This is a genomic window from Actinoplanes sp. NPDC023714 (assembly GCF_040639855.1).
In the GTDB taxonomy this organism is placed as follows: domain Bacteria; phylum Actinomycetota; class Actinomycetes; order Mycobacteriales; family Micromonosporaceae; genus Actinoplanes.
The window spans coordinates 56253-165968 of record NZ_JBFAAR010000001.1; the positions used below are offsets into that span (position 1 = coordinate 56253).

119 protein-coding genes and 2 pseudogenes (2 of these 121 running past the window's edge) are annotated in these 109716 nt (G+C 70.8%); 78 read left to right on the top strand and 43 right to left on the bottom strand.

All coding sequences use genetic code 11. The features are described 5' to 3' along the window. On the top strand, positions 1 to 582 hold the 3' portion of the coding sequence (locus AB0G10_RS00265) for a UDP-N-acetylmuramate dehydrogenase (protein WP_360914174.1). 480 nt of this gene lie to the left of the window's left edge; the window shows 582 of its 1062 coding nt (coding positions 481-1062); the start codon falls outside the window, past its left edge; the stop codon is at positions 580 to 582. Between the two features lies 1 nt (position 583). On the opposite strand, the gene AB0G10_RS00270 is transcribed toward AB0G10_RS00265, so the two are convergent. Then, positions 584 to 955: a CAP domain-containing protein gene (locus tag AB0G10_RS00270; RefSeq protein WP_360917905.1), complete on the bottom strand. Its 372-nt coding sequence runs from the start codon at positions 953 to 955 to the stop codon at positions 584 to 586. Between AB0G10_RS00270 and AB0G10_RS00275 the strand changes: the two genes are divergently transcribed. The 26 genes from AB0G10_RS00275 to AB0G10_RS00400 all read left to right on the top strand — a co-directional run bounded on the left by AB0G10_RS00275 (position 864) and on the right by AB0G10_RS00400 (position 23751). Beyond that, complete coding sequence (locus AB0G10_RS00275) at positions 864 to 1526, top strand: pentapeptide repeat-containing protein (protein ID WP_360917906.1); 663 nt, start codon at positions 864 to 866, stop codon at positions 1524 to 1526. The genes AB0G10_RS00270 and AB0G10_RS00275 overlap by 92 nt on opposite strands. A gap of 101 nt (positions 1527 to 1627) precedes the next feature. Continuing rightward, a complete protein-coding gene (locus AB0G10_RS00280; RefSeq protein ID WP_111649790.1) occupies positions 1628 to 2326 on the top strand; it encodes a response regulator transcription factor in 699 nt (232 codons plus the stop codon). Between the two features lie 82 nt (positions 2327 to 2408). After that, positions 2409 to 4775 carry a chemotaxis protein CheA gene (locus AB0G10_RS00285; protein ID WP_360914177.1) on the top strand — a complete coding sequence of 789 codons (2367 nt, stop codon included), beginning with the start codon at positions 2409 to 2411 and terminating at the stop codon, positions 4773 to 4775. Position 4776: 1 nt separating this feature from the next. Beyond that, positions 4777 to 5214 (top strand): chemotaxis protein CheW, encoded by a 438-nt coding sequence (locus AB0G10_RS00290; protein ID WP_360914180.1) that lies wholly within the window; start codon positions 4777 to 4779, stop codon positions 5212 to 5214. Next, the gene (locus tag AB0G10_RS00295; RefSeq protein ID WP_360914182.1) at positions 5214 to 6086 is read left to right on the top strand and encodes a hypothetical protein; all 873 of its coding nucleotides are present in this window, start codon (positions 5214 to 5216) and stop codon (positions 6084 to 6086) included. Before AB0G10_RS00290 ends, AB0G10_RS00295 begins: the two co-directional genes overlap by 1 nt. A 13-nt stretch (positions 6087 to 6099) precedes the next feature. Beyond that, positions 6100 to 7296, top strand: coding sequence for a chemotaxis response regulator protein-glutamate methylesterase (locus AB0G10_RS00300; protein WP_360914185.1), 1197 nt, complete (start codon positions 6100 to 6102; stop codon positions 7294 to 7296). Next, positions 7293 to 8138 carry a protein-glutamate O-methyltransferase CheR gene (locus tag AB0G10_RS00305; RefSeq protein WP_360914188.1) on the top strand — a complete coding sequence of 282 codons (846 nt, stop codon included), beginning with the start codon at positions 7293 to 7295 and terminating at the stop codon, positions 8136 to 8138. The genes AB0G10_RS00300 and AB0G10_RS00305 overlap by 4 nt, the downstream gene beginning before the upstream one ends. 5 nt (positions 8139 to 8143) lie before the next feature. After that, a complete protein-coding gene (locus AB0G10_RS00310; RefSeq protein WP_172666649.1) occupies positions 8144 to 8530 on the top strand; it encodes a response regulator in 387 nt (128 codons plus the stop codon). Next, positions 8527 to 9012 (top strand): chemotaxis protein CheX, encoded by a 486-nt coding sequence (locus AB0G10_RS00315; protein ID WP_360914191.1) that lies wholly within the window; start codon positions 8527 to 8529, stop codon positions 9010 to 9012. The genes AB0G10_RS00310 and AB0G10_RS00315 overlap by 4 nt, the downstream gene beginning before the upstream one ends. Then, positions 9009 to 9371 carry a response regulator gene (locus AB0G10_RS00320; protein WP_360914194.1) on the top strand — a complete coding sequence of 121 codons (363 nt, stop codon included), beginning with the start codon at positions 9009 to 9011 and terminating at the stop codon, positions 9369 to 9371. Before AB0G10_RS00315 ends, AB0G10_RS00320 begins: the two co-directional genes overlap by 4 nt. A 7-nt stretch (positions 9372 to 9378) precedes the next feature. Next, a complete protein-coding gene (locus tag AB0G10_RS00325; protein ID WP_360914197.1) occupies positions 9379 to 9867 on the top strand; it encodes a hypothetical protein in 489 nt (162 codons plus the stop codon). Positions 9868 to 10025: 158 nt separating this feature from the next. Next, positions 10026 to 10460 carry a flagellar hook capping FlgD N-terminal domain-containing protein gene (locus tag AB0G10_RS00330; RefSeq protein WP_360914200.1) on the top strand — a complete coding sequence of 145 codons (435 nt, stop codon included), beginning with the start codon at positions 10026 to 10028 and terminating at the stop codon, positions 10458 to 10460. A 41-nt stretch (positions 10461 to 10501) separates the two neighbouring features. Continuing rightward, positions 10502 to 11752, top strand: coding sequence for a flagellar basal-body rod protein FlgF (gene flgF / locus AB0G10_RS00335; protein WP_360914203.1), 1251 nt, complete (start codon positions 10502 to 10504; stop codon positions 11750 to 11752). Between the two features lie 223 nt (positions 11753 to 11975). Next, a complete protein-coding gene (locus AB0G10_RS00340) occupies positions 11976 to 12278 on the top strand; it encodes a flagellar FlbD family protein (protein WP_360914206.1) in 303 nt (100 codons plus the stop codon). Then, entirely contained in the window at positions 12278 to 13069 is a 792-nt protein-coding gene (locus AB0G10_RS00345) for a MotA/TolQ/ExbB proton channel family protein (protein WP_360914209.1), read from the top strand. The genes AB0G10_RS00340 and AB0G10_RS00345 overlap by 1 nt, the downstream gene beginning before the upstream one ends. A gap of 3 nt (positions 13070 to 13072) precedes the next feature. Then, positions 13073 to 14077: a flagellar motor protein MotB gene (locus AB0G10_RS00350; RefSeq protein WP_360914213.1), complete on the top strand. Its 1005-nt coding sequence runs from the start codon at positions 13073 to 13075 to the stop codon at positions 14075 to 14077. An 18-nt stretch (positions 14078 to 14095) separates the two neighbouring features. Then, on the top strand, positions 14096 to 14560 hold the full coding sequence (locus AB0G10_RS00355) for a flagellar basal body-associated FliL family protein (protein WP_360914216.1): 465 nt from the start codon (positions 14096 to 14098) through the stop codon (positions 14558 to 14560). Positions 14561 to 14669: 109 nt separating this feature from the next. Continuing rightward, a complete protein-coding gene (locus AB0G10_RS00360; RefSeq protein WP_360914218.1) occupies positions 14670 to 15638 on the top strand; it encodes a flagellar motor switch protein FliM in 969 nt (322 codons plus the stop codon). Beyond that, positions 15635 to 16387 (top strand): flagellar motor switch protein FliN, encoded by a 753-nt coding sequence (gene fliN / locus AB0G10_RS00365; RefSeq protein ID WP_360914221.1) that lies wholly within the window; start codon positions 15635 to 15637, stop codon positions 16385 to 16387. Before AB0G10_RS00360 ends, fliN begins: the two co-directional genes overlap by 4 nt. 11 nt (positions 16388 to 16398) lie before the next feature. Continuing rightward, positions 16399 to 16821, top strand: coding sequence for a flagellar biosynthetic protein FliO (locus AB0G10_RS00370; RefSeq protein WP_360914224.1), 423 nt, complete (start codon positions 16399 to 16401; stop codon positions 16819 to 16821). Next, positions 16821 to 17741, top strand: coding sequence for a flagellar type III secretion system pore protein FliP (fliP, locus tag AB0G10_RS00375; protein WP_360914227.1), 921 nt, complete (start codon positions 16821 to 16823; stop codon positions 17739 to 17741). The genes AB0G10_RS00370 and fliP overlap by 1 nt, the downstream gene beginning before the upstream one ends. Before the next feature lie 4 nt (positions 17742 to 17745). Then, on the top strand, positions 17746 to 18510 hold the full coding sequence (locus AB0G10_RS00380) for a flagellar biosynthetic protein FliR (RefSeq protein ID WP_360914230.1): 765 nt from the start codon (positions 17746 to 17748) through the stop codon (positions 18508 to 18510). Position 18511: 1 nt separating this feature from the next. Then, positions 18512 to 19591, top strand: a complete 1080-nt coding sequence (locus tag AB0G10_RS00385) for an EscU/YscU/HrcU family type III secretion system export apparatus switch protein (protein ID WP_360914233.1) — start codon at positions 18512 to 18514, stop codon at positions 19589 to 19591. Between the two features lie 173 nt (positions 19592 to 19764). After that, positions 19765 to 21819, top strand: coding sequence for a flagellar biosynthesis protein FlhA (flhA, locus tag AB0G10_RS00390; protein WP_360914236.1), 2055 nt, complete (start codon positions 19765 to 19767; stop codon positions 21817 to 21819). Then, entirely contained in the window at positions 21809 to 23518 is a 1710-nt protein-coding gene (locus AB0G10_RS00395; protein ID WP_360914239.1) for a hypothetical protein, read from the top strand. The genes flhA and AB0G10_RS00395 overlap by 11 nt, the downstream gene beginning before the upstream one ends. Beyond that, the gene (locus tag AB0G10_RS00400; RefSeq protein ID WP_360914242.1) at positions 23515 to 23751 is read left to right on the top strand and encodes a hypothetical protein; all 237 of its coding nucleotides are present in this window, start codon (positions 23515 to 23517) and stop codon (positions 23749 to 23751) included. The genes AB0G10_RS00395 and AB0G10_RS00400 overlap by 4 nt, the downstream gene beginning before the upstream one ends. A 92-nt stretch (positions 23752 to 23843) precedes the next feature. On the opposite strand, the gene AB0G10_RS00405 is transcribed toward AB0G10_RS00400, so the two are convergent. From AB0G10_RS00405 to AB0G10_RS00470, 14 genes are all read right to left on the bottom strand, one after another. After that, positions 23844 to 25958 carry a flagellar hook-length control protein FliK gene (locus AB0G10_RS00405; protein WP_360914245.1) on the bottom strand — a complete coding sequence of 705 codons (2115 nt, stop codon included), beginning with the start codon at positions 25956 to 25958 and terminating at the stop codon, positions 23844 to 23846. Positions 25959 to 25998: 40 nt separating this feature from the next. Further along, a complete protein-coding gene (locus tag AB0G10_RS00410) occupies positions 25999 to 26988 on the bottom strand; it encodes a transglycosylase SLT domain-containing protein (protein ID WP_360914248.1) in 990 nt (329 codons plus the stop codon). Then, a complete protein-coding gene (locus AB0G10_RS00415) occupies positions 26985 to 27431 on the bottom strand; it encodes a cell envelope biogenesis protein TolA (protein ID WP_360917907.1) in 447 nt (148 codons plus the stop codon). The genes AB0G10_RS00410 and AB0G10_RS00415 overlap by 4 nt, the downstream gene beginning before the upstream one ends. A 121-nt stretch (positions 27432 to 27552) precedes the next feature. Further along, the gene (locus tag AB0G10_RS00420; protein ID WP_360914251.1) at positions 27553 to 28860 is read right to left on the bottom strand and encodes a FliI/YscN family ATPase; all 1308 of its coding nucleotides are present in this window, start codon (positions 28858 to 28860) and stop codon (positions 27553 to 27555) included. Beyond that, positions 28857 to 29528: a FliH/SctL family protein gene (locus AB0G10_RS00425; RefSeq protein ID WP_360914254.1), complete on the bottom strand. Its 672-nt coding sequence runs from the start codon at positions 29526 to 29528 to the stop codon at positions 28857 to 28859. Before AB0G10_RS00425 ends, AB0G10_RS00420 begins: the two co-directional genes overlap by 4 nt. Beyond that, positions 29512 to 30537, bottom strand: coding sequence for a flagellar motor switch protein FliG (gene fliG / locus AB0G10_RS00430; protein WP_360914256.1), 1026 nt, complete (start codon positions 30535 to 30537; stop codon positions 29512 to 29514). The genes AB0G10_RS00425 and fliG overlap by 17 nt, the downstream gene beginning before the upstream one ends. A gap of 33 nt (positions 30538 to 30570) precedes the next feature. Then, positions 30571 to 32181 (bottom strand): flagellar basal-body MS-ring/collar protein FliF, encoded by a 1611-nt coding sequence (gene fliF, locus AB0G10_RS00435; RefSeq protein WP_360914259.1) that lies wholly within the window; start codon positions 32179 to 32181, stop codon positions 30571 to 30573. Position 32182: 1 nt separating this feature from the next. Continuing rightward, a complete protein-coding gene (fliE, locus tag AB0G10_RS00440; RefSeq protein ID WP_360914262.1) occupies positions 32183 to 32536 on the bottom strand; it encodes a flagellar hook-basal body complex protein FliE in 354 nt (117 codons plus the stop codon). A 5-nt stretch (positions 32537 to 32541) separates the two neighbouring features. Continuing rightward, positions 32542 to 32934 (bottom strand): flagellar basal body rod C-terminal domain-containing protein, encoded by a 393-nt coding sequence (locus tag AB0G10_RS00445; protein WP_360914265.1) that lies wholly within the window; start codon positions 32932 to 32934, stop codon positions 32542 to 32544. A gap of 2 nt (positions 32935 to 32936) precedes the next feature. Beyond that, positions 32937 to 33284, bottom strand: a complete 348-nt coding sequence (locus AB0G10_RS00450; protein ID WP_360914268.1) for a flagellar basal body protein — start codon at positions 33282 to 33284, stop codon at positions 32937 to 32939. Positions 33285 to 33458: 174 nt separating this feature from the next. After that, complete coding sequence (locus AB0G10_RS00455; protein WP_360914271.1) at positions 33459 to 33794, bottom strand: hypothetical protein; 336 nt, start codon at positions 33792 to 33794, stop codon at positions 33459 to 33461. After that, positions 33791 to 34162: a flagellar export chaperone FliS gene (fliS, locus tag AB0G10_RS00460; RefSeq protein WP_360914273.1), complete on the bottom strand. Its 372-nt coding sequence runs from the start codon at positions 34160 to 34162 to the stop codon at positions 33791 to 33793. Before fliS ends, AB0G10_RS00455 begins: the two co-directional genes overlap by 4 nt. Positions 34163 to 34210: 48 nt before the next feature. Continuing rightward, on the bottom strand, positions 34211 to 35620 hold the full coding sequence (gene fliD / locus AB0G10_RS00465) for a flagellar filament capping protein FliD (protein ID WP_360914276.1): 1410 nt from the start codon (positions 35618 to 35620) through the stop codon (positions 34211 to 34213). A 128-nt stretch (positions 35621 to 35748) separates the two neighbouring features. After that, positions 35749 to 36927, bottom strand: coding sequence for a flagellin (locus tag AB0G10_RS00470; RefSeq protein WP_360914279.1), 1179 nt, complete (start codon positions 36925 to 36927; stop codon positions 35749 to 35751). A 247-nt stretch (positions 36928 to 37174) separates the two neighbouring features. On the opposite strand from AB0G10_RS00470, the gene AB0G10_RS00475 reads away from it, so the two are divergent. The 5 genes from AB0G10_RS00475 (at position 37175) to csrA (ending at position 40799) form a co-directional block, all read left to right on the top strand. Further along, positions 37175 to 37660 carry a flagellar protein FlgN gene (locus tag AB0G10_RS00475; RefSeq protein ID WP_014447721.1) on the top strand — a complete coding sequence of 162 codons (486 nt, stop codon included), beginning with the start codon at positions 37175 to 37177 and terminating at the stop codon, positions 37658 to 37660. Next, complete coding sequence (flgK, locus tag AB0G10_RS00480; protein ID WP_360914282.1) at positions 37660 to 39084, top strand: flagellar hook-associated protein FlgK; 1425 nt, start codon at positions 37660 to 37662, stop codon at positions 39082 to 39084. The genes AB0G10_RS00475 and flgK overlap by 1 nt, the downstream gene beginning before the upstream one ends. A gap of 14 nt (positions 39085 to 39098) precedes the next feature. Next, positions 39099 to 40031 carry a flagellin gene (locus AB0G10_RS00485; RefSeq protein ID WP_360914285.1) on the top strand — a complete coding sequence of 311 codons (933 nt, stop codon included), beginning with the start codon at positions 39099 to 39101 and terminating at the stop codon, positions 40029 to 40031. Between the two features lie 77 nt (positions 40032 to 40108). Continuing rightward, positions 40109 to 40471, top strand: coding sequence for a flagellar assembly protein FliW (locus AB0G10_RS00490; protein ID WP_360914288.1), 363 nt, complete (start codon positions 40109 to 40111; stop codon positions 40469 to 40471). 85 nt (positions 40472 to 40556) lie between these two features. Further along, positions 40557 to 40799: a carbon storage regulator CsrA gene (csrA, locus tag AB0G10_RS00495; RefSeq protein WP_360914291.1), complete on the top strand. Its 243-nt coding sequence runs from the start codon at positions 40557 to 40559 to the stop codon at positions 40797 to 40799. Between the two features lie 44 nt (positions 40800 to 40843). Here the strand turns inward: csrA and AB0G10_RS00500 are convergent, their stop codons facing one another. Further along, positions 40844 to 41776 (bottom strand): peptidoglycan DD-metalloendopeptidase family protein, encoded by a 933-nt coding sequence (locus tag AB0G10_RS00500; RefSeq protein WP_360914294.1) that lies wholly within the window; start codon positions 41774 to 41776, stop codon positions 40844 to 40846. Between the two features lie 224 nt (positions 41777 to 42000). On the opposite strand from AB0G10_RS00500, the gene AB0G10_RS00505 reads away from it, so the two are divergent. Beyond that, complete coding sequence (locus AB0G10_RS00505) at positions 42001 to 42750, top strand: hydrolase (RefSeq protein ID WP_360914297.1); 750 nt, start codon at positions 42001 to 42003, stop codon at positions 42748 to 42750. A gap of 73 nt (positions 42751 to 42823) precedes the next feature. Continuing rightward, complete coding sequence (locus AB0G10_RS00510) at positions 42824 to 43561, top strand: SRPBCC family protein (RefSeq protein ID WP_360914300.1); 738 nt, start codon at positions 42824 to 42826, stop codon at positions 43559 to 43561. Between the two features lie 44 nt (positions 43562 to 43605). Here AB0G10_RS00510 and AB0G10_RS00515 read toward each other — a convergent pair whose 3' ends face one another. Then, on the bottom strand, positions 43606 to 45411 hold the full coding sequence (locus tag AB0G10_RS00515; protein WP_360914303.1) for a PAS domain-containing sensor histidine kinase: 1806 nt from the start codon (positions 45409 to 45411) through the stop codon (positions 43606 to 43608). Positions 45412 to 45487: 76 nt separating this feature from the next. Continuing rightward, positions 45488 to 45700, bottom strand: a complete 213-nt coding sequence (locus AB0G10_RS00520) for a hypothetical protein (protein ID WP_360914306.1) — start codon at positions 45698 to 45700, stop codon at positions 45488 to 45490. Between the two features lie 256 nt (positions 45701 to 45956). Here AB0G10_RS00520 and AB0G10_RS00525 point away from each other — a divergent pair, with 256 nt between their 5' ends. After that, positions 45957 to 47168: a S8 family serine peptidase gene (locus AB0G10_RS00525; RefSeq protein ID WP_360914309.1), complete on the top strand. Its 1212-nt coding sequence runs from the start codon at positions 45957 to 45959 to the stop codon at positions 47166 to 47168. 122 nt (positions 47169 to 47290) lie between these two features. After that, positions 47291 to 47674, top strand: a complete 384-nt coding sequence (locus tag AB0G10_RS00530) for a response regulator (protein WP_360914312.1) — start codon at positions 47291 to 47293, stop codon at positions 47672 to 47674. A 104-nt stretch (positions 47675 to 47778) separates the two neighbouring features. On the opposite strand, the gene AB0G10_RS00535 is transcribed toward AB0G10_RS00530, so the two are convergent. Continuing rightward, positions 47779 to 48531, bottom strand: a complete 753-nt coding sequence (locus AB0G10_RS00535; protein WP_360914314.1) for a class I SAM-dependent methyltransferase — start codon at positions 48529 to 48531, stop codon at positions 47779 to 47781. Then, a complete protein-coding gene (locus tag AB0G10_RS00540) occupies positions 48528 to 49289 on the bottom strand; it encodes an SDR family oxidoreductase (RefSeq protein ID WP_360914317.1) in 762 nt (253 codons plus the stop codon). Before AB0G10_RS00540 ends, AB0G10_RS00535 begins: the two co-directional genes overlap by 4 nt. Positions 49290 to 49334: 45 nt before the next feature. Between AB0G10_RS00540 and mshA the strand changes: the two genes are divergently transcribed. After that, on the top strand, positions 49335 to 50699 hold the full coding sequence (gene mshA / locus AB0G10_RS00545; RefSeq protein WP_360914320.1) for a D-inositol-3-phosphate glycosyltransferase: 1365 nt from the start codon (positions 49335 to 49337) through the stop codon (positions 50697 to 50699). After that, positions 50693 to 51169, top strand: coding sequence for a YbjN domain-containing protein (locus tag AB0G10_RS00550; protein ID WP_360914323.1), 477 nt, complete (start codon positions 50693 to 50695; stop codon positions 51167 to 51169). The genes mshA and AB0G10_RS00550 overlap by 7 nt, the downstream gene beginning before the upstream one ends. Before the next feature lie 425 nt (positions 51170 to 51594). On the opposite strand, the gene AB0G10_RS00555 is transcribed toward AB0G10_RS00550, so the two are convergent. Then, positions 51595 to 52848, bottom strand: coding sequence for an MFS transporter (locus tag AB0G10_RS00555; protein ID WP_360914326.1), 1254 nt, complete (start codon positions 52846 to 52848; stop codon positions 51595 to 51597). Between the two features lie 114 nt (positions 52849 to 52962). On the opposite strand from AB0G10_RS00555, the gene AB0G10_RS00560 reads away from it, so the two are divergent. Then, positions 52963 to 53712, top strand: coding sequence for a phosphoglyceromutase (locus AB0G10_RS00560; protein WP_360914329.1), 750 nt, complete (start codon positions 52963 to 52965; stop codon positions 53710 to 53712). 81 nt (positions 53713 to 53793) lie between these two features. On the opposite strand, the gene phoU is transcribed toward AB0G10_RS00560, so the two are convergent. After that, complete coding sequence (gene phoU, locus AB0G10_RS00565; protein ID WP_360914332.1) at positions 53794 to 54447, bottom strand: phosphate signaling complex protein PhoU; 654 nt, start codon at positions 54445 to 54447, stop codon at positions 53794 to 53796. 197 nt (positions 54448 to 54644) lie between these two features. Between phoU and AB0G10_RS00570 the strand changes: the two genes are divergently transcribed. From AB0G10_RS00570 to AB0G10_RS00590, 5 genes are all read left to right on the top strand, one after another. Beyond that, positions 54645 to 55925 (top strand): ATP-binding protein, encoded by a 1281-nt coding sequence (locus tag AB0G10_RS00570; protein ID WP_360914335.1) that lies wholly within the window; start codon positions 54645 to 54647, stop codon positions 55923 to 55925. A 74-nt stretch (positions 55926 to 55999) separates the two neighbouring features. Then, a complete protein-coding gene (locus AB0G10_RS00575) occupies positions 56000 to 56683 on the top strand; it encodes a response regulator transcription factor (RefSeq protein WP_014447701.1) in 684 nt (227 codons plus the stop codon). Positions 56684 to 56723: 40 nt separating this feature from the next. Next, complete coding sequence (locus AB0G10_RS00580; protein ID WP_360914338.1) at positions 56724 to 56855, top strand: helix-turn-helix domain-containing protein; 132 nt, start codon at positions 56724 to 56726, stop codon at positions 56853 to 56855. Positions 56856 to 56930: 75 nt separating this feature from the next. Then, positions 56931 to 57134 carry a hypothetical protein gene (locus tag AB0G10_RS00585; protein ID WP_360914341.1) on the top strand — a complete coding sequence of 68 codons (204 nt, stop codon included), beginning with the start codon at positions 56931 to 56933 and terminating at the stop codon, positions 57132 to 57134. Further along, positions 57061 to 57621, top strand: coding sequence for a transposase (locus AB0G10_RS00590; RefSeq protein ID WP_360917908.1), 561 nt, complete (start codon positions 57061 to 57063; stop codon positions 57619 to 57621). Before AB0G10_RS00585 ends, AB0G10_RS00590 begins: the two co-directional genes overlap by 74 nt. Here the strand turns inward: AB0G10_RS00590 and AB0G10_RS00595 are convergent. Then, on the bottom strand, positions 57618 to 58451 hold the full coding sequence (locus AB0G10_RS00595) for a hypothetical protein (RefSeq protein ID WP_360914344.1): 834 nt from the start codon (positions 58449 to 58451) through the stop codon (positions 57618 to 57620). The genes AB0G10_RS00590 and AB0G10_RS00595 overlap by 4 nt on opposite strands. Before the next feature lie 85 nt (positions 58452 to 58536). On the opposite strand from AB0G10_RS00595, the gene AB0G10_RS00600 reads away from it, so the two are divergent. After that, on the top strand, positions 58537 to 59349 hold the full coding sequence (locus AB0G10_RS00600) for a sugar phosphate isomerase/epimerase (RefSeq protein ID WP_360914347.1): 813 nt from the start codon (positions 58537 to 58539) through the stop codon (positions 59347 to 59349). Between the two features lie 82 nt (positions 59350 to 59431). Here AB0G10_RS00600 and AB0G10_RS00605 read toward each other — a convergent pair whose 3' ends face one another. Continuing rightward, a complete protein-coding gene (locus tag AB0G10_RS00605) occupies positions 59432 to 59968 on the bottom strand; it encodes a CGNR zinc finger domain-containing protein (protein WP_360914350.1) in 537 nt (178 codons plus the stop codon). An 87-nt stretch (positions 59969 to 60055) separates the two neighbouring features. On the opposite strand from AB0G10_RS00605, the gene AB0G10_RS00610 reads away from it, so the two are divergent. The 5 genes from AB0G10_RS00610 (at position 60056) to AB0G10_RS00630 (ending at position 63763) form a co-directional block, all read left to right on the top strand. Continuing rightward, positions 60056 to 60955 (top strand): proline dehydrogenase family protein, encoded by a 900-nt coding sequence (locus AB0G10_RS00610; RefSeq protein WP_360914353.1) that lies wholly within the window; start codon positions 60056 to 60058, stop codon positions 60953 to 60955. 144 nt (positions 60956 to 61099) lie between these two features. Further along, complete coding sequence (locus tag AB0G10_RS00615) at positions 61100 to 61312, top strand: helix-turn-helix domain-containing protein (protein WP_014447695.1); 213 nt, start codon at positions 61100 to 61102, stop codon at positions 61310 to 61312. A gap of 187 nt (positions 61313 to 61499) precedes the next feature. Then, on the top strand, positions 61500 to 61601 hold the full coding sequence (locus AB0G10_RS00620) for an AURKAIP1/COX24 domain-containing protein (protein ID WP_007465623.1): 102 nt from the start codon (positions 61500 to 61502) through the stop codon (positions 61599 to 61601). Positions 61602 to 61676: 75 nt separating this feature from the next. Further along, positions 61677 to 62768: an NAD-dependent epimerase/dehydratase family protein gene (locus AB0G10_RS00625; protein ID WP_360914356.1), complete on the top strand. Its 1092-nt coding sequence runs from the start codon at positions 61677 to 61679 to the stop codon at positions 62766 to 62768. Continuing rightward, positions 62765 to 63763, top strand: coding sequence for a lysophospholipid acyltransferase family protein (locus AB0G10_RS00630; protein ID WP_360914359.1), 999 nt, complete (start codon positions 62765 to 62767; stop codon positions 63761 to 63763). Before AB0G10_RS00625 ends, AB0G10_RS00630 begins: the two co-directional genes overlap by 4 nt. 477 nt (positions 63764 to 64240) lie before the next feature. Here AB0G10_RS00630 and AB0G10_RS00635 read toward each other — a convergent pair. Both AB0G10_RS00635 and AB0G10_RS00640 read right to left on the bottom strand, forming a co-directional pair. Then, positions 64241 to 65086 (bottom strand): annotated as a pseudogene (locus tag AB0G10_RS00635) (DUF5667 domain-containing protein); the annotation flags it as partial. Positions 65087 to 65252: 166 nt separating this feature from the next. Further along, on the bottom strand, positions 65253 to 66104 hold the full coding sequence (locus AB0G10_RS00640) for an ECF subfamily RNA polymerase sigma factor, BldN family (RefSeq protein ID WP_360917909.1): 852 nt from the start codon (positions 66102 to 66104) through the stop codon (positions 65253 to 65255). Between the two features lie 451 nt (positions 66105 to 66555). Here AB0G10_RS00640 and AB0G10_RS00645 point away from each other — a divergent pair, with 451 nt between their 5' ends. From AB0G10_RS00645 to hemB, 8 genes are all read left to right on the top strand, one after another. Then, the gene (locus tag AB0G10_RS00645; RefSeq protein ID WP_360914362.1) at positions 66556 to 68052 is read left to right on the top strand and encodes an AMP-binding protein; all 1497 of its coding nucleotides are present in this window, start codon (positions 66556 to 66558) and stop codon (positions 68050 to 68052) included. Next, positions 68049 to 68297 (top strand): glutaredoxin family protein, encoded by a 249-nt coding sequence (locus tag AB0G10_RS00650; protein ID WP_360914365.1) that lies wholly within the window; start codon positions 68049 to 68051, stop codon positions 68295 to 68297. Before AB0G10_RS00645 ends, AB0G10_RS00650 begins: the two co-directional genes overlap by 4 nt. Positions 68298 to 68308: 11 nt before the next feature. After that, a complete protein-coding gene (locus tag AB0G10_RS00655) occupies positions 68309 to 68950 on the top strand; it encodes an HAD hydrolase-like protein (protein WP_360914368.1) in 642 nt (213 codons plus the stop codon). Between the two features lie 232 nt (positions 68951 to 69182). Further along, a complete protein-coding gene (locus tag AB0G10_RS00660) occupies positions 69183 to 69923 on the top strand; it encodes a redox-sensing transcriptional repressor Rex (protein WP_360914371.1) in 741 nt (246 codons plus the stop codon). Further along, positions 69920 to 71236: a glutamyl-tRNA reductase gene (locus AB0G10_RS00665; protein WP_360914374.1), complete on the top strand. Its 1317-nt coding sequence runs from the start codon at positions 69920 to 69922 to the stop codon at positions 71234 to 71236. Before AB0G10_RS00660 ends, AB0G10_RS00665 begins: the two co-directional genes overlap by 4 nt. Next, positions 71233 to 72162: a hydroxymethylbilane synthase gene (hemC, locus tag AB0G10_RS00670; RefSeq protein ID WP_360914377.1), complete on the top strand. Its 930-nt coding sequence runs from the start codon at positions 71233 to 71235 to the stop codon at positions 72160 to 72162. Before AB0G10_RS00665 ends, hemC begins: the two co-directional genes overlap by 4 nt. After that, positions 72159 to 73745, top strand: coding sequence for a uroporphyrinogen-III synthase (locus tag AB0G10_RS00675; protein ID WP_127543549.1), 1587 nt, complete (start codon positions 72159 to 72161; stop codon positions 73743 to 73745). The genes hemC and AB0G10_RS00675 overlap by 4 nt, the downstream gene beginning before the upstream one ends. A 64-nt stretch (positions 73746 to 73809) precedes the next feature. Further along, the gene (hemB, locus tag AB0G10_RS00680; RefSeq protein ID WP_360914380.1) at positions 73810 to 74793 is read left to right on the top strand and encodes a porphobilinogen synthase; all 984 of its coding nucleotides are present in this window, start codon (positions 73810 to 73812) and stop codon (positions 74791 to 74793) included. Here the strand turns inward: hemB and AB0G10_RS00685 are convergent. Both AB0G10_RS00685 and AB0G10_RS00690 read right to left on the bottom strand, forming a co-directional pair. After that, positions 74782 to 75795: a GNAT family N-acetyltransferase gene (locus tag AB0G10_RS00685; RefSeq protein ID WP_360914383.1), complete on the bottom strand. Its 1014-nt coding sequence runs from the start codon at positions 75793 to 75795 to the stop codon at positions 74782 to 74784. The two genes, hemB and AB0G10_RS00685, sit on opposite strands and share 12 nt — an antisense overlap. A gap of 63 nt (positions 75796 to 75858) precedes the next feature. Beyond that, positions 75859 to 76566, bottom strand: a pseudogene (locus AB0G10_RS00690) (lytic murein transglycosylase); the annotation flags it as partial. A 1044-nt stretch (positions 76567 to 77610) separates the two neighbouring features. On the opposite strand from AB0G10_RS00690, the gene AB0G10_RS00695 reads away from it, so the two are divergent. Next, a complete protein-coding gene (locus AB0G10_RS00695; RefSeq protein WP_360914386.1) occupies positions 77611 to 77832 on the top strand; it encodes a zinc ribbon domain-containing protein in 222 nt (73 codons plus the stop codon). 311 nt (positions 77833 to 78143) lie between these two features. Next, on the top strand, positions 78144 to 80753 hold the full coding sequence (locus tag AB0G10_RS00700; protein WP_360914389.1) for an adenylate/guanylate cyclase domain-containing protein: 2610 nt from the start codon (positions 78144 to 78146) through the stop codon (positions 80751 to 80753). On the opposite strand, the gene AB0G10_RS00705 is transcribed toward AB0G10_RS00700, so the two are convergent. Next, positions 80740 to 81174 carry a phospholipase gene (locus tag AB0G10_RS00705; RefSeq protein ID WP_360914391.1) on the bottom strand — a complete coding sequence of 145 codons (435 nt, stop codon included), beginning with the start codon at positions 81172 to 81174 and terminating at the stop codon, positions 80740 to 80742. The two genes, AB0G10_RS00700 and AB0G10_RS00705, sit on opposite strands and share 14 nt — an antisense overlap. Positions 81175 to 81247: 73 nt before the next feature. On the opposite strand from AB0G10_RS00705, the gene AB0G10_RS00710 reads away from it, so the two are divergent. Next, on the top strand, positions 81248 to 82264 hold the full coding sequence (locus AB0G10_RS00710) for a potassium channel family protein (RefSeq protein WP_360914394.1): 1017 nt from the start codon (positions 81248 to 81250) through the stop codon (positions 82262 to 82264). Here the strand turns inward: AB0G10_RS00710 and AB0G10_RS00715 are convergent. Then, positions 82219 to 83472 (bottom strand): MFS transporter, encoded by a 1254-nt coding sequence (locus AB0G10_RS00715; protein WP_360914397.1) that lies wholly within the window; start codon positions 83470 to 83472, stop codon positions 82219 to 82221. The two genes, AB0G10_RS00710 and AB0G10_RS00715, sit on opposite strands and share 46 nt — an antisense overlap. 58 nt (positions 83473 to 83530) lie before the next feature. Between AB0G10_RS00715 and AB0G10_RS00720 the strand changes: the two genes are divergently transcribed. Next, positions 83531 to 84106 (top strand): CGNR zinc finger domain-containing protein, encoded by a 576-nt coding sequence (locus tag AB0G10_RS00720; RefSeq protein WP_360914400.1) that lies wholly within the window; start codon positions 83531 to 83533, stop codon positions 84104 to 84106. Here AB0G10_RS00720 and AB0G10_RS00725 read toward each other — a convergent pair. Next, a complete protein-coding gene (locus tag AB0G10_RS00725) occupies positions 84103 to 85125 on the bottom strand; it encodes a 2-oxoacid:ferredoxin oxidoreductase subunit beta (RefSeq protein WP_360914403.1) in 1023 nt (340 codons plus the stop codon). The genes AB0G10_RS00720 and AB0G10_RS00725 overlap by 4 nt on opposite strands. Further along, positions 85118 to 86971, bottom strand: coding sequence for a 2-oxoacid:acceptor oxidoreductase subunit alpha (locus AB0G10_RS00730; protein ID WP_360914406.1), 1854 nt, complete (start codon positions 86969 to 86971; stop codon positions 85118 to 85120). The genes AB0G10_RS00725 and AB0G10_RS00730 overlap by 8 nt, the downstream gene beginning before the upstream one ends. Before the next feature lie 204 nt (positions 86972 to 87175). Here AB0G10_RS00730 and ndhC point away from each other — a divergent pair, with 204 nt between their 5' ends. The 5 genes from ndhC to AB0G10_RS00755 are packed head-to-tail and all read left to right on the top strand — an operon-like array spanning position 87176 to position 89778. Then, complete coding sequence (gene ndhC, locus AB0G10_RS00735; protein ID WP_360914409.1) at positions 87176 to 87553, top strand: NADH-quinone oxidoreductase subunit A; 378 nt, start codon at positions 87176 to 87178, stop codon at positions 87551 to 87553. 58 nt (positions 87554 to 87611) lie between these two features. After that, positions 87612 to 88169, top strand: a complete 558-nt coding sequence (locus AB0G10_RS00740) for a DivIVA domain-containing protein (protein WP_360914412.1) — start codon at positions 87612 to 87614, stop codon at positions 88167 to 88169. Next, positions 88166 to 88660: an SRPBCC family protein gene (locus AB0G10_RS00745; RefSeq protein ID WP_360914415.1), complete on the top strand. Its 495-nt coding sequence runs from the start codon at positions 88166 to 88168 to the stop codon at positions 88658 to 88660. The genes AB0G10_RS00740 and AB0G10_RS00745 overlap by 4 nt, the downstream gene beginning before the upstream one ends. Further along, the gene (locus AB0G10_RS00750; RefSeq protein ID WP_360914418.1) at positions 88657 to 89232 is read left to right on the top strand and encodes a DNA-3-methyladenine glycosylase I; all 576 of its coding nucleotides are present in this window, start codon (positions 88657 to 88659) and stop codon (positions 89230 to 89232) included. Before AB0G10_RS00745 ends, AB0G10_RS00750 begins: the two co-directional genes overlap by 4 nt. A 24-nt stretch (positions 89233 to 89256) precedes the next feature. Further along, on the top strand, positions 89257 to 89778 hold the full coding sequence (locus AB0G10_RS00755) for a hypothetical protein (protein WP_360914421.1): 522 nt from the start codon (positions 89257 to 89259) through the stop codon (positions 89776 to 89778). Positions 89779 to 89814: 36 nt separating this feature from the next. Here AB0G10_RS00755 and AB0G10_RS00760 read toward each other — a convergent pair whose 3' ends face one another. Beyond that, the gene (locus tag AB0G10_RS00760) at positions 89815 to 90603 is read right to left on the bottom strand and encodes an enoyl-CoA hydratase-related protein (RefSeq protein WP_360914424.1); all 789 of its coding nucleotides are present in this window, start codon (positions 90601 to 90603) and stop codon (positions 89815 to 89817) included. Further along, positions 90600 to 91403: a PaaX family transcriptional regulator C-terminal domain-containing protein gene (locus AB0G10_RS00765; protein WP_360914427.1), complete on the bottom strand. Its 804-nt coding sequence runs from the start codon at positions 91401 to 91403 to the stop codon at positions 90600 to 90602. Before AB0G10_RS00765 ends, AB0G10_RS00760 begins: the two co-directional genes overlap by 4 nt. A 276-nt stretch (positions 91404 to 91679) precedes the next feature. Here AB0G10_RS00765 and AB0G10_RS00770 point away from each other — a divergent pair, with 276 nt between their 5' ends. Together AB0G10_RS00770 and AB0G10_RS00775 are read left to right on the top strand one after the other, a co-directional pair. Next, on the top strand, positions 91680 to 91847 hold the full coding sequence (locus AB0G10_RS00770) for a DUF3117 domain-containing protein (RefSeq protein WP_014447667.1): 168 nt from the start codon (positions 91680 to 91682) through the stop codon (positions 91845 to 91847). A gap of 77 nt (positions 91848 to 91924) precedes the next feature. Beyond that, positions 91925 to 93379, top strand: a complete 1455-nt coding sequence (locus tag AB0G10_RS00775) for a leucyl aminopeptidase family protein (RefSeq protein WP_360914430.1) — start codon at positions 91925 to 91927, stop codon at positions 93377 to 93379. Between the two features lie 383 nt (positions 93380 to 93762). On the opposite strand, the gene AB0G10_RS00780 is transcribed toward AB0G10_RS00775, so the two are convergent. Beyond that, positions 93763 to 94314 carry an O-methyltransferase gene (locus AB0G10_RS00780; RefSeq protein WP_360917910.1) on the bottom strand — a complete coding sequence of 184 codons (552 nt, stop codon included), beginning with the start codon at positions 94312 to 94314 and terminating at the stop codon, positions 93763 to 93765. A 304-nt stretch (positions 94315 to 94618) separates the two neighbouring features. Here AB0G10_RS00780 and AB0G10_RS00785 point away from each other — a divergent pair, with 304 nt between their 5' ends. Beyond that, entirely contained in the window at positions 94619 to 95881 is a 1263-nt protein-coding gene (locus tag AB0G10_RS00785) for a trypsin-like peptidase domain-containing protein (protein WP_360914433.1), read from the top strand. Positions 95882 to 95953: 72 nt separating this feature from the next. Further along, on the top strand, positions 95954 to 96370 hold the full coding sequence (locus AB0G10_RS00790; protein ID WP_360914435.1) for a preprotein translocase subunit TatB: 417 nt from the start codon (positions 95954 to 95956) through the stop codon (positions 96368 to 96370). Between the two features lie 33 nt (positions 96371 to 96403). Here the strand turns inward: AB0G10_RS00790 and AB0G10_RS00795 are convergent, their stop codons facing one another. Genes AB0G10_RS00795 through AB0G10_RS00805 form a run of 3 tightly spaced genes read right to left on the bottom strand, consistent with a single transcriptional unit; the run spans position 96404 to position 99375 of the window. Beyond that, a complete protein-coding gene (locus AB0G10_RS00795) occupies positions 96404 to 97552 on the bottom strand; it encodes a P-loop NTPase (protein ID WP_360914438.1) in 1149 nt (382 codons plus the stop codon). 21 nt (positions 97553 to 97573) lie between these two features. Then, positions 97574 to 98098 carry a DUF1003 domain-containing protein gene (locus AB0G10_RS00800; RefSeq protein ID WP_360914441.1) on the bottom strand — a complete coding sequence of 175 codons (525 nt, stop codon included), beginning with the start codon at positions 98096 to 98098 and terminating at the stop codon, positions 97574 to 97576. Further along, positions 98095 to 99375 carry a CBS domain-containing protein gene (locus tag AB0G10_RS00805; RefSeq protein WP_360914444.1) on the bottom strand — a complete coding sequence of 427 codons (1281 nt, stop codon included), beginning with the start codon at positions 99373 to 99375 and terminating at the stop codon, positions 98095 to 98097. Before AB0G10_RS00805 ends, AB0G10_RS00800 begins: the two co-directional genes overlap by 4 nt. Before the next feature lie 27 nt (positions 99376 to 99402). Here AB0G10_RS00805 and AB0G10_RS00810 point away from each other — a divergent pair, with 27 nt between their 5' ends. Beyond that, positions 99403 to 100263 carry a PhzF family phenazine biosynthesis protein gene (locus AB0G10_RS00810; protein WP_360914447.1) on the top strand — a complete coding sequence of 287 codons (861 nt, stop codon included), beginning with the start codon at positions 99403 to 99405 and terminating at the stop codon, positions 100261 to 100263. A gap of 100 nt (positions 100264 to 100363) precedes the next feature. On the opposite strand, the gene AB0G10_RS00815 is transcribed toward AB0G10_RS00810, so the two are convergent. Both AB0G10_RS00815 and AB0G10_RS00820 read right to left on the bottom strand, forming a co-directional pair. Then, on the bottom strand, positions 100364 to 100858 hold the full coding sequence (locus AB0G10_RS00815; RefSeq protein WP_360914450.1) for a hypothetical protein: 495 nt from the start codon (positions 100856 to 100858) through the stop codon (positions 100364 to 100366). Between the two features lie 172 nt (positions 100859 to 101030). Further along, positions 101031 to 101732 (bottom strand): HAD family hydrolase, encoded by a 702-nt coding sequence (locus AB0G10_RS00820; RefSeq protein ID WP_360914453.1) that lies wholly within the window; start codon positions 101730 to 101732, stop codon positions 101031 to 101033. A gap of 140 nt (positions 101733 to 101872) precedes the next feature. On the opposite strand from AB0G10_RS00820, the gene AB0G10_RS00825 reads away from it, so the two are divergent. The 3 genes from AB0G10_RS00825 to AB0G10_RS00835 all read left to right on the top strand — a co-directional run bounded on the left by AB0G10_RS00825 (position 101873) and on the right by AB0G10_RS00835 (position 104620). Further along, positions 101873 to 102826: a DMT family transporter gene (locus tag AB0G10_RS00825; RefSeq protein ID WP_360914456.1), complete on the top strand. Its 954-nt coding sequence runs from the start codon at positions 101873 to 101875 to the stop codon at positions 102824 to 102826. Between the two features lie 136 nt (positions 102827 to 102962). Continuing rightward, positions 102963 to 103601, top strand: a complete 639-nt coding sequence (locus AB0G10_RS00830; protein ID WP_360914459.1) for a hypothetical protein — start codon at positions 102963 to 102965, stop codon at positions 103599 to 103601. A gap of 62 nt (positions 103602 to 103663) precedes the next feature. Beyond that, entirely contained in the window at positions 103664 to 104620 is a 957-nt protein-coding gene (locus AB0G10_RS00835; protein ID WP_360914462.1) for an SDR family NAD(P)-dependent oxidoreductase, read from the top strand. Between the two features lie 124 nt (positions 104621 to 104744). Here AB0G10_RS00835 and AB0G10_RS00840 read toward each other — a convergent pair whose 3' ends face one another. From AB0G10_RS00840 to trxA, 3 genes are all read right to left on the bottom strand, one after another. Next, entirely contained in the window at positions 104745 to 105152 is a 408-nt protein-coding gene (locus tag AB0G10_RS00840; RefSeq protein WP_360914465.1) for a CoA-binding protein, read from the bottom strand. Between the two features lie 150 nt (positions 105153 to 105302). Continuing rightward, the gene (locus tag AB0G10_RS00845; RefSeq protein WP_360914467.1) at positions 105303 to 107237 is read right to left on the bottom strand and encodes an intein-containing Rv2578c family radical SAM protein; all 1935 of its coding nucleotides are present in this window, start codon (positions 107235 to 107237) and stop codon (positions 105303 to 105305) included. Between the two features lie 118 nt (positions 107238 to 107355). Next, entirely contained in the window at positions 107356 to 107772 is a 417-nt protein-coding gene (gene trxA, locus AB0G10_RS00850; protein WP_360914470.1) for a thioredoxin, read from the bottom strand. Positions 107773 to 108215: 443 nt separating this feature from the next. Here trxA and AB0G10_RS00855 point away from each other — a divergent pair, with 443 nt between their 5' ends. The 3 genes from AB0G10_RS00855 to AB0G10_RS00865 form a co-directional block, all read left to right on the top strand. Beyond that, on the top strand, positions 108216 to 108848 hold the full coding sequence (locus AB0G10_RS00855) for an RNA methyltransferase (protein WP_360914473.1): 633 nt from the start codon (positions 108216 to 108218) through the stop codon (positions 108846 to 108848). A 72-nt stretch (positions 108849 to 108920) separates the two neighbouring features. Further along, positions 108921 to 109583: a DUF6758 family protein gene (locus AB0G10_RS00860; RefSeq protein ID WP_360914476.1), complete on the top strand. Its 663-nt coding sequence runs from the start codon at positions 108921 to 108923 to the stop codon at positions 109581 to 109583. 131 nt (positions 109584 to 109714) lie between these two features. Beyond that, on the top strand, positions 109715 to 109716 hold a 2-nt sliver of the coding sequence (locus AB0G10_RS00865) for a hypothetical protein (RefSeq protein ID WP_014447648.1). 157 nt of this gene lie beyond the right edge of the window; only 2 of the gene's 159 nt are visible here; only part of the start codon is in view: it crosses the right edge, with 2 bases visible at positions 109715 to 109716; the stop codon falls past the right edge of the window.

Here is a 109716-nt window from a genome sequence, read left to right on the forward strand (position 1 = left end):
GAGGTCCGCGAGATGTCGCCGGCCGAGTGCGGGTTCGGCTACCGCGCCAGCGTCTTCAAGCACAACGACCGCTACCTGGTGCTCGACGTCGACTTCCGGCTGGAGAAGTCCGGCGAGTCGGCCCCGATCAAGTACGCGGAACTGGCCCGCAGCCTCGGCGCCGAGGCCGGTGACCGGGTGCCGCTCGCGCTGGCCCGGGACACCGTGCTGAAGCTGCGCGCCGGCAAGGGCATGGTGCTCGACCCGGAGGATCGGGACACCTGGTCGGTCGGCTCCTTCTTCACCAACCCGGTGGTCACCGAGGAGGTCTTCGCGGCGCTGGGCGAGATGCCGCACTGGCCGGCCGGCGACGGCATGGTGAAGCTGCCGGCCGCCTGGCTGATCGAGCGGGCCGGCTTCCCGAAGGGCTTCGCCGGCGAGGGCGTCGCGATCTCCGGCAAGCACACGCTGGCCCTGACCAACCGGGGCGCCGGCAGCACGGCAGCCCTGCTCGACCTGGCGCGGGTCATCCGGGACGGGGTGCGGGAGAGGTTCGGTGTCGAGCTGCACCCCGAGCCCGTGCTGATCAACTGCGCCATCTGAGCTACTTCCAGCCGAAGACCTGCGTGTAGTAAGGCGTGCCGTCGGCCGCGTAGGCCACGCCCGTCCCGATCGACTTGGCGCCGCAGTTGAGGATGTTGGCGCGGTGCCCCGGGCTGTCCATCCACGCCTCCACCACGGCGGACGCGGTCGGGTAACCCCAGCCGATGTTCTCGCCGGCCGGCTGGCGGTATCCGGCGGCCCGGCTGCGGCTCACGAACGTGGCGCCGTCCCGCCAGACGTGGCTGAAGAGCCGGGTCCGGGCCATGTACCAGCTCTGCCGCATGGACGCGGTGGCCAGGTCCTGGTCGACCGCGAGCGCCGGGCAGCCGGCCGCCCGGCGCTTCTCGTTGGTGAGCCGGACGACCTGCAGCATCAGCGTGCGGGCGCGCAGCCGGGCCAGGGTGGTGGCGGCGGGCTTCGCGGCCGGGGTCCTGGTGCCGGCCGACGGGACGGCGCGGGCCGCCGCGGCCTTGCCGGGCGCCGGTCGGGCGGACTTGAGCTGGGCGGATTTGAGCTGGGCCGACTTGAGCTGGGCCGACTTGAGCTGGGCCGACTTGAGCTGGGCGGGCCGGGGCTGGGCGACGCGCGGGGGTACGCGGTCCGGCCGGGACGGCAGGTCCGGGCCGTGCCCCAGCGCTGGGGCGGCGAGGACCAGCAGCGCGGGTGTCGCCGCGACCATTAGGACACGTCGTACCACCAGGTCGAACACGGATGCCTCCCGATCGCAGAACGGACGCGGATCGTCCATCAGGGCCTATCGCACCCCGTTGTACGTGGCGTGTCACATCTTTCTCGGAACGGGCGAAAAGCCGCACCGGAAATGTCAGTCTGAAGGGATGGCCTCGCCGGCATCCGGGGAGCCGCCGGATGGGCACTGTGTCCACGGATCCTCGTGGACAGGCTCTTGCGCCGGGCGTATGACGCTAAACTGTCACTGTCCGTAAATAGGCGGTGACATCACGCTATGGTGTGTTTGCGCCTTTGAAATTTCCTCCGTTCGCGGTATTCGGGCGCGAGTGCGGGTTGGGGGCATGGTGAGTAGAGAATGAGTCGCCTTCTCGTGGTCGAGGACGATCCGGACATCGCACTCGCACTCAGGCTTCTGTTCAGCCGGGCCGGTTACGAGGTGGCGCACGCCGCGGACGGCCGGGCCGGGCTCAAGGAGGCGTACGCGGAGCACCCCGATCTGGTGGTGCTCGACGTGGGCCTGCCGGAAATGGACGGCTGGCAGGTGCTGGAGCGCCTGCGGGACGTCTCGGACGTGCCGGTGCTGGTGCTCACCGCGCACGGCCAGGAGGCGGAGAAGGTGCGCGGCCTGCGCGGCGGCGCCGACGACTACCTCACCAAGCCGTTCGCCAACAACGAGCTGCTGGCCCGGGTGGAGGCGCTGCTCCGGCGCTCCTCCAGCGGGCAGAACAACTGGGCGAGCCAGATCTACGACGACGGTCTCGTGCATCTGGACCCCACCAAGCGCCGGGTCTACGTGAAGGGCGACGAGAAACGCCTCACGCCGACCGAGTTCCGCCTGCTCAACGCCTTGGTCCGGCACGCCGGCGCGGTGCTCTCGCCGAACCAGTTGCTGACCCAGGCGTGGGACGACCCGACCGGCATCGGCCAGGAGCGGGTCAAGTTCGCGGTGCTGCGGCTGCGCCGCAAGCTGGGCTGGTCCGACCCGGACGAATCGCCCATCGAGTCCGTACGCGGATTCGGCTACCGATACCGGCGACCGGGCGGAGAAGCCTGATATTCAGCCGTTCCGGTCGAGTCTTCTCAGTTGGCGCCCGCACACGTCGATGAGGGCTGTGAAGCCGAGCAGGAGGTAAGTCGTGGAAGACCTTGGCGAGATCGTCGGCGAATTCCTGATGGAGAGCCACGAGAACCTGGACCAGATCGACCGGGATCTCGTGAGCCTCGAGCAGGAACCGGACTCGCGTGACCTGATCTCCCGTATCTTCCGGGCGATTCACACGATCAAGGGCACCAGTGGATTCCTGGCCTTCACGAGGCTGGAGAAGCTGGCCCACGCCGGTGAGTCGCTGCTGTCCCGGTTGCGTGACGGCGTCCAGCCGGTCACCCCGGAGACCATCACCGTGCTGCTCGCGACCATCGACGGCGTCCGCAACCTGTTGTCCTCCATCGAGGAGAACAACACGGAAGAGGGCATCGACATCGACAGCACCATCGAGCGGATCCACGCCCAGATGAACGCGCCGGCGGCGGCCGCTCCCGCCGCGGCGCCGGCAGCCGCCGCCCCGGCCCAGGCCGAGGCCGCGCCGGCCGCCGAGGCCGAGACCCCGGTGCCGCTCGACGAGACCCCGAAGCGCCCCGCGCCCGAGCCGATCGCCGAGCAGCGCCAGCCGCTCGGCCAGATCCTGGTCGAGGCCGGCGCGGCGCAGCAGACCGACGTCGCCTCGGCGCTCCAGCAGCAGATCGAGGGCGACGAGCGCAAGCTCGGCACGATCCTGCTCGAGGAGGGCAAGGCCGCGCCCGCCGCGGTGAGCGAGGCCCTGCAGACGCAGGCGCCGAAGCGGAGCATCGCCGACAGCGCGATCCGCGTCGACGTCGACCTGCTGGACACCCTCATGAACATGGTCGGTGAGCTGGTGCTCGCCCGGAACCAGCTGGTCCGCGGCGTCATGGAGATCGGCGACGCGACCCTGGTCCGCAGCGCCCAGCGGCTCGGCATGATCACCAGTGAGCTGCAAGAGGGCATCATGAAGACCCGGATGCAGCCCATCGAGCACATCTGGTCGAAGCTGCCCCGGGTCGTCCGGGACCTGAGCAACTCGCTCGGCAAGCAGGTCCAGCTGGTCATGGAGGGCAAGGAGACCGAGCTCGACCGCAGCCTCCTGGAGGCGGTCAAGGACCCGCTGACCCACCTCGTGCGCAACGCCGTCGACCACGGCATCGAGGACCCGGACCGGCGGACCGCGGCCGGCAAGAACCCCGAGGGCACGCTGACGCTCCGCGCGTACCACGAGGGCGGTCACGTCGCGGTCGAGGTCGCCGACGACGGCGCCGGCCTGAACGTCGAGCGGATCGCGCAGAAGGCCGTGGAGAACGGGCTGCTCCGGCCGGAGCAGATCCCGAGCATGGACAAGCGCGACATCATGGCGATGGTCTTCCAGCCCGGCTTCTCCACCGCCGCGAAGGTCACCAACGTCTCCGGCCGCGGCGTCGGCATGGACGTCGTGAAGACCAACATCGAGCAGATCGGCGGCGCGGTCAGCGTCGACTCGACACCGGGCGAGGGCACGGTGTGGCGGCTCACCATCCCGCTGACGCTCGCCATCATCCAGGCGCTCACCGTGGACTGCGGCGACCAGCGCTATGTGGTGCCGCAGGTCGCGGTCCTCGAGCTGGTCTTCATCGACGGCAACGCCACCAAGGTCGAGTACGCCTCCGGCGCGCCGGTCTACCGGCTGCGCGGCAAGCTGCTCCCGCTGGTCCGGCTGGACCGGGCTCTAGGCTTCGAGGTCGGCGGCGACCAGGGCGTCTACGTCATGGTCCTGCAGGCCGACGGCCGGCGGTTCGGCCTGGTCGTGGACCGGGTGCTGAACACCGAGGAGGTCGTCGTCAAGGCCCTCAACACCCGGCTCAAGGACATCGGCCTCTACTCCGGCGCCACCATCCTCGGCGACGGCAAGGTCGGCCTCATCCTGGACGTCCCGGCCCTGGCCCGGCGCTCGCACCTGGCCGCCGACTCGGAGCGGGAGAACGTCGTCGAGAAGCGCGGCACCGGCGGCGGCGGGACCGAGCGTCTGCTGGTCACCGCGGTCGGCGAGCGCCGGGTGGCGATCCCGCTGGACACCGTCACGCGGCTCGAGGAGTTCCCGCGCGACCGGCTCGAGCACGCAGGCTCCCGCGAGGTGGTCCAGTACCGCGGTCAGATTCTGCCGCTGGTCCGGCTCTCGCACCTGCTCGGCGCGTACGGCGAGGAGCTCGAGGGCGACACCGTGTCGGTCGTGGTCTACAGCGAGGGCGGCAAGAGCGTGGCGCTGGTGGTGGACCGGATCGTGGACATCGCCGAGAACTCGACGACCGCGCGCCGGGACGCCGAGGAGGACGGCCTGGTCGGCACCGCGGTGATCCAGCAGCGGGTCACCGAGCTGCTCGACGTGCGCCGGGCGATCCTCGCCGCCGACCCGAACTTCTACAGCGACGCGATGGACGACATGCTGGTGGAGGCCTGAGATGGCGAGTCGTCAGTTCGCCACCTTCGAGGTGGCCGGGCAGCTCTTCGGCGTCGAGGTGCACACGGTGCAGGAGGTGCTCTCGTACAACGAGTACACCCCGGTGCCGCTCGCCCCGTCGGCCGTCGGCGGCCTGTTCAACCTGCGTGGTCAGGTGATCGCGGCGGTGGACCTGCGGGTGCAGCTCGGCCTGGCCCGGCAGGCGATGTCGGGACCGGTCATGAACGTGATCCTGCGCGGCGACGGCGAGCCGGTGAGCCTGCTGGTCGACAAGATCGGTGAGGTCGTCGACCTCGAGGACGAGACGTTCGAGCCGCCGCCGGACACGCTCAGCGGTCCCACCCGGGAGCTGGTGGTGGGCACCTTCAAGCTCGACGGCCGGCTGATGCTGGCCCTCGACGTCAACCAGGCCGTCGACACGTCTCGCGCCACCATCTGATGTACAGCCTCGTCAGCGCCCCCGTCCTGGGCTTCGACCTGACCCGCCTGGAAGGCGGGTCGGCCGCGGCCGACGTCCTGTTGCGTGCCCTGCGGCTGTCGGCCGAAGACCTGCCGGTCCTGGCGGAGAAGCTGCCGGACGAGGGCGTACGAGGACCGCTCTGGGTCGAGGTGGAGAGCGCCGCGCGGCGGATGCCCTCGCTGAAGGGGATGTCCAAGGACGACCCGGCCGGGAACCTGACCCTGGTCGAGCGGGCGCCGATCGGCTCGGTGGACGCGCTGCTGACCTGCCTGCGCTACGACGTGATGTCGTGGACCTGGGAGGGCAAGGGACGTGATGCCCGCCAGTCGGACGAGGCAGCGGCGGCCACCGCGTTGCTCTGCGACGCGGCGGTCGCCAGCTATCTGCGCGAGGTGCTCGACGCCGAGACCCGCCGCCGTCTCGGCGCCGGATGGGTCGCGGCAGTGAAGAAGCTGCCGACCGGCGCGCCGATCGACCTGGGACCGCACCACTACACGGTGTCGGCCCTGCTGGACCGCCTGCGGACGCTGCGTCCGGAGGACCGGGAACGGGTGCTCACCTCGGCCGACGACGCCCGCCGCAACACCGCCGGCTGGTCGCCGGCCGTCCACTCGGCGTCCTGGGCCGCGTACCTCTCGGACCGGGTCCGCACCGCCGCGGCAGCGCAGATGCTGCTGGTCCAGGCGGTGGACACGGCCGGGATTCCCCTGGCCGACCGGGCCGGCGGGGTCTGGAACATGCTCAGCGGCGCCGTTCAGGCGCTGGTCGTCCGCGATCTGCTGGACACCGCCACGGCCCACCGCCTGCTCGCACCGGTGGTCGCGGCTCTCGGTCCGGCCTGGCTCGGTTGAAGGGAGTGGTCGAATGATCTCGGTCCTCGTCGTCGACGATTCCGTGGTGGTCCGTCGGCTGATCGTCGACGCTCTCGGGGAGGCTCCGGGCATCCAGGTCGTCGGCACGGCGGCGAACGGGCTGCTGGCCCAGGCCAAGATCGACCAACTCAAGCCCGACGTGGTCACCATGGACATCGAGATGCCCGAGATGGACGGCATCGCGGCCGTCCGCGAGCTGCGCAAGCGGCACACCACCCTCCCGGTCATCATGTTCAGCACCCTCTCCGCGGCGGGCGCCTCGGCCACCCTCGAGGCGCTCTCGGCCGGCGCGACCGACTACGTGACCAAGCCGAGCAACGTCGGCTCGGTCAAGGAGTCCATGGAGGCGGTACGCGAGCAGCTCGTACCCAAGATCCAGGCGCTCGGAGGCAGGCGCGGCCGGCCCTCCGGGCCGCCGCCGCGCCCGGCGCCGGCCGCCCCGGCCGCGGGCGTGCGTCCCGCCGCGGCGCCCACGCGTCCCGGGATGCCGCCGGCGCCGCCCGGCCGCCCGGCCCCCAGCGGAGCCGCGCCCGCCACCGGACCCGGCCCGGCGCGCCCGGCCGCCACCGCGCCGCGCCGCGCTCCCGGCGGCCGGGTGGACATCCTCGCGATCGGCTCGTCCACCGGCGGCCCGGACGCGCTCACCAAGGTGCTGCTCGGCCTGCCGGCGGACCTGCCGGTGCCGATCGTGATCACGCAACACATGCCGCCGGTCTTCACCAAGATGTTCGCCGAACGGCTGGACCGGAGCACGCCGCTGCGGGTGCTCGAGGCGGGTGAGGGCATGGAGCTCGCGGCGGGGACCGTCTACATCGCGCCGGGCGACCGCCACCTGGTCTTCCTCCGCAAGGGAACGGCGACGCTGACACAGCTCAGCAACGCGCCGCAAGAGAACTCCTGCCGCCCTGCCGTGGACGTGATGTTCCGGTCGGTGGCAGCACTGTACGGCGCATCGGCCTTCGCGGCCGTGTTGACCGGAATGGGACAGGACGGACGGGGTGGTGCGAAGGTGCTACGAGACTCAGGCGCCGAGGTGCTGGCACAGGACGAGGCGAGCTCGGTGGTCTGGGGCATGCCCGGCGCCGTGGTCGGCGCGGGCCTGGCCGACGAGGTGCTGCCTCTGGACCGGATCGCGGGAGCGCTGCTCAACCGCGTCCGGGTGGGCCGGTCGCCGGCGGTGGCACGATGACCCTCTCCCAGTCGGAGTTCAACTTCATCTCCACGATGGTGCGCCGGGAGGCCTCGATCGTGCTGGCGCCCGGCAAGGAGTACCTGGTCGAGGCGCGCCTCATCCCGGTCGCCCGTACCGTCGGCGCGGCGAACGTCAACGAGTTCATCGCCGAGCTGCAGAAGCGGCCGAACCCGCAGCATCAGCGCAAGATCATTGACGCGCTCACCACCAACGAGACGTCGTTCTTCCGCGACCGGGAGCCGTTCTCCGCGCTCACCGACGTGGTGCTCCCCGAGCTGATCAAGTCGCGCGCCTCGGTGCGGAAGATCCGGGTCTGGTCCGCCGCCAGCTCCAGCGGCCAGGAGGCGGTCAGCCTGGCGATCACCCTGCAGGAAGCCCTGCCGCCCGGCTGGTCCTACGAGATCATGGGGACGGACATCTCCACCGCCATGGTGGAGCGTGCGACGAAGGGCGAGTACAGCCAGGTCGAGGTCAACCGCGGTCTCGCGGCGACCCAGCTGGTGCAGTATTTCGAGCGGGCCGGCGCGCACTGGCGGGTGATCCCGTCGCTGCGCAAGAACGTGACGTTCAAGCACATGAGCCTCACCGCGCCGTTCCCGCCGATGCAGCCGTTCGACGTGATCTTCCTTCGGAACGTGCTCATCTACTTCGACGTCGCGACGAAGCGTCAGGTGCTGCAGAACGCCGCCAAGATCCTGCGACCGGACGGGCTGCTGTTCCTGGGCGCGGCCGAGACCACGATCGGCATCGACGACAACTACGAACGCGTGGCCGCGGGCCGCACGTCTGCCTACCGAACTCGCAATGCGGTGCCCGCCGGTGCCGCGAGAAGGGGATGACGCCGATGCGCGCCATGGTGATCGACGACTCCCGCGCGATGCGCATGATCCTCAAGCGCATCGTCACGAAGCTCAACTTCGAGGCGGTGGAGGCGGGCGACGGCCAGGAGGCGATGGACCGCCTGGCCGAACTGACCGAGGTGCCGGAGCTGGCCCTCATCGACTGGAACATGCCCAACATGAACGGGCTCGAGTTCGTCACCAAAGTCCGGGCCGATCCGCGCTTGCGGGAGATGACCCTGGTGATGGTCACTACCGAGAGCGAACAGAGCCAGATCGTCCGGGCGCTCGCAGCGGGTGCCCACGAATACGTGATCAAACCCTTCACCGAAGGCGCGATGATCGAAAAGCTGGCCCTGCTGGGCCTCGTCCCGACCGGAGCGAACTCATGAGCGTCGAAGTCGAGGTCAACGAGAGCGACCTCGCCGAGATGGTGGAACAGGTCTGGGAGTCGTACCTGGATCCCGAGGGCATCAGCCCGCTGATCCCGACGTACGACGAGAACCAGCCTTCCGAGGTGCACTCCTCGGTCTCCATCACCGGATCCTGGAGTGGGCACGTGGTGTACGCCTCGTCGCGCGCCGCGGCCCAGCGTGCGGCTGCCGCCTTCCTCGCCATGGAGATGGATGAGGTGAGCGAGGAGGACATCTCGGACACACTAGGCGAACTCGCCAATATCGTCGGAGGCAACGTCAAGGCGATGCTGCCGTCCGGCGCCCAACTTTCGCTTCCCCAGGTGGTCCTCGCGCCGGAGTCCTCGGCGCGGTATCCGAACGCCCAGCGGATCAGCGGGGTCTACGGGATCTGGGAAGGCGAACCGGTGTCCATCTCGATGTGGCATAGCAGCGCGGAGAACAAGGAGGAGGGCGAATGAAGATCCTCATCGCCGATGACAGCAGGGTGATGCGGCAGATCGTCGTCCGTACCCTGCGGCAGGCCGGGTTCGGTGACCACGACCTGGTCGAGGCCGCCGACGGCAAGGAGGCGTTCGAGATGGTGAACGCCGAGAAGCCGGATGTGGTCATTTCGGACTGGAACATGCCCCACATGACCGGCATCGAGGTGCTCCGTCAGCTCCGTGCGGCCGGCAACAACGTCAAGTTCGGCTTCGTGACCTCGGAGAGCACTCCGGAGATGAAGACGGCCGCCGAAGAGTCCGGCGCGGAATTCTTCATCGTCAAACCCTTCACAGCTGAGCGATTCGATGAGGTTTTCGCTCCTATTTTGGGATGATTAAGACATGTCAGACGTCTCGGTACTTCCCGGCTCTCTAGCCGTCCGTAATCTGTTCGAGGATCTGCTCGGTCGCGAGGTGGTCGTGAGTCCCGGCGACCCGCTGAGCGCCGAGGAGATCAAGACCGCAACCGTCGCGATCTTCACCGATCCCGGCCAGAAGATCTACGCGGTGATGGGCATGCAGCTGAGCCTCGCCGCGAACGCCGGCGCGGCCCTCGGTCTCCTGCCGGCCGGCGCGGCCGAGGACAGCATCGACGAGAAGCAGCTGTTCCCCAACCTCGCGGAGAACGTCTTCGAGCTCTGCAACGTCTTCACCAGCCTGCTCAACCGCGAGGGGCAACCGCACCTCAAGCTCTACCAGGTGATCTACCCGGGCATGGAGCTGCCGGGCGACGCCCGCGCGATCCTGCTCGCCCTGGGGCGCCGGCTCGACCTCATGTGCGAGGTGAGCCGGTACGGCAAGGGCAAGCTCAGCCTCTCGCTCGCTCCCTGACGACAGGCGCAAGAAATTGAAGAGTTCCCGTTGCGGGCCCGCCGACCGGCGGGCCCGTGAATTTTGTGGCTAAGCAAATCCGGGGGAGCGCCGAATCTTAGGTTGAGCTTGCAAGGGCTGCTTGCGAAGACTGAGCTCGCAACGGACAGGAGAAGTCGATGACCTCGCCGATCCCCGGACCCAGCGGGAGTGATCCCCTCAAGGCGGCCGCTTCCGCCGCCGCTGCGAAGCAGGCTGAGGGCAAGAGCAAGTCGATCGCCGACAAAGACACCTTCATGAAGCTCCTTGTCGCTCAGCTGAAGTATCAGGACCCCACGAAACCGGCCGACTCGGCCGCGTTCATGGCGCAGACCGCCCAGTTCACGCAGGTCGAGAAGCTCGAAGACATGATCTCGATGCTGCAGTCGCAGCGCATGATCGGCGCCAGTTCGCTGGTCGGCAAGACGGTCACGTACATGGACGACACCGGCGCCATGCAGACCGGTGTGATCAGCGCGGCGAAGCTCAACGGAGACAGCGAACCGACACTCAAGGTCGGGAACACGGATGTGCAGCTGTCCAAGGTCACGGAAATCACCCAGCCGACCGCCTGACTCCGTCTCCTCACCACAGTCAAAGCAGAAGGACGGTTCCTATGCTGCGTTCTCTCTACTCCGGCATCAGCGGCCTCAACGCGCACCAGAAGATGATCGACGTGACCGGCAACAACATCGCGAACGTCAACACCGCCGGTTTCAAGACGTCCTCGGTGCAGTTCCAGGACACCATGAGCCAGATGATGGGCGCCGCCGGCTCCCCGCAGAACGGCCAGGGCGGCACCAACGCCGCGCAGGTCGGCCTCGGTGTCCGGGTCGCCGGCATCACCCAGAACTTCAGCCAGGGCTCGGCCCAGACGACCGGCAAGTCCGGCGACATGATGATCCAGGGTGACGGCTTCTTCGTGACCCGCAGCGGCAACGAGACGCTCTACACCCGGGCCGGCTCGTTCAACTTCGACGCGAACGGCACGCTCGTGACCGCGACCGGCGAGCCGGTGCAGGGCTGGACCGCGGTGGACGGCAAGGTCAACGCGTCGGCCAAGCCGGGCGACATCCGGATGCCGCTGGGCGCCACGATCCCGCCGGTAGCGACCGGCAAGATCACGCTCAAGGGGAACCTGAGCAGCGACGACATCCCGGACGCCAACAACCCGGACAACTCCGGCCTGAACTACAAGACGACGATCCCGGTCAAGGTGTACGACGCGCAGGGCGACACCCACACGGTGACGGCCGAGTTCTCCCGTACCGCGAACGCGGCCACCGCCACGCCGCCCACCTCGACCTGGGCGGTCACCCTGCTGGCCGAGGACGGCTCGACCCTGGACGGGCCGACCGACCTCGACTTCTCCGCCGGCAAGGCCGTGCTGACCAGCACCGACGGGACGATGGACCTGGGTGACTACAAGATCGACCTGACCGACGTGACGTCGTACTCCGGGCTGAGCGACGCCCGGGTCTTCGACACCGACGGCCAGACGGCGGGCGCCCTCACCTCGCTCTCCTACACCGTCTCCGACACCGGCGAGATCGTCGGCGTCTACAGCAACGGCCTGAAGCAGACGCTCGGCCAGGTCGCCATGGCGACCTTCAAGAACGTCCAGGGCCTGGAGAAGGTGGGCAACTCGCAGTACCGCACGTCGGTGAACTCCGGCTACGCCCAGGTGGGCCAGCCCGGGAGCGCCGGCATGGGCCAGGTCATCTCCGGCGCGCTGGAGATGTCGAACGTCGACCTCGCGGCGGAGTTCACGAACCTGATCGTCGCCCAGCGCGGCTTCCAGGCCAACTCGAAGATCATCACGACATCGGACGAGCTTCTGCAGGAGCTCGTCAGCATGAAGCGCTGATCGGACCATCCGGCAAACGGCCGGGGCGGGCACATGCCTGTCCCGGCCGTTTGCCGTCAGGGAGAAGACGCCGTTCGCCGTCAGGGAGAAGACGCCGTTCGCCGTCAGGGAGAAGACGCCGTCCGGGAGAAAAACGCCGTTTCGATCTCAATGGCAACCGACATCCGGCCGAAGTACCTAGTGACGGGCCACGGAGGGCCCCACCAGCCAAGACGAACCAGGGATGGAATTCGTGATCCTCGTAACCCGTATCAACGGTTCCGTGTTCGCCTTGAATCCGGATCTCGTCGAGCGCGTGGACTGCACGCCCGACACGGTCGTGACCCTGGTGGACGGCACCAAATACATCATCTCCGAGTCCGTCCCCGAGTTCATCGACTCGGTGCGCCACTACCGTGCCTCGCTCATCGCCCAGGCGAGCCGTATGGAGCCGGAGCCCACGTCACCCACCTCTCCCGCCACCTCGTCCTCGGCCGAAGGCGAGATCGACGCCAAGGTGCTCCCGCTGCACCGGAAGGAACGCTGATGGACCTCGCTAGCATTCTCGGGATCGTCATCGGAATGGCGATCGTCTTCACCGTTCAGATCCTCGAGGGTGGCACACCCACCTCCATCCTGCTGTTCCCGGCGATGCTCCTCGTCTTCGGCGGCGCCTTCTGCGCCGCGATGGCCGGCGGTGTCCTGAAGGATGCGAAGGGCTTCATCGGATCGCTGAAGAAGGCCTTCACGAGCAAGGTGACTCCGCCGACCGAGCTCCTCGACAGCGTGGTGAAGCTGGCCGAGCGCGCCCGCCGTGAGGGCCTGCTGGCCCTCGAGGACGCGGTCAAGACGGTCGAGCACCCGTTCCTCAAGCGCGGCCTGCAGCTCGCCATCGACGGCACCGACCCGGACGAGCTGCACGACATCCTGCACGCCGAGGTCGCCGCCAAGAAGAAGGCCGACAAGGCCAACGTGAAATTCATCGAGGGTATGGGTGGCTACGCCCCCACGATCGGCATCATCGGCACGGTCATGGGTCTTGTGCACGTTCTGGAGAACCTGGACAAGCCCGAGACCCTCGGTCACTCGATTGCCGCCGCCTTCGTCGCGACCCTCTGGGGCGTTCTCAGTTCCAACATCATGTTCCTCCCTCTCGCGGCTCGCCTCGGCCGGCTGAGCGGCATCGAAGCGGAAGAGATGGAGCTGGTGATCGACGGCGTTCTGGCGATCCAGGCCGGCTCGAACCCGCGCCTGGTGGCCCAGAAGCTCCGCAGCCTGCTCCCGCCGGACGAGATGAAGAAGGCCGAAGCCGCCGCGTCGACGAAGAAGGCAGCCTGATAGATGAGTGCCGGTGGTGGCGTCCGGGCCAAGAAGACCAAGCACGAGGAACACGAGGAGCACGTCAACCACGAACGGTGGCTCGTGTCGTACGCCGACATGCTCACCCTGCTGTTCGTCCTCTTCGTCGTGCTCTTCTCGATGAGCAGCGTCGACCAGAAGAAGTTCGCGGAGCTGGCCGCCGGTCTGTCCGCGGGGTTCGGGGCCGACAGCGTGGCCTTCACCGGACAGTCGGCGCCCCTCGACGGCTCGGCGAACAACGCCCAGGTCGTCCAGATCGACCCGGGCTCCAACCCCGGTGACGGCTCGTCCGGCACCGAGGGCCTGAACCAGAAGCAGAAGGACGCGGTCGAGGCGGCGCTCAAGGCCGAGGACCGCAAGAAGGCCTACGCCAACGCCCAGAAGGCGGCGAAGGAGGCCGAGGACCTCAAGAAGATCGAGAACAGGATCTCCGACGCGCTCGCCAAGGACAAACTGCTCGGGAACGCGAAGTTCACCATCGACTCGCGGGGCCTGGTCGTCACGATCGTCACCAACGAGGTGATCTTCGCCGGCAACCGGGCGGATCTCCAGACGGGTGGCCGGAAGATCCTCGGCGCCATCGCGCCGATCCTGTCGAAGCTTCCCAACAAGATCGAGGTGGATGGTCACACCAACCAGCTCAAGGCGAAGACGACGTACTACCCCAGTGGCTGGGAGCTCTCGTCCGCTCGTGCCTCGACAGTGGTCCGGTTCTTCACGGAGCACGACGTCGCCAAGAAGCGGCTCACCGCGGTGGGTTTCTCCGACACCAAGCCGCTGATCGACCCGAAGGACCCGCGGTCGATCACCCAGAACCGTCGCGTCGACGTGGTCGTCCTGACCACGCTGACGGCCGACCAGGCGGCGCTGCTGCCGTCCGCGGCCGGCTCCGACTCGAAGATCCACACCGGCCAGACCACCGCCCAGGCCAAGGCCGAGGCGGCGGCCGCCGAGACGTCCACCAGCTCCACCACCACCCACGACTGACGAGAGAGGGGTTCTGACATGGCCGACGAGAAGGACACCGCTGCCGCCGAGGCGCCGAAGAAGTCCAAGAAGATGCTGATCATGATCGTCGCGATCGCCCTGGTCGTCCTGGGCGGCGGTGGCGCCGGAGCGTTCTTCATGCTCCGCGGCGACTCGGCCGAGGCCAAGGAGGAGGCGCCGGTCAAGGGCATCGTCACCGCGATCGACAACACGATCACCGTGAACCTGGCCGACGGTCACTACCTCAAGCTCGGTTTCGCGCTCCAGCAGACCGAGGAGGGCGGCGAGGAGGCCGTCGACATCAACGAGGCGCTCAACATCGCGATCGAGACCTACACCGGCCTCGAGGTGGCGGAGCTCGAGACCGAGAAGGGCCGCGAGGCGGTGAAGGAGGAGTTCCTCCAGAAACTGATCAAGGCCTACACCGAGGAGGACAAGAAGATGGTCATGGACGTCTACTTCACCTCGTTCGTCACGCAGTAACGGGCACACGATGGGCGGGTTCCCTCGGGGAACCCGCCCATTTGTCGTAAAAAACGGATAAAGCGCCACCTAGGCTCAGCGGTTCCCGAAACGAGCCGATGAGGACGACGTGACCAAGTCGTCCTCCGCGGTCTCCGCCGCCCGCTCCCCCGGCAAGATCTCACGTCGCGGCCAAGGTGGAGGCCCGGCGCCGTACGACTTCCGCCGGCCGATCAAGCTCTCCCGCGAGCACGTCCGCACGCTGCAGATCGCGTTCGAGACGTACGCCCGAAGTTGCGGGACCCTGCTGACCACCCGGCTCCGCGCGGTCAGCAACTGCTCGCTGATCTCGATCGAGCAGCTCAACTACGACGAGTACGTCGCCGCGCTCGCGAACCCCACGATCATCGCGGTGGTCACCCTCGACCCGCTGCCCGGCACGGTGCTGCTGGAGATCGCGCAGTCGGCCGTCATGACCGCGATCGACCACATGCTCGGCGGACCCGGCGGCACCCAGCCGGAGCGCCCGCTCACCGAGGTCGAGATGCCGCTGCTGCGCGGCCTGATCGAGCGGATGCTGGGCGAGCTCCGGTACGGCTTCGAGACGCTGGTGGACATCACGCCGCATCTCAAGGAGATCGAGTACAACGCGCAGTTCCTGCGGGCCCACGCGCCCGGCGACGCCGTCGTGATCGCCTCGTTCGAGATGAAGATCGGCGCGGAGGAGTGCATCTCCACCCTCTGCCTCCCGTTCAACACGATCCTGCCGGTGCTGTCGAAGACCGAGACGATCGTGCTGAGCGCGGCCGAGCGCCAGGCCAAGGACCGCGCGCTGCGGAACCTGACCGCCGGACTTTCCGCCGCTCCGATCGACGTAGCAGTGCGATTCCAGCCCATTCGGATGCGTACCGATGACATCGTGGATCTACGCCCCGGGGATGTCGTGCCGCTGGGACACGCGACCAGCAGGCCACTCGAGGTGACTGTCAACGAGATCGTCTTCGCTCATGCAGTTCCCGGTAACCAGGGCGCCCGGCTCGCGTGTCTCGTCGTGCCGTCGCCCAACGAGAGCCCGTCCAAGGAGTCTGGCCCCCAATGACAGCGCCCACCATGACCGCGCCGCAGCTGGCGCTCGCCCGGAACGCCGCCGAGGCCGCGCTGGCCGTGCTGCCCACCAGCCGGGCGCTCTTCGCCGCCGACCCGGTCATCCCCGACGCCTCGACGGTGATCGACGGTCAGGCGATAACCGCGCGCTTCACCGGCGCGGCCTCCGGTGAGGTCGTCGTGGTCGTCGGGCAGGACCTCGCGGACGCGCTGCGGGAGAGCCCGCTCGGCGAGCTGGACCTGACCGCGGCGGTGCGGCCGGCCCTGGAGGCGGCGGCCCGGGTGTTCGGGCCGGTGGTGCTCGATCCGGGCCAGCTCATGGAGCCGGAGGTGGCGCTCAGCGCGCTGGCCGCCAAGGACGGCGCGGTGGCGGTCCCGCTCCGCGACGAGCAGGCGATCGGCGCGGTGGTGGCCCTGGCGCTCAGCCAGTGGCCGGGCGAGGACCCGGCCGGCGGCCTCGCGCCGCAGCAGCCCCGGATGGCCGCGGTGATCGGCGGGCGGGGCGGGCTGGACATGCTGCACGACGTCGAGATGGAGGTCTCGGCCGAGCTGGGCCGGACCCGGATGAGCGTGCGCGAGCTGCTCTCGCTCATCCCCGGCGCCATCGTCGAGCTCGACCGGGCCGCCGGCAGCCCCGCCGACCTGCTGGTCAACGGCCGGCTGATCGCCCGGGGCGAGGTCGTGGTCGTCGACGAGAACTTCGGCATCCGGATCACCGAGATCGTCGCGCCGGGCGCCGAGTAGGAGTCACCACCTTGATCCAGCTCTTGCTCCAGGTGGGCTTCACGCTTCTGGTCGTCCTGCTGCTGATGTGGGGGCTGGCCCGGGTGATCCGGCGGCCGATGGGCCTGCGCGGCAACGAGGCGCTCGCCGTGCTCGGCAGCCAGCAGGTGGGCCGGGGCGCGGCCGTCGCCGTGGTCCGGGTCGCCGACCGGGCGCTCATCCTCGGCATCACCGACACCGAGGTCAGCCTGCTCGCCGAGCACGATCTCGACGCGTTCCTGACCGACCCGTCCGAGGAGCACATCCCGGTCGACCTGGACGGCAGCGAGCTGCCCGGCCGGCACCCCGCCGGCGGGCGGCTGCACGGCTCGGCGCTCTCCCCGCGGACCTGGATCTCGGCGGTGGACTTCCTGCGCGAGCGGACGGCGCGGCCCGAGCGAACTGCGAGGCGATGATGCGACGCGCGATCCTGCTCCTGATGGCCGTGGCGGGGCTGGCCCTGGTCCTGCTGCCGGCCGCCGCGATGGCCCATCGACAGGATGCGGCCACGGTGGCGGGAGCGGATCGCGCACTGCGGGCCGTCGTACCCGAAGCGCCGGCTCAGCCACCCGCCCGGATGCCACAGGCCCCACCGGCGCAGGGACCGATCGCACGGGCTCCGGTGCCGGAGGCGCCGGTGCCGCGTGCGCCCGCGACGCCGACCGGCCCGAGCATCAACCTCAACATCAACGGTACGAATCCCGACGGGTCCCGCCCGGCCTCGTCGCTGGTGATCGTCCTCGGTCTGACCGCGCTCTCGGTGGCACCGGCCCTGCTGCTGCTCTGCACGTCGTTCACCAAGGTCTTCATGGTCCTCGGCATCACCCGCAACGCGCTCGGCCTGACCACCATGCCGCCCAACCAGGTGCTGGCCGGCCTGGCGCTGTTCCTGAGCCTGTTCATCATGGGCCCGACCGTCTCGTCGATCAACGAGGTCGGCGTGCAGCCCTACCTCAAGGGCGACAAGACGCAGTCGCAGGCGTTCCAGGACGGCGTCGAGCCGCTGCGCGACTTCATGTCCTCGGTGACCAACGACGACGAGCTCGCGCTGATGATCAGGGTGTCCGGCGAGGAGAAGCCGCAGAACATCGACGACGTCCCGCTGACTACGCTGATCCCGGCGTTCATCCTCTCCGAGCTGCGGGCCGCGTTCATCATCGGCTTCGTCATCTTCATCCCGTTCCTGATCATCGACCTCGTCGTGTCGGCGTCCCTGATGTCGCTGGGCATGATGATGCTGCCGCCGGTGACCGTTGCCCTCCCCTTCAAGCTGCTGCTGTTCGTGCTGGTCAACGGGTGGGGTCTGATCATCACGGCGCTGGTCGGCTCGTACTGAGGTCATGAACTACGAAGTCGCCACCGCCGAGTTCCTGGCGATCATGCTGGGGACGGTGCGGACCGGCGCGTGGATGATGGTCTGCCCGCCGTTCAACTCGCGGCTCATCCCCACCCAGGTGAAGGCGCTGCTCTCGGTCGGCCTCACCCTGCCGATGGCGCCCTACCTGCGGGACAACGTGCCGTCGCTGGACACCCAGAACCTGATCTTCAGCGCCGCGCTGCAGATCTTCATAGGCGCCACCCTCGGCTTCATCACGGCCGTCCTCTTCGCCGCCGTCCAGGCCGCCGGTGACCTGCTCGACCTCTTCGGCGGCCTGACGCTCGCCTCGGCCTACGACCCGATGTCGTTCAGCCAGAGCTCGATCTTCGGACGCTTCTACAACCTCGTGGCGGTCACCCTGCTCTTCGCGAGCGAGGGACATCAGCTGATCCTGCGGGGGTTCCTGCAGAGCTTCCGTACGATGCCGCTCGACGCCACGTTCGACATGGAGACCTCGAGCCAGGTCCTGATGCGGAGCATCGGCGAGATGTGGCTGGCCGGCATCCAGATCGCCGGGCCGCTGATCGCGGTGCTCTTCCTCGCCGACGTGGCGCTCGGTCTGCTGAACCGCGTCGCGCCCGCGCTCAACGCCTTCCAGCTCGGCTTCCCCGTGAAGATCTTCATGGTGGTGACCCTCTCCGGGCTCGCCATCACGATGCTGCCGGGAATCCTGAACGTGCTGGTCGAGAAGGCCGTCAACGCGGTCGTCCAGCTGGCCGGGGGGTGACATGTCCGGCGAGAAGACCGAACAACCGACAGCGCAGAAACTCAAGAAGGCCAAGCAAGAGGGCCAGATCGGCAAGACCCAGGACCTCGGCGCCTGGTTCGGCATCCTGGCGGCCAGCGTCATGCTGCCGCGCACCCTGAACAAGGCCATGGAGCTGGCCCAGGAGCTGATGCGGAAGATCCCGGACACCATCCAGAACCCGGACGCCGGCAAGGTCCTCGGCATCTTCAAGGACGGGCTGATGGGCGCGCTCTGGGCGGTCCTGCCGCTCGCGCTCACGATGATGCTGGTCGGCGTGGCCGGCGCCGGGGCGCAGGGCGGCATCCGGGTGGCCACCAAGCTGTTCAAGCCGAAGTTCAACCGCCTCAACCCGCTGCCCGGCATCAAGAACATGTTCGGCCCGAAGTCGCTCTGGGAGGCCGCGAAGGCGCTGATCAAGACGGGCGTGCTGACCGGCGTGCTGTACATGACGATGAAGGACATCGTGCCGACCCTGATGCAGGCCGGCCAGCTGCCGCTCGCCTCCACGCTGGCGATCGTGAAGGACGCCGCCATCTCGCTGATCCAGGCCTCCGCGGCGGCCGGCATCGTGATGGCCGCGGCCGACTACTTCGTGGTGAAGCGGCGCACCAACAAGCAACTGCGGATGACCAAGGAAGAGGTCAAGCAGGAGTACAAGAACACCGAGGGCGACCCGCACGTCAAGGGGCAGATCCGGGCCCGGCAGATGGCGATGGCGCAGAACCGGCAGATGGCGGACGTGCCCACCGCCGACGTCGTCGTGGTCAACCCGGTGCACGTCGCGGTCGCCCTGCGGTACGAGCCGGACAAGGGCGCGCCGCGGGTGGTGGCGTCCGGCAAGGGGCCGATCGCCGCGAAGATCCGGGACATCGCCACCGAGAACCGGGTGCCGATGGTGCAGGACGTGCCGCTGGCGCGGGCGCTGCACGACAGCTGCGACATCGGCCAGGAGATCCCGGCGGACTTCTTCGGCGCGGTGGCCCGGGTGCTGGCGTTCGTGATGAGCCTCAAGGCGAAGGGGTCGGCGGCCGGTCTGCACCAGAGCCCGAACACGGCCTGATTCCCGCGGTGTGTCGCCTCGTGACCAACGGGGTTCCTGTGGCATAACGGAAAATTCCGGAGATTTCCTCACATCGCGGTGCGTGAGCAGGGAAGATCGGTGCGTGGCGGTGCCATAGCGGCCCTAGTGAAACGGGCCGTAGCGCCCGGACTGCCCCATGCTCGGAAGGTGCCGTGAAGAAGCAGAACATCAGCAAGTTCGCCGTACCCGTCGGGGTGGTCGGCATCATCATCATGATGGTCGTACCCCTGCCGACCTTCCTGCTTGACCTGTTCATCGCGGTCAACATCACGGTTGCCCTGCTGACGCTGCTGATCTCCATGTTCGTGCAGAAGCCGCTGGACTTCGCGGTCTTCCCGGCTCTGCTGCTGGTCCTGACCCTGTTCCGGCTGGCGCTGAACATCAGCGCGACCCGCCTGGTGCTCCGGGACGGCGACGCGGGCAAGGTGATCCACGCGTTCGGCAGCTTCGTCGTCGGTGGCAACCTCGTCATCGGTCTGGTGATCTTCTCGATCCTGGTCATCGTCCAGATGATCGTGGTGACCAAGGGCGCCGAGCGGGTCGCCGAGGTCGGTGCCCGGTTCACCCTCGACGCCATGCCCGGCAAGCAGATGGCGATCGACGCCGACCTCAACGCCGGCCTGATCGACGAGGCCGCGGCGAAGAAGCGCCGGGCCGAGGTGGCCGCCGAGGCGGAGTTCTACGGCGCCATGGACGGTGGTTCCAAGTTCGTCAAGGGCGACGCCATCGCGGCCATCATCATCACGCTGATCAACCTGCTCGGCGGGTTCGCGATCGGCATCATGCAGGCCGGCATGTCGCCGGTCGACGCGATGAACCACTACAGCATGCTGAGCATCGGCGACGGCCTGGTGTCGCAGATCCCCGCGCTGCTGCTCTCGGTCGCGACCGGTCTGATCGTGACCCGCTCGGCCACCTCCGGCGACATGGGCCAGACCGTCACGGCGCAGCTCGGGCAGAACAAGCTGGCCCTGCGCATCGGCGGCGGCGCCGCGATCGCGCTCTGCGTCATCCCGGGCCTGCCGAAGCTGCCGTTCCTGCTGGTCGGCGGCGCGGTCTTGGCGCTCGCCCAGCGGATCAAGGAGGTCGAGCCGGAGGCCGAAGCCGCGGCCGCGGCAGCCGCTGCCGAAGCGCCCGAGATGCCGTCGCCGGACTCGCCGGAACAGCTGCTCGGCGAGATGCGGATCGACCCGCTGGAGCTGGCGCTCGCGCCGGACCTGGTCGACCTGGTCGACCAGAGCAGCGGTGACCTGCTCGACCGGGTACGCGCGCTGCGCCGCAAGATGGCGATGGAACTCGGCGTGATCATGCCGCCCGTCCGTACCCGGGATGATCTTGATCTTCCGCTCTCGTCCTATGCGATCCGGATCTCGGGGGTGGACGCCGGCACCGGACAGGCGCCGCCGGGAGCGGTGCTGGCGATCGGCGAGGGCCTGCAGGCACTGCCCGGACGAGCCGGGGTCGAACCGGTCTTCGGGCTGGCCGGCAAGTGGGTGCCCGCCGAGCTGCACTACCAGGCCGAGCTCTCCGGAGCGACGGTCGTGGACCGGGCCTCGGTGATCATCACGCACCTCGCCGAGATCGTCCGGACCAACGCGAGCCGGCTCCTCGGCCGCGAGGACGTCCGCGCGCTGACCGAGATGGTGAAGCGCACACACCCGGTCGTCGTCGAGGAGCTGACGCCGGGCCTGCTCAGCCTGGGCCAGATCCAGAAGGTGCTCCAGGCGATGCTCGACGAGGGCGTGCCGATCCGCGACCTGGTCCGGATCTTCGAGGCGCTCTCGCTGCGGGCCAAGCAGACCGTGGATCACGACAGTCTGGTCGAGGCGGCGCGCGGGGCTCTCGGCCCGGCGATCGCCGCGCAGTACACGGCGGCCGGCCGGCTCACCGTGATCACACTCGACCCGATGCTCGAGCAGAGTCTGCTCGAGTCCTTGCGTCCCAGCGAGACCGGCGCCTTCATGGCGATCGACGGCATGCGTGCCGAGGCGATCGTCAGCGAGGCCAGCCGGTTGGCTGAGGCCGCCGAGCAGCAGGGCCTCAACCCGGTCCTGGCCTGCTCCCCACAACTGCGGCTGCCACTGATGCGACTGCTGCGGGCCGGTTCCCGCCGAGTTCAGGTGCTGTCGTACAGCGAAATCTCTGGTTCCACCGCACAGATCGAGACGATAGGGGTGGTGAACGGTGCCTACGCGGGTGCTGCTTGAGGGACCGACCATCGAGCCGCTTCTGGCTCAGGTACGTGACGAGTACGGCTCCGGCGTGAAGATCATTTCCGCCGACAAGGTACGGAGCGGTGGTATCGGCGGCTTCTTCGCGAAGCAGCACTACGAGCTTTCCGTCGAGGTACCGGATGCGACCGAGGACAGTGATGCAAACATGGCGCAACAGACCGTCGCCCAGAACGACACCAACAACTTCGAGCGCCTCCTGGAGCAGGCCGAATCCCGGGACCGTGTGACAACGGACCCGGGTCAGCAGCCGGACCTGCGCTCCCGGCGGGAGGGCCGGGGCGCCGCGTTCGGCGACACCGGGGCGGCCTTCGCCGACCTGATGGCCGGCATCGACGCGGCGAGCCACACGGCCGGCGGCAGTCCACCGCGACCCGCGGCGGCGCCGGCCCGGCCACGGCAGAACGAGGCGCGCGAGGAGCCGCAGACGGTACGCCCGTTCCGCCCCTCGGCGGCGGGTGGCGCCGCGGTGAACCGCCCGCTGCCGGCCGCGCTGCCGACGGTGCCGAGCTTCCCGGCCCGGCCCGGCGCGGCCGCGCCGAAGGAGCCGCCGATGCCGCCGATGCCCGCCGCCCCGATGGCGGGCGCCCCCATGACGGCCGCTCCGATGGCCGCCACTCAGGTGCAGCAGCCCACGTCGGCGCCGGTCTCGCCGGCCCACATGTCGTCCGCGCCGATGCCGCACATGCCGGAGCCGGTCGCGCCGATCCGCACGGCGATGTCGGCGCAGGCCCGGGCCGCCACGCCGGCGCCGATCCGGCCGTCCGAGCCGGCCGCCGTCCCGCCCCGCGCGGCCACCGCGGCGCCGTTCAGCCCGGCGCCGGCCCGCGCCGCCGCGGCCGACGTGTACGGGGTCGACGAGACCCCCGCGCCGGTCTCACCGGCCGCCCCGCCCGCGGCCGTCGCCCCGCCGCCCGCGCCGGCGCCGGTCACGGCCGCCGCCGTCGCGCCGGTCGCGGTGACGCAGCCGGGCGACCTCGACCCGGTGCAGCGCAACCTGGTGACGGTCGGCATGCCGGAGGAGATGGCTCGCAAGATCACGGGCGGCGACACGTACGCCGGCGTGCTCAGCGTCCTCGCGGCCCGGCCGTCGGCGCCCGGCATCCCGGACGGACCCGGCGAGATCCTGGTCCTGGCCGGCGAGGTGCACGCCACCATGCCGATCGCGAAGCAGCTGCTCGAGCAGGTGCACGTCGACCAGAGCCACCTGCTGCTGGCCGGCCCCTCGACGGCCGGCACCGGGCTGCACTCGTCGCGCCTCATCTCCAGCCGGAGCGCGGCCGAGTCGCGGGCCGAGAAGCTGCAGAGCGCCGACCACTCCTGGGTCGTCGTGATCGACGCGCCGGTCGGCGGCACCGACCCGTTCTGGGTGAACGACATGTGCGACGCGCTCGGCGCCACCGCGCTCTGGGCCGTCGTCGACGCCACCCGCAAGACCGCGGACACCGCCCGCCACCTGCGCGGACTCGGCGACGTGGAGGCGCTAGTGGTGCACAGCGTGGAGCTCACCTCGGACCCGGCCTCGGTGCTCGGCCTGGACGTGCCGATCTTCTCGCTGGACGGCAAGCCGGCCACCCCGCACGCCTGGGCCGCGATGCTCTGCGCCCGGATCGCGGCCGAGGTGATGCCGTCCGCGGCCACGCCACGCCGGGCCACCCGCGCCTCGCGGCGATGATCCGCCCATCGGTTCTGCTGTTCGCGCTGCTGATGAGCGCGCCGGCCTGGTACCGCCTGCTCTTCGACCAGCTCGACTTCGTGCAGGTGCTGATCCGGTTCCTCATCGCCGTGCCGATCGCGGCCGTCCTCCTGGCCGGCGTGCGATTCATCCTGGCGGGCTATCGCAAGAACCCGTCGGACGGCCACCCCGTGACACCGGAACCGATCGACACTCCCGAGAAACCGGCCTGACCGCGGAGGGGAAGCCCCGGCCCGGCCCACTACGGGAAAAAGAGAGCGACCACCCGCCTTGCCGGCGGGTGGTCGCCTTTTTCGGTTCCGGATCAGGCCTGTACGTCGATCCGCCCGCTCGGCGCCGCCCGCCGGGTGGCGTTCGGCGCGGGCTCGGCCGGCAGGTCGTTCGGCCCGCCCGGCACGTCGCCCCGCCGGCCCGGCACACCGCCGGGGAACTGCTGGCGGCCCTGCTGGGCGTTGCCCTGTCGCAGGTCGAGCGTGGTGTTGCCGAAACCGGAGTCCTGCAGCTCGCGGCGCAGGTCGTCGAGCGCCGACCGGAGTGCCTCGGTGCCCGCCTCGGTGCCGCCGGTGAGCTGCACGCTGATGTCCCCGTTGCGGATCTCCGCGACCACCTGGACCGGCCCGAGGTCGACCGGGTGCAGGTGCACGGTGAGCCGGTGCACGCCGTCGGCGTCCAGCTTGAGCGGGATGATCCGCATGGCGAGCTGGGACGCGGGCGGACCGGGGACCGGCGTGGACGGCGGCGGCGCGGGCACGTCGGCGGTGGCCGCGACGGGTGCCGCGGCCTGCGGCCCCGGCACGCCGGCCGGACCGGGTACGCCGCCGGGCGGCGTCGTCTCGGCAGGACCGGCCCCGGGTACGCCGGCAGCCCCCGCGGGCACCCCACCCGCCGGAACCCCGCCGCCCTCGGCGCCCTCCCGCTCGCCCGCGGCCGGGTCCCCGCCGGTGTCCGCCGCGGTGGCGTCCCCGGCCGGGCCGGCGGCACCGGCGTCCGCGGCCGGCGTGGCCGTGGCGTCGCCGGGTGTCTCCGCGGTGGCCTCGGCGGGCCGCCCTTCGGCCGCCGGAGCGGCGGTGGCCTGGGCCGCGTCCGCAGCGGGCGCACCGGTCTGGCCGGCCTGGCCCGCGGCGACCGGGCCACCGGCGACCTGGCCGGTGGCGGTCTGATCGCCGGTGGCCTGGGCCGCGTTCTGGGCGGCGTTCTGGGCCGCGTTCTGGGCGGCGGCCTGAGCCGCGGCGGCCACGGCCGGGTCGGCTGTCGCGCCCGGGGTCATGCCCGCCGGCAGCGGGATGCCGCCACCGGAGCCCTGCGCCGATCCACCGGCCGTACCCGCCGGGGCACCGGTCGCGTCGGCGCTGGCGGCCGTCGCGCCGGCCGGGACGCCGGGAGCGGGGCCCGCCCCGGGCGCCGCGGCGCCGGTCGTGGCGCCGGCCGCTCCGACACCGGAGACGGTGAGTCCGCCGGCGGCCGCCGCGGTGCCGCCGGACGCCGGGGCGTCGTCGGCAGTCGTTCCGGGTTGCCGGCCGGCCTGGGCCGCCACGGCCGCGGCCGCCGCCTGGTCGGCCGCCGGTGTCCCGGTCGCGGCGGGCTGATCGGTGGCGGTCGCGGGCTCGGTGCCGGGCTTCTCGGCGGCGGCCTCGGACGATCCGCCGGTCCCGCGCGCGGCGCCCGGTCGCTCGGCGTGGCCGGTCGTGGCCCGCTCGGCGCGGCCGGTCGAGGCCCGGTCGGCGCGGCCGGTCGAGGCCCGGTCGGCGGCGGGGTGGTCGGCCGGGGGCCGCTCGGCGGCCGGGCGTTCCGCGGCGACGGGCTTGCTGAGGGCGGGCTTGGCCAGGGCGGCGCGGCTCGCGAGGATGCGGTTCGCGGTGGCCCGGGCCGCCGCGTTCCGGTCCGCGTCGGCCCGGTCGGCGGCCCGATCGGCGACCCGGTCTGCCGTCGCCCGCTGGTCGGCGGCCCGGTCGGCCGTGGCGCGCTGCCCGGCGGCCCGATCGACCGCCGCCCGCTGGTCGGCGGCCCGGTTCGCGGCCGCGGTGGCCGCCGCGCGGGCCGAGTCGGCGCGGTTCTGGGCCGCCTGCTGGTCGGCGGCCCGGTTCGCCGCGGTGGTGGCCGCCTTGCGGGAGGAGTCCGCCCGCTGCTCGGCCTCCAGGCGACTGGCCTCCCCGTCCTTCAGCGTCCGGTTCATCAGGCCGCGTTGCAGGGCCGCCCGGCTCGCGGCGGCCCGATCCAGCGCCCGGTCCGCGGCCCGCTGCGACGCCTGCTCCGAGGCCCGGTCCGGGGCCGCCCGCCGCGCTGCTGCCGTCTTCTCCTCGTCGTCGGGCCGCCCCATCTCGGCGGAGAGCGCCGACCCGAAGTCCGCCCCTCCCTGCTCCTGCCGTCCCTGCGAGCGTCGGGTGCTTTCGGTCGTGGGCCTGCGATCGGGACCTGTCACGGAAGCCGGCATCGGGTATCTCTCCTGTTCCGGGAAATGGTCAGCCGCCGAGCGCGGCCAGGGCGTTCTGCACCTTCGGGACGTACGCCTGCGTCTCCGAGAACGGCGGGATCCCGTCGTACCTCTTCACGGCGCCGCCGCCCGCGTTGTAGGCGGCGAGCGCCAGCGGCAACGACTTGAACTCCTTGAGGTGCTGCGAGAGCAGCTTGGCCGCGCCGTTGACGGCCTGCTCCGGGTCGAAGGCGTTGTGCACGCCGAGGCCGCGGGCGGTGGCCGGCATGAGCTGCATGAGGCCCTGCGCACCGACCTTGCTGACCGCCTTGGGGTTGTACCCCGACTCGACCTTCGCTACCGCGGCGAGCAGCTTCGGGTCGACGCCGTAGCGCGCTCCGGCCCGGTTGAACAGGTCGGCGTACGGCACGCCGGTCACCCCGCCGGCGCCGCCGGCCCCGCGCAGCCCGGCCGGCCGCAGAGCGGACATGTCCTGGACCGCGGCGGCCGGGACCGTGTCGAGCACCCGCCGGATGTGGGTGGGTTTCTCGTACACGGACTGGATCTTGACGTGATCGCCCGGCTTGGGGGCCGCGATCATCTTGTTGTCGCCGAGATAGATCGCGACGTGGTCGACGGGGGAGTTGAACGCGAGCACGTCACCCGGCTTCGCGTCGGAGAGGCTCGCCACCGGGCGTCCGGCCTGCGCCTGCTGCCACGAGTTGCGGGGCAGCTTCACGCCCAGGTCCTCGTAGGCCTGCTGCACGAACCCCGAGCAGTCCAGGCCCTTGGACGGGTTGTCGCTGCCGAAGACGTACGGGGTGCCGAGGTACTTCTTGGCCGCCGCGACGACGTCGGCGCCGCTCGGTCCGGATGTCCCGGGCTGAGCGACGCCGGCGCTCTTCGCGTCCGCCAGCGCCGATGCGAACTTGGTGCCCGAGGCGCCGTCCGTCGTGGCGGCCGGCGGCGGGTTCAGGCCGAGCTGCTCCTTGAGCTCGGCCACCCGGTTCATGACACCGTTCACACCCATCGAGGTCATTCCGAACCTCCGTCCGAACCACCGCCGTTGGCGGCCTGCCGCGCCTTCGAGGTGACCGCGAGCTCGTCGAGATTCGCCTGGTCGACGCGGAGGTCGTGGTCGCGGATCGCCTCGGCGTGCCGCTCGGCCATCATCTCGACGGCGCGCCTCTTCTTGGCCGCCTCGGTCAGCGCCGCGATCTTCTCCCGCTCGATGTCCTCGGCGTCCACGACCATGCGCTGCGCGGAGAAGAGGCCGGCGGCGAGCGACTGCCGGGCCACCAGCGAGGCCACCATGGCGCGGGCGGTGCCCTCGGTGGGCGCGTCGGCGCCGGTCAGCTCCAGCCTCCGGCGTTTGACCAGGGCTTCGGCATCGCGGATGTCGGCGCGGGACTGGATGACCGCGCCGCGAGCGGCGTCCTCCTGCGCCTTGCGGGCTCGGAGAACGGGTCCGAGCCGGAACATGCGGTTCACGTTCGCCTCCTACCGGGGCCGGGAGGGCCCTCACCTGACCGCTTCGGCGTGCGAACCGAATCGCTGAGTGCTTGCAACTCTCCTGCTACTCAGTCACGCGCGTCACAGCGCGTCAGGTCGTCGCGATGAGGGCGCGCAGCTGCGCCCAGGCGTCGTCGGCGGTGAGCCGCTCGTCCAGGTCCTGCCGGAGGAACGCGCTGATCTGCGCCCAGTTGGCGTTCGCGCGGTCGGCGTCCGGATTCGTGCCCGGGACGTACGCGCCGATCTCCACGAGTTCGCGGACCTCGCGGTGCGCGGCCATCAGCCGGCGCAGCTCGGTCGCGTCGGCGCGCTGCTCCCTGGTGGTGATCTTGTTGGCGACCCGGGAGATCGAGTCGAGGGCCTGGATGGCCGGGAAGTGACCGGCCGTGGCGAGCTTGCGGTCCAGCACGATGTGGCCGTCGAGGATCGACCGGGCCGCGTCGGCGATCGGCTCGTTGTGGTCGTCGCCCTCGACCAGGACGGTGTAGAGGCCGGTGATGCTGCCCCGCGCGCCCGGGCCGGCCCGTTCCAGCAGCGCGGCGAGCATCGCGAAGACCGACGGGGGATATCCGCGGGTGGCCGGCGGCTCGCCGACCGAGAGGCCGACCTCGCGCTGCGCCATCGCCGCACGCGTCACGCTGTCCATCATCAGCAGCACGTCGGCGCCCTCGTCCCGGTAGTACTCGGCGATCCGGGTGGCGACCGAGCCGGCCCGGAGCCGGACCAGCGGCGGGGTGTCCGAGGTGGCGATCACGACGACCGAGCGGGCCAGACCCTCCTCGCCGAGGTCGTGCTCGATGAACTCGCGCACCTCGCGGCCGCGCTCGCCGACCAGGGCGACCACGTTCAGCTCGGCCGAGGTGCCGCGGGTGATCTGGCTCATCAGCGTGGACTTGCCGACGCCGGAGCCCGCGAAGATGCCGATGCGCTGGCCGCGGCCGCAGGGCACGAGCGTGTCGAGGACCCGGACGCCCAGCGACATCGGCCGGTCGACGAGCTGGCGTTCCATCGCGCCCGGCGGCGGGCTGTCGATCTCCACCCACTCGCCGCGCAGCGGAGGCCCGCCGTCCATCGGGCGGCCCAGGCCGTCCAGTATGCGTCCGCGCAGGTCGGGGCCGACCGCCACGCGCAGTGGGCCGCCGGTGCTGTAGGCCGGCGTCCCGGCGCCCATCCCGGCGATCGGGCCGAGCGGCAGGCAGGCGAGGCGTTCCCCGTCGAGGGCCGACACCTCGGCGAGCACGGCGTCCGGCCCGTCGCCGATCCGCAGCAGGTCGCCGACGTTGGCCTCGACCCCGCTCACCGTGACCCGCAGGCCGACGGCGCCGGTCACCCGACCGCTCACCTGCGGCCGGGCCGCCAGGATCGCGCTCTGCAGCCGGTGCTGGAAGAGATCGGTCATATCCGCAGCGCCTCACGGGCCCGCTGCATCGCCGCCTCGATGGTCGCGTCGACGGTGGCCGTGCCGGTGGACGCGACGGCGTCGCCGGGCCGCAGCGCCGGGTCGGCGCGCAGCGTGATCCGCCGGCCCTCGTAGTCGAAGTCGTTCTCCGCGCTGTCGCCGACGAGCGTCCGGAAGTCGTCCGGGTGCAGGGCCACCGCGAGATCGCCGTGCTCGGGCGCGGCGCTCACCGCCCGGCGCAGCGCGTCGGCGCCGCGCTGCGGATCGTCGTGCAGCGTCCGCCCGATGATCGCCTCGGCCAGTTCCCAGGCGCTCGCCAGGATCACTTCCTGCAGCTCGGTGAAGGTCGGATGGAGCTGGTTCTCCAGCTCGGTCACGGCCCGGCCGAGGGCGTTCACCGCCTGGGCCAGCGCGGCGGCGCGTCGTTGCTCGTACGCCTCCTCGCTCGCGACGGCGCGCGCCGCGGCAGCCTCCGCGGCCGCCGCGGCATCGCGCTTGCCCTGCGCCCAGCCCTCGGCGTAGCCGGTCGTGCGGGCCTGCTGCTTCGCCCGGTCCACGGCCTCGTTGTCGACCGGGTCGTCGCGGCGCAGATCGACGGCGAACCGCGCGGCGGTGGCCGCCTCGGCCACCGCCCCACGGATCACCGGGCGCTCAGGCGATGAGCTCATCGGCTTCGCCACCGCGCTGGATCTCGATCTGTCCGGAGTCCTCGAGCGAGCGGATGACGCCGACGATCTTCGCCTGCGACTCCTCGACCATCTTGACCTTGACCGGGCCGAGCAGGTCGATCTCCTCCATGAGGTTCTCCCGGCCGCGCTCGGAGAGGTTCCGGGTGACCTTGTCCCGGACGCCCTCGGGCACGCCCTTGAGCGCGGTCGCGAGGTCGGACGGCTCGACCTGGCGGAGCACCAGCTGCACCGCGCGGTCCTCGAGGTTGATGATGTCCTCGAACATGAACATCCGGCGCCGGATCTCCTCGGCCAGCTCCGGGTTGCGCGCCTCGAGGGCCTCCAGGATGAGCCGCTCGGTGGTGCGGTCGGCGCGGTTGATGATCTCGACGAGCGGCTGCAGGCCGCCGACCGTGGAGAGCTCGTCCGGCTGGAGCACCGAGGAGAGCTTGCGCTGGAGCGCGGTCTCCACCTGCCGGATGATGTCCGGGGAGGTGCGGTCCATGATCGCGATCCGGTGCGCGACCTCGGTCTGCACCTCCAGCGGCAGCCCCGCCAGGATCGACGAGGCCAGGGCTGAGGGTATGTGGGCCAGTACCAGCGCGATGGTCTGCGGATGCTCGTACTGGACGTACGAGAGCAGCTGACGCGGGTCCGCATGGCTGAGGAAGTTGAACGGGATGTCGTTCATCGACGCTTCGAGCCGGTCCAGGATCAGCGCCGCCCGCTCCTTGCCGAGCGACGCCTCCAGGAGCTCCCGGGCGTAGTCCATGCCGCCCGACCCGGCGTACCGGGTCGTCGCCATGGCGTAGAACTCGTCCATCACGTCGTCGACCTGAGTGGGGTCGAGCTTGCCCAGCCGAGCGACCTCGGCGGACAGCATCTCGACCTCTTTCTCGGTCATGTTCGCCAGCACTTCGGCGGACTGTTCCTTGCCGAACTGGACCAGCATTATCGCGGCCTTGCGCGCGCCCGTCATCGAGAGCGTGGTGAGACCCGGTGTGGTCAACGGATACTCCTCAACCGTCGTATCAGTGGTTCATCAGCGCGTCGAGTCGGCGGAGAGCCAGCTGCGGATCAGAGCCGCGGTCTCTTCCGGCTTGTCCTTCACCAGCTGCTCGATCTCCCGGTGCCGTTCCTCGCGCGCCTCGTCGTTCACGCTCGAGAGGTCCGGGGCCTCCAGCATGTTCATGCTGGTGGCGGCCGAGACGTCCAGTTCCGCCCGGCGCTGCGCCTCGAGCGCGGCCTGCATGTCCTCGAGGTGCTTGCGCTCCTCGTCGGTGAGCTGCTGGCGCTTCTTCGCCCGCTTGTTGGCGCGCCAGGCCAGGAAGATCAGGGCGAGGACCACGAAGAGCAGGGCGCCCGTCTTGATCAGGGTCATCTGCTTGGCCTGGGTCTCGGCGGCCGCAGCGGCCTTGAGCTCGTCCTGGGCCGCGGTGGCGGCGCTCGTGTCGAACGGCATGGAGGCGACCGCGATGGTGTCGCCGCGGGTGGCGTCGATGCCGGCCGCCGCGCTGAGCAGCTCCTGCACCTGGTCGGCGTTCACGCCGCCGGCGGTCGCGCTGTCCAGCAGGACCGACACGTTGAGGCGCTCGATGCTGCCCGGCGCGTTCCGGCGCAGCTCCTCGACCTCGTCGAGCTGACGGTTGCGCACCTCGTTCTTGTTGGCGTACTGGCCGTTGCCGGCGTTGTTCGGCACCTGGATGTTGTCCGGGCCGAGCACGCCGCCCTGGCCGGTGCCGCTGCCGCTGTAGGTCTCGGTGTTGATGCTCTCCTGCTCGGCCGGCGTCGCCGGGTCCGCGCTGTACTTCTTGCTCCGGGTCTCGGTCTGGTCGAAGTCGAGCATGGCCGTGGTGGTGACCACCGCGTGCCCGGGACCGACCAGGCTGTCGAGCATCTTCTGGAGTGAGGCGTTCATCCGGTTCTGGAAGTTGACGGTCTGCGCCTCGGCGCTGCTGTCCCCGCCGGTCGCGATGCTGGCGCCGCCGCCGGTGGAGAGGATCCGGCCGTCCGAGCCGGCGACCGTGACCTGGGTCGGGTCGAGGCCCTCGACGCTCGACGCGACCAGATGCACGATGGACTGCACCTGCTCGCCGCTGAGCTGCGAGTTGCCCTGCGACGCGACCAGCACCGACGCGGTCGGCTGGCTCTGGTCGTCGGCGAAGACGTCCTTCTGCGGCAGGACGAGGTGCACGGTGGCCGCCTCGACGCCGTCGATCGACTTGATGGTCTTGGAGAGTTCGCCCTCCAGCGCCCGCTGGTAGTTGGCGTGCTGCATGAAGTCGCTGGTGGTGATGCCCTGCTGGTCCAGCAACGAGTAACCGGTGCCCTCGTCGTTGGGGAGGCCTTCGCCGGAGAGCTGCAGGCGAAGCTGGTTCACCTGGTCGCGGGGGACCAGCACGGTGGTTCCGTCGTTCGCCAGCTCGTACGAGACACCCGACTTCTGCAGGGACTCGACGATCGCGCTGGCGTCCTTGGTCGACAGGTTGTTGAAGAGGATCTGGTACGACGGCTTGGCCGCCCAGGTGGCGAAGAAGTAACCACCGACGATGAGCGCGATGACCGCGAAGATCGTGACAGCCTTCTGTCCCGGTGTGAAGGACTTGAAGGTGTCCGTGACGCGGCGTACCGGAGCGGGAAGGCGGTCGGTCATGTCAGGCCTGCATCCTCATGATCTCCTGGAACGCCTCCACGGCCTTGTTGCGGATCGCCATGGTGAGCTGAAGTCCAAGAGCTGCTTCGGTGGACGCCATCGTGTACTGCGCGGGGTCCTGCAGGGTGCCGTTGGCGACCTGCACGGCGAGATCGCTCGCCTTCTGCTGTGACGCCTGGACGTTCTCCAGGCCCTGGGCGAGCATGCCGGCGAAGTCCGCGTTGGGGCCTTTCGGGGCGGTGGTCTCGGTGTCGTCCGAGACCCCCTTGACCCCGCTGAACCCGCCCAGCCCGGAGATGCCCTCGACGCCGGAGAAGCCGCCGATACCGCTGATGCCACCGATGGCAGAGGTCATCACGATCACTTCCCGAGGTTGATCGCGGCGGAGTAGGACTCGCGTGCCCGGTCCACCACCGCGAGGTTGGCCTGGTACGCGCGCTGCGCCATCATCAACTGCGCCATCTGGCTGCCCATGTCGATGTCCGGCCGCCGGACGTAGCCCTCGGCGTCGGCGAGCGGGTTGTCCGGCTCGTACGCGAGCACGCCCTCGGCACTGCCGTACGCGATGCCGGCCACCTCGGCGCCGTTGCCGTCCTGCGCCGCCCGGGCCTGGACGTAACGGGCCTGAAAGGCGTTCTCTGACGTACGGGTGGTGGTGTTGATGTTCGAGATGTTGTCGGACACCGCGTCCAGCCACTTGCGGTACACGGTGACGCCGGTGCCGGCCACCCCGATCGCGTTGAACGTGCTCATGATCAGGCCCCCTTGATGGCTTCGCGGAGGAGGCTGTACTTGCCGTCCATCGCCCGGATCGCGAGGTTGTAGCGCATCGTGGTGTCGATGTGCGACAGCGTCTCCTCGTCGAGGTTGACGTTGCTTCCGTTGAGCCGGGTCGGCTCCAGGGACGTCAGAACGCTCGGGGTGACATCGCTCGCCGATCCGCCCTTGTCCATGGCGGTCTTCAGCTCTTCCTCGAACTTGACCTTACGGGCGCGGTAGCCGGGGGTCTCGATATTGGAGATGTTGTTGGCGATGGCGGTCTGCCGGGCCGCGAGGCCCGCCACAGCGACACGCAGTGCGGACGACGAACGGTCATCGAACACGGGGACTCCTACGCGATGCGTACGGTCGCCTCTCCTTGGCTATTCGGTGAGCATTCCGTTGCTCGTACCATGCAGTTCGGCCTGACCGGCAATCCGCTGAGTCCCAAGCGGTTGCTGAGAGGTTGCACACCAAAACGTCCCGGAACCCCTGGGCGGGATTCCGGGACGTCGTGGTCACATCGCGCGATCGAGGTATACGGGTCGCTTGACCGCCTCACCGGTCTCGATCCGGGACGTCATGGTCATCTGCTGACGGTTCGCCGTGAGCCGCCGGGCGATCTCCTCGGCGGCCTTGAGCTGCCGGGTGAGGATCTCGTCGGCCCGCGGCTTGAGCTCGAGCGGCAGGGCGCCCAGCTCGGTGGGCGGCTTCCACAGGCTGGCCGGCGGTGTCTCGGCGTGCCGGTGCTCGTCGGCCAGCATCGTCTCGACCGCCTCGACGTCCATCTCGAGCTCGTCGAGGGCGTCGGCCCAGGCGCTCCGCCAATCCGTGGCCTGCGTCGCGGTGCTCATGTCAGAGACGCCGCCTCGCGCCACGCGTCGCGCAGCGGCTCGAGCAGCTTCCGGCAGCCGTCCACCCGGTCGGCGTCGCGCCGGATGTTCGCCCCGATCAGCTCGGTGAGGATGAAACCGTACAGGCTGGCGAGACCGGGAGCGCCGTCCCAGGCGTTCACGTCGAGCGTGATCTGGAGTTCCATCACGATCTCCTGCGCGTGCATGACCTTCGCGCTGCCGAGCTCGTGGTCACCGTTGCGGAACGCCTCGGCGCCCAGCCCCAGGTCGAGGATGAGCCGGTCGTAGAGCATGATCAGGAGCTTCGCGGGCGAGGCCGTGTTGATCGTTTCCTGGAGGTAGCGGTCGCGAAGGTTGGGCGCGGTCATGTGTCTCCTCGATCAAGGGCCTGATGGGTACGGGCGTCGGTGGTGGGGTCAGAGGCCGGCGAGCTGACCGGACAGCCAGCTCGACTGGTTCTGCATCTTGCCGAGCGCGGTCTCCAGGGCGGCGTACTGCCGCTGGAGGGCCTGGCGCCGGGCGGAGAGGCGGGTGTCCCAGTTGTCGATCTGGCCGTTCAGCGAGTCGATCTCGTTCTTCCGGCCGGTGATCACGTCGGTGACGTTGTTCGACTGCTTCGTGACCAGTTCCTTGACCTGGTTCGCGAAGCCGATCGCGCCGCCCTGGATCTTGCTGGGGTCCTTGGCGTACTCGCTCTCGAACTTCGACGCGGTGAAGGTCAGCGTCCCGGAGCGGTCCAGCTCGATGCCGAGCTGGCTGAGCGAGCCGAAGGCGACGTCGGCGGTGCTGGTGACCTGGCCGTTCTCGTCGTAGGTGTTCTTCTTGTAGGTCAGGCCGCCACTGATCATGCTGAGCATGGTCTGGTTCATCTGCCGGACCGTGAAGTCGCCGGTCAGCGGCGAGCCCTTCTTGGTCTCGGCGTCGAACGCGGTCTGCGTCTTGATCTCGTTGAACGCGTCGTTCGCGGCGTCGACGTACGCCTGGATCTTGGCGGTGATGGCGCTGACGTCGTTGGTCGCGGTGACCGTGACGCCGCTCTCCACCTTGGAGGCGTTCAGCGTCACGCCGGGCATCACGTCGGTGAAGGTGTTGGTGCTGCTGCTCACCGAGTATTCGGTGTTCGTACCCGGGTTGACGGTGAGCTTGGCGTCCCGCGACGCCGTGGTCTGCAGGGTCGCCGACGCGTTGTACTGGTCGGCCAGGCCCTGGATGTCGAAGCCGTTCGCGGCGCCGGTCTTGGAGCCGGTGAACTGCAGCGCGCCGGCGTTCGGGCCGGTCTTCACGACGTAGGCGCGGATGCCCACGTCGGCCGAGTTGACGGCGGCCGCGACCTTCTCGGCGGTCGGCGGGGTCCCGACGTTGATGGTCTTCGCGGCGGTGCCGTCGGCCGTGAAGACGTCGTTGTCGGTGGTGCTGTCGTTGTCCGGGTCCGACCAGGAGCCGCTCTGGATCGTGAACGACGACGGGAAGCCCTCGGACGCGGTGTTGACGTTCAGCACCGAGGTCTGCGCGCGGGCCACGGCCTTCACGTCGAAGGTGAGGCTGCCGGACATGCCGGCCACGCCGCCGGAGGCTGTCGCGGTGACCGCCTCGGAGGTCGACGTCGCCTTCATCGAGCGCCAGGTGTCCAGCCGGGCCAGGCCCTCGGCGGCGGTCTTGACCGCCTTGAGCTTGGCGTTGACCGTCTGGTACGACGCGACAGCGGTCTGCGCGTTCTCGACCTTGGTCTTGAGCTTCGTCTGCGGAGCCGCCTCGACCTGCATCAGCTGGTTGATCATCGAGGTGGTCTGCATGCCGCTGACCATGCCGTCAACTGAACTGGTCACGGGAACCCTGCTTTCGTCTTCGGTGCGAGTGCGGCGGTGGGGGCAGCCGAACTTCCGGCTACCCCCACCTATTCGGTCGCTTGGCGACGAGATTCAGTTGTTATGGGTGGCTGTTCGGTTGCGAGTCATCAGCGGAGCAGCGACAGCACGCCCTGCGAGGCCTGGTTGGCCTGCGAGAGCATCGAGGTGCCGGCCTGGGTGAGGATCTGGTTCCGGGTGAACGAGACCATCTCCTGCGCCATGTCGGTGTCGCGGATCCGGGACTCCGAGGCGGAGAGGTTCTCCACCGCGGTGTTCAGGTTGTTGATGGTGTGCTCGAAGCGGTTCTGCGACGCACCGAGCTTGGCCCGCTGGTCCGAGACGGAGGTGATCGCCTTGTCGATCGCCTCCATCGCCAGCGCCGCGCCGGTCTTGCCGTTGGCGTCGGCGGCGGCGGTCAGGTCGAGGTTCTTGAGCCCGAGGGACTTGGAGTCCACGGCCTTGATGTTGATGTTCAGCGTCTCGCCCGAGTTGGCGCCGATCTGGAAGTCGCCCGGCGTCGCGTTCGGGTTGTTCGAGCTGGTCGCGGCGACCATGGCGCCGTCGGTCTTGAAGCTCTTCGAGCTGTTCACCACGAACGAGATGTCGCCGTTGTCGGCGGTCTGGGTCGTGACGCTCATCTCGTCGCCGGTGAAACCGGCGTCCTTGAGCTTGCTGCTCAGGTCGGCGCTCAGCTGGGCGGCGACCTCGTCCGGCGTCAGGCCGTCGGTGTCGGCGACGGACGCCGCGATGGTGACGGCCTTGCCGCCGATCTCCGAGACGTTCAGCGTCTGCGCGCCGGCGCCCATCTTCCCGTCGGTGAGGCCGCTGATCGTGCTGCCGGTGGCCTGGTTGGTGTTGCCGAAGGTGCCGTCGAGCAGCTTCGACTTGCCGAAGGCCGTGGTCTCGGAGACCCGGTCGATCTCCGCGCGCAGCTGCGAGAACTCGGCCTGGGCCGCGTTCTTGGCCTCGGCGTCCAGGGAGGCGTTGTTCGCCTGGACGGAGAGGTCACGCATGCGCTGGAGCATGCTGGTGGTCTCGTTGAGCGCACCCTCAGCGGTCTGCACGACGCTGATCGCGTCCTGCGAGTTGCGGACGGCGACCTTGAGACCGCCGACCTGGGAGCGCAGGCCCTCGGAGATCGAGAGGCCGGCCGCGTCGTCCGCCGCCCGGTTGATCCGGAAACCGCTGGACAGCTTCTCGAGCGACTTCGACATCTGGTTGTCGGTCACCGAGAGGTTCCGGTAGGCGTTCTGCGCGGCGATGTTCTGGTTGATGCGGAGACCCATTGAAAAACTCCTCCTTGACTGGGGTCCTGAGCGGCCCGTCCTTGAGCCGTGTGTTACGCCTCATCCATTCGGCCGATCGCCGGGAGGCCAAAGTCATTCTCTGAGATTTTTTCGGGCTTTTCGGGGTGAACCGGAGAAGTGCCGATCGCGAGAAACCGCTCAGTGGCACCGGGGTCGTGCCGACATGTCCGAATGAGCGGGTCCGCCGAGGGGGTGAGCCCGACAGCGATACGACACGGAGGTCCGGGTGAGCCTGACCGACCTGGCCAGCGTCCTGTGGCGTGCACGTGAGCTGCTGGAGATGCTGCTGTTCAAGCTAGAGGAGGAGCAGTTGCTCCTCGCCGCAAACCGGTCTCGCTGGCTCAGCCACGCCACCCGCGAGGTGGAGGTCGTGCTCGACCAGATCCGGCAGACCGAGGTCATCCGCGCCGCCTACTCGCAGGAGGTCGCCGCCGAGCTCGGACTGTCCCCGGACGCTTCCCTCGGCGAGCTGGCGGACGCGGCGCCCGACCCCTGGTCGGACCTGCTCCACCAGCACCGTAAGGCGTTCCTGCTGCTGACGTCGGAGATCCGGGCCCTGGCCGACGTCAACCGCGACCTGCTCACGGCGGGACAACGCGCTGCTCGCGAAACCATGCTCGCGTTCGCCGAGACTGTGGAAACGTACGGGCCGCAGGGCCAGACCGTCACCGGCGGCGCTCGCCGCCCCAGCCTGGTTGATGAGGCGATCTGATGGGCAGCACATTCAGTGGAATCAACACGGCGCTGACCTCGCTGTACGCGCAGCGCCGCGGCCTGGACGTCTCGGGCCAGAACATCGCCAACGCGAGCACCGAGGGATACACCCGGCAGCGCGTGGTGATGCAGTCGCAGAACGCCAACCTCGTGCCGGGCGTCTACGCCACCACCGACGCGATCGGCAACGGCGTCACGGTCAGCTCGGTCGAGCGGCTGCGCAACTCGGCGCTCGACCAGCGCAGCTTCACCGAGCACGCGAACTCGGCGTACCACAACGAGCGGGCCTCGGCGTACACGCTGATCGAGGACGCCTTCGGCGAGCCCAGCGACACCGCGTTGCAGGCCCGCCTCCAGGACATGTGGGACGGCTTCAACGCCGTCGCGACCAACCCCGACAAGGCCGCGCCGAAGGCCGCGCTCATCCAGCAGGCGACCACCGTGGCCAGCACGCTGAACGACGCGTCCGCCCAGCTGAACAACCAGTTCCAGGCGACGCGGGCCGGGCTCGACACGGCCGTCGGCGAGGTGAACAAGGCGGCCGACACGATCGCCAAGCTGAACAAGGAGATCGTGATCGCGCAGGGCGCCGGCCTCTCCGCCAACGAGCTCCAGGACCAGCGGGGCCAGGCCATCCTGAAGCTCTCCGAGCTGGTCGGGGCGACCGCGACGGACATGCCGAACGGCGCGGTCAACGTGTTCGTCGGCAGCGCGCCGCTGGTCAACGAGTTCTCCACCCGGACCGTGGAGATCGCGGCCGGCAGCGCCACGCGGATGGAGGACCTCGCCACCACCGAGGTCAACCTGCGCTGGGCGGACACCAAGACCGGTGTGATGGCCGGCGGCAGCATGGGCGCCTCGATGGAGATGCTCACCCGCGGCGGGACGCTGCAGAGCATGTCGCAGCGCCTCGACACGGTGGCGACCACGCTGGCGAGCACGGTGAACGCGCTGCACAGCAGCGGGTACAGCGTGGACGGCACCACCGGCGAGGACTTCTTCGTGCCGAGCAACGCGCTCCCGCTCTCGGCCGCGAACATCACCGTCGGGGTCACCGACCCGGCGAAGCTCGCGGTCTCGTCCGGCGACCCGACGGGCACGCCCGGGGTGCTGGACGGTGTGATCGCGGACGACCTCTCCGAGCTCTCCACGTCCCGCACCGGGGCGGACGCCGAGTACCAGTCGCTCATCGGCGACCTCGGGGTGGCCGCGCAGTCCTCGATCCGCCGGCGGGACATCCAGAACGCGGTGACCGACCAGGTGGACGCGGCGCGGGACGCGGAGTCCGGCGTGAACCTCGACGAGGAGATGACCAACCTCCTCACCTACCAGCGTGGGTACGAGGCGGCGTCCCGGGTCCTCACCACGATCGACTCGATGCTCGACCAACTGATCAACCGGACCGGCCTCGTCGGTAGGTAAGGGGATCCCCGATCATGACCAGTCCACGGATCACCGAGAGCAGCGTCCGCACCCGGACGATGGCGAGCCTGCAGCGCAGTCTGAGCCGGACCCAGACCGCCCAGGACCAGATCTCCAGTGGCAAACAACTCCAACGTCCGTCGGATTCGCCGACGGGCACGGTGACCGCACTTCAGCTACGCAGCGAGGTACGCGCGAACCAGAAGTACTCGACCAACGCGGACGACGCCCTCGGCAGGCTCGGAACCGTGCAGGACACCCTGCAGAACGCGACGGTCCTGGTCTCCAAGGTCCGAGAGCTGACCTTGGCGGCCGCCAGCGCCGGCGGTGGCAGCACGCCGCAGGCGAACGAAGCACGGGCTGCCGAGATCGAACAGATCAAAGGCACCCTGATCCAGTACGCCAACTCCAAGTACCTGGATCGACCGGTCTTCGGCGGTGCCACACCGGGTAGCACCGCTTACGACCAGACAGGGGCCTACGCCGGCGAAGCCAACGGCGAAGTGCTCCGATCGATCGGCCCGAACGCAAAGGTACGGGTCGACGTACGAGGCCCGGAGGTCTTCGGAGCGGAGACCATAACGGACTCGAATGGTAATGAGGTCGCAAATCCGGCACAGCTCTTCAAGGTGCTGGACGGCCTTGTTGCGTCCATGCGTGACAAGGACGGCGCCGGAATTACTGCTGGTCTGGAGAATCTCGATAAAGCGTCGCAGATCCTGAATTCCACGCTTTCGGACGTAGGTGCCCGATACAATCGGGTTACCCAGATGAAGCAGTCCGCTGAGGATCGCTTGATGTCCGTGTCGTCGCAGCTCTCCGATATCGAGGATGTCGACCTGCCGAAGGCGATCATGGAATTGCAGCTCCAGCAGACCTCGTATCAGGCCGCCCTGGCCGCCACGGCCAAGGTGATCCAGCCCTCGCTCATCGATTTCCTGAGGTGACCATGACTACTCGCACCGCGTCCCGACCGATTGAGGCCACCGCTATCGACCCGTCGCTTGGGTTGCCGACCATCACGATGGCGGTGCCCATGCCGGGTTTCCCGTCGCACCGGGAGTTCGTTCTCGTGCGCCTCAACGACGACGGACTGCTCTTCGCCCTCACGTCTGTCGACAACCCGGAGCTGCGCTTCCTGGTCGCTCCGCCGGAGCCGTTCTTCCCGGACTACGCACCGGAGATCGAGAACCAGGTGTTCGCGGCGCTGAACACGAAGGACCCGGACCGTCTCCTGCTGCTCTCGGTCATCACCGCGGGTCAGGACGAGACCACCGCGAACCTTCTGGCGCCGATCGTGGTGGACCGCGACACCATGCGGGCCATGCAGGTCGTCCTCAGTGGATCCGGCTACCCGGTTCGCGCGATCATGAACCGGAACTTCTGAACGTCCTCGCTTAGGCGCGGTCGCGGTTTCCTTCGCGGCCGCGCCTTTGCCATGCTGTCCGTTCCATGGATGGAGGAGGGCACCGATGCTTGTGCTGACCCGGCGGGCAGGGGAGAGCGTGATGATCGGCGACGACGTCGTCATCACGGTTCTCGAGGCCCGTGGTGACGTCATCCGGCTGGGCATCCAGGCTCCTCGGGACGTGCAGGTCCATCGCGAAGAGGTCTATCGCGAGCTGCAGGATGCGAACCGGGCGGCCGCGTCGCCGACCGAGGACGCGGTCCACGCGCTGGCCCGGATGCTCGAGAAGCCCGACTCGGACGAGTGATTGAAGCGGCGCCCTGCCGGGCTTCCGGCGGGGCGCCGTTCCGCTCATGAGAGCGAGACCCCACGGGTACGAAGGAAAGCGATCGGGTCGACCGCGTTCGCGTGGGTGGCCGGCGCCGCGTTCACGTGCACCTCGAAGTGCAGGTGCGGGCCGGACGAGGACCCGGACGTGCCGACGTTGCCGAGCAGCTGCCCCTTCGCGACCACCTGGCCGACCGCGACGACCGGGCGGCGGACCATGTGGCAGTACCGGGTCACGATCCCGCCGGCGTGCTGCACCTCGGCGTACCAGCCGCAGCCGGAGAGGGTGCGGTTGCCGTCCACATCGCACGATCCGGACGAGACGTTGCAGACCACCCGGATCACGGTTCCCGCGGCGGCCGCCACGATCGGCGTGCCCCGGGTCGCGGAGAGGTCGACGCCGTCGTGTGACGGGCGGGCGATCGTACGGAAACCGCTCACCAGCCCCGCACCCACCGGAACCTGCCAGCTCTCGCCCTTGGCCGGCTTCGGGATCGCCGGCGCCGGGTCGGCCGGCTGAACCGGCTTGACGGGCTGGACCGGCTTGACGGGCTGAACCGGCTGGGCCGGCGGAACCGGCGCCACCGGGACCGAGCCCGGCGCGCACGCCGGGATGCCGGCGGCGGGCCGCTCGACGTAGGCGTCCGAGACGTACGAGCCGTTCGCCAGGTGGTCCCAGAGACTCGTGGTCCGCACCGTGCCGGTGACCTGCTGCGCCGTGACCTGGCAGAGGATCCACACGGTCTTCCCACTGGCGACCGAGCCCACCCGCTCGCCGGCCGGCGACGGCGTGCGGCGCATGGTGAGCGGCGTCCCGCCGGTCCTCGCGGTCCCGGTGACGACCGGCACCTTCGCCTTGGCCGCCTTCGCCGTCGTCGCGGCGGCGGCCGCGGGCGTCGCGGGCGCGAGGGCCAGAACGCCCGCTGCGGCGGCTGCGACGGCGGTGAACACCTTCATGCGGTCCCCTTCGGCGTGGCCGCGGGCGGGTGCGCGCGGTCAGGGGAAAAGGCTCGCTGCTCAGGGCTGCCGGGCCGGGTGCCCGCCGAGTGCGGATCGGTTGCGGAGTCCCCGGCGATGACGCACCTCACCTGCACCGGCGGCTGACCCGGCCGACAACGTCCGTCCCGCACTCTCATCGGCGGACGGGAAAAACCTCGTCCCTGGACTGCGGGGGAGCAGGCGTGGTGGTTGAGCGCGAGTCGGGCGTCGCCGTTGGTGCGGCCGGTGTGGCCGGTGCACTGGATCTGACGGTGGACGCGCACGTGCACACCGGCTTCTCGTCCGGCCGGGACGCGGTCGGCGTGGTGGTCTCGGCCGCCGACCGGGCGGGCCTGCGCTCGCTCACCTTCGCGGACCAGGCCGGCCCGGACACCGGCTGGCTCACCGCCTATGCCGACGCGGTCCGCCGGGCCCGGCACCGCACCGAGATGACGCTGCGGGTGGCCGTCGAGGTCGAGGTGGTCAGCGCGGACGGCTGGATCGCCATGCCGCACGACCTGGCCCCGCTCGACGCCCTCTCGGTGGCGGTCTCCGCCCTGCCGGTCGGCGGCGAGCTGCTCGACGCCCGGGAGATCCGGTCCCGGATCGACGCCGGGGTGTTCTCAGCCGAGCAGGTCGCCGAGCACCTGGTCGCCACCACGATCAAGGGCATCGAGCGCGCCTCCCGATACGTCCCGGCCCAGCTGGCCCGGCCGCTCGCGCTGCTGGCCCAGGCCGGCGTCGACGACTCCGTGATCGGCCCGGATCTGGTCGCCGGCCTGGCGTCCGCGTGCCGCGCCACCGGGACCGTCGTGGAGGTCAGCGAGGCGTGGCGCAGCCCGTCCGCGCGCATGGTCCAGGAGCTCCGGGACGCCGCCGTGACGCTCGTCCCCGCGAGTGACGCCCGATACGCCGCCGAGGTGGGCCGCTGGCAGTACCTGCGTCGCGTCTGAAGAAAACTGAACACGACTAGTGTTCGTCTCCGTACGCTCGGTCATGCCAGCACTTCAGCATGGGAGAGTTGCGATGAGCATGGTTCAGCAGGCGATCGAGGTCAGTGCGCCGGTCCACACGGTGTACGAACAGCTCGCGGCGTTCGAGAACTACCCGCGTTTCATGACCGGTGTGCGGCAGGTGACGGCCGTCGGAGCCGACCAGACCCACTGGATCATGGACGTGGACGGGAAACGGCGCGAGTTCGACGCTCAGATCATCGAGCGGTCGCCGGACGAACGGGTCTCCTGGTCGACGATGGAGGGGCCGCTGCTCGCCGAGACGCTGACGCTGCGGCCGATGGGGGAGACGAAGACCCAGATCGTCGCGCAGCTCGAGGCGGACATCGCGTTCCTCATGCCGAGCGACAGGCACGGCCAGGAGTCGCTGACCCGGCGGCTCAAGGCCGACCTGACCACGTTCAAGGGCCTGGTGGAGAGCGGCGTGCTGGGCGGGCGGCCGATGCCGACCGGCGCCAGCACCAAGCAGATCACCGGACGCTCGTTCCTGGGCAACGCGGCCACCATGAACCCGGCGTCGCCGGCCTCGGTGGCCCAGCGCGTGCGCAACCGCAACGCCACCCAGCCGGCGCCCAGCCCGGGCGCGGGATGGGACACCGGCGCCGAGCCGGAGGTGACCAGCGGGCGCCGCGTCGGCGGCCCGGGCCCGCTCAGCGGCGGCGTGGCCGGCAGCGCCCGGATGGGCGGCCGCACCGGGAAGGCCGACATGTGGGGCGACGGCATGATCAACGAAGAGGAACGGGGCAGCTGACGTCCCGTACCCCGAAGGCCGGTCCCGAGTGGGCCGGCCTTCCGCTATGCGGGGGCCCGCTCCATCGTCACCAGCAGGCGGGCGCCGCGCGGGGAGACGGGCTCGTAGCGGACCGAGCCGCCGTTCGCCTCGATCAGATGCCGGACGATGAACAGGCCGAGGCCCGCGCCCTTGATCCCGGCGCCCTTGACGATCCGGTTGAAGACGCTCGGCAGCACGTTCTCCGGGATGCCCGGCCCGCTGTCCTGCACGACCAGCAGCACGCTGCCGTCCTGCCGGTCGGCCCGGACCAGGATCGGCGGGGAGCCGTGGGCCAGGGCGTTCTTCAGCAGGTTCTCCACCACGACGGTGAAGTGGCCCCGGTCGGCCAGCGCGGTCAGGTCCTCGTCGATCGCGATCTCGACGCCGCCGTCCCCGTCGCCGGTGAGCGCGTCGCGGACCGTACGCACCACCTCCAGCAGCGGCACCGGCACCCGCCGGGCGGTGACCGCGCCGGTGTCCAGCCGGAAGAGCAGCTGCAGGTCGTTCATCATCCGCACCAGCCGGCGGGTGTTCTTGTCGATCTTCGTGGCGAGTTCCAGGCGGATGTCGTCGGGCAGGTCCGCCCAGTCCGCGCAGAGCAGCTCGGCGAGGCTGGCGATCGAGCTGATCGGCTGCGCCACGTCGTGCGTCAGCATCGAGGTCAGGTCGTTCTTGAAGGCGAGCGCCGCGGCGAGCTGGGCGTTGCCCCGCTCGAGCTCGGCGGCGTGCTCGCTGAGCGCGTCCTCGGCGTGCTTGCGCTCGGCGATGTCGACGCAGGTGGCGACGTATCCGCGGGTCGCGCCGGCGGCGTCCGGGATGGCGGCCATGGTGGCGAGGACCGGTACGGCGGTGCCGTCGGCGCGCGGGATCGTCCAGTCGCCGCCGCCGGTTCCGGGCGGGGGCAGCGGCGGCGGATCGCGCGCCACGTCGTCGTCGGGGAGGCCGGTCAGCTCGCGCCAGCGCCGGTTCACGTCGATCACGTGGTAGTTGGCGTCGAGCACCATGACGGCCTCGTTCATCGACTGGAGCAGGGCGTGCGCGAAATCCTCCCGGTCGCTGTCCGGCGCCTCGCCCGGCGGGCTCACCGGCTCGGTGCCCGGCGTGCCGCCCGGCATGCTGCCCGGCTCGGTGCCCGGCGGGCCGTCCGGGGCGCGGGCCTCCGCCTCCGGCCCGGCGGCCGGGGCGGATTCCGGCGTCGGCGCGGCTGAGGCCGTACCCGGGAAGGGGTTTTCGGAACGAAGAACCGGATCCTGGGAAGCCGGGCGGGCCAGGATCGCGCCGGCCGTCAGCAGCAGCGAGGCGAGCGCCTGATCGGACGGCATGACGGCGTCCGGCCCACCTGCGGGCAGGAGGGCCGGATCGAGAAGGCGGGTGAGGAGGGCGACGAGCGCAATCACGGCGGCGCCCAGCAGCAGCGGCTCGGCGAGCCGGAACGAGGTCGCGTCGTCCTGCCGGAGGGAAGGGACGGCGATCCGGGTGGCGGAGCCGTCGTGCCGGGGCAGCCGCACGTCGAGGCAGGCCAGCGCGAGTCCGGAGAGCAGCGTGGCGGCCGAGGCGGCGGGCTGGTCGCCGAGTCGGGTCACGGCCAGGCCGGCGGCGGCCAGCGCGAAGAGGGCGGCGAACCCCGTGCGGACGCGGGCGGCCAGGTCACCGGCGGCCGGCGCCACCTGCACGAGGAGGGCGACACCCGCCGGAAGCAGCGCGACCGCCGGAGTGGGCAGCGGCCCCTCCGGCGGTACGACGTCGTCGAGGGTGCGCGCGTCCAGGAAGCCGAAGACGGCGACCATGGCCCCGGCGCACCCGGCGATCAGCCGGGACAGCCTGCCCACGCCATGCGCCGCGATATGCACATTTCCCCCAAAGACGTGAGGAAACGAGCATAACGCGGCTTACCGGCGCCGGCGGTTACTTGCCCGCCCAGCCGAAGCCCTCCTCGATGCGGATCTTGGCCGCGATCTTGAGGATGTCGGCGTCGTACCGGTTGGCGTGGTGGCCGCAGAACGCCAGATCGCCACCGCTGGCCAGCTCGACCTCCAGCTTGGCGGCCGCACCGCAGCGATCGCAGCGCTCGGTCAGCTCGCCTACGGTGTCGATCTCGGGCGACAGCAGAGTGGTCATATCGCTCTCCTTGCTGGGTGGCGGTGCAGCGGTCCTGACAGCAGAGAAATTCGGCACGCCGCACCGTCGACTTAAAGGTTCCCGGTGTGATCAGCCCGATCGAAATCGGCCTGATCGGTGGCAACCACAGCGCACCCCGGCGGGTACCGGAAGTGCTCCCGTGTCCGAACAACATTTCCCTCAAGTCGCTTCCGGCATGCCTCGCAGACCTTCCTGCCTTGGCTGCCGGGGGCAAGCCACTTCCGAGAGGACATGCATGTTCGGTATCGACGCCCGCCGCAAGACCGTACGTCTCGTCGCCGCCGCGAGCGCCGCAACCGTGACCTTCTTCGGACTGACCGCACCGGTCGCCGCCGCGCCGACCGGCACCGTCGCCGGCGCCGGCGCCGCGAACGCCGTCGCGGGCAGCTACATCGTGGTGCTGAAGCCCGGCTCGGACGCCGTCTCGTCAGCGTCGCAGAAGCTGGCCCGGGAGTACGGCGGAACGGTCGGCGCGAACTACCTCTCGACCGTACGCGGATTCCAGCTCCAGGCGACCGCGTTCCAGGCGGCCCGCATCGCCGCCGACCCGTCGGTGCAGTACGTCGAGCAGGACGCCACGATCCGCCCGGCCGGCGCCGTCAGCACCCAGGCCGAGCAGGTGACCTGGGGCCTCGACCGGATCGACCAGCGCACCGCGAAACTCTCCCGGTCCTACCGCTACACCCCCGCCTCGGACGTCACGGCCTACGTGATCGACACCGGTGTGCGCGTCTCGCACCAGGAGTTCGGTGGCCGCGCCCGCAACGGGTACGACTTCGTCAACGACGACAGGACCGCCGAGGACTGCAACGGTCACGGCACGCACGTGGCCGGCACCATCGGCGGCGCGAAGTTCGGCGTCGCCAAGGACGTCGACCTGGTCGCGCTGAAGGTGCTCGGCTGCGACGGCTCCGGCAAGTTCTCCAACTTCATCGCGGCCGTCGACTGGGTGACCGCGCACGCGAAGCTGCCCGCCGTGGCGAACATGAGCCTCGGCGGCCCGGTCAGCAAGGCCCTCGACGCCGCCGTGAACCGGTCCATCGCGAAGGGCGTCACGTACGTGATCGCCGGCGGCAACGAGAACAAGAACGCCTGCAAGTCCTCCCCGGGCGGCACCCCCGACGCGATCACGGTCGGCGCCGTGGACAAGGCCGACAAGCGGGCGTCGTTCTCCAACTACGGCACCTGCCTCGACCTGTTCGCGCCCGGCGTCAACATCCAGTCGGCCGGTAAGGCCTCGAACACCGCGGTCAAGACGATGAGCGGCACCTCGATGGCGTCGCCGCACGTGGCCGGCGCGGCCGCCCTCGTCCTCGGCGCCCACCCGGACTGGACGCCCCGCAAGGTCCGCGACGACCTGGTCGGCCACGCCGTCTCCGGCGTCGTCCGTAACCCCGGATCCGGCTCGCCCGACAAGATGCTCTTCACCGGCCACCTCGCCTCCTGAGGCACCTTCCGTCCCGCGTGCCCCGCGACGCGTTCCCCCAGCCCTTTCTAAAGGTCAAAGCGGCGTACGGGAGCGCGCGCGGCGGATAGCGTGAGGATCGACACCAGCCCCGAGGAGGACCAATGTCCGAGGCGCCGGTCGCCGAGAAACCGACCGTCCTGGTCGTCGACGACGAAGAGGATCTGCGCGACATCATGCGCCGGATGCTGGAGCGCCGTGGATACGCGACGCTGGTGGCCGGTGATCACGAAGAGGCCATCTCGGTCTGCCGTGACCACCCGGAGATCGCCGCCCTGGTCACCGACCTGACCCTGCCGGGGCTCGGCGGTGGTGAGCTGGCCGGCGCGGTCGGCGACCTGCGTCCGGGACTGGGCGTCGTGTTCATCTCCGGGCTCCCGAAGGACATCGCCGTCACGAAGGGCCTGGTCGACGAGGACGCGCTGCTGGTGAAGAAGCCGTTCACGGCGGATGCGCTGCTGGAGGCCCTGAAAACGGTGCTGTCCTGAAGAACGGGGCCCGCCCTCCCAGGGGGCTCCCCCTCGAACAGTGTGGCGGCGATGGCGTCCCTCCGCGGGGCGCCCTGTGGACGAACCGCCGCTGTGGACAACCCTCAGACCGGCCACGGCACCGTCAGCTCGCCCAACCTCCACCGCCCCGGCCCGTCAACCACCGGCCACCCCTCACCCCGCATCCGCCGCACCGTGGCCATCCACCGCTGCCGTGGCCCGAACGGCGTAGCCTCCGTCTCCCACGCCTTCCCGAGCGACCGCAACAGCTCATGCACCGGATGACCGGGAACATTGTGGTGGATCAGCGCTTTGGGCAGACGTTCCGCGAAGATCGCCGGGTGTTCCAGCGTCGGCAGCCGGGCGGAGAGGGTCAGCGTGCGGGGCATGCCGGCCTCCACGACGGTCCAGGTCGCGATCCGGCCCAGTTCGTCGCAGGTGCCTTCGATCAGCAGCGCGCCTCCGGCGGTCATCGTCCGCCAGGCTTCGGCGACCTCCTCCTCGGCGTACTGGCGGAGGACGTTGAAGGCGCGCACCACGTGCGGGGTGAGGCCGGCCAGTTCGAAGCCGCCGCGGCGGAACTGCAGGAACGGCGGGTCGGCGAAGGGCTGGGCGGCTGCCACGCGTACCGGATCGATCTCCAGGCCGATCACCGTGACGTCCGCGCGCACCGTGGACGCCAGGCGGCCGCGGAGTTCGACGGCGGTGACCGGGGAGGCGCCGTAGCCCAGATCGATGACGAGCGGCGAAGCCGCTTCTTTCAGGAGCGAGGAGCAACGGTACGAGAGGAAGTTGTCGACGCGTCGCAACCGGTTGGGATTGGTCGTCCCCCGGGTGATCGCGCCGACCGGCTTCATCCCTGCTTCTCCCGGTGGACCTTGTGCTGGGCGGCCTGGGCGATCGGGCGCACCACGAGCCGGTCGATGTTGACGTGGTGCGGGCGGGTCGCCGCGAAGGCCACGATGTCGGCGATGTCGTCGGCTACCAGCGGCTCCTTCACGCCGGCGTAGACCGCGGCGGCCTTGTCCTCGTCGCCGCCGAACCGGTTGACGGCGAACTCGTCGGTCTTCACCATGCCGGGGTCGATCTCGATGACCCGGACCGGCTTGCCGGCGAGTTCCAGCCGCAGCGTCCCGACCAGGGCGGTCTGCGCGTGTTTGGCCGCCGTGTAGCCGCCGCCACCCTCGTAGACCACGAAGGACGCGGTCGAGCCGATCGTCACGATCGTGCCGCGGCCGCTCGCCTCGAGGGCCGGGAGCAGCGCCTTGGTGACGCGCAGGGTGCCGAGCACGTTCACGTCGTACATCCACTGCCAGTCGTCGACCGAGCCGTCCGCCACCTGGTCGGCGCCGCGGGCCCCGCCCGCGTTGTTGACCAGCAGGGTGAGCGTGCCGTCCAGGCCGGCCACCGTCGTGGCGAGCCGCGCCACCGATTCGTCCGAGGTCACGTCGCACTCGACGGCGGTCGCGGCCGGGCCGATCTCGGCGACCAGGGCGTTCAGCCGATCGGTGCGCCGGGCCACGGCGACGACGTGGAATCCCTCGGCGGCGAGCCGCCGGGCGGAGGCCGCTCCGATGCCGCTGGAGGCGCCGGTGACCACTGCGATATCTGCCATGCCTCGATCTTCCCCCAATGACCTGGATCACCCTCGCTCGGCTGCATGGTGGTTCGGCGTCCGCCGATGGGGAAGATGAACGTTGGCGCAACAAGTTTTCACACCGTCAACGCATCGGAAGCGGAGGGAGCCGACGTGGCTGAGCTGACGGGCCCCCACCGCATCGCGACGCTCTCGGTGCACACGTCACCGCTGGAGCAGCCGGGCACCGGTGACGCCGGCGGCATGAACGTGTACATAGTGGAGGTCTCGAAGCGCCTGGCCGCCCGCGGTGTCCAGGTGGAGATCTTCACCCGGGCGACCCGGGGCGGGCTGCCGCCGCTGGTCGAGATGTCGCCCGGCGTGCACGTCCGGCACGTCACCGCCGGTCCGTTCGAGGGCCTCGACAAGGAGGAGCTGCCGTCGCAGCTCTGCGCCTTCGCGAACGGCGTGCTGCGGGCCGAGGCCGCGCACCCGCCGGGCCACTACGACCTGATCCACTCGCACTACTGGCTCTCCGGGCAGGTGGGCTGGCTCGCCCGGGAGCGCTGGGGCGTGCCGCACATCCACACGGCGCACACCCTCGCCAAGGTCAAGAACCTCTTCATCGCGACCGGCGACCGGCCCGAGCCGCGGGCCCGGCTGATCGGCGAGGAGCAGGTCGTCGCCGAGTCCGACCGGCTCGTGGCGAACACCCGGTTCGAGGCGCAGGACCTGATCGAGCACTACGCGGCCGACCCGGCGCGGGTCAGCGTGGTGCAGCCCGGCGTCGACCTGGAGCGGTTCCGGCCGGGTGCCGCCGACCGGGCCCGGTTCGGGCTGCCGGAGCGCGGCCGGATCATCGCCTTCGTCGGCCGGATCCAGCCGCTCAAGGCGCCCGACGTGCTGATCTCCGCGCTGGCCGCGATGGACACCCGGGACACCACCCTGGTGATCTGCGGCGGGCCCAGCGGCAGCGGCCTGGACCGGCCGTCGTCGCTGATCGAGCTGGCCGCCTCGCTCGGCGTCGCCGACTCGGTGGTGTTCCTGCCGCCGCAGACCGGCGCCGACCTGGCCGCCCTCTACCGGGCCGCCGACCTGGTCGCGGTGCCGTCGTACAACGAGTCGTTCGGGCTGGTCGCGCTCGAGGCGCAGGCGTGCGGCACGCCGGTGGTGGCGGCCGCGGTCGGCGGGCTCGTCACCGCGGTCCGGGACGGGATCAGCGGCGTGCTCGTCGACGGGCACGACCCGGAGGACTGGGCGCGGGTGCTGGACCGGTTGCTCGGCGCGCCCGCCCTCCGGCGCCGGCTCGCCACCGGCGCGGTCGTGCACGCCTCGCAGTTCTCCTGGGATCGCACTGCCGACAACCTGCTACGGGTCTACCGTGACGCGGTGACCGAACACCGCGCGCTGATCACAGCGCGTCTGGAGGGGGCGACGTACGCATGGTGACCCAGCTGATCAAGGCATTCCTCACCGACCGCGAGCTCGACTGGGAGCCGACCGGCGAATCGTCCTTCGTGGTCACCCTGCCCGGCAACCACAAGCTGAAGACCGCCTGCAACCTGATCGTCGGCGAGCACTCGCTGCGGGTCGAGGCGTTCGTGATGCGCCGCCCGGACGAACGGCACGAGGACCTCTGGGCCTGGCTGCTGCGCCGCAACGCCCGGATGTACGGGGTCGCGTTCTCGATCGACGCGGCCGGCGACGTCTACCTGACCGGCCGGGTCTCGCTCAAGGGCCTCGACGAGGAGGAACTGGACCGGATCCTCGGTTCGGTGCTGACCTACGCCGACGAGTCGTTCGACACGATGCTGGAGATCGGCTTCGGCTCGTCCATCCGCCGCGAATGGGAGTGGCGGGTCAAGCGCGGCGAGTCGCTGGCGAATCTGCAGGCCTTCAAGCACCTCGCCGAGGGCTGACGCCGTAAGGCCCTTGAAGTTGATCTATGTTCCAGGTGAACTTTTGTCTTTCTCGAGTCGTGATTTCTTCCGAACCCGAGAGCCCGGACGAGTGATTGGCGGATCGTCCGATCGGTTGGTTGTTGGTTCCTGTGACGGTCGGAACAGATGTCGACACGAAATCGGGTTGTGAGGCTTGACTGCCCCAACTAGCGTGGTCGATGGACGCCGAACCGTCAGTTCGGGGAACGGGTCGATCAGCAATGATCGCCGCGGATCGGCGTTTGGGGACGGGTGGCATGAGCCGTTGGGGGACGGCGCGACCCGAGACCGGCGGTTAGTGCGGGCGGCGCCTATGGGGATGGGTGTCGCCCGCCGCCGCCGGTGCTTTTGTTTCCGGGTCTAATCGTTCGGGTAATGCTCATTCGGGTCACTGTCCGATGTGTTCAGTGGACGGTTGTCTCGAGTTCCCGTTCGGCGATCGCGATCTCTTCCGTACGCCGCAGCGCCGCCCGCCGTGCCCGCGCCGGCCCGGACAGCAGTTGTCCCACCGAAGCGATCGCGCACAGTCCGAAACAGCCCACCCACAGGACCGCGTCGCCGCCCTTCTGCAGGATCAGCCCGCCGAGGATCGGCGCGAGGGCCGTCCCGATCGACCAGGAGAGCGAGTTCAGCCCCTGGTAACGGCCCCGGAGATGGGGTGGCGAGAGGGCCGCCACGGTCGCCGCGTTGCTGGGCGACTGGAGCATCTCGCCGAGGGTCCACACCACCACGGTGACGGCGAACATCAAGGCGCTGTCGGCGAACGCCACCAGCCCGAACCCGACCCCGATGATCAGTCCGGCGAGCGCGAGGACCCGGGCGCTGTCCCGGCCGCCGATCAGCTTGGGCACGAAGAGCTGGCCGAGAACGATCAGCACGCCGTTGACCGCGATGACCAGTCCGTAGGTCGCCGCCGACAGCCCGTCGTCGAGCATCGTGAGCGGCAGCGTCGACGAGTGCTGCAGGATGACCAGCACGGACGCCAGGTTGAGCACCAGGTAGAGCAGGAAGACCCGGTCGCGCAGGGCGGTGCCCATGCCGCCGGCCGGCATTGCGGCGCCGTGCGTGCGGACCCGGGCCGGCCGGGTCTCGGCCAGGAAGATCGCCGTGATGATCGCGGTGAGCAGCGTCGTCCCGGCGTCGACCGCGAAGAGCAGGAAGTAGTCGACCTGGGAGGCCAGCCCGGCCGCGACGGCGGCGAGCGCGAAGCCGAGGTTGATCGCCCAGTAGTTCAGCGAGTAGGCCCGGACCCGGTCGTGCTCCGGCACGACGTCGACCATCATCGCCGAGAACGCCGGCCGCACCCCCTCGGCGAACATGCCGAGCAGCAGCGTGACCGCCGCGATCTGCCAGTAGTCGTGGGCGAAGCCGAGGGTGAGCATCAGCGCCGCCGCGCCGAACTGCGCGGTCAGCATGGTCGGCCGGCGTCCCCAGCGGTCGGCCAGGACGCCGCCGGTCATGGTGCCGATCGCGCCGCCGACGCCGTAGAGGCCGAGGACGATGCCGGCCTGCGTCTGGCTGAAGTGCCGGTCGCCGGTGAGGTAGATGCTGAGGAACAGCACCACGAACGAGCCGACGCGGTTGATGAGGGTGCCGGTCCAGAGGAACCAGAACTGCCGGGGGAGTCCGCCGGCCGCCTCACGTAACCAACCCGACACGATGCCCCCGTAAGTAGTGATCTCGCTCCTTTGCCTTACAACCTAAGATCCCGCGCAACCGACTTTCCAGCCCTCGTGATCCGGGTGACTCCACCGCGGGGGAAGATGTTGTCCATGACTGGAACCCTGGTGCTGCTGCGACACGGCAACAGCGAGTGGAATGCCAAGAACCTCTTCACCGGCTGGGTCGACGTGGACCTGGACGCCAAGGGTGAGGACGAGGCCCGTCGTGGTGGCGAGCTGCTCAAGGAGCAGAACGTGCTGCCCGACGTGGTGCACACCAGCCTTCTCCGTCGCGCGATCCGGACCAGCGAGATCGCGCTGCACCTCACCGATCGGCACTGGATCCCGGTGAAGCGCTCGTGGCGGCTCAACGAGCGCCACTACGGTGCCCTGCAGGGCAAGGACAAGAAGCAGACCCTTGAGGCGTACGGGGAGGAGCAGTTCATGCTCTGGCGCCGGTCCTACGACGTGCCGCCGCCCCCGATCGAGGACGACTCCGAGTTCTCCCAGTTCGGCGACGCCCGCTACGCGAGCCTTCCGCCGGAGCTGCTGCCGAAGGCGGAGTGCCTGAAGGACGTCCTCGAGCGGGCGCTGCCCTACTGGTACGACGAGATCGTCCCGGACCTGCGCGCCGGTAAGACAGTCCTGGTCGCCGCGCACGGCAACTCGCTGCGGGCCATCGTGAAGCACCTGGACCAGATCTCCGACGAGGCGATCGCCAAGCTGAACATCCCGACCGGCATCCCGCTGCGCTACGACCTGGACGAGAACCTGCGCCCGACCAACCCGGGCGGCGAGTACCTCGACCCGGTGGCCGCGAAGGAAGCGGCGGCCGCGGTGGCCGCCCAGGGCAAGAAGTAGTTCGAGAACGACGGAGGCCGGGACACCCCCGTGGTGTCCCGGCCTCCGGATCCTCGGGCTGTGAGAGGGCCCGGGATCGAATCAGTTCGCTCCGGCCGGCGCCTCTCCGGTGACCAGGTAGATGACCTGCTCGCCGATGTTCACGGCGTGGTCGGCGTACCGCTCGTAGAAGCGGCCGAGCAGCGCGCCGTCGATAGCGGTCTCGGCGCCGTACGGCCACGCGTCGTCCAGCATGATCTTGAACAGGTGCCGCTCGGCGTCGTCGATCCGGTCGTCGTCCGACTCCAGCTCGGCGGCGAGCGACACGTTCGGCGAGCCCAGCAGCTCGATGATCTTCGCGGCCATCTTGTCCGCGACCTCGGCCATCTCCTGGAACGTGGGCCGCAGCTCGGCCGGCACGGCGGGCGACGGGTGCCGGCGCTTGGCCGTCTTCGCCACGTGCTCGGCCAGGTCGCCCATCCGCTCGAGGTCGGCGGAGATGTGCAGGGTGGTGATCACCCGGCGCAGGTCGCTCGCGACCGGCGCCTGCCGGGCGATGATGTCGGCCACCTTCAGCTCGACCTGCTCGTAGATCTTGTCGACCTCGGCGTCCCGCTCGATCACGGCCTCGGCGGCCTTGAGGTCGGCGGTCAGCAGCGCGGTCGTCGCCTTGCGCAGAGTGGCGCGGACCGACTCTGCCATGGTCACCAAAAGACGGCCTACCTCGACGAGGTCGGCCTGGTACTCCTCGCGCATGTCTGTATCCCGGTGCTCCTCAGGGCCGGCCCTAGGTCCGGGCGGCCGGTTGTGCTGCTCACGGTATGTGGACCCGGCGGCCTGAACGTGAACACCGGTGAACGACGCCAGGCGTAGTGGTGAACATTATTCGAAGCGGGCCCCTTTTGTACCTTTGGCCCTGTAGCGCAGGTAAACAATGACCCTACGATCGCAGCGTGGAGTGGGATTACGCCGTCGGCCTCGTCCTGGTCGCGCTCGCCGTCGGTGTGGGAGCGGGGCTTGCACTGGCCCGGGTCCGTCGGCTGGGCGAGCCGGCCCGGAGCGGGCCGCTGGAGGGGAGCGCCGCCATCGAACCGGACGATGACCGCCCGGCAGGGAAGAACGGCCTGAAAGGGCTCGGCCGCAAGAGCCTCGACTCGTTGCGGGTGGGCGTCGTCGTCCTCGACGCGGACGACTACCCGGTTCTGGTCAACCCGGCCGCCCGGGCGATGGGACTGCTGCGCTCGGGTGGCGCGCCGGGCACGATCGCGGCGCACCCGATCCTGCGGACCCTGGCCGGACAGGTGCGGCGGACCGGCGTACGCCGGGAAGTTGAACTTGATCTTCCAAGGGGTCGTGCCGGTGGGGCGCAGGCTCCGCTCGGCGTGCACCTGCGGGCCGTCGCGCTGAACTCGACGCATGTCGCGATCGAGGCTGCCGACGTGACCGAGGCGCATCGGCTGGCCCGGGTCCGCCGCGACTTCGTGGCGAACGTGAGCCATGAGCTGAAGACGCCGATCGGCGCCCTCCAGCTGCTGTCCGAGGCGCTGCTGGACGCCACCCAGCTGCCGGAGACCTCGCTCGAGACGCAGTCCGAGGACGTGCTCGCGGCGCGCCGGTTCGCCGAGCGCATCCACCACGAGTCGGCCCGGATGGGCCGGCTGGTCAGCGAGCTGCTGGAGCTCACCCGCCTGCAGGGCGCCGAACCGCTGCCGAACCCGGAGCCGGTCCCGCTGGACTGGGTCATCGCCGAGGTGGTGGACCGGACCCGGACGACGGCGTCCGCCAAGAACATCGAGGTCTACTACGACGGTCCCAAGGGCGCCATGGCGTACGGCAGTGACAGCCAGATCGCCACCGCCGTGACCAACCTCGTGGAGAACGCGATCGCGTACTCCGGCGAGGACACCAAGGTTTCGCTCACCATGCGGCAGAGCGACGACTGGATCGAGATCGACGTCGCCGATCAGGGCATCGGCATCGCACCCACCGACGTCGACCGGATCTTCGAACGGTTCTACCGCGCCGATCAGGCGCGGTCCCGTTCAACCGGTGGCACCGGCCTCGGCCTGGCCATCGTCAAGCACATCGCCACCAATCACGGCGGCCGTGTCGACGTCACCAGCGCCCTCGGCGACGGTTCTACGTTCACCCTGCGCCTACCTGCGCGACCCCCCGAAGCCGCCTCGCCGTCACCGACGGCGATTGAGATCGAGTCCGGTGTGGCCGGGCGCTGAGTCTTCCGGGCGGCTCCGCCGCAACACCCGGAAAACCGTATTACGCCCGGCTGCCGACGACGGAAGGAACTGCATTGGCCCGCGTGCTCGTGGTCGAGGACGAGGAGTCGTTCTCCGACGCCCTGTCGTACATGCTGCGCAAAGAGGGTTTCGAGGTGTCGGTCGCCGCGACCGGGACCTCCGCCCTCACGCAGTTCGACCGGACCGGTGCCGACATCGTGCTCCTCGACCTGATGCTGCCGGAGATGTCCGGCACCGAGGTCTGCCGCCAGCTGCGGCAGCGCTCGGCCGTACCGATCATCATGGTCACCGCACGGGACAGCGAGATCGACAAGGTGGTCGGGCTGGAGATCGGCGCCGACGACTACGTCACCAAGCCGTACTCGCCGCGTGAGCTGGTCGCCCGCATCCGTGCGGTGCTGCGCCGCCAGGGCACCGAGGCGGCCGAGGTGACCACCCCGACGCTCGCCGCCGGCCCGGTCCGGATGGACGTCGAGCGTCACGTCGTCACCGTCGACGGCGCCGGCGTCCAGCTGCCGCTCAAGGAATTCGAGCTCCTCGAGCTGCTGCTCCGCAACGCCGGCCGGGTCCTCACCCGGGGCCAGCTGATCGACCGCGTCTGGGGCGCCGACTACGTCGGCGACACCAAGACCCTCGACGTCCACGTGAAGCGCCTGCGCTCGAAGGTCGAGCCCGAGCCCTCGGCGCCGCGCTACATCGTCACGGTGCGTGGTTTGGGTTACAAGTTCGAGCCGTAGCCTCTATTGCTTGACGCCTAGTAGGCGCTAGGCTAGCGGGATGCTGCGGCGATTCCGCTATCGGGTGTACCCGGATGCTCGGCAGGAGCAACTCCTCGCCAAGGCGTTCGGGTGCGCCCGGCGCGTGTTCAACGACGGCTTACAGGCCCGCCTCGACGCGGGCCTTCCTTAAATCGACGACGCCGCGCTGAGCCACCAGGTCATCACGGAGGCGAAGAAGACCGACGAGCGCAGTTGGCTGGTCGAGGTGTCCACCGCGATGTTGCAGCAGGCACTCATCGACCTGAACGCCGGCTTCCGCTACTTCTTCGCCTCACTGGCGGGCCGACGATACAAACCGCCCGAATTTCCGGTCGGCCAAGGACCGGCGGCAGCGGATCCGGTTCGCCAAGAACGCCAAGTTCCGGTCGTTCGTCGTGCGAGTGGACGAGGAACGCTTGCCGAGGTGTGACACCGAGGTCGGCATCGACCTCGGGTTGATCAGTTTCGCGGCGTTCTCGGACGGGACCAAGGTGGTGGCGCCGAAGTTCCTCCGGCTCGCCGAGCGACGACTGCGGCGGCGGTATCAGGCGCTCAGCCGCAAGGCGCGGGGAAGCGCCAACCGAGCCAAGGCGGTGGCCGAGGTGGCTCGTGCTCATGCTCGGGTGGCCGACACCAGGCGGGACTGGCAGCACAAACTCTCGACGAGGATCATCCGCGACAACCAAGCGGTGTACGTCGAGGACTTGTGTGTCGCAGGCTTGGGGCGTGCCCTGCGGCTGTCCAAGTCGGTGCACGACGCCGGGTGGGCGCAGTTCGTCCGCATGCTGGAGTACAAGGCCGCCCACCGCGGGCGAGATTTCGGCAAGGTCGGCCGGTTCGAACCGACGACCCGACGCTGCTCGTCCTGCGGTGTGGTGGGAGAACGGCAGCCATCGTGCGCGGCCCCAGGGTTCTAACTCTGGGCGGCTCGGGGTGAGGCCGGCTCGCGGCCGCCCCGCTTCTTCGGCGGGCCGGCTGCCACGGTGGCCGGGTGGATGGCGATCAGGCCGGATTTGAGGCGCGCCTCGCAGAGGGCGGCGAGCTTGGCGTAGGCCGGCTCGCCGATCAGCTCGGTCAGCTCCGGGCCGTACGTCACGTACATCGGCTCGGTGCCGACGTGGGCGTCCGGGGACGAGGTGCACCACCAGGCCAGGTCGTGGCCGCCGGGACCCCAGCCGCGCCGGTCGAACTCGGTCAAAGTGGACTGGAGGAGCTTCGTGCCGTCGGCGCGTTTGATCCAGTCCTGTTCCCGGCGGATCGGCAGCTGCCAGCAGACGTCCGGCTTGTACTTGAGCGGGTGCACGCCGTCCCGGAGGGCCTGGGCGTGCAGGGCGCAGCCGCCGCCGGCCGGGAAGTCCGGATCGTTCAGGAAGACGCACGGGCCGTCACCGGATCGGGTGGCAGTTCGGCGCGCGGGCTTGGTTCCGTCGACCGAATCCATCTCGGTGTAGTTCTTGAAACCGCGCCGATAGTGCTGCCAGGTCTGCGGGCTGAGCTTCGCGGCGGCCGACCGGACCCGGCTCTCGTCGTCGGCGTCGGTGAAGAAGGCGCCGTGCGAGCAGCAGCCGTCGCCGGCCCGGCCGGGCACGATGCCGCGGCAGGCGGAGCCGAACACGCAGGTCCAGCGGGAGAGCAGCCAGGTGAGGTCGGCGCGGACGAGATGTTGTTCGTCGTCGGGATCGAGGAACTCGATCCACTCCCGAGGGAAGTCGAGCGGGACCTCGGCGGGCGGCTGCGTGCGGCTCATCCGCCTCAGCGTACGCCCATCGGTGGATCATGACCGTTTAGAGCTGATATATCCGGGCGTGCCGGACGCGGCTACGCTTGGAGGCGTGAGTTCCCGCGTTCCTGTGCTTCTCTCCAGCTCCTCGGTCTTCCCGGAGCCGACGGCGGCCGCGTTCGAGATGGCGGCCACGGTGGGCTACGACGGCCTCGAGGTCATGGTGTGGACCGACGCCGTCAGCCAGGACGCCGGCGCCCTCAAGGGACTGGCCGACCACTACGACGTCCCGGTCCTCTCCGTTCACGCCCCCTGCCTGCTGGTGACCCAGCGGGTGTGGAGCTCCGACCCGTGGGAGCGGCTGGTCAAGGCGGCCCAGCTGGCCGAGACGCTCGGCGCCCCCACCGTGGTGGTGCACCCGCCGTTCAGCTGGCAGCGCGACTACGCGAAGAACTTCGCGGAGGGCCTCGCGAAGGTGCGCGACCGGCACCCCGACATCTCCTTCGCGGTGGAGAACATGTTCCCGGTGAAGATGGCCGGCCGCTGGTTCGTGCCCTACACGCCGGGCTGGGACCCCACCGAAACCGGCTTCGACGCCTACACGCTCGACCTGTCGCACTGCGCGGCGTCCCGGATCGACGCGCTGGAGATGGCCGACAAGATGGGCGCCGGCCTGCGTCACGTGCACCTCGGCGACGGCACCGGCGAGGGCCGCGACGAGCACCTGGTGCCGGGCCGCGGCAACCAGCCCTGCGCCGAGCTGCTGCGGTCGCTGGCCGGGCGCGGCTTCACCGGCTCGGTGGCGCTGGAGATCAACACACGCAAGGCGTCCAGCCGGGCGGCGCGCGAGGCCGACCTGCGCGAGGCGCTGGAGTTCGCCAGGCGTCACCTGACCCCGGCCGAGACCGCCATCACCAAAGCCTGACCACCCACCCCGCCGCCCGGCGCTGCCGCGGCCTCGCCTAGATCGCTGCGAGGGCTAGGGGGAGGCGGGAGGCGGGGGGCTCTCAGGCGGGGGTGAGGCTCGCCGCTCGCTTGCGGGCGCGGTGCGCCGCCACGTGCGAGCGGGTGGCGCAGCGCTCCGAGCAGAAGCGCCGGCAGTTGTTCGACGACGTGTCCAGATAGACGTTGCCGCAGCGCTCGTCGGCGCAGATGCCGAAGCGGGCGCTGCCGAACTCGCAGAGCCACACCGAGAGGCCCCACGCCGCGCCGGCGAGGTATTCGGCGCTGACCGACGAGCCGCGGCTCGTCACGTGCATGTGCCAGTCGCTCGCGTCGTGACCGGAGATGCGCGGCTGCACCGGGTAGGCCTCGAGCATCGTGTTCAGCTCGCGCACCGCCTCGGCGTCCCGCCCCGACGTGCCGTACTCGAAGACCTCGCGCAGACGCCGCTGCGCGCGGCGGAAGGCGACCACGTCCTTCTCGGCGACCTGGTCCCGCATGTAGGCCTGCTCGCCGGAGAACAGGGCCCGTAACCCGGCGAGATCGTCCAGTCCGGCGTTGACGAGGTCGACTGCCGTCCGGGCGTACGCATCGAAGTTCACCCGACAACGGTAGCCGCAGGTTGCCGGGTAGGGCATGTATGAAGCGCGGCGGGGTTTGCGGACTCGCCCGGAGGTTACCCTCGGCACATGCTCCGTTCCCTCTTTCTCGCCGCGGCCGGCTCCTCCCGGCTCGAGCGCCTGGTCGAGTCAGCACCCGTCAGCAAGGGAATCGTGCGGCGGTTCGTCGCCGGGCAGGACGCCGACGAGGCCCTGCGGGTGAGCAGGGAACTCGCCGACGACGGGCTGGGTGTCACGCTGGCCCGCCTGGACGGCGGCACCGGGTCGGCGGAGCAGGCCGCCGAGGTCCGGGACGGCTACGTGGCGGTGCTGGGCCGGCTGCGCGACGCCGGCCTCACGCCGGCCGCCGAGGTGAGCGTCAAACTCTCCGCGCTCGGCCAGGCGATCGACGAGAGGCTGGCATACGAGAACGCGCACACGATCTGCGCGGCCGCCGACGAGGCCGGCACCACGGTGACCCTGGACGCCGAGGACCACGGCACCACCGACGCGATGATCGAGACGGCGCTGGAGCTGCGGAAGGACTTCCCGCGTACCGGGGTGGCCCTGCAGGCTCATCTGCGCCGGACCGAGGGGGACTGCCGGGAGCTGTCGGCCGAGGGCTCCCGGGTGCGGCTCTGCAAGGGGGCGTACGCCGAGCCGGAGTCGGTGGCGTTCCAGTCGGCGCTCGACGTCGACAAGTCGTTCGTGCGCTGCCTCAACATCCTGATGTCCGGCGAGGGATACCCGATGGTCGCGACGCACGACCCGCGGCTCGTCGCTATCGCCGAGGACCGGGCCCGCTGGTTCGACCGCTCGACCGGGGAGTACGAGTTCCAGCTCCTCTACGGCGTGCGCCCGGAGGAGCAGGCCCGGCTCGCGGCCGGCGGCCACACGGTCCGGGTCTACCTGCCCTACGGCGACCAGTGGTACGGCTACCTGATGCGCCGGATCGCCGAGCGCCCTCTCGCGCTGCCGAAAAGAAAGTAACTCAATAGGGTCAAAACTTCGCATCACGGGTGTGTCGGACTTGACTTTTTGTAGGCAAATTACGGAACGCATCGCGTTGGTCACAGCCGTATCGATACCGTTCTGATGACACGCACGTGCCTGCGAAAGGATCGGTGCGACGAGATGACGGGTCCAGCCCAGACCGAGGAACGACTCTCGGAGGTACGGTTCCTGACGGTGGCCGAGGTGGCCGCCCTCATGCGGGTTTCCAAGATGACCGTCTACCGGCTCGTGCACGGCGGTGACCTCACCGCGGTGCGGGTCGGCCGGTCGTTCCGCGTGCCGGAGCACGCGGTCCACGAATACCTGCGCGGCGCGTTCTCGCAGAGCGCCTGACGACCGGCCGCCCCCGGCGCCTGCCGGGGTCGTGTTGGCCTGATGCGACCGCCCCGGTACGCTGGAGCGGTTGGTTCCCGGGTGCGCGCGCTGATCCATGGCGCGACAGCCCCGGGCGCCGTCCAGTCCGGTACCGGCCGTGCCCTCGGGCGCGGTGGTCCACCCACAGGTTCGAGAGGCTTTTCGTATGGGCTCCGTGGTCAAGAAGCGCCGCAAGCGTATGGCGAAGAAGAAGCACCGCAAGCTGCTGCGCAAGACCCGCGTCCAGCGTCGCCGTCTCGGCAAGTGACGGACGGCCGGGCGGATCGCCCGGCCGAGTCCGGATCTTGCCGCTTTCCGAGGCTCGCATCGAAAGGTGCACCCCGTGGTGACCTCACCGCCCAGCGTTGTCGTGGTCACCGGAGTCAGCCGATATCTCGGCGCTCGGGTGGCCGCACGTCTCGCCGCTGATCCACGGATCGATCGTGTCGTCGGCCTGGACCCCCACGACCTTCCGGCAGGTCTTCGCGGCCTGCTGGACGGGGTGGAGCACATCCGGGCCGACGCGCGCGCGGCCACCGAAGCCATCGCCGAGCTCGGCGCCGAGGCCGTCGTCCACCTCGCGGTGACGAGCGTGCCCGACGCGCAGCACGGGCGCGCCGCGATGAAGGAACAGAACGTCATCGGCACCATGCAGGTGCTCGCGGCCGCCCAGGGCGCGCCCGGCCTGCGCAAGCTGGTGGTGCGCTCCTCGACGGCCGCCTACGGCGCGTCCTTCCGCGACCCGGCGGTCTTCACCGAGGACACCGAGCCGCGTGCCGTGCCCCGCGGGCCGTTCGCCCGCGACATCCTCGACATCGAGGGATACGTGCGCGGCTTCCGCCGGCGCCGCCCCGGGGTCGCCGCCACCGTGCTGCGCTTCGCCCCCATGATCAGCTCGACGGCCGAGACCTCGCTGACCCGCTACTTCGCCCAGCCCGTGGTGCCGACCGTGCTCGGCCGCGACGCCCGGCTCCAGTTCGTCCACGTCGAGGACGCCCTCGAGGTCCTGCACCGCTCGGTGATCGAGGACCATCCCGGCACGTTCAACGTGGCCGGCGCCGGCGTCCTGATGCTCGCCCAGGCGGTCCGCCGGGCCGGCCGGATCGCCCTGCCGCTGCCCGAGTCGGCGCTCTCCACCGGCGCGTCCCTGCTCCGCAACCTCGGCGTCGAGCAGATCGGGCTGGACCAGATCGACCTCTTCGTGCACGGTCGGGTGGTGGACACCTCCCGTCTGATCGCCGAGTTCGGCTTCACCCCGCGCACCACCGCGGCCGCCTTCGAGGAGTTCATCCAGGCGCACGCGGCCGGCTCCACGCTCACGGTGGACCGGCTCGCTGCGGCGGAGCACGCCATCCTCGACGGCATCCGCCGGGTCCGGGCCGCGGCGGACGCCGCCCCGGCCGACGGTGTGCCGGTGGGAAGCGACCGGTCGTGAGTCAGGACGAGTACCGCCGTGACGTGCTTCCCGGACACGCCGACTTCCAGCTGCCGCGCCCGGCGCCGGTGCAGCGGGTGAACGGCAAGCGGCCGATCCCGGAGCGGACGCCCCCGGCGCCCGCCGCGCGGGAGCGGGCCACCGAGGACGCGGCGGACGTCTGGGACCGGCGCGTCGCGGACGGCCTCGCCTTCCTGCGCCGGCGGCTGGCCGGGGCGTACGAAGTGGACGAGTTCGGCTTCGACCCGGAGCTCACCGACACGGTCTTCCAGCCGATCCTCAAGCTGCTCTACCGCGACTGGTTCCGGACCGAGGTGCTCGGCATCGAGAACGTGCCGGCCGACGGTGGGGGCCTGGTGGTCGGCAACCACTCCGGCACGCTCGCGCTGGACGCGCTGATGCTGACCGTCGCGATGCGCGACAAGCACCCGGCCGAGCGGCACCTGCGCCTGCTCGGCGCCGACCTGGTGTTCCGGATGCCGGTGATGAGCGAGCTGGCCCGCGCGGCCGGCGCCACGGTGGCCTGCAACCCGGACGCCGAGCGCCTGATGACGAGCGGCCAGCTGGTCGGCGTCTTCCCGGAGGGCTTCAAGGGCATCGGCAAGCGCTTCTCCGAGCGCTACAAGCTGCAGCGCTTCGGCCGGGGCGGGTTCGTGTCGGCGGCGCTGCGCACCGGCACCCCGATCATCCCGGTCGCGATCGTCGGCGCCGAGGAGATCTATCCGATCCTCGCCGACGTGAAGCCGCTGGCCCGGCTGCTCGGCATCCCGTACTTCCCGGTGACGCCGACCTTCCCGCTGCTCGGCCCGCTCGGTCTGGTGCCGCTGCCGAGCAAGTGGCTCATCCAGTTCTGCGAGCCGATCCCGACGGCTCACCTGACCGAGTTCGCCGACGACCCGCTGGTCGTCTACAACCTCGCCGATCAGGTGCGGGAGACCATCCAGGCCACCCTGCACGAGCTGCTCGAAAAGAGGCCCGACGCGTTCGGACCGTGACCGCACGGTGACACATCGTTGCGAATCACTGGAATGAATCGCCCGGACCGTCCTATAGTGACAAGTGAGGGGCGGCCCCGAAGTCTCACGACTTTCGGCACCGCCCCTCGCCATGCGTCGGGCGCAGGCAGATCAGAACAGGTTGTCGAGCAACCCGCCCAGCACGCCGCCGTCCTGCTTCTGCGGGTCGTCGACGACCGGAGGGGTCGTCACCGTCACGGACGGGCTCGGCGAACCGGTCTTCGTCGGCGCGTCGCTCGGCGCCGCCGGATCCTCGGTCGCGCCCGGCTTGGTCGCCGCGCCGGAGGCTCCCGGCTTGGCGCTCGCCCCGCTCTTCGCGGGCTTCGGCGTCGCGGCGTCACCCTGCGTCTTGGCCGGGGCCTTGCCGCTGCTGCCGCCGTTGCTGCTGTGCCCCGGCTTCGTCGGCGTCCCGGTGCCGGTGCCGGTGGCGTCGCCGCCACCGCAGTCGCGCAGCTTCGGCCCGAGCTCGTCCGAGCCGCTCGGCGTGACCTTCGCGCAGTCCAGGCCGGTCCGGAGCTGTTCGGTGCGCTCCGCCACGTCCTCCAGGAGCGCCAGCGACGCGGCGGCCCTGTCCCGGTTGCCCGGGGAGAGCCGGCCGACGGCCGGCTGGAATGCCTTGCGCTGCGCCGAGACGAAGCCGTCCAGCGTGGTCAGCGGCTTGACGTCCTGGTTGGAGACCGCGGACGTGTTGAGCAGCCGGACGCCCTTGCGGGTGTCGGCGTCCATGTCGTCCAGCACCGTGCGGAACGCCGGGTCCTCGCCGTCCATGGCGACCGCCTCGGCCAGCCGGTTGCGGGCGAAGTCCAGCGAGAGCTGGCCCCGCGACACGTCCGATCCGGCGATCGCCAGCTGAGCCCGCTCGGTCGAGCGTTTCACCCCGTACAGGGCGTCGCCCGGCGACGCGCTCTCGCTCGCCGCGGAGATCCCGGAGACCGCCATCGCGCCGGCGGCGACGCCGATCACGATCGCGCCCCGGGCCCGGATCCGGCGCCCGAAGATCGAGCGCCGTGCTCCGCCGCCGGTGTCGGCGACCGGTGCGGCGTCGTGGGCGACGCCGTGGCCGATGCCGTCCCGTTCGGCCGTGGCGACCAGCATGGCGCGCAGGCCGACGCGGAACTCCGAGTCGACAGGCGCGCCGGGCCGGGCCCCGCCGAGGCGGTTGCCGATGGCCACCAGGCGGTTGAGCTCTTCGTCAGCTTGCCCACGGGTGTGGTGCCGTGGTGCGCCGCCGGCTTCGTCGAGTAGTTCCGCGAAGCGCTCGGCGCTCCGGCGGTCCAGGAATTCGAACTTCACCGTGGGCACCTCCCCTCGCTCGTGACTGTCTCGCCGGCCTGCGGGCCGGCGTAGGCGACCGGGACGGATTCACCGGTCCCGGGTCGCATCCGGACAAACGCGCGACACGCGGCCCCGGTTACGGGTGCGAGGGGGTGCCATCGGGTATCGGAGATCGACATCCGGGAGCGCGAGATCAAGACTGGAACCCTTCCGGCAGGAGCCGGTTGAGCGCTCGGACGGCCCGATATTGCAGAGCCTTGATGGCGCCCTCGTTCTTGCCCATGGTCTGCGCGGTCTCGGCCACCGAGAAGCCCTGGAGGAACCGGAGCACGATGCACTCCTGCTGCTCCGGGTTGAGCTGCTTGACCGCGGTGAGCAGGGCCACGTTGGTGATGTGGTCGACCACTGCCGACTCCGGGCTGCCTTCCGGGCCGCGGTCCTCGCGGTCGGCGTCGAGGACGTCGCCGGTGGTGACCTCGAGGCGGTACCGGCCCGACTTGAAGTGGTCGGCGACCAGGTTCCGGGCGATCGTGACCAGCCAGGCGCCGAGGTCCCGGCCCTGCCAGGTGAAGCTGCCGATCCGCTTGAGGGCGCGCAGGAAGGTGTCCGAGGTCAGGTCCTCGGCGAGCTGCCGGTTGCCGACCCGGAAGTAGACGAACCGGAAGACGGTGTCGACGTACCGGTCGTAGATCAGCCCGAACGCCTCGGCCTCGCCGGCCTGGGCACGCTCGACCAGCGCCCATACCTGCGCGGCCGGGTCGTCCCGGTCCGGGCGGGCCGGATGCTTCGGCGGCGCCGTCTCGGTGGGCGGCCCGGTGGTGCTCTGCTGAGGCAGGACCACGGTGTGGTCACCGACCGCCGTCTCGTTCTCGCCGATGTTCGACCGCTGGCCGGCGGTCGGCTGGGCGGGAGGCCGCGGCGAGCCGACGCGGCCGCCGAACTTGCCGTTGCCTCCGTGCGGCTGGGTGACGGCCGGCGGCCCGTTCGGCGTCCGGCGGCTGCCGGTCTGCTTCGGGCTGTCACCGCGGATGGCGTTGACGATCATGCCGTCCAAGGACTCGCGCAGGGCGTTCAGTCCTCCATTGAGCGCGAGCCGAGCATCGCCGTACGCATGAGTCACTTCGCCTCCTCAACCCGGCGGGCCTGTGACGATCGCGAATCAGTCCCGCCAGACATGAATTCGCCATGATTCCGTGCTTTGTGTGGCACAGCGGCCTCCTCGGGATGAGGGTGGTCACTCACAACAAAAGGGGTGGGGCAACCCGCTGGAAAAGCCGGTTGACCTCACCCGTTGGTGTGGATTCCGTTACGCAGACGGAAGTATCACCGACACCGGACACACGGAGTCGCACAACATGTGCGCTGCGCGCAAAGCCGCGAAACGGATCTTTGTGGCGTCCGACGTCGACCCCAGGCTGGCCCGGCCGGTACCGGAACCGACGGACCTGCTGTCCGCCGTCCCCGTCCAGGGCGGGTTTGTGCCAGACTCGGGCCTCGTGGAGGAACCCGCCCGCGATCCGGTCGCCGAGGCCGCCGGTCGCCACCCCGACCGGCCCGCCCTGATCGCCGGCGACGCGGTCCTCACATGGTCGGAATGGGACAGCCGCGTCTCCACGGCCGCGCACTGGACGGCCGCGCGCACCGCGCCGGGCGACCGGGTGGCCCTGGTCCTCGGCAACACCGTGGACTTCGCGATCGCCTACTTCGGAGTGCTGCGCTCCGGCCGCGTCGCCGTCCCGCTGAACCCGGGCTACACGGCCGCCGAGATCGATCACGCCGTTCTCGACTCGGGCGCGGTGCTGGTCGTCGGCGAGCCCGCGGGACCGCCCCGGCTGCGCCTGGTGACCGCTCCCCGCGTACCCATGGATCTCCAGGCCGGGGACGGCACCCTGCCGGAGGTGAAGGCCGAAGATCTCGCGGTCCTGCTCTACACCTCGGGGACGAGTGGCCGCCCGAAGGGCGCCATGCTCACGCACGCGGCGCTCGCGGCGAACCACGACCAGCTGGACCGGATCGAGCCGCCGGTGGTCGGCCCGGACGACGTGGTGCTGCTCGCGGTGCCGTTCTTCCACGCCTACGGGCTGAACACCGGGCTCGGCACGGTCGCGCACCGCGGCGCCACCGGCGTGCTCGCCGAGCGCTTCGAGCCGGAGCCGACGCTCGAGCTGATCGCCCGGCACGGCGTGACCGTCGCGGTCGGCGTCCCCGGGATGTACCAGGCCTGGACGTCGGCGCCGGGAGCGGGCGACGCGCTGCGCAGCCTGCGCACGGCCGTGTGCGGCGCGGCGCCGCTGCCACGCGGCGTCGCGGCGCGCTTCCGGGAGATGACCGGCAAGAGCATCCTGATCGGGTACGGGTTGACCGAGACGGCCCCGGTGCTGACCACCACGGCGGTCAGTCACCGGGACAAGAGCGGCTCGATCGGCCGGCCTCTGCCCGGCGTCGAGCTGACGCTGCGCAGCCGCTCCGGCGCCGAGCTTTGGCGCGACGGCACCGCCTCGGTCGAGGACGACCTGGCCGAGCTGGACATCGACGTCGCCGCCTCGGCCGGCACCGACCCGGGCGAGATCGTGGTGCGCGGGCCGAACCTCTTCCGCGGCTACTGGCCGGACGGCGCCGGCGGTCCCGGCCCGGACGGCTGGTGGCCCACCGGGGACGTGGCCTACGCCGACGGCGACGGCGACCTCGTGCTCGTCGACCGGCTCGGCGAGCTGATCCTGGTGAACGGCTTCAACGTCTACCCGGCCGAGATAGAACGGGTGCTGGACGGGCATCCGCGGGTGGCCGCCGCCGCCGTGGTCGGCCTGCCCGACCCGGAGACCGGCGAGCGGCCGCACGCGTACGTGGTGCCCGCCGGTGACCCGCCGCCGGGCGTGGCCGAGCTGCAGGTGTGGTGCGCGGCCCGGCTGGCCCGGTACAAGCTGCCCGGCATCGAGCTGGTGCCCGAGCTGCCGCGGTCGCCGATCGGCAAGGTGCGGAAGAAGGAGCTATGAACCGTCTCACCCTGATCAGCCGGGCCGGCTGTCACCTCTGCGAGGTCGCCGAGCAGACGCTCGACCGGATCGCCCCGCAGCAGTGGACCAAGGTCGACGTCGACTCGGACATCGAGCTGGAGCGCGACTACGGCGACCGGGTTCCGGTGCTGCTGCTGGACGGCGAGGAGCACGGGTACTGGCGCATCGAGGAGGAGCGCCTGCTGCGCGATCTGGCTCGACAGCCGGGGGAGCCCCGCCTGTAACTTGGCTGACCGTGACAGCTAAGCACCTGGTCTGGGACTGGAACGGCACCCTTCTCGACGACCTCCACCTGGTGGTCTCGTCGACCAACACGGCCTTCGGCTCGGTCGGCGCCCGCAGCGTCGGCGCCGACGAGCACCGGCGGGCCTTCCGGCGCCCGGTGGCCGAGTTCTACGCCGAGATGCTCGGCCGCGCGGTGGACGAGGAGGAGTTCGGCCGGCTCGACCGGATCTTCCACGACGCGTACCGGCTGGGCCTCACCGACATCTCGCTCGCCGCCGACGCGATGGCCGCGATCAAGACCTGGCCGGGCACCCAGTCGCTGCTCTCCATGTGGTTCCACAGCGAGCTGGTCCCGGCCGTCGAGACGTACGGCCTGGCCGGCGTCTTCACCCGGATCGACGGGCTGCGCACCGAGGTGGGCGGCGACCTGAAGGCCGGCCACCTGGCCCGGCACCTCGCCGAGCTCGGCGTCGAGGGCAGCGCGGTCGTGATGATCGGCGACTCGCTGGACGACGCGTACGCGGCCGAGTCGGTGGGCGGCGCCGCGGTGCTCTACACCGGCGGGTTCACCGACCCGGACCGGCTGCGCGCCTCGGGCTATCCGGTCGCCGACACGCTGGTGGCGGCCGTGGAGAAGGCCATGTCACTCTGAGTCAGGTGGCCCTGGCGGGGGTCGCTCGGTAATACTTCACAGGTCGGCTCGGCTAACACAGCCGGGTCGATCTTGTCCAATTGTCCCGACAAGATCGCGATTTGTGCACGCCTTCACAAGCGCCTACTCTGTGACGCGAGCGGGCCCCGCTACCACAGCCGCCCCACGCGGGTTTCACCGGTATCGCACAGACAGGGCTCACCGCAGGTTCGCCTCGTCGGCACGGAGTCAGATGAGTCAGCAGCGTCAAGGAAGCACGCCCGGCGATGCCGGTGGCGTCCCGGCCTTCCCGGACCTCCCGGAGGCGACGATCGCGCGGCTGCCCGAATACCTCCGGGCACTCCATCACCTCGCCGAGACCGGCGCCGAGACCGTCTCCAGCGAGGGTCTCGCGGCCGCGGCCGGAGTGAACTCCGCGAAGCTCCGCAAGGACCTCTCCCACCTCGGGTCGTACGGCACCCGTGGCGTCGGCTACGACGTCGCCCTGCTGATCGATCAGATCGAGTACATCCTGGGCCTCGACAAGAACCGGGCGGTCTGCCTGGTCGGGGTCGGCAACCTGGGACACGCGCTGGCCGGGTACGCCGGCTTCGCGAGCCGTGGCTTCCGGGTGGTGGCCCTCTTCGACGCCGACCCGAGCAAGGTCGGCGAGCGGATAAACGGTCTCACCGTGCGTCACATCGACGAGCTGAGCGAGGTCGCGGCCGAGGAGTCGCTCGCCATCGGCGTGATAGCGACACCGCCCGGCTCGGCCCAGGCCGTCGCCGACGTGCTGGTCGCCGCCGGTGTGACGAGCATCTTGAACTTCGCGCCGGGAGTGCTCTCGGTGCCCCCGAATGTTGATGTTCGTAAGGTGGATCTGGCCATAGAGCTGCAGATCCTTTCGTTCCATGAGCACCGCAAGGCGTCTCTGACCGCGCTCCCGGGCGGCCGGTCCGCCGCCGCGGGCAACCAGGAGGCGTTCGGGTCGTGAATCTTCTCAGCATCGGTGCCTCGTACCGCACCGCCGACGTCGCCGCCCTCGAACGGCTCGCCATCCCCGAGTCCGCCGTCCCCGGCCTGCTGCAGAAACTGGTGGCCCAGCCGTACGTCGGCGAGGCCGTCGTGGTCTCCACCTGCAACCGGGTCGAGGTCTACGCGGCCGTCTCCGGGTTTCACGGTGGGCTCGGCGACATCTGCAACGTGCTCTCCGAGCACTCCGGCATCCCGGCCAGCGAGCTCGCCGGCCACCTCTACGTGCACTACGGCGAGGCGGCGGTCCAGCACTCGTTCCGGGTCTCGTCCGGCCTCGACTCGATGGTCGTCGGCGAGGCGCAGATCCTCGGGCAGCTGCGCGACGCCTATCACGCGGCGACCGAGGTGGACTCGGCCGGCCGGCTGCTCCACGAGCTCATGCAGCAGGCGCTGCGGGTCGGCAAGCGGGCGCACGCCGAGACCGGCATCGACAAGGCCGGGCAGAGCGTCGTGACCGCCGCCCTCGACGTCGCCGCCGACCACCTCGGCGGCGACCTCACCGGACGGTCCGCCCTGGTCATCGGCGCGGGTGCGATGGGCGCCCTGTCGGTGGCGACCCTCACGCGTACCGGCGTGGGCCCGCTGCGGATCACGAACCGCAGCCTGGAGCGCGCCGACCGGCTCGCCGAGGCGTACGGCGCCACCGCGGTCCCCTTCGAGGAGCTGGAGACGGCCCTCGGCGAGGTGGACATCGTGGTCAGCGCGACCGCCTCCACCGAGCCGGTGCTGACCCGGGACCGTCTCGAGGCGGCCCTCGCGGGCCGTTCCGGATCGGCCCACCCGCTGGTCGTGCTCGACCTCGCCGTGCCACGGGACGTGGCGCCGGACGCCGCCGACCTGGCCGGCCTCGTCGTGGTCGACATCGACGGCCTCGCCGCGAGCCGCCGGGCGCTGCCCGCCGCCGCCGAGACCGCGGCCGTGGAGCAGATCGTCGCCGGTGAGGTGGACAACTTCCTCGGCTGGCTGCGCGGCGCCGAGATCGCGCCTACCGTGGCGGCGTTGCGGACCCGCGCCGAGGACGTCGTCTCGGCCGAGATGCGCAAGCTGATCTCCCGGCGGCCGGAGTTCACCGAGGAGCAGCGGGCCGACGTTTCCCGTACCCTCCACCGGGTCGTGCAGCAGCTGCTGCACTCGCCGACGGTCCGGGTGCGTCAGCTCGCCGCCGAGCCCGGCGGAGATCAGTACGCCGCTCTGCTGCGAGAACTGTTCGACCTGGACGTGCCGCTCGCCACGCACGCGGACGCGGTGCCCGAGATCGGGGGGAAGGCGTGACCACACCGCTTCGTCTTGGCACCCGGGGGAGCGCCCTGGCGCTCACCCAGTCGCAGATGGTCGCCGACGCGCTGACCGCCGCCACCGGCCGCCCGGTGGAGCTGGTCCGCATCCTCACCTCCGGCGACCGGTCCTCCGCGCCGGTGGCCCAGCTCGGCGTCGGCGTCTTCGTGTCCGCCCTGCGCGACGCGCTGCTCGCCGACGAGATCGACTTCGCTGTCCACTCGTACAAGGATCTGCCGACCGGCGACCACCCGCGGCTGCACATCGCGGCCGTGCCGCCCCGGGAGGACCCGCGGGACGCGCTCATCGCCCGGGACGGCCTGTCCCTCGCCGAGCTCCCACCCGGTTCCAAGATCGGGACCGGTGCGGTGCGCCGAATCGCGCAACTGCGGGCTCTCGGCCTAGAGTTGCAGGTCACGCCGATTCGGGGGAATGTGGATACGCGGATCGCTCGGGTGCACGGCCCTGAGGCCGACCTCGACGCGGTCGTCCTCGCCCGGGCCGGCCTGGCGCGTCTCGGGCGAACCGCGGAGATCACCGAGACGCTCGACCCGATGCTCATGCTGCCCGCCCCGGCCCAGGGCGCGCTGGCAGTGGAGTGCCGGGCCGGCGACGCTGACCTGGTCGAGCTGCTGGCCGTACTCGACCACGCACCGACCCGTGCCGCCGTCCTGGCGGAGCGGGCGATGCTTGCCACGCTGGAGGCCGGGTGCTCCGCCCCGGTCGCCGCATATGCCGAGCTCGCGGAAGGTGAGAGCGGCGACGAGATATACCTGCGCGGTGCGGTGATCAGCCCGGATGGGGTTCGAGCCATCCGGCTGTCGCGCACCGGAACGCCCGCCGGCGCGGCGGAGATCGGCAAGGCGCTCGCCACCGATCTCCTCGACGCCGGCGCCGATACCCTGATGGGGAGCACAGAATGACCACCCGCACCGCCCGTAAGCCAGCCGGACGCATCGCGTTCATCGGCGCCGGACCCGGCGACCCGGAGCTGCTGACCCGTCGCGCGTACGCGGCGCTGACCGATGCCGACCAGGTGGTCTACGACCGCGGCGTGCCCGAGTCACTGCTGAGCGCGATCCGTTCCGACGCCAAGGAGGACGCCCAGTTCAGCCCCGCCGAGGGCGCGCCCGGCGACGTCGCCAAGGTGCTCCTCTCCGCCGCCAAGTCCGGCCTCTCCGCCGTGCACCTGGTCGCCGGTGACCCGTTCGGCCACGAGTCGGTGGTGAAGGAGGTGCAGGCGGTCGCGCGGACCGCCGTGCACTTCGAGGTGATCCCCGGCATCGGCCAGGCCGAGGGCGTCGCGGCGTACGCCGGCGTCCCGCTGCCCGGCGTGCGGATCGCCGCCGACGTGGACGACATCACCACGCTCGACTTCGACGCGCTGGCCGGCGCGGCCCAGAAGGGCTCGTTCGCCGTGGCCGTGGACGCCGGTGACCTCGCCGCCGTCCGCGACGGACTGCTGGCCGCCGGCGTCGAGCCGGGCGTCCCGGTCGGCGTGACCGGCGACGGCACCGGCGAGACGCAGTACACCACCACCTCGACCGTGGACAGCTTCGTCGCGGCGGCGCTCGGCTTCACCGGCCGGGTGGTCCTCACCGTCGGCTCCGACGTGGCCGAGCGCGACACCATGAGCTGGTGGGAGAACCGCCCGCTGTACGGCTGGAAGGTCCTCGTACCGCGGACCAAGGAGCAGGCCGGCGCCATGAGCGCGCGGCTGCGGGCGTACGGCGCCATCCCGTGCGAGGTGCCGACCATCGCGGTCGAGCCGCCCCGCACCCCGGCGCAGATGGAGCGCGCGGTCAAGGGCCTGGTCGACGGCCGGTACGCCTGGGTGATCTTCACCTCGGTGAACGCGGTCCGCGCGGTCTGGGAGAAGTTCGCCGAGCACGGCCTCGACGCCCGCCACTTCGGCGGCGTGAAGATCGCCTGCATCGGTGAGGCCACCGCCGAGGCGGTCCGCGCCTTCGGCATCCAGCCCGAGCTGATCCCGGCCGGCGAGCAGTCCAGCGAGGGCCTCCTCGCCGAGTTCTCGCCGCACGACGAGATCCTCGACCCGGTCGGCCGGGTGCTGCTGCCCCGCGCCGACATCGCCACCGAGACCCTCGCGGCCGGGCTCATCGAGCGCGGCTGGGAGGTCGACGACGTGACGGCGTACCGGACCGTCCGGGCCGCCCCGCCGCCCGCCGAGATCCGCGACGCGATCAAGTCGGGTGGCTTCGACGCGGTGCTCTTCACCTCGTCCTCGACCGTCCGCAACCTGGTCGGCATCGCCGGCAAGCCGCACGCCCGCACGGTCGTCGCGGTGATCGGCCCGAAGACGGCCGAGACCGCCGTCGAGTTCGGCCTCCGGGTCGACACCCAGCCGCAGAACGCCTCGGTGCCGGACCTGGTCGAGGCCCTCGCCGAATACGCCCTGGAGCTGCGCGAGAAGCTGGCCGCCATGCCGGCCAAGCAGCGCCGCGGTTCCAAGGTCCAGGGGCCGACCGCGCTGCGGTTCCGCTGAGTCATGTGAGAGCGCGCCGGGTGTCCGCCCGGCGCGCTCTTCTATTTCCTGTCAGGAGTGCCTGATGTCCTTCCCCGACATCCGCCCGCGCCGGCTGCGGCGCACCCCGGCGATCCGCCGCCTGGTCGAGGAGACCCGGATCGCGCCCGCCGAGCTGATCCTCCCGATGTTCCTGAAGGACGGGATCAGCGAGCCGAAGCCGATCAGCTCGCTGCCCGGCGTCTACCAGCACACCCGGGAGTCGCTGCTGAAGGCCGCGCACGAGGCGGTCAGCGCCGGCGTCGGCGGGCTCATGCTGTTCGGCGTGCCGGACAACTCCGACAAGGACGAGACCGGCTCGGCCGGGCTCGACCCGGAGGGCATCCTCAACGTCGGCGTCCGCGACCTGCGCCGCGAGTTCGGCGACGACACCGTCGTGATGAGCGACCTCTGCCTCGACGAGTTCACCTCGCACGGGCACTGCGGCGTGCTGGCCGCCGACGGGTCCGTCGACAACGACGCCACCCTGGCGATCTACGCCGAGATGGCCGTGGCGCAGGCACAGGCCGGCGCCCACATGGTCGGCCCGTCCGGGATGATGGACGGCCAGATCGGCGTGGTCCGCAGGGCGCTCGACAAGGCCGGCTTCCAGGACGTCGGCATCCTCGCCTACTCCGCCAAGTACGCGGGCGCCTTCTACGGGCCGTTCCGCGAGGCCGTGGAGTCGACGCTCAAGGGCGACCGGCGGCAGTACCAGCAGGACCCGGCGAACCTGCGCGAGGCGCTGCGCGAGGTCGACCTCGACGTGGCCGAGGGCGCGGACATCGTCATGGTGAAGCCGGCGCTGCCCTACCTCGACGTGATCGCCGCGATCCGGGAGCGGGTCACCGTACCGGTGGCGGCCTACCAGGTGTCGGGCGAATACGCCATGGTCGAGGCGGCCGCGGCGAACGGCTGGATCGACCGCGACCGGGTGATCCTCGAGTCGCTGACCTCGATCAAACGGGCCGGCGCCCAGATCACCCTCACCTACTGGGCCTCCGAGGTCGCGGGGTGGCTACGGCTCTAAGCGTTGGACGAGGTGGCCCACGTCGGCGATGTATTCGAACCAGTCGCGGTCGGACTGGTAGCCGAGCTCGGCGTTCACCTTCAGCATCGACTCGTTGTGCTGGGCGTTCCACGTCTGGACCTGGCGCAGGCCGGGCTCGGCGGCGCGCAGTTCGAACAGCATCCGGGCCTTGATGGCGCGGTCGATGCCGTACCCCCGGTGTTCGCGCACCACGATGGTGTCGTACTGGTCGGCCCGCTCGGGATGCTGGGCGGGCACGACCACCTCGGTGAGGCCGGCCACCGCGCCGGTGGACTCGTGGATGGCGAGCACGATGTACGGCTTGAGACCCCGCTTGTGAAGCGTTTCGATCGACTCGCGAAGGCGCTGCGGGTCGGATGAACGAGGCGCCAGGTCGAGGTCGTCGTCGTCGTTCTGGGCTTCGGCCTTCGCCTGTGCGTACGCCTCCAGCAGCGGTTCCGGCGGGCCGCCGGGGTGGTATTCGATGCGGTAACCGGCGCTGATGCCGCTCGCCATGGCGCCCAGCGCGAGCCAGTCGACCGCCTCCAGGTTGAGGACGCTGCGGGTCTCGACATACTCCCGCTCGAAGCCGAGCGACTCGTAGAACCCGATGGCCGGGGTGCCGCCGATGGCCTCCACCCCGATCGAGGTGAAACCTTCCAGGTACGCCCGGCGGGCCGCCACGCCGACGAGCTGGCTGCCCAGGCCGCGGCGGCGCAGATCGGGGCGGACCAGGATCTCCAGCACGCCGATGTCGCCGAGCAGCAGGACGTTCACGTGGGCGAAGATCTCGCCCTCGCCCTCGGGAACGCGGTCGTCCTCGACCACCCAGGTGATCCGGCGTTCGCCGGGCATGGTCTCGGCCAGATAGTCCCTGACCTGCGTGTCGCGCCAGGGTGGATCGTCGGGGAGATCAGCGGCCATCGCGGCGTTCACCGTCTCCACGAGCGACTGGATCTCGGCCGCGGACGCGGAGCGTGGATCCCATTCACGCACCCTCACCCGTACATCGTGCCGTTTACGTGACCAACAGGGAAGTGCTCACCGCAATCTGCTCACCGAGAGTCAGCCCTTGCTGCGGCGCCCGTAGTCGTCCGCCTGTTCGAAGACCTTCTGCGCGTAGGGCCGCAGGGCGTTGTACGACAGGATCGCGTCCCACCAGGACTGCGGCCGGGCCATGTCACGCCCGCCCTTGCAGAGGTACGCCGCAGCGGTCAGCGCCGCGTCGTCGATGTCGTTCGGGTTCTTCACGCCGTCGTTGTCGGCGTCGACGGCGGTCTCGTTCCAGGTGGCCGGGATGAACTGCATCGGGCCGATCGCCCGATCGTAGGTGGTGTCGTTGTCGAGCCGGCCCTGATCGGTGTCTCGGATCATCTGGCGGCCGCCCTGACCGTCCAGCGGAAGGCCGTAGATCGACGGGGTGGAGACGCCGTCGACGCCGAGCACCGCGCCGTTCGCGCTGCCGTGGTCCGACTCGACCTTGCCGATCGCGGCGAGCGTGGTCCAGCTCAGGTGGCAGGAGGGCGTGGTCCGGGCGGTGACGAGTTCCGCGTACCCGTAGGCCTGCACCGCCACGACCGGGATGCCGATCTGGGTGCCGACCTGGCCGGCCCAGGCCGCCAGCGCGTCGGCGGGCCGCCCGCCGGGCACCGCGGGCTGCGTGGTCGGGATGCCGGTGACGCCGGCCGTGGGCAGGCCGGTGGTCGGGATGCCGGGCAGTCCGGTGGCACCGGCGGTCGGCAGCCCGCCGGTCGGCAGCCCACCCGTCGGCAATCCGCCCGTCGGCTGTCCGGCGCCGGGCAGTCCAGCGCCGGGCAGTCCAGCGGTCGGCAGCCCGCCGGTCGGCTGTCCGCCACCGGGCAGTCCCGCGCCGGGCAGGCCGGTGTTCGCCGCCGGGTCGCCGGGGAAGCCGGAGGCCGCGGGCGCGGCCGATCCGCCGAATGCGGGCGTCGCGCTGGGCGTGGGTGCGGCTTCCAGAGCCTTGGGTACGAGGTAAGCCCCCGAACTCCCGGCCAGCACCACCAACCCGACGATCACGACGCCCGGAATGACGACCCGGCCACTGGGCCCCTTGGCCCATCGCCCGGTGGCACGCCCGGCCCGCCCCACAGCACGCAGAGGCCGGAACCGCCGGGTCGCCGCAGCGGCAGGCGCCACAGCGGCCGCAGCCTTGGCAGTGTCCCCGGCAGCCTTGTCCCCGGAGCCCTTGTCGTCACCGGCTGGCGTCTTGGCATCTCCAGCGGCGGCCTTGGCCTCACCCGAAAGCTTGGTATCGCCGGCGTCACTCGAAGGCTTGGCATCCCCGGCGGCCTTGGTCTCGGCCGGAGGTTTCGCGTCTGCGGCAGGCTTGGCGTCGGCCGGAGGCTTGGCGACTCCCGCGGGCTTGGCGACTCCCGCGGGATTGGCGGTCGCGCCCGAATCGGGGTCCGTAACCGACTTATCCGGCGCATCCTTTTTGGCGGCATCCGACGCGGGCGGCTCGTCCGCCTTGGCCGGCTTGTCCGCTGTGGCCCTCTCGGCAGGCATCGCCCCGACTTCGGGCATCTTGCCGACCCGCGGAGCCTCGGCGGCCGGCGGCGGAGGCACGGCCACAGCGCCCGACTTTTCCGGCTTGTCGCCCGGAGCCGCCCCAGAACTCTCGAGCGGCCCGCGCTGACGCGGTGCCGCCGAGCGCAGCCCGAATCGCTTCGCCGGTGTCTTGGGTGCCTCCGTCACGGCCACGACCCTACCCGTTCGTGTCACCCCCGGCGGAAGTCGTGCGGCCCCTGTGGGCAACTCCCTGTGCGCGGATCACCGCAGGGGCCCTACGCTGGTCGGATGCCGCGTTATGAGTTCCGGTGCCGCGCCTGTGGCGGCACCTTCGAGGTCAGCCGTCCGATGAGCGAGGCCGCCGCCCCGGCGTCCTGTCCCGAGGGCCACGCCGACACCGTGAAGCTTCTGTCCACAGTCGCCGTGACGGGTCGCGGCGGCGCGATTCCGGCGGCGCAGGCCGCCCCGGCCGGCGGCGGTGGTTGCTGCGGCGGTGGCGGCTGCTGCTGACCCGTCACCGGAGATCCATCGTCGACGACGGCCCGTGACCCCCTGCTCGCGCCGTGTGTCGATGTCATGACCCGTACGGGTACACCCGAACGGCCCGCCGCTTTTAACCGATCACGGCGTTTCCGCCTTCGATCTCTTTCGTTACGAGACGCGTAGTCCCGTACGTCATCGCGTCGATACCGCGATCAAGGTAATCCGTAAGGGGTCGGCCGTGGCGGGCAAATGATTACCGTCCGTTTCTACGATGGGCGGTGACTCAGAGATACGGCAGCATGAGGCGCGACTTCCAAAAAGGGGGCGGAGGGTCCACCGTGTCGGGACGGAGCGAGCTACCCAGTGGGCTGGTGACCTTTATGTTCACTGACATAGAGGGCTCTACTCGGCTGGCCCGGATGCTCGGCGAAGCCTATCGGGGGGTTCTCGGAGCGCATCGTGAAGTGCTACGCGCTGTGCTGGCCGACTTCGGTGGTGTCGAGCTCCTTACGGAGGGTGATTCATTTTTCATCGCGTTCGCGGACGCCGGGGCGGCGGTCGCGGCATGTGTCGAGGCGCAGCGGCGACTGTCCGCCCACGACTGGCCGAGGCGTGACGCGGTGCCCCGGGTCCGGATGGGACTGCACACCGGACGGGCCGTCCCGGTCGGCCGGGAGTACGCGAGCGCCGAGGTGCACCGGGCGGCCCGGGTGTCGGCCGCGGCGCACGGCGGTCAGATCCTCTGCTCGGAGGCGACCGCGCTCGCGGTGACGGCGGCCTACACGGTTCCGGCCCGCGACCGCCCGGCGGCGTCGCTCGGCGCGGTCGACCTCCTGGACCTCGGCGCCTACCGCCTGCGCGGCTTCGACGACGACGAACGGATCTACCAGGTCGTCGCGCCCGGCCTGGAGCGGGAGTTCCCCCGGCCGCGCACCGCCGAGGCGCCCCGGCACAACCTGCCGGCCGCACACAGCCACTTCGTCGGCCGGGCCGCCGAGTCCGCCGAGCTGGCCGAGCTGATCAGCCACAACCGCCTGGTCACCGTGGTCGGTCCGGGCGGGGCGGGCAAGACCCGGCTCACTCTCGCGGTGGCGGAGCAGCTGCTCCCGGCGTACCCGGGCGGTGTCTGGACGATCGACGCCGCGACCGCGGCAGACGGCTTGCCCACGACGCTGGCCGCGGCCCTGGGCCTGCGCCCCGAACCGGGCCGTCCGATGATCGACACCCTGGTGGAGCAGTGTGCCGAGCGGCGGATGCTGGTGCTGATCCAGACGTGTGACGCGGCGCCGGCGCTGACCGCGACGCTGGCGCACCGCCTGCTCAGCCGATGCCGCCGGCTCGACGTGGTGGCGACCGGCCGCGCGCCGCTGGGCCTGCCCGGCGAGACCGTATGGCGGATCCCGCCGCTCGCCCCGGCCGACGCGTTCGCGCTGCTCAGGGAGCGTGCCTCGGCCGCGCAGGGCGGTCGTCCGGGCGACGGCGACCAGCAGCTCGCCGGGCTCGCCGCGCGGCTGGAGGGCTCGCCGCTCGCGATCGAGCTGGCCGCGGCCCGGCTCCGGCTGCTCCCCGCCGATCAGCTGGCCCGGCGACTCGACGACCCGCTCGGCGCGCTCGACAACGACGCGGCGGGCGGCGACCGGCACGCCAGCCTCACGAACAACCTGGCCTGGTCCTACCGCACCCTCGGCAGCCGGGCCGCCGACCTGCTGCGCCGGCTCGCGGTCTTCGCCGGCCCGGTGGATCTCGCGACGGTCGAGTGGTGCGGCGCCGAGGCGCTCGGCGCGCTCTCCGAGCTCGCCGAGAAGTCGCTCGTCGAGGTGGTGCCGGGCGCGCGCTACCGGCTCTCCGATCAGGTACGGGCGTACGCCCTCCGTCAGCTGGCCGCGGCCGGTGACGAGCGCGACGTGCGGGACCGCCACCTGTCCTGGGCCATGCGGGCGCTGGACCGGGTCGCCGCCGACACCGACGGCACCGTCTCGCTGACCGAGCTGAGCCCCTATGTGGCCGAATGGCAGACCGCCCTGCGCTGGGCCGCGAAGAGCGGTGACGTCCGCGCGGGCCTGCGCCTGGCCGGCGCGCTGGACCCGTGGTGGCGCGAGCACGGCGGCGCGGGCGAGGGACGGGAACTGCTGTCCCGGCTCTACCAGCGCAGCACCGCCGACACCGCGCCGCGCGAGCTGGCCGGGGCCTACCTGGTCCACGCCGGCCTCGCCGACGAGCGGCCGGAGCGGGAGCGGCTCCTGTCCCGGGCCGAGGCCGAGGCGCGCGCGTCCGGCGACCCGGCGCTGCTGATCCGGTCGCTGGCGGCGAAAAGGGTGCACCTGGACGGCGATGCGGAGGTCGCCGAGCGGGAGTGCCGTCAGGTGATAGCCGAGGCCGAGCGGTCCGGGGCGCCCGCCGCGGCGCTGCCGGCCGTGCTCGCCCTGGCCGAGCTGCTGTGGCGCCGGGACGCGCTCGGCGAGGCCGCCGAGCTGCTCGGCGCGGCCCGGCAGATCGAGGCGGCGCATCCCGAGGACCGGGGGCGCCGCGCCGTCGACTGGCTGCTCGGCATGGTCGCGCTGCGCCGCGGTGACCTGGTCGCCGCGCACGACCACCTCGTGGTGGCGCTGCGGTCGCGGCTGCGGCACGGGTTCCGGGGCGCGGCGGCCGACGCGGTGGCGGCCATCGCGGTGCGGTGCGTGCTCGGCGGCGACCCGGCCACGGCGGCGGTGCTGTTCGGCGGGGCGGAGGCCGCGCGGGGCGCCCGGCGTACGGAATCCTTCGGGGCCTTCTGGTCGGCGCAGCAGGCGTCGTTGCGCGCGGCGCTCGGCGACGCCGCGTTCGACGAGGCCTACGCGGACGGCGCCGGGCTCGGATTCGACCGGATCGTGGCGCTGGCCCTCGCGGTCGAGCACCCCGACCTGGAGGACGGGGCCGCGCGGTTCGCCAACGCGGTCAGCGGCTCCTGACGCCGGTCAACCGGACCGTGTGGAAATACGTGAAGGCCAGCGCGTTGCACGGCGGCTGCTCGATGAGCGGCTGCCCGTCGCACTCGCGCCGCAGGTCGGCGCGGAACGCCTCGTCGAGCCGCTTGCGGTGCGCCGCGAAGGTGCCGGCGGCCCGGTAGTTGCGGTACCCGAAGTCGTGCCGCCGGCAGGCCGGTCCGAACCGGAACCCGAACGGCCTCTCCGGCGCGCGGGTGCAGTCGTCGGTGGACCAGTCGAAGGCGTACGCCGCCCACGCCGCCCGGTCGGCCCGGGCCGTGGACCAGGCCGCCATGCTCGCCGCGGTCGGCCGTGTCCAGCTCAGCAGAACGGCGTCCCGGTCGGCCGGCACCGGCCCGGGTACGGCGGCCAGCAGGAAACCCGCTGCGGCGGCGCGCCAACTCATCGGGCCTCCGATAACGTCCCTACGGGTGTGATCTCCAGCTTGACCGTTAGGGTGAGTCCGTGCAGGCGGTTCCATGATTCATCTACCGCAGGTCCGACAGGGACCGCTGAAGGCCCTGGCGGCCCGCTTGGCGATGGCATTCGCCCTCGTCGTGGTCACCGTGGCGATCATCTATATCGACCGCGAGGGCTACCGCGACGTCAACGAGGACGGCCTGACCCTCCTCGACTGCGCCTACTACGCGGTGGTCACGCTCTCCACCACCGGTTACGGCGACATCACCCCGGTTTCCCCGAGTGCCCGGCTGGTGAACGTCCTGTTCATCACCCCCGCCCGGGTCCTCTTCCTGATCATCCTGGTCGGCACCACTCTGGAGGTGCTGACCGACCAGTACCGGAAGGGCCTGCGGGTCAGCCGGTGGAGGCGAAAGTTGAAGGACCACATCATCATCTGCGGCTACGGCACGAAGGGCCGGGCCGCGGTCGCCGCGCTGCTGGAGACGGGGTACGACAAGGCGCGCATCGTGATCGTGGAGAACCGCGAGGCGGGCGTACGGCAGGCGCAGGCGAGCGGCTTCGTGGTGATCGAGGGGGACGCGACCCGGTCGGTGGTGCTGAACGAGGCCGACGTGAAGAACTGCAAGTCGGTCATCATCGCGACCGACCGCGACGAGGCCTCGGTGCTGATCACGCTGACCGTCCGCCAGCTCACGGCCGGCCAGGTCCGGATCATCGCGGCGGTCCGCGAGCAGGAGAACGCGGCCCTGCTGAAGCAGAGCGGTGCCCACCACGTGATCGTGTCGTCCTCGACGGCCGGCCGGCTCCTCGGCCTGACCACCACGGCGCCGCCGCTGATCGACGTGGTGGAGGACCTGCTCACCCCGGGCCAGGGCATGGCGCTGGCGATGCGCTCGGCGGAGCGGGCCGAGGTGGGCCGCAATCCGCGCGAGCTGCCCACGCTGGTTGTCGCCCTGATCCGCAGGGGCAAGGTGCTGCCGCTCGGCGGCGAGCAGGCGGTCACCATCGAGACCGGCGACCTGCTGGTCTACATCCGCGACGACGAGGGCGTGCCGAGCGGCATCACGGTCTGAGGACTCTTCAGACGCCGCATCCGGCGGGTCAGCATCGGCAGCGACGACAGCGCCAGCCCCGCCGCGCCGATCGCCACGCCGGCGCGGCTGCCCAGCGCCTGGCCGAGGACGCCGCCGAGGGCGCTGCCGACCGGCAGCACGCCGAAGATCAGGGTGCGGTAGCCGCCGTTCGTCCGGGCCAGCGACCCGCGCGGCGCGATCACCTGGCGCAGCGTCACGGAGAGGACGTTCGCGGCGCCCAGCCCGATGCCGCTGACGAACTGCACGGCGGCCAGCGAGCCGGCCAGCAGCGCGCCCTCGCCGGGCAGGAACGCGATGACGAGCGGAACGCCGGTGGAGAGGGCCAGCGCGGCGGCGAACGCCCGCCCGTACCCCCAGCGTGCGGCCGTCCGCAGCGCGAGCATCGTCCCGGCGAAGGCGCCGGCGCCGCTCGCGGTCAGGGCGAGCCCGAACATGCCGGCGCTCAGGCCGCGCTCGGTCACCAGGTGGACCACGAGGTTCACGGTGACGATCTGGGACGCGGCGTTGTAGATCGACGCGTGCGCGGTGAGCGCCCGGAGGTAGGGGTCGGCGGCCACGATCCGGAGTCCGGTGAGGATCCCGGTGCCCTTCTCCGGCGCGGGCGGCCGCGGTTCGGGACGGCGGGCGGCGGCCACCCCGAGCGCGCTGCCGAGGTAGCTGACCGCGTCCACGAGCACCGCGAGCGCAGGCCCGGCCACCTGGGTCAGCAGCCCGGCGATCCCGGGCCCGGCCACCTGGGCGGCGGTGGTCGAGCCCTGCACGGCCCGGTTCGCCGCGGGCAAGTCCTTCTCGCCGACGAGCGTGGGCACGTAGGCGAAGCCACCGATGTCGAAGACCACGCCGAGCGCCCCCACCACGAAGGCGATCACCACGAGCAGGGGGACGGTCAAGACCCCCATGAGGTACGCCGTGGGCACCGTGGCGAGGGCCGCCGCCCTCAGCAGGTCCGCCCCGATCATGACGGGCCTGCGCCGCCGCTGCTCCAGCCAGTGCCCGGCGAGCAGTGGCAACAGGACGTTGGGCAGGTAGCTCGCGGTGGCGACGGCGGCGACCCCGCTCGCTCCCGCCCCGAGCACGAGGGTGGCGAGCAGCGGCAGCGCCACGGCGGTCACGTGGGTGCCGAGCGCCGAGATGGTGTGCCCGGCCCAGAAGAATCCGAAGTCGCGGTTCCGAATTGTTACCTCCATGGACCCTCCATCCGGTAACGGTTACCGAATGGGCTACCCAGAGCGGTAACTTCTATCCATGCGGCAACCAGGCGACCGATCCCCGGCACCGCCCGAGCTCGCGCTGCTCCAGGACTTCGCCAACTCGATCGACATCGAGGCGGGCCGGGAGACGCTGGCGAGCGCCCGGGATCTCACCGCGTTCGCGGTGGCCCACGACCTGGGCCGGCTGGCCTTCGACGAGGCCGACGTGCCGGCCGCGATCCGGCTCCGGGAGGCGCTGCGGGACGTCTGCGAGGCGCACACCGGCGTGGACGTCCCGGCGGCGTCGCTCGGCGTGCTCGACGCCGAACTGGCCCGGGCCGCGCTCCGGCTCACGGTGGACGCCGGCGGCCGGGCCCGCGCCGCGCCGGCGCCCGGCCTGGACGGCATCCCGGCGCTCACCGCCTGCATCGCGGCGGGCGTGCTGGCCGCGGTGGCGGCGGGAACCTGGCCGCGGCTCAAGGCGTGCGGCGCGCACAGCTGCCGCTGGGTCTACTACGACCGCAGCCCGGGCGGCCGGAGCCGCTGGTGCACGATGAGCATCTGCGGCAGCAGAGCGAAGATGCGCGCGTACCGGAGTACGCGCGCATCCTCGACCACGAAGTCGGGCTAGATGATCGTCCAGGTGTCGCCGCTGTTGAGCAGGTTGCTCAGCATCTCCTCGGCCGTCCCGGAGGACTGCGCCCGCGCGTCGAGCACCTGCTTGCGCACGATCTCGTCGTAGGACGGCCGCTGCACGTTCCGGAAGACGCCGATCGGGGTGGTGGTCAGCTCGGATCCGGAGAGCCGGGACAGCGCGAACGCGTAGGCCGGGTCGTCCACCGTGGCGTCGTGCACGATGGCGTTGCCGCCCTCCTGCACCTTCAGGCCGAAGCTGCCCTCCGGGTGGACCACCGAGAACCGGTCGCCGGCCCCGAAGGTGATCGGCCGGCCCTGCTCGAGCCGGATCAGGTGCTCGTCGCGTGACGACGCGTCCTTGATCAGGTCGAAGGCGCCGTCGTTGAAGATGTTGCAGTTCTGGTAGATCTCCACGAACGCGGAGCCCTCGTGCTCGGCGGCGGCCCGCAGCACCGACTGGAGGTGCTTGCGGTCCGAGTCGATGGTCCGGGCGACGAACGTGGCCTCCGCGCCGAGGGCGAGCGAGAGCGGGTTGAACGGCGAGTCCGCCGACCCGGCCGGCGTCGACTTGGTGATCTTGCCGATCTCCGAGGTCGGGGAGTACTGCCCCTTGGTGAGGCCGTAGATCCGGTTGTTGAAGAGCAGGATCTTCAGGTTCACGTTGCGGCGCAGCGCGTGGATCAGGTGGTTGCCGCCGATCGAGAGCGCGTCGCCGTCACCGGTGACCACCCAGACGCTCAGGTCCGGGCGGGAGGTGGACAGCCCTGTCGCGATCGCCGGCGCCCGCCCGTGGATGGAGTGCATCCCGTAGGTGTTCATGTAGTACGGGAAGCGGGAGGAGCAGCCGATCCCGGAGACGAACACGATGTTCTCCCGGGGGATGCCGAGCTCCGGCATGAAGCCCTGCACGGCGGCCAGGATCGCGTAGTCACCGCAGCCCGGGCACCAGCGCACCTCCTGGTCGGACTTGAAGTCCTTGGCGGTCAGCTTGAGAGGGATCGTCGGGCTAGCCATTCTTGACCACGTCCTCCAGCATGCTCTCCAGCGTGGCGGCGGTGAACGGAAGGCCGCTGATCTGGTTGAACGGAACGGCGTCGACCAGGTATCTCGCCCTGATCACCGAGGCCAGCTGACCGAGGTTCATCTCCGGGACGACCACTTTGTCGTACGCCGCAAGCACTTCACCCAGATTGGCCGGCAGCGGCGCGAGATGCCGCAGATGCGCCTGCGCGATCGGCAGGCCGCGCTGGCGCAGCGCGCGGCAGGCGGCCCCGATGGGGCCATAGGTCGAACCCCAGCCGAGTACGAGGACCCGCGCGTTCTCCTCCGGGTCTTCGACGTCGACGTCCGGGACGGGGATGGCGTCGATCCGCTGCTGACGGATCCGGACCATGTGCTCGTGGTTGGCCGGGTCGTAGGAGATGTCCCCGGTCCGGTCGGCCTTCTCCAGGCCGCCGATCCGGTGCTCGAGCCCCGGCGTGCCCGGGATCGCCCATGGTCGGGCCAGCGTCTCCGGATCGCGCAGGTAGGGCAGGAACTTGCCGTCCTCGGCGTTCGGCGTCGTCGCGAACTCGACGGACAGGTCGGGCAGATCCTCGACGGCCGGCAGCAGCCACGGCTCGGAGCCGTTCGCCACGTAGTTGTCGGAGAGCAGGATGACCGGGGTCCGGTAGGTCAGCGCGATCCGGGCCGCCTCCAGCGCCGCGTGGAAGCAGTCCGACGGGGACTTCGGCGCGATCACCGCGAGCGGCGCCTCGCCGTGCCTGCCGAACAGGGCCATGTTGAGGTCGGCCTGCTCGGTCTTGGTCGGCATGCCGGTCGACGGGCCGGCCCGCTGCACGTCGACGATCACCAGCGGCAGCTCCAGCGCGATCGCGAGCGAGATGGTCTCGCTCTTGAGCGCCACGCCGGGACCGGACGTGGTGGTCACGCCGAGCGCGCCGCCGTAGGACGCGCCGAGGGCCGCGCCGATCGCCGCGATCTCGTCCTCGGCCTGCACCGTGGTGATGCCGAACCGCTTGTGCTTGGAGAGCTCGTGCAGGATGTCGGAGGCCGGGGTGATCGGGTAGGCGCCGAGGAAGAGCGGCAGCTTCGACCGGACCGCCGAGGCCACCAGGCCGAGGGCGAGCGCCTGGTTGCCGGTGATGTTCTTGTAGGTGCCCGGGCGCATCCTGGCCGGCTTCACCTCGTAGCGCACCGAGAAGGCCTCGGTGGTCTCGCCGTAGTTCCAGCCGGCCTGGAAGGCTGTCTTGTTCGCCGCGACCAGGTCGGGGCGCTTCGCGAACTTGCGCTCCAGGAACCGCAGCGTCGACTCGAAGGGGCGCGAGTACATCCAGCTGAGCAGGCCGAGGGCGAACATGTTCTTGGCCCGCTCGGCGTCCTTCTTCGAGACCCCGGACTCGGCCAGGGCGCCGATCGTCATCGAGGTGAGCGCGACCGGGTGAACCGCGTAGTCCTCGAGCGAGCCGTCCTCGAGCGGGCTCGCCGGGTAGCCGACCTTGGCGAGGTTCCGCTTCGTGAACTCGTCGGTGTTCACGATGATGTCGGCGCCGGGCGGCAGGTCGGAGAGGTTGGCCTTGAGGGCGGCCGGGTTCATGGCGACGAGCACGTTCGGCGCGTCACCGGGGGTCAGGATGTCGTAGTCGGCGAAGTGCACCTGAAAGCTGGAGACGCCGGGGAGCGTGCCGGCCGGCGCGCGGATCTCGGCGGGAAAGTTGGGCAGGGTCGAGATGTCGTTGCCGAGCTGGGCGGTCTCCGAAGTGAACCGGTCACCGGTGAGCTGCATTCCATCACCGGAGTCGCCGGCGAACCGGATGATGACTCGGTCCAGCTGCTCGACTCGCTTGGCGGGAGCGGCCACGTTCAACCTCCGTAAGACGCGGACCAGCGGCTTAAGACTGTCGATGAGCCGGCCCGCAAATCGTCACTTCCAGACTACGTCGCCGCTCCTTACGAAGCGGCTGCGGACCGTTGCCCACGGTAGCGGTGTGGTCAACAACCCAGCCAGCAATGTCCACCATGCGGCACGTAATTCGTGGCGGCTGGTCGGTTAGGCTCCCCATTCGTGGACGGATATCTCGGTTCGTACGCGATCCTCGGACTCATCCTGGCCGCCGGAGTCCTCCTGTTCGTGGCCGCGTTCGGGGCCAACAGGCTGTTGCGACCGGCGAATCCGGCGGAGCCGCACGGCAAGCGGATCTCGTACGAGAGCGGCATCGACCCGGTCGGCGGCGACTGGGCCCAGGCGCAGATCAGGTACTACGTCTACGCGTACCTTTATGTCCTTTTCGCGGTGGAAGCCGTATTTCTCTTTCCCTGGGCCGTCATCTTCGACCGCCCGGAGTTCAGCGGTCCGGCCATCGCCGAGATGGGCGTGTTCGTCGCGGTGCTCGCGCTGGGGATCCTCTATGCATGGCGGAAGCGCATCCTGAGCTGGACCTGACGATCCCGACCGGGTGGCGGGCTCGCCACCGGAAAGCCGACATGTCAACATCGTGCGCATGGGTCAGCTTCTGCTCTTCATCGTCGTGGCGCTCGTGGTCGCGACGATCGTCTTCGGCGTGACCGTTCTGCTGAGCGGGGGCGACTCCGGGCTGACTCCGGTCGAGCCCGACGGGCGTGCGGTTCCGCTCCCCAGCGACCGGCCACTCGGCGAGGCCGACATCTCCGCCACCCGGTTCGACACCGTGGTCCGCGGCTACCGGATGAACCAGGTCGACCAGGCGCTCCAGCGCGCCGCCTACGACATCGGCTACAAGGGCGAGCTGATCGGGGTGCTCGAGGCCGAGGTGGCCGCGCTCCGCGAGGGCCGCCTCGAGGACGCCGACGCGCTGCGCAAGGCGCGCGAGGCCTCGGCCGCCCCGGCCGCGCCCGAAACCCCGGCCGACGGCGCCACCGCGCCGCACACCGACCTGATCAGCAGCGACGACCCGATCGACGAGGTCGCCGGCCTGCCGCCGCACGGCCACGAGGCCGCGGATCCCGTCGCGAAGGCCGCGGAGCCCGCCGTGAGCTCCTCCGTGAAGAAGGACGACGAGGATCCGGCGGGGAGCCGATGACCGGTCAGGAGGAGGGCCCAGGACTGGGCGGCGCGGCCCGGCCCGGGATCGGCGAGTTCACCGCCACGGTCATCGTCAACGCGCCCGCGACCCGGGTGTTCTCGGCGTTCATGGACTGGGAGAAGCAGTCCGCCTGGATCCCGTTCACCAGGGTCCGGGTGGTCGAGGGCGACGGCGGCGAGGGCAGCCTGGTCGAGGCGGTCACCGCGCTCGGGCCCGCGGTGATCCGGGACGAGCTGCGGGTGGTGAAGGTCAACGCGCCGTTCGAGGTGCGCGTCGTGCACTGCGGCAAGGTGCTGCGCGGCCCCGGCTCGATGCGCTGCACCGCGATGTCCGGCGACCGTACCCAGGTCGTCCTGCACGAGTGGTTCCACCTCCCGGCCGGCCCGGTCGGCAAGATCGCCTGGCCGGTGCTCTGGCCCGGCTCCAAGATCGGCTTCACCGGCGCGCTGAAGAAGTTCGGCCGGCTCGTCGAGCAGGGCCAGATATGACGGATCTGGTAGTGGGCGAGGACGGCCGGGCCCGCTGCTTCTGGGGCGGCAGCACCCCCGACTACGCGGCCTACCACGACACCGAGTGGGGACAGCCCCTGCACGGCGACGACGCGCTCTTCGAGCGGCTCACCCTGGAGGCCTTCCAGTCCGGGCTCGCGTGGATCACCATCCTGCGCAAGCGGCCCGCGTTCCGGGCCGCCTTCGACGGCTTCTCGATCGAGAAGGTGGCGGCCTACGGCGAGGCCGACGCGGCCCGGCTCATGGCCGACGCCGGCATCGTCCGCAACCGGATGAAGGTCGACGCCGCGCTGCACAACGCGAGGGTCGCCGCGGACCTGCCGGACGGCCTCTCCGCCCTGCTCTGGTCGTTCGCGCCGGCGGCCCGCCCCCGCCCGGCCACCCGCGCCGGGGTCCCGGCCGTCACCGCCGAGTCCACGGCGCTCGCCAAGGACCTCAAGAAGCGCGGCTTCAAATTCGTCGGACCCACCACCGCGTACGCGTTGATGCAGGCCACCGGCATGGTGGACGACCACCTGGCAGGCTGTTGGGTCCCACCGCTCACCGCCTGAACCGCCGCGTGATGAGATGAACCCATGGCGCAGTGGTCAGTGATCATCCCGGACGAGCAGTGGGCGACCGAGCGGTTGTTCCAGCACGATGTCGTGACGGTGCCGAGCGGCCCGACCGAAGCCTCAGCCGGCGACGAGGTGCTGCTGGTCGCCGAGGAGCACGTCGTGGCGCTGGCCCGGGTGGAGAAGTCGGACGGCGGCGACCTGGTGCTCGGCTACCTGCGGCGGGCCTTCGACGAGCCGGTCCCGGCCGGCGACCTGGCGGCCTCCGGCCCGGTCTCGCGGATCGGCGAGGAGCTCTTCCAGCGGCTGGCCGGCCGGCTCTCGCCCCCGGCCGACAAGCAGGCATGGCTGGTGAGCGTGGCGATGCCGATCGAGGCGGCGACGCCGGCCGAGGCGGTGCGGCAGTTCTGGTCGCACGTCGCCGAGCTGGGCCCGCAGGAACTGCCGACGTACGTCTGGCCGTCCGGCGACGAGCTCGCGATGCAGGCCTTCGTGCTGGGCGCCGAGGCGAACCAGGATCCCGAGGAAGAGGACGAGGACTGATCTCTCCGGAGGCCCCGGGGGCCTCCGGAGAACCGGTCACCGGCCGTTGTAGACCGGTTTCTGCTTGTTCAGGAACGAGCTGACCGCGTTCCGGTGGTCCTCGGTGCCGCCGCAGATCGACTGGGCCTGGGCCTCGGCCGCGAGCGCGTCGGAGAGCGTGCCGGCGTCGCCGATGGAGAGCTCCCGCTTGATCGCCCCGTACGCCACGGTCGGGCCGGCGGCGAGCCGCGCCGCGAGCTCCTGGGCGACCGGCAGCACCTGCTCGTCGTCCTGCTCCAGCCGCGTGAGCATGCCGATCCGGGCGGCCTCCTCGGACTTCACCGGCTGGGCCAGCAGCAGCAGCTCGACGGCCTTGGCGTGGCCGACGATCCGGGGCAGCGACCAGGAGATGCCGCTGTCGCCGGCCAGGCCGACGTTGGCGAACGCCATCAGGAACCTCGTCGACGGGCCGCCGATCCGGAAGTCGGCGAGCAGGGCCAGCGACGCGCCCGCGCCGGCGGCCATGCCGCGGACCGCCGCGACGACCGGCTTCGGCATGTTCGCAAGGCGCTGCGCGATCGGGTTGTAGTGCACCTGGACCGTGTTGAGGTCGGTCGACCCGGCCTCCAGCAGGGCCGCGTGCTCCTTGAGGTCCTGACCGCCGCAGAACGCGCCGCCCGCGCCGGCCAGCACGATGGCGCGGCAGGACCGGTCGCTCTCCAGCTGGGCGAGGGTGTCCCGGAGCGCCTCCTTGAGGTCGACGGTGAAGGAGTTCATCGCCTCGGGGCGGTTCAGGGTGAGGGTCACGACCGCTTCGGTGCGGTCGATGAGGAGCACGTCTGTCATGGCTTCGAGAATCCCACACGCTCACCACGGGTGGCCGCGTGCAGGCAGCGTTCGACGTACCGGTCGGCGGCCGGCCGCAGGCGCAGCGCGTGCTTGTCGAAGAACCCGGCGGCCCGGACACCGGGCCAGCCCGCGGGCAGCAGCGATGCCGGAAGTTGCGGATCCTGGAAGAGGAACGAGCGCCAGGCGTGCACGAGCCGGAATCGCGCGGCGTACGCCTCCTCGTCGGAGCTACGAGGTGTGACGGCCTTCACCACGGGGCGCAACGTCTCCACGAAGTCCTCGTACGAGCGCCCGATCCGGCCGAGATCCCACGCCCGCCCCACGATGTCGGTGCCCGCCGTGTGGCTGGCGCTGAATCGTTCGTACCCGGCCCCGGCCTCGGTCAGCGCCGCGTCCAGCTCGTCGGACGCCCGGGGCGCCACCCAGACCTGGTCGCTGAGCGGCCCGTAGCCGAGATAGGCGAGCCGGGCGGCGTCCTTGCGGGCGAGCGGCGGCTCGTGCAGCAGCACCATGTCGAAACGGCCGTCCCAGCCGCCGCGACCGGTTCGGTACACCCGGCTCGAGGCCTCGTCGAGCCGCCGGGCGGCCTTCGGAGTGAGCAGATAGCCCGGTCCGGAAGCCAGACGGAGCGGATGAAGCCAGCCTTGTCGCACCATTCGCGACACAGCGGTGCGGACCGCGGGAGCCGCGATGTCGAGCGGAGCCAGCAGCCGCACGAGGGCCGCGACCGGGGCTCGGGAGCCACGAGCGCGCAGGTAGTCGCCGTACAGGTCGAAGAGTGCGGACCGCGCCTGCATGACCGCACATTGTGACAGCCCGAAAGGGGATATGCTAGACGCTGTCACATCCGCCTGGGCTGGGTTTGGGTTCGCCGGTGTTCATCAGGGAAAATGTTTGATCGGCACGGTGGGTCGCAACGCGTGAAGACGTGAAAACGGCCCGGGCGGGCCGCCGGTCGGAAACGAGCACCGCGTCGCGTGGGGCTGGACTACATGACGTGGCTGCTGGCATTCCAGGAGCAAGTGGCTGTGGGGCAACCCACCGACCCTGACGTAGGTCTGAGGGGAGACAAGATGGCGGCGATGAAGCCGCGGACGGGCGATGGTCCGCTGGAGGTCACCAAAGAGGGTCGTGGCATCGTCATGCGCGTCCCGCTGGAAGGTGGTGGCCGTCTCGTCGTTGAGATGACTCCGGACGAGGCCAACGCGCTGGGTGACGCGTTGAAGTCGATCGCCGGCTGACGTTTCACGCGAGCCCGCCGGTACGGTACCGCCCGTACCGGCGGGCTTTCCACGTCTTAGGGAAAGGTCATCCTCCCGTGTTCGCAATCCGCTTGACCGAGCTCTCCGACAAGTCGACCACGTGGGTGGTCCCGGTGGGTCCGGACGGTCCTCCGCACCTCGGTGAGCTGGACGCCGAGATCCGCGCGCTGATCGAGCAGACCGGCGACGCCGGCCGGGCGGGCCATGTCACGGCGCTGCCGCGTCCGGTGAATCGGCCGTCCCGGGTGCTGCTCGTCGGAACAGGTTCCGTGCTCGCCGGATCGGGTTCCGGCGCGTTCGCCGGATCGGGCTCCGGCGATGAGGCGGGCTGGCGGGCGGCGGGCGCCGCGGTGATCCGGGAGGCGGCCGGCGACGAGATCCTCGAGGTGCATCTTCCGGCGGGGATCGGCGAGACGTCGCTGCGCGGCCTCGCGGAGGGACTCTGGCTGGGCGGCTACCGCTATCGTGACGCCCCCGAGGCCGCCCGGTCCGGGGAGGTGCGGCTCATTGCGAGCAACCCCGCCGCGTACGCCGGAAGTCTTGCTCTTGCCGAGGTCACCGCCGGAGCCGCATGGCTCGCCCGCGACCTGACGAACACGCCGTCCTCGGTGAAGAATCCCGCCTGGTTCGCCGACCGGATCGTGGCCGAGACCGAGAGCCGGCCCGGCCTGACCGTGACGGTCCGCGCCGGTGACGAGCTCGCGCGCTTCGGAGGCCTGCTCGCGGTCGGCGGCGGCTCGGTGTCGCCACCCCGGTTCGTCGAGCTCTCCTGGCAGCCCGAAGGCGCCACCACGCACGTGGTGCTGGTCGGCAAGGGCATCACGTTCGACACCGGCGGCATCTCGATCAAGCCGCGCGACGGCATGAAGCTGATGAAGAAGGACATGGGCGGCGCCGCGGCCGTCGTGGCCGCCACCCTCGGCGTCGCCGACCTCGGCCTGCCGATCCGGGTGACCGCCCTGGCGCCGCTCGCCGAGAACGCCGTCAGCGGCTCCGCGTTCCGCCCCGGCGACGTGATCACCCACTACGACGGCACCACCAGCGAGAACCTGAACTCCGACGCCGAGGGCCGGATCGTGCTCGCCGACGCCCTGGCGTACGCCGCCGAACAACTCCGCCCCGACCTCGTCCTCAACCTCGCGACCCTGACCGGCGCCAACGCGGTCGCGCTCGGCAAACGCACCGCGGCCCTGTACAGCCCCGACGACGAACTGGCCGCCGCCCTCACCGCGGCCGGCGAGGCCGCGGGCGAGAAGATGTGGCGCCTGCCCCTGGCCGACGACTACGCGGACAACCTGCGCAGCGACATCGCCGACCGCGTCAGCGCGCCGGCGGGCCCGGGCTCGGTGATGGCGGCCCTCTTCCTGCGCGACTTCTTCGGCGAGGCGCGATGGGCCCACCTCGACATGTCGGCGCCCAGCTGGTCGGAGTCCGACGATCTGGACCTGACCAAGGGGGCCACGGGGTGGGGAGCTCGGACGCTGCTCCGCTACCTCGCCGCCCTCTCCTGAACTCCCGCTAGCGGGCGGCGGCCCCGGCTGTCGCTCACGGCTCTCGCTGATGGCTGTCGGCTGTCACTCACGGCTGCCGGCTGTCGCTCAGGGCTGTCGGGGAGCGCTCTCAAGAGCCGTGTGGTGCAGCCGGCGGGCCCGGCTGTCGCTCATGGCTGCCGGGGAGCGCTCTCAAGAGCCATGCGGTGCAGCTGGCGGGCCTGGCTGTCGCTCATGGCTGTCGGGGAGCGCTCTCAAGAGCAATGCGGTGCAGCCGGCGGGCCCGGCTGTCGCTCACGGCTGCCGGCTGTCGCTCAGGGCTGTGGGGGAGCGCTCTCAACAGCCATGCGGTGCAGCCGGCGGGGAAGCGACAGCCGGCGGGGAGCAACGGCCGGCGAAGGCGCTCAGCGCTTGACCGCGGTGAGCAACCCCGCCCCCGACGGGATGACGGCCGGGATCCAGTCCTCCGACTCGCGGATGGCCTTCACGGTCTCCCGCACTGTCAGCGTGTCGACGTCGCGGGCTGACGGGTCGCTGATCCGGCCCCCGGCGTGTGCACCGTTCACGATCAGGACCCCGCCCGGGCGGAGCAGGCGCAGGGCGGCCTCGGTGCAGGCCGCGAACTCGGTGGTGTCGGCGTCCACGAAGATCAGGTCGTAGGCGCCGTCGGCGAGGCGGGGGAGGACGTCGAGGGCGCGGCCGCTGATGATCCGGGTACGGGAGGGGGCGAAGCCGGCCTCCTGGAAGACGCGGCGGGCGATCCGCTGGTGCTCGTGCTCGACGTCGATCGTGGTGAGGACGCCGTCGGGGCGCATTCCGCGGAGCAGCCAGACGCCGCTGACCCCCGTACCCGTGCCGATCTCGACCACCGCCTTGGCGTTGCCCGCGGCAGCCAGAAGGCGCAGCACCGAGCCCGCGCCGGGCGAGACGCAGGGCAGGCCGAGCTCGTGCGCCAGGGCGCGCGCGGTCTGCTGGACCGGGTCCTCGACGGCGTAGGTCTCGGCGAACGGCGTCGATTGCGGCGCCGGCTGACCGAATGAACGAGCGGGACCGATGATGACGAACCTCCGGGCGGCAGTGTGGTGCAAGCACGCACATCGGATAAGAGAGTAGAGCGATGCTGACCGGTGATGCACTGCGCCGTCGATGGATAAACGCCCCATGGCGCCCGGGGCGGGAATCGGTGGGAAGGTGGTACCCGAGGATTCCGTGTCATCCTGGATGCGCGGAGCCGGGCGTACCGAGAGTGGAGGCACCGAAGTGACCGACGGCTGGAACTGGCGCCGGCCACCGGGCAACCCTGTGCCGGGGCCCGCTGGGACGTCCGATCCTTCGGGGCCGTGGTGGTCCGACGCCACGGCCGACCCGTGGCGTGATCCGTGGGCGCCGACCGCCGTGCACGTCGCCACCCCACCGGCCGGTGAGATCCCGCAGCCCGAGGTCGTCCCCGACCCCGACGCGCCCCGCCGGCCGCTCGCCCCGATTCTCGCGATCTGCCTGGTCACCGCGCTGCTGGCCGGTGGTCTCGGCGGCACGCTGGGGTTCCTGTTCGCGGTCCGCGGCGGCTATGTGACGAACGGCGGCACCCAGATCGGCGCGACCGCCCAGCCGGCTCCGGAGTCGCTGCAGCGGGCGCCCGAGACGCTCGCCGGCGTGGCCGAGCGGGTGCTGCCGAGCGTCGTGACGGTCCGCGTCACCGGGGCGATCGGCTCCGGGTTCGTGGTCTCCGACGACGGTTATGTGATCACCAACGACCACGTGGTGGAGGGCGCCGGCGACACCTTGTCGGTGTCGTTCAGCGACGGCACGACGGCCTCGGCCCGGGTGGTCGGCCGTGACCCCGAGTCCGACATCGCAGTGATCAAAGTCGCAAAGTCCGGGCTCACCCCGGTGGAGCTCGGTGACTCCGAGACGATCGCGGTCGGTGACCCGGTGCTCGCGTTCGGTTCGCCGCTCGCACTCGTCAACACGGTGACGTCCGGCATCGTGAGCGCCCTCGACCGGCCGATCGAGGCGGGCGAGGCCGGCGGCGCCACCCGCTACTACGCGGCCATCCAGACCGACGCCGCGGTCAACCAGGGGAACTCCGGCGGCCCGCTGGTCAACGCGGCCGGCCAGGTCATCGGGGTCAACTCGGTGATCCGCTCGGTCGGCTCGACGGACACCGAGGCGGGCAACATCGGCCTCGCCTTCGCCATCCCGATCAACCAGGCCAAGCGGGTCGCGACCGACATCATCGACACCGGCAAGGCCCGCCGGACGGTGATCGGCGCCGAGGTGGTGACCGGGGAGACGGCGGGCGGCGCGCGGCTCCGCTCGGTCGAGCCGGCCGGTCCGGCGGCCGCGGCCGGGCTGAAGAGCGGCGACGTCCTCACCCGGATCGACGGCCACGTGCTGGAGGACGGCACCGACCTGATCGCGCTGGTCCGGAAGTACGCGCCGGGCTCGGTGGTGGCGGTGGACTACCGCCGCGGCACCAAGAACGCGTCGGCCTCCGTGACATTGGCCGCGGACACCAACTGACAGGCGGGCGGACTGCCAACTCACAGCCGTCGTGCGTAGGCTGAAGCGCGGGACCGCCTGGGAGGCCGAGCTGTGTTCGAGAATCTGAACTGGTGGGAGATCGGCGCGCTGCTGATGCTCGCGCTGCTGATCTTCGGGGAACGACTCCCCAAGGTGATCGGCGACGGCCTGCGGATGCTGCGTGGCCTGCGGTCGATGGCGCAGAACGCGACCACCGACCTGAGCCGTGAGCTCGGCACCGACATCCAGCTCGAAGACCTGCACCCGAAGGCGTTCATCCGTAAGCACCTGCTGAGCGAGGACGACGAGCAGGCCATCCGGAAGCCGCTGCAGACGCTGTTCGACGACGTGAAGCAGGACCTCAACGGGGTCAAGTCGGAGATCTCCGACGTGGCGAAGGCCGCCGACTTCAAGAACAGGGCGCCGGAGACGGCAGCGCCGGTCGAGAGCCCCCGACCGGCGCAGCGTTACGACCTCGACGCCACCTGAGCTGACCGGCGACGCTTCGCTCCGCGGCAATCGCTAGCGCTTGGTGGTCACCGAGAGGCTCAGCGGCTTGCCGACCAGGGATTCCCGGCGGATCGCCAGCTTGTCGGCGACGCCGTCGAGCGCCTTCGCGGCCGGCGCTGACGGGTCGGCCAGCACGATCGGGTTGCCGGCGTCGCCGGCCTCGCGGACCCGGGTGTCGAGCGGGATCTGACCGAGCAGCGGGACCCGGGCGCCGACGGTCTTGGTGAGCGACTCGGCGACGGTCTCGCCGCCGCCCGCGCCGAAGACCTCCATGCGCGAGCCGTCCGGCAGCTCCAGCCACGACATGTTCTCGACCACGCCGACGAGGCGCTGGTGGGTCTGCAGCGCGATCGCGCCGGCCCGCTCGGCCACCTCGGCCGCGGCCATCTGCGGGGTCGTGACGACCAGGATCTCGGCGTTCGGCAGCAGCTGGGCCAGCGAGATCGCCACGTCACCGGTGCCCGGCGGCAGGTCGAGCAGGAGCACGTCGAGGTCGCCCCAGTAGACGTCGGCGAGGAACTGCTGGAGCGCGCGGTGCAGCATCGGGCCGCGCCACACCACGGCGGCGTTGCCGGCCGTGAACATGCCGATCGAGATGACCTTCACGCCGTGCGACTGCGGCGGCATGATCATTTCCTCGACCCGGGTGGGCCGCCCCTCGACGCCGAGCATCCGCGGCACCGAGTGGCCGTAGATGTCCGCGTCGATGACGCCGACCGAGAGGCCACGCTTCGCGAGGGCGGCCGCGAGGTTCACGGTGACGCTCGACTTGCCGACGCCGCCCTTGCCGCTCGCCACGGCGTAGACGCGGGTCCGGGAGCCGGGCTGGGCGAACGGGATGACCGGTTCCGCCGACTCGCCTCCGCCGCGCAGCGTGGTCTGGAGCGCCTTGCGCTGCTCCTCGTTCATCACGCCGAAGTTGATCTCGACCCGATCGATGCCGGGGATCGCGGTGACCGCGGCGGTGATGTCGTTGTTCAGCTTGTCCCGTAGGGGGCAGCCGGCGACGGTGAGCAGCAGATCGACCTTCACGAGGCCGTCGCTGACGGTGAAGCCGGAGACCATTCCGAGGTCGGTGATCGGGCGGCGGATCTCGGGGTCGTCCACGGTCGCCAGTGCGGCCTGAATGGCGTCCTCGAGCGTCGATGCAGGTGCGGACATATATGCCATGCTACGTCGGCGTCACGGGTGCTCTTCCTCCCACTCGACGCGCGCCCTTTTCTCACGTCGCAGGGCAGCTTCGTCCAGTTCATCGGCGAGCCGGGTGAGCTCGTTGCGGAGGAAGTCGCGGGTCGCCACCTCGCCGAGCGCGATCCGCAGCGCCGCGATCTCGCGGGTGAGGTACTCGGTGTCCGCCTTCTGCAGCGCGGCCCGCCGCCGGTCCTCCTCCATCGACAGGCGGTCGCGGTCGGACTGGCGGTTCTGGGCCAGCAGGATCAGCGGAGCGGCATACGAGGCCTGGAGCGACAAGATCAAGGTCAAGAACGTGAATGTGTACGGGTCGAAGCGCAGATGTTCCGGCGCGAGCGTGTTCCAGGCGAACCAGGCGGCGATCACCACCGTCATGTAGACGATGAACTTCGCCGTCCCCATGTACCGGGCGATCCCCTCCGACCAGCGGCCGAACGCCTCCGGGTCGAATTTCGGCAGGTTGACCCGCCCCGGCTCGCGAGGCTGGTCCAGACGGTCCCGGCGTTGCTCGCTCATTCGGCGACCTCCGAGGAGTCATCCTGGGCGTCCCGGTCACGCCAGTCGCGGGGCAGCGAGTGGTCCAGCACGTCGTCGACGGTGACCGCCCCGAGCAGCCGGTGGACCGAGTCGACAACGGGCATCGCGATCAGGTCGTAGGTCGCCATCCGCCGGGTGATCTCGAGCAGCCCGGTCTCGGTCTTCAGCGGCTCGATCCCGCTGTCGACGAGCCCGCCCACGATCGACGCGGGCGGTTCCCGGAGCAGCTTCTGGAAGTGGACCATGCCGAGGTACTTCCCGGTGGGCGTGGCGCTCGGCGCCCGGGCCACGAACACCTGCGCCGCGATCACCGGGGAGAGTTCCGGCTCGCGGATCCGGGCCAGCGCCTCGGCGACGGTGGTGTCCGGGGTGAGGATCACCGGCTCGGAGGTCATCACGCTGCCCGCGGTGCCGGGGCGGTAGTTCATCAGCTGCCGGACCGGGGCGGCCTCCTCCGGCTCCATCAGGTCGAGCAGCACCATCTGCTCGGCCTTCGGCAGCTCGGCGAGCAGGTCGGCGGCGTCGTCCGGGTCCATCCGCTCGAGCACGTCGGCGGCGCGTTCCCGGTCGAGCCGGGCCAGGATCTCCACCTGGTCGTGCTCGGGCAGCTCCTCGAGCACGTCGGCCAGCTTGCGGTCGCTCAGGGCGGCGGCCACCTCGTTGCGGCGGGCGTCCGGCAGGTCCTGGAGGGCGTTCGCCATGTCGGCGGGGCGCATCTGGTCGAGCAGCGCCAGCAGGTTCGACGTGCCCTGCGTGTCGGTCGGCCCGATCAGGCCCCGGACCCGGCCGTAGTCGGCCTGGAAGACGTGCCCGCGCCGGGCCAGCCGTCCGGTGTGCTCGCGGACCGCCACCCGGGTGACCAGCCACTCGGTGCTCCGGTGCGGCTCCATCGCGATGTCGACGACGATCCCGACGTGGTCGGCGCCCTCGCCGTGCTCCGGCACCACGGTGACCCGCCGGTCGAGCAGGTCCTCCAGGGCGAGCAGCTCGTTCGGCCGCTTCTCGAACCGGCGCAGGTTGAGGGTGCCGGTGCTGAGCACGACCGACTCGGCGTCCATGCTGGTGACCCGCCCGATCGGCAGGAAGATCCGGCGGCGCAGCGCCATCTCGGCGACCAGCCCGACGATCTGCGGCGGCCGGTTCGTGGTCCGCAGCCGCACGACCGCGTCCCGCACCCGGCCGACCCGGTCGCCGTTGGGGTCGAACACCGGCAATCCGGCGAGGCGGGCCAGATAAACCCTCGTCCCCATGGTCACACCCTCAGATTAGGTTAGGGTCCGGACATGTCCACCGTGGCGTACGAGATCGTCGACGTGTTCACCGACCGGCCCTTCGCGGGCAATCCGCTCGCCGTGGTCTTCGACGCCGCGAGTCTCGCCACCGACCAGATGCAAACCATCGCACGCGAGTTCAATCTGGCCGAGACGATCTTCGTACTTCCCCCGCGGTCCGCGGACGCAACCTACCGCGTGCGCATCTTCACGACCGAGACCGAGCTGCCCTTCGCCGGCCATCCCTCGGTCGGCGCCGCGGTGACCCTGATGCGCCGGGGTGTCTTCCCGGCCGGCCGGGTCGTGCAGGAGTGCGGCGCGGGCCTGCTGCCGATCGAGGTGACCGCCGCGGGCTCGGCCACGCTGACCGGGGGCGAGCCCACCCTGGGTGATCCGCTTCCGCCCGATCGGCTGCTCGAGGTCCTCGGCCTGACGGCCTCGGATCATGCCGGGCCTGCTGCCCCACGTTCCGCTGGGTGCGGGCTGGCCTGGGCGTTTCTTCCGGTACGGCGGGAAGCGCTGTCGCGGGTCCGATTCGATCTGACGGCCGAGACCGGGGTGTGCGTCTTCGCCTGGTCGCCGGAGACGCGCGAGGCCCACGCCCGGGTGTTCGTGCCCGGCGAGGCGGTCTGGGAGGACCCGGCGACCGGTTCGGCGGCCCTCGGTCTCGGCGTGTGGCTGGTCGGTGCGGGTCTGCTGCCGGGCGACGGGGTCTCGTCCTACCGGGTCCACCAGGGCCACGAGATGAAACGCCCGTCCCTGCTCGACTGCACGGTCACGGCCGTGGCCGGCGCGGCGAAGTCGGCGACGGTGGCCGGCCACGTGTGCCCGATCGCCAGAGGTGAGATGACGATCCCGCCGTTCGTGGGCTGACCGTCCGGCGTTTGCGGAGCGGGCCGACCGCTCAGCGTTCGGCGTTAGTGGAGCGGGCCGACCGCTCAGCGCTCGGCGTTTTGCGGACCGGGCTTACCGCTCAGCGTTTGCGGACCCGGTGCAGGCGGAACGGCCGGCGCGTCTCCACCCGGGCCGGCGTCTCGCGCGGAGGCTGGGCCGCCGACTCGGCCGGGAGGTCCGGTGCGCCGACCGCCGAGCCGGCCGCCGGGGTGAGGCGCACGATCGCGCAGCCGGTCTCGGCCCAGCGCGCGGCCAGCTCGTCGGCGGTGCCGGAGGCGTTCAGGCGTTTCGTGGCGAGCGGGGGCGCCAGCTCGTTCCACTCGTCGGAGCCGGGGGTCAGCCGGGACACCGTGGCGTCGACGACCAGGATCAGGCCGCCGTGGTCGCCCCGGAGGCGGACCGTCGCCCGCTCCGCCTCGGCCAGCCCCGGCGCGAACTGCTCACCCGGCCCGCTCACCACCAGGATCGAGCTCTCGGCCGGCATGCACCAGAGCGCGTACGCCGGCCCGTCGCCGACCGAGATCCAGGCGATCGCCGCCTTCTTGATCGCCTCGTCGAGCACTCCAGCCGTCACCGGACCATCCTCCCAGAAACCGTCATGTCCCGCCGGACCGCGGCCGTGGGCGGAAGGGTGACGGCACGCCGGTGCCGGCGGCGAGATGCGCCGGCGGAAGGCGGCCGCAGGTGTGGTGCGCCACGGGACGGCCGTCACCAGGATCGGGACGGCCGCCATCCTCGTACAAATCTCAGGTAGCCATGGCCGGAGTGTGCCGCAGCAGGGTGAGCACGTCGGACAGCGACCGGACGGTGCGGCCCGCGAAATTCGTGTCGGCGTCGAAGACCAGGTGGTTCGTGAGGTCGGGCGCGACCAGCTTGACCGGCGTCATGCCGACGGCCGCCGCCCCGGTCAGCTCGTGGCTGCCGCCGTCGCCGACGTAGAGACAGTCCTCGGGCGCCACCCCGAGCCGGTCGCAGGCGGCCAGGTAGATCTCGGGATCCGGCTTGCAGACGCCGAGCTCGACCGAGTAGATCTGTGCGTCGAGCAGCGGCGCCACCGGAAGGCCCGGCAGGAAGGCGGGAAGTTCGTGGGTGCAGTCACTGATCACCGCGGTGCGCACGCCCCGGGCGCGGATGGCGGTGAGCGCGCTGACCGCGTCGGCGCGGAGCCGGGTGTCGGCGCGCAGGGCGTCGATCCGGGCCGGCATGGCGGCGCGGATGGCGCCCGGACGTGGCCGGCCTCCCGCCTGCTCGATCACCCAGCGGAGCGTGGCCTCGGCCGAGCCGAGGCTGCCGCAGGCGCGTGCACGGAACGTACGGTTCAGGACGCCGGTGACGGCTTCCGGGTCGGCACCGAGCGACCTGGCGATGTCCGCGTGCTGGGGGCCGCGCTGGACAGATCGGGTCAAGGTGCCGAAAAAGTCGAACACGACCGCACGATATGCGGGCATGTAAATCGGCCTCCTGGGCATCGAAGGAAGAAAACGGCCAGACGGCCGTCGGTGACAGTAGCCGCTTCGTCACTGTCCGCCAATAGACATCTGCAACTTGCGCACTTTGGCTGTGCAAGAACCGACGGCCGGGGATGAATATGCGCTCACCGCGTCAAGTCACCAATGCCCGCGAGGGCCGTTCCGCGGTGCTGCCGCCGCCCGCCACCGTGCTTGCGCTGGTGGTGGCCGTGCTCGCCGTCTCGTCCTCGGGACCGCTGATCGCTTTCGCCGCGGCGCCCGCCCTCGCGATCGCGTTCTGGCGGAACGCCCTCGCGACCGCGGTACTCACTCCTGTCGCACTCACGTCCAAGCGCGCCGAAGTGACCGGGATCATCCGGGGGCCGCTGCGCCGCGAGGGGATCTTCTGTGTCCTCGCCGGGATCACCCTGGCCGTGCATTTCTCCACGTGGATGCCGGCCGTGCAGCTCGGTTCGGTCGCGACGGCCACGGCGCTGGTCGCGACGCAGCCGGTCTGGCAGGGGCTGATCGCGGCCGCGCAGGGGCGGCGTCCGTCCGCGGCGGGCTGGCTCGGCATCGGCCTGGCGGTCGCCGGCGCGGCCTGGGCCACCGGCGCTGACATCGGCGTTTCCGGTCAGGCCGTGCTCGCCGACGTGCTGGCGTTGCTGGGTGCCATGGCGGCCGCGGTCTACACGGCCCTCGGCGAGCGGGCCCGGGTCTCGCTGTCCACGACGACGTACACCTGGATCTGCTACGGCACCTGCGGCGCGATCCTGCTCGTCGTCTGCCTCGCGTCCGGGTCGTCACTCAGCGGATACGACGCGCACACCTGGGCGGCGATCCTGGCCCTCGTGGCCGGCGCCCAGCTGCTCGGGCACTCGATGTTCAACTACGCGCTTCAGCACACCTCGGCGACCGCCGTGAGTGTGCTGATCCTGCTCGAGGTGCCGGGCGCCGCGCTGCTCGCCTGGTGGTGGCTCGGCCAGGAGCCGCGGCAGGGCTCGCTGCCGGGTCTGGCGCTGCTGCTGGCCGGCGTGGCCGTCGTGATCTTCGGCGCGGCCCGGGCCGGGAAGTCGGAGCCGGCGCCGTCCTGAGACCTCTTTACGGTTGTTTCCTGCTTTTGCCTCCTTCTCCGCTTTCGTCCGGATTTTTCATGTGTACGGGTCCAGCCCGTCACCAGGGGCGAGGGCCCGCTCGTTGCACCCAGCGATCGGGCCGGAGGGGGATGCGATGCGTCGCGTGCGGATGGCGCTGGCTGCCGCAGTGCTGGTCCTGAGCGCGGCCGGCTGTTCGGTGGCCGAGCCGGCGGACCGGCCGGAACGTGCCGGGCTGCTCGGCGGCTGGCAGACCGCGGGCTGCGCGTTCGCCCGGGCGCCGAAGTACGCGGTCCGCGGCCACGTCCGGACGCCGATCACCCCGCCCGCGCTGGCCACGGCCATGGAGCGGATCGACCGGGGCGGCCGGGAGCGGCACGCCGCGCGGTACTCCGGCATCGAGATCGATCAGAAGCGGGTCCGGGCCGTCGTCTACCGGGTGCCCTCGGCCCGCTTCGACGACTTCATCAGGCGCAACGCCGAGGACGCCTGCATCCTGGTCCGCGACTCCGCGCACGCCGTCGCCGAGCTCGACGGATGGCACGACCGGGTGGTCGCCGACCTGCACTACTGGGGAGGCCAGGGCGTGCGGATCGTCACGGTCGGCAGCCGGCACGACGGCGTGGGCGTGGAGGTCGGCACCCGGGACGTCGACGAGGCCCGCCTCATGCTCCCGGCCCGGTACGGGACCGCCGCGCCGCTGGTCTTCGTCGAGGAGGGGCCGGTCACACCGGTGAGCAGCGGGCGCAAGACGGTGCCCGAGTCCGGTGGGTGAGCTTCCCCCTCATCGCGTGGTGGTGTTTGCCCCGGCCTGCGGTACCGGGCAGGATCGCTCGCATGGTCTTCGACGCCCGTTCCGCCGGGGGCAGTCCGTCCCGGCGTGACGCCACCCGCCCCGCAGATGGCCGTCCACCCCGTTCCGAACCCTCCGGTTCCTCCGAGGTTTCCGGCCCTTCCGGCTCCGAGCGGTCGACAGCGCCCGACATGATGGAGATCGTGGAAGCGGAGATCGAAGAATCCGGCGAAGCGCCGGTCACCCTGCGCCTGGACGGGAAGGTCGCGCTCGTCACCGGCGCCGGCAGCCCGGACGGCATCGGATACGCCACCGCGCGGCGGCTGCGGAACCTCGGCGCCCGGGTCGCGATCGTGTCGACGACCCGGCGGATCCACGAGCGGGCCTCGGAGCTCGGCGTGACCGGTTTCGTCGCGGACCTGACCGACGAGGCCGAGGTCGGTGCCCTCGCCGACGCGATCGCGGACCAGCTCGGGGACGTCGAAGTGCTGGTCAACAACGCGGGGCTGGCGAGCCGTACCAGCCCGGAGGTCCTGCGGCCGGTCGCCCAGCTCACCCTGGACGAGTGGAAGGCCGAGATCGATCGGAACCTGAGCACCGCGTTCCTGTGCAGCCGCGCCTTCATCGGCGGCATGTCGGAGCGGGGCTGGGGTCGGATCGTCAACCTGGCGGCCACGGCCGGCCCGGTCAACGCCCTCCCCACCGAGGCCGCCTACGCGGCCGCCAAGGCCGGCGTCGTGGGCCTCACCCGGGCGCTCGCCATGGAGCTGGTGGCCGACGGCGTGAACGTCAACTGCGTCGCCCCCGGGACGATCTACACGGCCGCCTCGACGGTCACCGAGATCAAGCAGGGCCTGGGTACGCCGATCGGCCGTCCCGGCACGCCCGACGAGGTGGCCGCGGCCGTGGCGTTCCTCTGCTCGCCGGCCGCCTCCTACATCACCGGCCAGATGCTGGTCGTGGACGGCGGCAACAGCGTGCGCGAGGCCCAGTTCCGCTGACGCCCGCGCCCGCCGCCAGCCCTCGCGGCGCCTCGCGCGGCTCGCGGCGCCTCGCGCGGCTCGCGGCGCCTCGCGCGGCTCGCGGCGCGCGCTGCCTTGCGGGAAGCGGGGAGGGGGAGTGGGGTCAGCTGAGCTTTGTCAGCCGGCCTAGGGCTCGCTCGACGGCGAGGCAGCGGTCCTCGACGTAGTCGATGCCGGCCTCCTCGGCGATCCGGCGCGCCTCGGCCGAGACGATGCCGCTCTGCAGCCAGACCGCCGGCGCCTCGATGGCCACGGCCTGCCGGACCACCTCGACCGCGTCGCGGGCCGGCCGGAAGATGTTGACCAGATCGACCGGCTCGGGCAGGTCGGCCAGGGTCGGGACGGTCGGCACGCCGAAGACCTCGTCGACGAACGGGTTGACCGGGATGATCCGCCAGCCGTGCTGGAGGATCTGCAACGGAACCGTGTGCGACGGCTTGAACGGATCCCGGGACGCGCCGACCACGGCGATCACGTTCGCTTCGGCCAGGATCTGCTGAGCGCTGCGCATGGGATCAACTCTAGCCACGCCGGAGGCCCGGCGGCCGCGCCCCGACCCCCCGGTCCGGGGCGCGGCGGCCTTTCCGCTGGACCAGCCGGCCCACAGCAAAGCCAGCCGGCCTACAGCAAAGCCAGCCGGCCCACAGCAAAGCCAGCCGGCCTACAGCAGGGTCAGCTGGTCGGCCTGCACGGAACCGCGGGACGGCTCGGCCGGAGCGACCATCCGGGCCTCGGCCGCCTCGGAGCGGTGCAGCCCGTGCCTGCGGGCGGCCATCCGTACGCGGGCGGTGATCTCGTCCTGATAGCCCCGGACCGCGTAGGAGCCCTTGCCGAACAGCTCGCGGTAGCGCGACAGCAGATGAGGGTGCTCCCGGGCGATCCAGGACGCGTACCACTCCCGGGCGCCGGGACGCAGGTGCAGCGGGAGCGGGGTGACGCCGGTGGCGCCGGCGGCGGCGATGGCGGCGACCGTCGCGTCGAGGGACTCCTCGCCGTCGGTGAGGCCGGGCAGGATCGGCGCCATCAGGACGTTCACCGCGAAGCCCGCGTCGGTCAGCCGGCGGACCGCGTCGAGGCGGCGGCGGGGGCTGGGCGTGCCGGGCTCGGCGGAGCGCCAGACCTCCTCGTCGACGAAGCCCACCGAGAACGCCAGCCCGACCCGGGTCACCTCGGCGGCCTGCCGGAGCAGGTCGAGGTCGCGCAGGATCAGCGTGCCCTTGGTGAGGATCGAGAACGGGTTGGCGTGGTCGCGCAGCGCCGCCAGGATCTCGGGCATGAGACGGTACCGGCCCTCGGCGCGCTGGTAGACGTCGACGTTCGTGCCCATCGCGATCGGCGCGCCGGACCAGCGCGGGTCGGCGAGCTCGCGGCGGATCAGCTCGCCGGCGTTCACCTTCACCACGACCTTGGTGTCGAAGTCGTGGCCGGCGTCGAGGTCGAGGTATTTGTGGGTGTTCCGCGCGAAGCAGTTGTGGCTGACCACGCCGTCGGCGATGAAGTCGCCGGTGCCGGTGGAGATGTCGAAGAGCGGCAGGGTGAGCCCGAGGTCCTCGATGTCGGCCACGGCGAGGCTCCTGCCGGATCGGACGCCGACGCCCGAGGCGTCCAGCGGGGCCGAGGAGACGCCGGTGAGGTGCCGGAAGCGCAGGGCGGCCTCGAGGTGCCGCTCGGTCTCGACCCGGTCCAGCACGGCGGCGGCGCGGCGGGAGGAGCCGCGGCCGGCCCGGACCGGGCGGCGGGCGGCGAGACCGAGGTGGGAGAGGGCCTCGGTGACGCGGTCGAGGTAGGCCGGGTCGTCGCTGGCGAAGACGACGGCGAGCCGCTCGGTGTGCCCGACTGCGCCGAACGCGCCGGCCAGGAACCCGCGGTACCAGTCGCCGGTCGGCAGCTCCGGCCAGCGCAGCGCCTCGGTGAGGGGGATGTCGTCGAGGTAGCCGTCGGCGCGGACCCAGGCGTCGCCCTCGCGGGCCGTGCCGCCGCCGGAGGCGTCGCCGCGGACCAGGCCGCAGAGGAAGCCGGTCCGGTAGTCGGGGGACTCCTTGGGCGGCTCGGCGAACCGGCCCACCCCGAACATCAGGTCGCCGACCGCGAGCGCGGGGAGGTGCGCCTCGGCCGGGCTGACGTGCCGCCAGCCGCGGTCGGTGAGGAAGCGGTGGTCGCCGCTGGCGACCAGCCGGGTGCCGTCGGAGAGCGTCACCCGGAACGCCGGCTTGCTGGTGGACCAGTGGTCGAGGACCGTGGTCGGCACGTAGCGTCGGTGCGGGCCGGCGCCCATCGTGCCCATCACGGCGTCGCCGGGGCGGATCTCGGCGAGGGGCCGGGCGGAGCCGTCGGCGAGCAGGATGGGCGTATCCCCGGCCAGGCAGTACGTGCAGGCGTGCGAGCAGCCGCGATAGGGGTTGACCGTCCACTCGAACGGCACCCGGGACTGCCCCGGCACCCGGTTGATCAGCGATTTCGCCCGGACCTCGTAGAACGTCATCCCGGCGAACCCCGGGGTGTCGAAGGTGCGGACGGTGGCGTCGGGAAGCGCCAGCGGCAGGGGAGGGGCCGCCGGCACAACCCCCTCCCGGGAAGACAGGTGGGACCATCGCATGACAGGTATTCGAACACACGTTCGACCCGAAGTCCATGACCTTGCTCGAACGGGTGTTCGGAAAGTCGTACGAAAAAACCCGCGGACCGAACCGGTCCGCGGGTCTCGTCTCGCTGGGTCAGCTGCGGCCGGCGGCCGCGGTCTCCTCCGCCTTGGCGGCGTCGGCGTGCGCGGCCTTGCGGTGGGCGGCCATCTGCTCGCGCACCTCGTCCATGTCCAGCTGCTCGACCTTCTCGATCAGGCTCTCCAGCGCGGACTCGGGGAGTGCGCCCGGCTGGGCGAAAACCACGACACCGTCGCGGACGGCCATGATCGTCGGGATGGAGCGGATGTCGAACTTCGCGGCGAGAGCCTGCTCGGCCTCGGTGTCGACCTTTCCGAACGTGATGTCCGGGTGCTTCTCCGAGGATCGCTCGTAGGTCGGTGCGAAGCGGACGCAGGGCCCGCACCAGCTGGCCCAGAAGTCGACCAGGACGATGCCGTCCTTGCCGGTGACCTCGTCGAAGTTCGCTGCGGTGAGCGCAACCGTCGCCATGATGCCTCCGTCTGCGGGAATCGCTTTCGTCCGGTGAAACCTCTGGTACCCAACTTCCATTCCCGCTCCGAGTGGCGGTACACGTGGTGTGCAGCACTCAAGCTGGGCACCTCATGGTAACTGAAAGTAGGCACTCGGTGTCTGATTGGCGACACCGTTATCGTGTCGGATCCGCCCTGGATGCAGCGTCCTGAACCGTTTGTCCAGCCTGTGCGTGCCCTGTGGGAGCGCTTCCGGGGCGAAAAATAAATAGGAAAAAATCTTAAATGTGAGCCGCCTCACATTTGAAAGTCCTTCACATGGATACGGACCGTAAGGCAAACTCTTTCCCAACAGAGCGTGGGCGGCGGGTGCCGGGGAGGGCCCCGCCGCTCATTGCGTCTCCTGCCGGAGATCACTCCCGGCGGTCGAGGCCCGGTTCCGGAGAAGTAGCCTATCGCCCCATGACGGCGGGCGAGGACCATTTGATCGAGGTGGGCGTCGGCCCATGGCCCGGCGAGTGGCCGTCCGGCGATCACTACGACCTGGAGCTGCTCGAGCAGGGTGATCGCCGCAACGTCGTGGACCGCTACCGGTACTGGACCCGGGAAGCCGTGATCGCGGATCTGGACGAGCGCCGGCACGACTTCCACGTCGCGATCGAGAACTGGCAGCACGACTTCAACATCGGCACGGTGGTCCGCAACGCCAACGCGTTCCTCGCGGCCGAGGTGCACATCGTGGGCCGGCGCCGGTGGAACCGCCGGGGCGCCATGGTCACCGATCGTTATCAACACGTCCGGCACCACCCGACCATCGAGGATTTCGTGGCCTGGGCCGCCGGCGCCGGCATTCCGGTGGTCGGCATCGACAACCTGCCCGGCTCGCGTCCGATGGAGACCACCACGCTGCCGCGCCGGTGCGTGCTGCTCTTCGGCCAGGAGGGTCCCGGGCTCTCCGATCCGGCGCGGCAGGCGTGCAGCGAGCTGTTCTCGATCGCCCAGTACGGCTCGACGCGCTCGATCAACGCCGGGGTGGCGAGCGGCATCGCGATGCACGCCTGGATCCGTGAGCACGGGGGTCCCCCGCCCTCTTGAGGGTCACCAAAAGGCCCGATCCGCTTGACGGGGAACCGCCCGACCCGCACGGTATGGAGTGTGGGTGTCACGGTGAGTTGCCCCAGATGCGCTGCTCAGGTTCGGAAGCCGGACCTGATGCACAGCACCTGGCGCTGCGACAACTGTGGCGACGTTCCGCCGTTCCACGTCGCCGAGCACATCAGTGCGGAGATCGTCGGAGCGGTGCTGCGGGAGTCGGCCTCGAGCGCGGAGCGGATCCCGCTCTGGTGTCCCTGGCCGCTGCCCTCGGGCTGGATGGTCACCGGCGTCGGCTGGTCGGGTGACGAGCGGTTCGGCGTACGGGCCACCGTCCTCGCCTGCAGCGGCCCGGAACCGCTCGGCGGCGGCCCGGCCGACCTCGTCCTGGTGGCCGAGCAGCCCGGTGTCGGGCTGGGCACGCGCTTCGCCGGCATTCCGGGTCTCGACCCCGGTCATCTGCTCGCCGAGGCGCTCGCCGAGCCGGGCGCGCACGCCGGTCCACACGCGAAGATCAAGGCGGCCGGGCACCCGACTCCACTGTGGTGTGTGAAGTCACCCGAGGATCGAAGTGCTTACGTGAGTGAGGCCAAAGGAATGTGGCTCTATGCGGTAGCGTGGCCCGCAAGCGCGGGCTATCTCCTCGCGGAGCATGTCGTTCTCCACGACCTGTCCGAGGGGGTGCCGCCCGAGCTGCTGTTCGGAGCGCCGACGCCATATCTGCACGGTCGTGCCTAACTCTCTCGGGTGTGACCAGTGGTGTTGACAATCGGCTTTCTGGACACTTTGTTCACACGAAGCGACGAAGCTGATACCGTCAGTATTGCCGCGGCGCTGAATGTAACCCGCACCGGAGGAGAAGGCCCGCCAT

Bases quoted from the DNA above. Each gene is read 5' to 3' on its own strand.
- AB0G10_RS00410 (WP_360914248.1), bottom strand. From the start codon at position 26,988: ATGACCTCGATGGGTGTGAACGGTGTCATGAACCGGGTGGCCGAGCTC.
- AB0G10_RS00640 (WP_360917909.1), bottom strand. From the start codon at position 66,104: ATGATCGTCAACGCCATCCGCGGTGACAGCCCGAAGCAGACCGGCAGC.
- AB0G10_RS00840 (WP_360914465.1), bottom strand. From the start codon at position 105,152: ATGCGCAGCGCTCAGCAGATCCTGGCCGAAGCGAACGTGATCGCCGTG.
- AB0G10_RS00800 (WP_360914441.1), bottom strand. From the start codon at position 98,098: ATGAGCGAGCAACGCCGGGACCGTCTGGACCAGCCTCGCGAGCCGGGG.
- AB0G10_RS00320 (WP_360914194.1), top strand. From the start codon at position 9,009: ATGAAGATCCTCATCGCCGATGACAGCAGGGTGATGCGGCAGATCGTC.
- phoU (WP_360914332.1), bottom strand. From the start codon at position 54,447: ATGCGCGAGGAGTACCAGGCCGACCTCGTCGAGGTAGGCCGTCTTTTG.
- AB0G10_RS00500 (WP_360914294.1), bottom strand. From the start codon at position 41,776: ATGAAGGTGTTCACCGCCGTCGCAGCCGCCGCAGCGGGCGTTCTGGCC.
- AB0G10_RS00610 (WP_360914353.1), top strand. From the start codon at position 60,056: ATGCTCCGTTCCCTCTTTCTCGCCGCGGCCGGCTCCTCCCGGCTCGAG.
- AB0G10_RS00535 (WP_360914314.1), bottom strand. From the start codon at position 48,531: ATGAAGCCGGTCGGCGCGATCACCCGGGGGACGACCAATCCCAACCGG.
- AB0G10_RS00355 (WP_360914216.1), top strand. From the start codon at position 14,096: ATGGCCGACGAGAAGGACACCGCTGCCGCCGAGGCGCCGAAGAAGTCC.
- fliE (WP_360914262.1), bottom strand. From the start codon at position 32,536: ATGACCTCTGCCATCGGTGGCATCAGCGGTATCGGCGGCTTCTCCGGC.
- AB0G10_RS00340 (WP_360914206.1), top strand. From the start codon at position 11,976: ATGGAATTCGTGATCCTCGTAACCCGTATCAACGGTTCCGTGTTCGCC.
- AB0G10_RS00345 (WP_360914209.1), top strand. From the start codon at position 12,278: ATGGACCTCGCTAGCATTCTCGGGATCGTCATCGGAATGGCGATCGTC.
- AB0G10_RS00295 (WP_360914182.1), top strand. From the start codon at position 5,214: ATGTACAGCCTCGTCAGCGCCCCCGTCCTGGGCTTCGACCTGACCCGC.
- AB0G10_RS00400 (WP_360914242.1), top strand. From the start codon at position 23,515: ATGATCCGCCCATCGGTTCTGCTGTTCGCGCTGCTGATGAGCGCGCCG.
- fliS (WP_360914273.1), bottom strand. From the start codon at position 34,162: ATGACCGCGCCCAACCTTCGCGACCGCTACCTCCAGGAAACGATCAAC.
- AB0G10_RS00615 (WP_014447695.1), top strand. From the start codon at position 61,100: ATGACGGGTCCAGCCCAGACCGAGGAACGACTCTCGGAGGTACGGTTC.
- AB0G10_RS00300 (WP_360914185.1), top strand. From the start codon at position 6,100: ATGATCTCGGTCCTCGTCGTCGACGATTCCGTGGTGGTCCGTCGGCTG.
- fliN (WP_360914221.1), top strand. From the start codon at position 15,635: ATGACAGCGCCCACCATGACCGCGCCGCAGCTGGCGCTCGCCCGGAAC.
- AB0G10_RS00750 (WP_360914418.1), top strand. From the start codon at position 88,657: ATGACGGATCTGGTAGTGGGCGAGGACGGCCGGGCCCGCTGCTTCTGG.
- AB0G10_RS00845 (WP_360914467.1), bottom strand. From the start codon at position 107,237: ATGCGATGGTCCCACCTGTCTTCCCGGGAGGGGGTTGTGCCGGCGGCC.
- AB0G10_RS00275 (WP_360917906.1), top strand. From the start codon at position 864: ATGGACGCGGTGGCCAGGTCCTGGTCGACCGCGAGCGCCGGGCAGCCG.
- flgK (WP_360914282.1), top strand. From the start codon at position 37,660: ATGGGCAGCACATTCAGTGGAATCAACACGGCGCTGACCTCGCTGTAC.
- AB0G10_RS00695 (WP_360914386.1), top strand. From the start codon at position 77,611: ATGCCGCGTTATGAGTTCCGGTGCCGCGCCTGTGGCGGCACCTTCGAG.
- AB0G10_RS00755 (WP_360914421.1), top strand. From the start codon at position 89,257: ATGGCGCAGTGGTCAGTGATCATCCCGGACGAGCAGTGGGCGACCGAG.
- AB0G10_RS00385 (WP_360914233.1), top strand. From the start codon at position 18,512: ATGTCCGGCGAGAAGACCGAACAACCGACAGCGCAGAAACTCAAGAAG.
- AB0G10_RS00520 (WP_360914306.1), bottom strand. From the start codon at position 45,700: ATGACCACTCTGCTGTCGCCCGAGATCGACACCGTAGGCGAGCTGACC.
- AB0G10_RS00550 (WP_360914323.1), top strand. From the start codon at position 50,693: ATGGTGACCCAGCTGATCAAGGCATTCCTCACCGACCGCGAGCTCGAC.
- AB0G10_RS00470 (WP_360914279.1), bottom strand. From the start codon at position 36,927: ATGGGTCTCCGCATCAACCAGAACATCGCCGCGCAGAACGCCTACCGG.
- AB0G10_RS00305 (WP_360914188.1), top strand. From the start codon at position 7,293: ATGACCCTCTCCCAGTCGGAGTTCAACTTCATCTCCACGATGGTGCGC.
- AB0G10_RS00380 (WP_360914230.1), top strand. From the start codon at position 17,746: ATGAACTACGAAGTCGCCACCGCCGAGTTCCTGGCGATCATGCTGGGG.
- fliF (WP_360914259.1), bottom strand. From the start codon at position 32,181: ATGACCGACCGCCTTCCCGCTCCGGTACGCCGCGTCACGGACACCTTC.
- AB0G10_RS00315 (WP_360914191.1), top strand. From the start codon at position 8,527: ATGAGCGTCGAAGTCGAGGTCAACGAGAGCGACCTCGCCGAGATGGTG.
- AB0G10_RS00415 (WP_360917907.1), bottom strand. From the start codon at position 27,431: ATGTTCCGGCTCGGACCCGTTCTCCGAGCCCGCAAGGCGCAGGAGGAC.
- AB0G10_RS00530 (WP_360914312.1), top strand. From the start codon at position 47,291: ATGTCCGAGGCGCCGGTCGCCGAGAAACCGACCGTCCTGGTCGTCGAC.
- AB0G10_RS00280 (WP_111649790.1), top strand. From the start codon at position 1,628: ATGAGTCGCCTTCTCGTGGTCGAGGACGATCCGGACATCGCACTCGCA.
- AB0G10_RS00720 (WP_360914400.1), top strand. From the start codon at position 83,531: ATGCGGCAACCAGGCGACCGATCCCCGGCACCGCCCGAGCTCGCGCTG.
- AB0G10_RS00510 (WP_360914300.1), top strand. From the start codon at position 42,824: ATGAGCATGGTTCAGCAGGCGATCGAGGTCAGTGCGCCGGTCCACACG.
- AB0G10_RS00425 (WP_360914254.1), bottom strand. From the start codon at position 29,528: ATGAGCTCATCGCCTGAGCGCCCGGTGATCCGTGGGGCGGTGGCCGAG.
- AB0G10_RS00835 (WP_360914462.1), top strand. From the start codon at position 103,664: ATGGTCTTCGACGCCCGTTCCGCCGGGGGCAGTCCGTCCCGGCGTGAC.
- AB0G10_RS00725 (WP_360914403.1), bottom strand. From the start codon at position 85,125: ATGGCTAGCCCGACGATCCCTCTCAAGCTGACCGCCAAGGACTTCAAG.
- AB0G10_RS00715 (WP_360914397.1), bottom strand. From the start codon at position 83,472: ATGGAGGTAACAATTCGGAACCGCGACTTCGGATTCTTCTGGGCCGGG.
- AB0G10_RS00455 (WP_360914271.1), bottom strand. From the start codon at position 33,794: ATGAGCACCGCGACGCAGGCCACGGATTGGCGGAGCGCCTGGGCCGAC.
- AB0G10_RS00650 (WP_360914365.1), top strand. From the start codon at position 68,049: ATGAACCGTCTCACCCTGATCAGCCGGGCCGGCTGTCACCTCTGCGAG.
- AB0G10_RS00540 (WP_360914317.1), bottom strand. From the start codon at position 49,289: ATGGCAGATATCGCAGTGGTCACCGGCGCCTCCAGCGGCATCGGAGCG.
- AB0G10_RS00710 (WP_360914394.1), top strand. From the start codon at position 81,248: ATGATTCATCTACCGCAGGTCCGACAGGGACCGCTGAAGGCCCTGGCG.
- AB0G10_RS00830 (WP_360914459.1), top strand. From the start codon at position 102,963: ATGCGTCGCGTGCGGATGGCGCTGGCTGCCGCAGTGCTGGTCCTGAGC.
- AB0G10_RS00290 (WP_360914180.1), top strand. From the start codon at position 4,777: ATGGCGAGTCGTCAGTTCGCCACCTTCGAGGTGGCCGGGCAGCTCTTC.
- AB0G10_RS00795 (WP_360914438.1), bottom strand. From the start codon at position 97,552: ATGTCCGCACCTGCATCGACGCTCGAGGACGCCATTCAGGCCGCACTG.
- AB0G10_RS00705 (WP_360914391.1), bottom strand. From the start codon at position 81,174: ATGAGTTGGCGCGCCGCCGCAGCGGGTTTCCTGCTGGCCGCCGTACCC.
- AB0G10_RS00525 (WP_360914309.1), top strand. From the start codon at position 45,957: ATGTTCGGTATCGACGCCCGCCGCAAGACCGTACGTCTCGTCGCCGCC.
- AB0G10_RS00330 (WP_360914200.1), top strand. From the start codon at position 10,026: ATGACCTCGCCGATCCCCGGACCCAGCGGGAGTGATCCCCTCAAGGCG.
- AB0G10_RS00825 (WP_360914456.1), top strand. From the start codon at position 101,873: ATGCGCTCACCGCGTCAAGTCACCAATGCCCGCGAGGGCCGTTCCGCG.
- AB0G10_RS00270 (WP_360917905.1), bottom strand. From the start codon at position 955: ATGCTGCAGGTCGTCCGGCTCACCAACGAGAAGCGCCGGGCGGCCGGC.
- AB0G10_RS00660 (WP_360914371.1), top strand. From the start codon at position 69,183: ATGAGTCAGCAGCGTCAAGGAAGCACGCCCGGCGATGCCGGTGGCGTC.
- hemB (WP_360914380.1), top strand. From the start codon at position 73,810: ATGTCCTTCCCCGACATCCGCCCGCGCCGGCTGCGGCGCACCCCGGCG.
- AB0G10_RS00760 (WP_360914424.1), bottom strand. From the start codon at position 90,603: ATGACAGACGTGCTCCTCATCGACCGCACCGAAGCGGTCGTGACCCTC.
- trxA (WP_360914470.1), bottom strand. From the start codon at position 107,772: ATGGCGACGGTTGCGCTCACCGCAGCGAACTTCGACGAGGTCACCGGC.
- AB0G10_RS00445 (WP_360914265.1), bottom strand. From the start codon at position 32,934: ATGAGCACGTTCAACGCGATCGGGGTGGCCGGCACCGGCGTCACCGTG.
- AB0G10_RS00310 (WP_172666649.1), top strand. From the start codon at position 8,144: ATGCGCGCCATGGTGATCGACGACTCCCGCGCGATGCGCATGATCCTC.
- csrA (WP_360914291.1), top strand. From the start codon at position 40,557: ATGCTTGTGCTGACCCGGCGGGCAGGGGAGAGCGTGATGATCGGCGAC.
- AB0G10_RS00350 (WP_360914213.1), top strand. From the start codon at position 13,073: ATGAGTGCCGGTGGTGGCGTCCGGGCCAAGAAGACCAAGCACGAGGAA.
- AB0G10_RS00420 (WP_360914251.1), bottom strand. From the start codon at position 28,860: ATGACCGATCTCTTCCAGCACCGGCTGCAGAGCGCGATCCTGGCGGCC.
- AB0G10_RS00485 (WP_360914285.1), top strand. From the start codon at position 39,099: ATGACCAGTCCACGGATCACCGAGAGCAGCGTCCGCACCCGGACGATG.
- AB0G10_RS00490 (WP_360914288.1), top strand. From the start codon at position 40,109: ATGGCGGTGCCCATGCCGGGTTTCCCGTCGCACCGGGAGTTCGTTCTC.
- AB0G10_RS00820 (WP_360914453.1), bottom strand. From the start codon at position 101,732: ATGCCCGCATATCGTGCGGTCGTGTTCGACTTTTTCGGCACCTTGACC.
- AB0G10_RS00595 (WP_360914344.1), bottom strand. From the start codon at position 58,451: ATGAGCCGCACGCAGCCGCCCGCCGAGGTCCCGCTCGACTTCCCTCGG.
- mshA (WP_360914320.1), top strand. From the start codon at position 49,335: ATGGTGGTTCGGCGTCCGCCGATGGGGAAGATGAACGTTGGCGCAACA.
- AB0G10_RS00740 (WP_360914412.1), top strand. From the start codon at position 87,612: ATGGGTCAGCTTCTGCTCTTCATCGTCGTGGCGCTCGTGGTCGCGACG.
- AB0G10_RS00325 (WP_360914197.1), top strand. From the start codon at position 9,379: ATGTCAGACGTCTCGGTACTTCCCGGCTCTCTAGCCGTCCGTAATCTG.
- AB0G10_RS00560 (WP_360914329.1), top strand. From the start codon at position 52,963: ATGACTGGAACCCTGGTGCTGCTGCGACACGGCAACAGCGAGTGGAAT.
- AB0G10_RS00580 (WP_360914338.1), top strand. From the start codon at position 56,724: ATGCTGCGGCGATTCCGCTATCGGGTGTACCCGGATGCTCGGCAGGAG.
- fliP (WP_360914227.1), top strand. From the start codon at position 16,821: ATGCGACGCGCGATCCTGCTCCTGATGGCCGTGGCGGGGCTGGCCCTG.
- AB0G10_RS00810 (WP_360914447.1), top strand. From the start codon at position 99,403: ATGTCCACCGTGGCGTACGAGATCGTCGACGTGTTCACCGACCGGCCC.
- AB0G10_RS00855 (WP_360914473.1), top strand. From the start codon at position 108,216: ATGACGGCGGGCGAGGACCATTTGATCGAGGTGGGCGTCGGCCCATGG.
- AB0G10_RS00765 (WP_360914427.1), bottom strand. From the start codon at position 91,403: ATGCAGGCGCGGTCCGCACTCTTCGACCTGTACGGCGACTACCTGCGC.
- AB0G10_RS00745 (WP_360914415.1), top strand. From the start codon at position 88,166: ATGACCGGTCAGGAGGAGGGCCCAGGACTGGGCGGCGCGGCCCGGCCC.
- flgF (WP_360914203.1), top strand. From the start codon at position 10,502: ATGCTGCGTTCTCTCTACTCCGGCATCAGCGGCCTCAACGCGCACCAG.
- AB0G10_RS00770 (WP_014447667.1), top strand. From the start codon at position 91,680: ATGGCGGCGATGAAGCCGCGGACGGGCGATGGTCCGCTGGAGGTCACC.
- AB0G10_RS00620 (WP_007465623.1), top strand. From the start codon at position 61,500: ATGGGCTCCGTGGTCAAGAAGCGCCGCAAGCGTATGGCGAAGAAGAAG.
- AB0G10_RS00675 (WP_127543549.1), top strand. From the start codon at position 72,159: ATGACCACCCGCACCGCCCGTAAGCCAGCCGGACGCATCGCGTTCATC.